We start from the raw sequence: 115,343 nt of genomic DNA on the forward strand, positions 1-115,343 counted from the left end.
TGAGCACGTCGCCGCCGCTCCCCCAGATCAGCGGCGTGAAGCCGAAGATGAGGCAGCCGCCGCACGCGCCGGGGATGGAGTAGCCGTAGGTGCGGTCGCCGAGCGCGGTGATGGCCTTCGCGGCCGCGCGGATCTCGGCGTGCGTCGTCGGCGGGCGCTCGGGATCCAGCCCGGCCTCGGCGAAGAGCGTCTTGTTGTAGAAGAGCACGGAGGCGTCGCCCGTGAAGGGGACCGCGTAGGTGCGGCCCTCGAAGGACGAGACGGACGCGTGCGCCGGGCTGAAGGCGTCGGCGTATCCGAGCGCGTCGACCCGGTCGGTGATGTCGACGAGGGCGCCGGCCTGCGCGAAGTACGGCGTGAACACCAGGTCGAGCGCGGCCACGTCGGGCGGGTCGCCGCCCGCGATGGAGGTCGCCAGCTTCTGCACGTAGCTCGGCGACGGCACGAGCGTGATCTCGACCTGCGTCTCGTGCGTGGCGTTGTAGGCCTCGGCGAGCGGCTCGACGAGCGTCTTCTCGTAGTCGCGGATCCAGAGCTGCACGGTGCCGTCGCCCGCGTCGCCGGATCCGGCGGAGCAGCCCGAGAGCGCGAGGCCCGTGATCATGAGGGTCGCCGCGGCGACCAGCCTCGTCGTGGTCCGCTTCATCGCGCTCCTCGTGTCCGTGATGCGTCGGCCCGTCGGGGCTCGGCCGCGAGGCCGCACGCACCGCCCTGGTGCCCTTCTACATCGTTGTACTAGATTATGTGCATCGATGTACAGCCCGTCAAGAGGACCCCGATGACCATCGCCCCCGCCGCCCCGCGCCCCGCCGCCGCCAGCCCGGGCGCCGCCCGGTCGTTCCCGCTCCAGGCCGTGCGGCTGGGCGACGGCCCGCTCCGGCACGCGCAGCTGACCGACGTCGAGCACGTCCTCCGCATGGACCCCGACCGGCTGCTCGCGCCCTACCTCCGCGAGGCCGGGCTCGACTCCCCCGTGCCGAGCTACGGCAGCTGGGAGGCGATCGGCCTCGACGGTCACATCGGCGGGCATTACGTCTCCGCGCTCGCGCAGCTGCACGCCGCCACCGGCGACCCGCGGCTCCTCCCCCGGCTCGAGCACATGCTCGACGTGCTCGAGCGCTGCCAGGAGGCGGCCGGCGACGGCTGGCTCGGCGGCGTGCCCGACGGCCGGGAGTTCGGCCGCACCATCGCCGAGGGCCGGATCGAGGCGGACACCTTCGACCTCGAGGGCCGGTGGGTGCCGCTCTACAACCTGCACAAGACCCTCCGCGGGCTGCTCCACGCGCACGAGCACGCCGGATCCGCCCGCGCGCTGCGCATGGCCGAGGGCCTCGCCGGCTGGTGGCTCGGCGTCTCCGCGCACCTCGACGACGACGCGTTCGAGGGCATGCTCGCGACCGAGCACGGCGGCATGTGCGACGCGTTCGCGACCCTCGCGGGCATCACCGGCCGCGCCGACCTGCTCGCGGAGGCGCGGCGGTTCGCGCAGCGCGCGCTGGTGGATCCGCTCGCGGCCGGCCGCGACGAGCTCGACGGGCTTCACGCCAACACGCAGATCCCCAAGGTGATCGGCGTCGAGCGGCTCGGGCGGATGACGGGCGACGCGCGCCTCCTCGCCGCCTCCGACGCGTTCTGGGACTCGGTGGCCCACCGGCGGAGCGTCGTCATCGGCGGCAACAGCGTGCGCGAGCACTTCCACCCGGCGCGCGACTTCGCGCCCACGGTGCTCGACGAGCAGGGGCCGGAGACCTGCAACAGCTACAACATGCTCGAGCTCGGGCGGCTGCGGTTCGAGCGCACGGGCGACCCGGCGATCCTCGACCAGGTCGAGCGCACGATGCTCGACCACGTGCTCTCCACGCAGCACCCCGAGCACGGCGGCCTCGTCTACTTCACGTCGCTCAGGCCCGCGCACCACCGCGTGTACTCGGTCGCCGGCGAGTCGATGTGGTGCTGCGTCGGCACGGGCATGGAGAACCACGCGCGCTACGGCGAGCAGGTGTTCGCGCGGACGGACGACGCGCTGCTCGTGGACCTCTACGTGCCGGCCGAGCTGGACTGGGCCGCGCGCGGGATCCGGGCGCGCATCGCGGGCGACGTGGCGCGCGCGGGCGAGGCGACCGTCACGATGTCGGCGGACGCGCCCGCCGACCTGGAGCTGCGGCTCCGGCGGCCGGGGTGGGCGACGTCGATGGAGGTGCGGGTGGGCGACGACCCGGTGTCCGTGGTGCCCGGTGCCGCCTGGGTGCCGATCCGCCGCACCTGGTCGAGCGAGGCCGTCGTGACCGTCCGCTTCGGCATGGAGGTGCGGGCCGAGGGCCTGCCCGACGGATCCGCGTGGACGTCGTTCCGCTACGGCCCGGTCGCGCTCGCCTCGCGTGACGGCCGGGACGGGATCGCGACGTCGCTCGCCGAGGACTCCCGCATGGGGCACGTGTCGCCCGCGCCCAAGGTGCCGCTCGAGCGGACGCCCGTGGTGACCGCGGTCGACCCGGCCGACGCCGTGACGCTGGTCGACCGCGGCGCGCTCGCGTTCCGTCTCGACGCGTGGCGGGGCGGCGAGCGGGTGGAGGTCGCGCTCGAGCCGTTCGCCGGGATCCACGACGAGCGGCACACGCTCGTCTGGCCCACCGGCGCCGACCCGGTCGCGCGCGCCGCCGAGCTCGCCGCGATGGACGCCGCCGGCACCGACGCGGCCGTGGTCGACGAGGTGGTCGCGGGCGAGCAGCAGCCCGAGGTCGACCACGCGTTCCGCGGCGAGGGCACGCGAGCGGGCGGCGCCGACGGCCGGCACTGGCGCAGCGCGACGGGCTGGTTCGGATACGAGCTGCGCGATCCCGCGGGCACGGCGACCGTGGTGCGCGTGCTGCTGCGACGGGAGGCGGTGGGCGGCGACGCCGCACCCGGCCCCGCGGCCGATGCCGCTCCCGTCGGCCAGGCCGTCCGCGTCGGCCAGGCCGTCCGCGTCGGCGGCGTCGAGGCGGAGCACGTCGACGAGGTGGATCTCGGCGGCGAGGTCGGCGACGACGCCCTCGATGTGCGGATCACCGACGCCATGCGCGCCGGATCCCCCGCGGGCGCGCTCGCGGTGTCGGTGCACGCGACGCCGGGCGGGCGCACGCGCGACGTGCTCGGGATCCAGCTGCGCCGTTGACCGCGGCGGCGGACCGTCGGCGCCGCGCCGACCCGCCGGAGCGCGCACGAGGGGCCCGGACGATCCGCCCGGGCCCCTCGCGTCGTGCGTCGCCGGCTACGCGGAGACGGCCTGCAGGTTCTTCTCGATGTGCGCGTGGAACGCCTGCAGCCAGGAGAGGAGGAACTCCTCCGTGCCGGCGTTCGAGATCGCGCCCTCGGGCGAGATGAGGCCCTCGGTGGTCTGGATGTACGCCTCGGGCTGCGACAGCTCCGGAGACGCGAGGAACGACAGGATGCTGCGGAGGTGCTGCTGCGCGACGGCCGTGCCGACCGCGCCGATGGACGTGCCGATGACCGCGCTGGGCTTGCCCTGGAACGCGTTCTCGCCGTAGGGGCGGCTCGCGAAGTCGAGCGCGTTCTTGAGCACGCCGGGCACCGAGCGGTTGTACTCGGGCGTGACGATGAGGACGGCGTCGGCGTCGGCGATCCGCGCCTTGAACGCGTTCGCGACCTCGGGGTAGTCCCCGTCCATGTCGGCGCTGTAGAAGGGCAGCGGCGCGATGGGGATCTCGGTGAGCTCGAGGCCGGCCTGGGCGCCGACGCGCTTGAGCGCGAGCGACAGGGCCCGGTTGATGGAGGTGGACGACAGGCTGCCGACGAGGTAGCCGACGCGGTAGGTGGTGCTCATGGGGTGCTCCTTCCCGCACGGATCATTTCCATGCGCGCGCATGGAGCCTAGCGGCGGCGCATGCGTGTCACCCGGGCGTCCGGGGCTCGCGCGGATCCCGGACAGCCCGGGCGAGCACCGCCTCCGATGGCAGGGCGGCGCGCTCGGCCTCGGGCAGGAGGTCGTAGCTGGACACGGCGACCGGTGCCCGCTGCCCGGCCAGCGAGTACCGCACCACCGCATCCGTCTTGCCCGCCACGAGCAGCAGGCCCACGGTGTCCGCGTGGTGTGCCCGGCGCAGCCGATCGTCGACCAGCGCGACGTAGAAGCCGAGCTGCCCGAGCTGCTCCGGACGGAAGCGGCCCGTCTTCAGCTCGATGACGACGTAGCGCAGCTGCTCGACGTGGAAGAACAGGAGGTCCACGAAGAAGTCGTCGCCGTCGACGTCGAAGTGGACCTGACGTCCGACGAACGAGAACCCCTCGCCGAGCTCGCGCAGGGTGTCGATGATCCGGTCGACGAGCGCCCGCTCGAGCTCGCGTTCCGCCGCGTCGCCGTCGACGGCCAGGAAGTCGAGCACGTACGGGTCCTTCGTGAGCTGACGGGCGAGGTCCGACTGCTCGGCGTCCAGGGCCCGGTCGAAGTTCGTCGGAGCGCTCGCCGACCTCTCGTGGAGGCGCGTGCGGATGTGGTGCTCGAGGACGTTGCGCGACCAGCCGTGGGAGACGCTGCGGGAGGCGTACCAGTCTCGATCCGCCTGCGCATCCACTCTGCTCAACAGCACCGTCACGTGTCCCCAGGGCAATTGCGCAACAGGCCGTTGCGCGATTGCCGGGTCGGGCCAGGCCCGCGCGAACGAGCGCATGTAGATCAGGTTCCGAGGCGAGAAGCCCTTCATCTCGGGGAACTCAGCTCGCAGGTCGGCTGCGAGACGTGAGATGACCCCGCTTCCCCACGCCTGCTCATCCGATTGCCGCGCGAGCGTGGCACCGATGCGCCAGTAGAGGATGACCAGCTCGGTGTTCACCCGCCGCTGCGCGGCGTGACGCGCGGCGTGCACGCGACCCTTCAGCTCGGCGAGCACGTCCTCGTAGGGAGGGGTGGGAGTGGGGGTCGAATGGAGGTCCATGCGCGCAGTGAAGCTCCCACCACCGACATCGGCCGCCGGCTACCCCAGCAGCACCTCCCACGTGCGCAACGACGGCCAGAGCGCGTGGCGCGGGAGCACGTCGGGGCCGCACGCGCGGGATCCGAGGCCGTGCTGCGCGTCGTCGAGGAACAGGTGCAGGCCGTCGGGGGCGGGGAGCTCGTGCGGGTGGCCGACGTCGGTCATCTGCTGCGGGGTCCAGCGGGAGAGCTGGAACCCGGCGCGGTGGCCGGAGGCGTCGGGCACGGTCGTCACGGTGAGGGGCGTCGCGCATCCGTCGCCGATCACGAGCGACCGCAGCTCCGGCCGGTGGCCCGTCTCCTGCGGGCGCGCGTAGGCCACCGCGAGGCCGTCGACGCTCGAGGCGAAGCGGCCGACGCGCACGGCCGTGCGGCTGTCGGCGTACGACTCCCCCGGCCCCGTGCCGTGCCACGCGACCGGGTGCTCGGCGAGCGCGGCCGGCAGGTCGATGCGCACGGCGACGCGCGGCCACGTGCAGTCCCACACGCCGAACGGCACGACCTCGGTCGCGAGCAGGAGGCCGCGGTCGGTCGCGGCCCAGCGGAAGGCGACGTCGACGCCCGCGCCGGAGTGCGCGGCCTGCACGCGCATCCGCGTCTCGAGGCCGTCCGCCGTGCGGGTGGATCCGAGCAGCCGGTGCGTGAGCCGGTGCAGGCCCCGCTCGCGCCAGCGGTCGGCCGACGGCGGGGTCTCCTCGGCGCCGCGTCCGCCGGTCAGCTCGGGCTCCGCCAGCTCGTACGATCCCTGGCCTGCGCCGCGGTCGTTCTCGGTGGGCGCGCGCCACAGCTCGAGGCGCGGGCCGCGCACGGGCACGCCGCTCCACGCGACGAGGTCGCCGCGCGCGTCGAATGCGCCGACGCCGAGCGCGTCGCCGTGCCAGCGCCCGACCGGCCGGGGTCGCGGCGCGGGCCGGTCGCGCACGAGCGCCTGGTGCTGCGCGACGACGTGGCCGGCCTCCGCCCAGGGCGCGTCGTAGCGGGTGACGACCTGCACGGTCACGTGCGCCTCCTCCGCGTGGCCGGCGACGCGCGCCTCCTCGGGGAGCGGGATCGTGACGGCGTCGCCGGCCGCGAGGGGTGCGTGCTCGAGGATCCCGCGGGCGACCCGGCGGCCGTCGTGGTCGAGGATCCAGACCAGGTCGACGTCAGCCGTGGAGGCGCTGTGCCGCCGGTTCTCGACCCGCACGGAGGATCCGTCGGCCGCCACCCGCACGCGCACCGGCGCGATGACCGCCGCGAGCTCGGCGAGGCCCGGGGTGGGCGTGCCGTCGGAGAGCAGCAGGCCGTCCATCACGAAGGGCCCGTCGTGCACGGGCTCGCCGAAGTCGCCGCCGTACGCGTGGAAGGGGCGCCCGTCGGCGGTCCGCGCGAGCAGGCCGTGGTCGCGCCACTCCCACACGAAGCCGCCGTGCAGGCGCGGCCAGCGGTCGATCGCGTCCTCGTAGTCGGCGAGCGATCCGGGCCCGTTGCCCATCGCGTGCCCGTACTCGCACAGGAGGAAGGGCTTCGCGCGCTGCTTCGCGCCGGTCGCGCCCGTGGTCTCGTGGATGCTCGCCGCGGGCGTGCCGCACACCGAGTCGATCTCCTCGAGCGTCGGATACATCCGCGAGTAGACGTCGGTGTGCTCGCCCGTGAGGTCGCCCTCGTAGTGCACGGGCCGGGTCGGATCCGCGCGCCGGACCCACGCCGACATGGCCGCGATGTTGCGCCCGGTGCCCGACTCGTTGCCGAGCGACCACATCACGATCGACGGGTGGTTGCGGTCGCGGCCCACCGTGCGGGCGATCCGGTCGAGGTACGCGCCCCGCCAGCGCGGGTCGTCGGACGGGTTGTCCCGCCACTCGACGTCCCAGAAGCCGTGCGTCTCGAGGTCGCACTCGAGCACGACCCAGAAGCCGAGCTCGTCGGCGATGTCGATCAGGCGCGGATGCGGCGGGTAGTGGGAGGTGCGGATCGCGTTGATCCCGCTCCTCTTCATCAGCTCGAGGTCGGCGCGCGCCTCCGCCTCGTCGAACACGCGGCCGCGCTCGGGGTGGGACTCGTGCCGGTTGACGCCGCGGAAGGTGAGGCGCCGGCCGTCCACGAGGAGCGCGTCGCCGTCGATGCGCACCGTGCGGAACCCGATCCGGAGGGTCGCCGTCTCGCCGGGCGACGACACGGTCGCGTCGTAGAGGCGCGGCAGCTCGGCGCTCCACGCGTCGACCGCGGGGATCGCGAGGGGCGCGACGTCGGCCGGGGTCTCCCACGTCGCGTGGATCCCGAGCGCGGGCACGCGCACCACCACGGGGAACGCGCCGTCCACCTCCACGGCGAGGAGACCGGATCCGTCGACGGGGTCGCGGTCGGCCCGCACCCGCACGTCATCGAGGGCGTCCGCCGGGCGGGCGAGCAGCTCGACCGAGCGGAAGATCCCGGGCAGCCACCACTGGTCCTGGTCCTCCAGGTAGGAGGCGGCCGACCACTGGTGCACGCGGATCCCGAGCACGTTGTCGCCCGGCACGAGCAGCGCGGTCACGTCGAGCTCGGTCGCGAGGCGGCTGCCGGTGGTCCAGCCCGCCTCGACGCCGTTGACCCAGAAGGTGGCGAGCCCCTCGATCCCGTCGGTGCGCAGCAGCACGCGCGCGGCGTCGGCGAAGGACGCGGGCAGCCGGAACGCGCGCCGGTGCTCGCCCGTGGGATTCGCGTCGGGCACGTGCGGCGGGTCGATGGGGAACGGGTACTGGAGGTTCGTGTACGCGGGCGATCCGTGGCCGTGCAGCACCCAGTGCGACGGGACGGGCAGCGTGGTCCAGCCGGCCGCGTCGAGCGCGGCGTCGTCGAGCGCGGGATCCGCGACCGCGGGCGTCGCGCCGGCCGCGTCCACCGGCGCCTCGGGCAGCAGACGGAACCACCAGTCGCCGTCGAGCGACAGGGCGGGCGCGTCGGTCGCGAACCGCGCGCGCGGGGCGAGGCGCGAGGTGGATCCGGGGGCGACGTCGTCGAGGTGGGACATGCGGATCCTCCGTGCGTGTGGGTGCGCGCGACGGCGCGGGGTGGGACGGTCAGCGGGGAGCGGAGCGACGAGTGACGAGCCGCGGGTCAGCCCCGCTCGTCGAGCCCCGCGAGCGCGGCCCGGTCGGCGACCACGGTCACGTGCGGATGCCGCTGCAGCACCGACGCGGGCACGCGCTCGGTCACCGGACCGGCGAGCGCCGCCGCGAGGGCCCGCGCCTTCCGCTCCCCCGAGGCCACGAGCAGGATCCGGCGGGCGGACATGATGGTCACGATGCCCTGCGTGATCGCGTGCGTCGGCACCGCGTCCACGTCGCCGCCGAAGTACCGCGCGTTGTCCCGCCGGGTCGCGCCGGCGAGGCGCACCACCCGGCTGACGCCGTCGAACGGGGAGCCCGGCTCGTTGAAGCCGAGGTGCCCGTTGGCGCCGATGCCCACGATCTGCAGGCCCGCTCCGCCGAGCCGTCGGATCCGCCGCTCGTGCTCGGCCGCGGCCTCGTCCGGATCCGCCGCCGCCCCGTCGGGCACCACCACGCGCGCGTCCGGTACGTCGAGCGGCCGGGCGATGCGCGCTCGCACGAACGCGAGGTACGACTGGGGGTGCCCGGGCGGCAGGCCCACGTACTCGTCGAGGGCGACGAGCGACACCCCGTCCGTGATGAGCGCCCGGTCGCGGTGGCGGCGGCCGAGCTCGGCGTAGAGCGGCTCGGGGCTGGATCCCGTCGCGACGCCGAGCACGCCCGCCGGGTCCTCGCCGAGGAACGCCTGCACGACGTCGGCCGCGGCCGAGCCGAGGCCCGCGGCGTCGTCCACCGCCGTGACCCGCGCCGTGCGCAGCGGGGCGGTCGTCACTTCAGCGCGCCCTTCGCGATGTCGCCGATGAACTGCTTCGCGCCGACGAGGAACACGATGATGAGCGGGATCACCGCGAGCAGCGCGCCCGCCATGACCATCCCGTAGTCCTTGCCGTGGGCGCTGTTGAGCTGGCTCATCGCGACCTGCAGCGTCAGCGTGCCGGGGTCGTTGAGCACGATGAGCGGCCAGAGGTAGTCGTTCCACGCGGCGATGAAGGTGAAGATCCCGAGGAACCCGAGGCCCGGCCGGATGAGCGGCAGGCACACCGTGAGGTACTGGCGGAAGAACCCGGCGCCGTCGATGCGGGCGGCGTCGATGAGCTCGTCCGGCACGCTCGAGATGATGAACTGCCGCAGCCAGAAGATGCCGAACGCGTTCGCCGCCGCCGGCACGATGAGCGCCTGCAGCTGGCCGACCCAGCCGAGGTTGATCATCGTCACGAACTGCGGGATCACCGACAGCTGCGCGGGCAGCATGAAGGTCACGAGCAGCAGCGCGAACAGCGCGCGCCGGCCCGGGAACTCGTACTTCGCGAACGTGAACGCCGCGATCGAGTCGAAGAACAGCACGAGCACCGTGACGGAGACGGCCACGATGACCGTGTTCACGAGCGATCCGCCGAAGTCGATCGTGCGGAACACGGCCTGGATGTTGTCCCACAGGTACGGTCCCGGCACGAGCACGGGCGGCGACTTGTAGATGTCGCTCGTGGTGTTGCTCGCCATCACGACGAGCCAGTACAGCGGGAACAGGCTGACGATGGATCCCGCGAACAGCACGCCGTGCAGGATCACCCGCCCGGGCGGCAGCTGCCGGCGCCCCGCGGGACGACCGGCGCGCTCGTCGCGCGGGCGCCCGGAGGCCTGGTCGGCGAGGCGGGCCGCGGCGGATCCCGCGGCGTGGACGGTCGCGCTCATGCGCGGTCTCCCTTCCTCGTGCCGGGCACGCGCACGGCCTTCTCCTTCTTCTCCGACCCGAGCCGGAAGCTGATGATGGAGAAGATCACCACGAGCAGGAACACGCCCCACGCGATGGCGGCGCCGTAGCCGAAGCGGTTGTAGTTGAAGGCCTGCTGGTAGAAGTACAGGACGGTCGTGAGGCCGGCCTGGCCCGCGCCGCCCGAGTTCGGGTTCGTCGTGCTGGAGGAGGCCGTGAGCACCTGCGCCTCGGTGAAGCTCTGCAACCCGGTGATGGTCGACACCACCAGCACGAACAGGATCGTGGGGCGCAGGAGCGGCAGCGTCACCGACCAGAAGGTGCGGATCGCGCCGGCGCCGTCGAGCTTCGCGGCCTCGTAGACCTCGGTGCCGATGGCCTGCATGCCCGCGAGGAAGATGATCGCGTTGTAGCCGGTCCACTGGTACGTGATGAGCACCGCGATGGTGACCTGGATCGCCCACGGCGTCGACAGCCACGGCACGCCGTCGAGCCCGATCGCGCGGAGCCCCGCGTTCACGAGGCCGAAGCTGTCGCCGAAGATCGAGCCGAAGAGCACGGCCATCGCCACCACGCTGGTGACGTTCGGCACGAAGTAGCTGATCTTGTAGAAGGTGCTGAGCCGCTTCGCCGAGTTGAGCATCGCCGCGACGACGACCGCGATGGCCATCATCGGGAACGTCGACAGGGCGAAGATGATCAGCGTGTTCCGGATGGAGAGCCAGAACGTGGCGTCGGCCGCGAGGGCCTGGAAGTTCGCGAGGCCCACCCACTTCGCCGTGCCGAGGCCGTTCCAGTCCTGGAACGAGAGCACGAGCGAGTAGAGCGCGGGGAACAGGCCGAAGACCAGGAACAGGACGAAGAACGGCGCGATCGCGACGTAGTACGGCCACGTGCGGCGGACGACGGTGGGGATCACTGCTTCGCGGTCTTCAGGGCGGCCTCGCCCGCGGCGACGGCGTCGGAGTAGGCCTGGTCGGGGTCCTTGCCGAGCGAGGTCACGTTCTGCAGCTCCGTGACGAACGCGGCCTGGACCTGGTTGTCGTACGGGCTCGTGTAGGCGGTGGGCATCTTCGCCGCGGCGTCGGCGAAGATCCCGACGGTCGACTGGCCGCCGAAGAAGTCGTCGCCCTTCTGCAGCTCCGGGGAGTCGTAGGCGGCGGTGGCCGACGGGAAGATGCCCTTGTCGGCGTACGCGGTGACCTGGTTGTCCTCGCTCAGCACGTCCTTGATCACGGCGAAGGCCGCCTGCGGGTCCTTGGTGCCGGCGGGGATGGAGAGGAAGGAGCCGCCGATGTTGGCCGGTCCGCCGGGCATGGGCGCCACGCGCCAGTCGCCCGAGGTGTCGGCCGTCGCGCTCTTGAGGTCGGCCTGGTACCAGGACGCGCCGAGGAGGGCCGGGAGGGATCCGTTGCTGATGGCCGACGCCCAGTCCGGGCTGCCGTCGGTCACGTTCGCGGTGAGGCCGTCCTGGTAGGCGAGCACCGCGCGGTCCCACGCGGCCTTCACTGTGGCGCTGTCGCCCGTGTAGTTCCCGTCCTCGTCGACGAACCGGGTGGTGCCCTGGCCGAGCGACTTGGTGAACACGTCGGAGGCGTCCACGAAGATCGCGCCGCCGGTGGCCGCCTTGAGCTTCTTGCCGAAGGCGAAGTAGTCGTCCCAGGTGGCGGTGGCCTTGGCCACGTCGGCGGGCTCGCTCGGCAGGCCGGCCTTCTTGAACACGTCCGCGCGGTAGTAGAGCGCGGTGGGGCCGATGTCGATGGGGAGGCCGAGGAGCTGGCCGTCCTTCGTGGTGGCCTCCTCGAGCTTCCACGCCGGGTACTGGCCGGCGACGTCCTTCGCGCCGAGCTGGTCGAGGTCCTCGAAGAGCCCGTCCTCGCTGCGGAAGTACGGCATGTCCTCGCCCTTGACGCCCGTGACGGACGGCAAGCCCGAGCGGCCGGTGAAGGTGGTGACGAGCTTCTGCTTGAAGTCGCCGCCGATGGTGGAGACGTTGAGCGTGGTGCCCGGCACCTCCGCCGGCACCTTGTCGAGCACCGTCTGGCTGAGGCCGTCCGGCCAGATCCAGAGGTCGAGCTGCCCGCCGGCCGAGGATCCCGACGACGAGCAGGAGGCGAGGACCGGCGCGAGGAGCGCGAGGGTCGCGACGCCGACGACGATGCGCCGGGCGCGAGCGCGGCGGGCGGAGGGGATGGGCATGGTGGTTCTCGATTCGGTGGGGGACGGGCGGGTCGGAGCGGGCGGTCGGGGTCGGGGTCGGGGTCGGGGGGGCGGGCGCGGCGGCCGGCTCAGGCGAGCAGGCGGTCGGCGTCGGGGCGGGAGAGGGCGTCGGCGAGGTAGTCGTAGCGGCCGGGCTCGGCGGCCTCGGGGTGCGCGCGCAGCCACGGCACGAGCTCGTCGAGCCGCGGGGCTCCGGCCGCGCCGCCGGGGCGGGTGACCGTGATCCCCGCCACGAGGCACGCGAAGTCCACGCGCTCGGTGAGCGACCACGGCGCGCGGGCCGAGGCGGCGAGCGATGCGCCGAACACGTCGCCCGCGCCGGTCGCGTCGACCGCGCGCACGGCGAGCGGCGGGCGGACGACCTCCTCGCCGCGGGCGGAGTCGACGGCGACGACGCCGCGGGATCCGGAGGTGACGACGCTGAGCGGCACGCGCGCGCCGAGCGCCCGGGCGGCCTCGACCGCCGAGTCGGTGTCCGTGTACGCGGCGGCCTCCAGCTCGTTGGGGAGGAAGGCGTGGCACTCGTCGAGCTGCTCGAGGATGGCCGGGTCCCACCGCTCGGACGGGTCCCAGCCGACGTCGGCGTACACGTCGGTGCCCGCGGCGGCGGCGCGGCCGACCCAGGAGCTGCGGTGCGGATCCAGGTGCACGAGCGCCGCGGCGACGGCCGGGACGGCGCCCGGCACGAGCTCGTCGGAGGTGAGCGGGCAGGCGACGCCGCCCGTGACCATGGCGCGGTCGTCGTCGTAGCCGAGCGACGCCGTGACGGGCAGCGACCAGCCGTCCAGCGTGACGAGGTGGTGGAGGTCGACCCCCTCCGCGGCGAGCGCGGCGCGCACGAGGAGGGAGAACGGATCCGCGCCCACGGCGGCCGCGATGACGGTGGGCACCCCGAGGCGCGCGCCGGCGACGGCGAAGTTGGCGATGCCGCCGGGGCCGTGGCCGAACGACGAGGTCCAGATCTCGTGGCCCGGCCGGGGGCCGCTCGGCAGGTCGCCGAAGACGACGTCCGCGAACAGCTGGCCGACGACCAGCAGGCCGGCGGGCCGCTCGGGGCGGGGGGCTGCGGACACGGTGACCTCGGCTTCTCGGGATCGCGCCGTGCGGACACGGCGGATGGGGTGGTCCGCCGACGGCGACTCTGCCGGTGGACGCGGTCGTCGGGTGAGCGGCGACCGGTAGTGACGTTTCTAGCCCATGTGAGCACATGGATGGAAGACCTTGTTCATTACGAGATTGTTTCTGACTGATCCTGCGCGCTAATGTTCACTTCATGAGAGACGCCCGGGAGTTCGTGATCCTCGACCGGCTGCGCGCCACGCGCAGCGCCACGGTCGCCGAGCTGGCCGAGGCCGCGGGCACGAGCGACGCCACCATCCGCCGCGACCTCGCCCGTCTCGACGAGCAGGGCGCGCTCCGGCGCACGCACGGCGGCGCCGTCCTCGTCGAGGTGGACGCGCCGTTCGCCGAGGTCGAGCAGGTCAACCGCGAGGCCAAGGAGCGCATCGCCCGGGCCGCGGCCGCGCAGATCCTCGACGGCCAGTCGGTCGTGCTCGACATCGGCACGACCACGCTGCACCTCGCGGAGCAGCTGCGCGGGCGCTCCCTCACGGTCATCACCGCCAGCATCGCCGCGTTCGACGTGCTGCGCGACGACCGGAGCGTGCGGCTCATCCTGCTGCCCGGCGACTGGGATCCGGTCTACCGCTCGGTGTCCGGCCCGCTCACCGCCGAGAGCCTGCGGATGCTGCACGCCGACCACGCCTTCGTGGGCGTGAGCGGCATCGCCGACAACGGCGACCTGCGCGACACGACGATGGCCCAGGTGCCCATCAAGCGCGCGATGGCGGAGGTGAGCGACCGGGTCACGGTGCTCGCCGACTCCTCCAAGTTCCCGGGCACCGGCGCCGGCCGCGTCGCCCCCACCGCGTCTCTGACGCAGCTCATCACCGAGGCCGCCCCGCACGAGCGGGTGTCGCAGGGCCTCGCGGACAAGGGAGTGTCGGTGACCGTCGCATGAGGCTCACGATCCTGGGCGGGGGCGGCTTCCGCGTCCCGCTCGTCTACTCGGCGCTCTTGCGCGACCACGAGGCCGGCCGCGTCTCGCACGTGGCCCTCTACGACACCGACGAGGTGCGCCTCACGGCCGTCGCGCGCGTGCTCGCGGAGCAGGCCGCGGCGTACCCGGACGCGCCCGTCATCTCGCTGCACACCGACCTCGACGAGGCGCTCGCGGGCGCCGCGTTCGTGTTCTCGGCGATCCGCGTGGGCGGCATGGCCGGGCGCTCGTGCGACGAGCGGCTCGGCATGGCGCACGGCGTCATCGGGCAGGAGACCGTCGGCTACGGCGGCATCTCCTACGCGCTGCGGACGCTGCCGGTCGTGATGGACCTGGCCGAGCGGATCCGGGCGCAGGCCCCCGACGCCTGGGTCATCAACTTCACGAACCCCGCGGGCGTCGTGACCGAGGCCATGTCGCGCGTGCTCGGCGACCGCGTCATCGGCATCTGCGACTCCCCCATCGGCCTCGCCCGCCGCGTGCTCGGCGCGCTCGGCGTCGCGGGCGACGACGTGGTCATCGACTACGCGGGGCTCAACCACCTCGGCTGGCTGCGCGGCCTCCGGGTCGACGGCCGCGACGTGCTGCCGGACCTCATGGCCCGGCCCGACCTCATCGGCACGTTCGAGGAGGGCCGGCTCTTCGGCGCCGAGTGGGTCACCGAGCTCGGCGCCGTGCCGAACGAGTACCTGCACTACTACTACTTCCAGCGCGAGGTGCGGCACGCCGACCAGCTCGCCGCGCAGACCCGCGGCGGCTTCCTCGTGGAGCAGCAGGGCCGGTTCTACGAGCAGCTCGAGCACCGGCACGACGTGTCCGCGCTGGCGCTCTGGGAGCGCACGCGGCTCGACCGCGAGACCACGTACATGGCCACGAACCGGCAGTCGGCCGGCATGGGCGACCGCGACGAGGGCGATCTCGTCTCGGGCGGCTACGAGGACGTCGCGATCGCGCTCATGCGCGGCATCGCGTACGACCAGAGCGCGCGGCTGATCCTCAACGTGCGGAACCGCGGCACGCTCGCCGCCCTCGACGCGGACGCCGTGGTCGAGGTGCCGTGCGTGGTCGACGCCTCGGGCGCGCATCCGGTAGCGGGCACCCAGCTCCCCGACTTCGGCGTGGGCCTCGTCACCAACGCGAAGTACGTGGAGCGGCAGACCATCGAGGCCGGCCTCGGCGGATCCCGCGCCGCGGCCGTCCGCGCCCTCGCGCACCACCCGCTCGTCGACTCCGTCACCGTCGCGCGCTCCCTGCTGGAGGACGCGATGCACGCGTTCCCGGCGCTGTCCTACCTGCGCTGACCGCCGGTCGCGCCCGGCTCCCGCCGCCCGCGCCTCCCTCCCGCACGCCCCTCCCGCCCGTCCCCACCCCCGAACCCGGAGGACTCCCCATGCACCAGAACCAGAAGCTCGTCCAGGAGCGGATCCTCCGCGCGCTCGACGAGCGGATCACCCCCGCGGTCTACTCGTCGAAGACGCCCGTGACCCTGCGCGCGTGGATGGCGCCCGACGAGCCCGTGCCCGTCGCCGAGGCGATGCGGCAGGAGTACGCGCCGTTCGAGCTCGGCCAGCCGTGGGGCCGCGCGTGGTCCACGTGGTGGTTCGAGGTGTCGGGCGAGGTGCCCGCCGAGTGGGCCGGCCGCACGGTCGAGCTGCTCATCGACCCGGGCTTCATCGGCGACTGGCCGGGCAACCAGGCCGAGTGCCTCGTGCACACGATGGACGGCGTGCCGGTCAAGGGGATCCACCCGCGCAACACCTACGTGCGCCTCGCCGACGAGGCCGCGGGCGGCGAGCAGGTGCGCTTCCTCGTGGAGGCGGCGGGCAACCCGGACATCCTGGTGAACGAGTTCGTGCCCACCCCCTACGGCGACAAGGCGACCGCGCCCGCCGAGCCCATCTACCGCTTCCGCCAGGCCGAGCTCGCCGTGTTCGAGCCCGAGGTGTGGGCGCTGCGCTTCGACGTCGAGGTGCTGTACCAGCTGCTGATGGAGCTGCCCGAGACCGAGCCGCGCCGCCACGAGGTGCTCCGCGCGATCGAGCGCGCGCTCGACGTGCTGGCGATGGACGACATCGTCGGCACGGCCGCGGCCGCCCGCGCCGAGCTCGCCGAGGTGCTCTCCCGCAAGGCCGTGCCGAGCGCCCACACGCTGAGCGGCGTCGGCCACGCCCACATCGACAGCGCCTGGCTCTGGCCCATCCGCGAGACCAAGCGCAAGACCGCGCGCACCTTCTCCAACGTGCTGCGGCTCGCCGAGCAGTACCCCGACTTCCGCTTCGCGTGCTCGCAGGCGCAGCAGTACGTCTGGGTGAAGGAGAACTACCCGACGGTGTTCGAGGGCATCAAGCAGGCTATCGCCGACGGCACGTGGTACCCGGTCGGATCCATGTGGATCGAGCCCGACGGCAACCTGCCGGGCGGCGAGGCGATGATCCGCCAGCTCACCCACGGCATGCGCTTCTTCCAGGAGGAGCTCGGCGTCGAGACCCACGGCGTGTGGCTGCCCGACTCGTTCGGCTACACGGCGTCGTTCCCGCAGATCGCGAAGCTCGCCGGGCTCGACTGGTTCCTCACGCAGAAGCTGTCCTGGAACCAGACGAACACGTTCCCGCACCACACCTTCTTCTGGGAGGGCATCGACGGGTCGCGGATCTTCACGCACTTCCCGCCCATCGACACCTACAACTCCACGCTCGAGGCGGAGGAGACGCACCACGCCGTGCGGCAGTTCCGCGAGAAGGGCCGCGCGACCATGTCGCTCGCGCCCTTCGGCTACGGCGACGGCGGAGGCGGGCCCACGCGCGACATGATGGAGCGCCAGCGCCGCACGGCCGACCTCGAGGGGTCGCCGAAGGTGGTCGTCGAGCACCCGGACGACTTCTTCCGCAAGGCCGAGGCCGAGTACCCGGACGCGCCCGTCTGGGTCGGCGAGCTGTACCTCGAGCTGCACCGCGGCACGTTCACCTCGCACGCCCGCGAGAAGCGCGGCAACCGCCAGGCCGAGCACCGCCTCCGCGAGGCCGAGCTGTGGTGGACGATCGCGGCCGTCCGCACGGGCGCCGACTACCCGTACGCGGCGCTCGACCGGCTCTGGAAGCAGACGCTGCTGCAGCAGTTCCACGACATCCTCCCCGGCTCCTCCATCACGTGGGTGCACCGGGAGAACGAGGAGGACTACGCCCGCAGCCTCGCCGAGCTCGACGCGCTCGTGGCGGACGCGATCGCGCGGGTCACGGCGCAGGCGGTCGCGGACGGCGAGGGCGACGGATCCGGCGCCTTCGCGGTGAACTCGACCGGCCACGCGCGCACCGCGCTCGTGGAGGCGCCCGACGGATCCGCGCTCGCGCTCGTCGCCGTGCCCGGCAGCGGGATCGCGCCGCTGGTCGCGGTGGAGCCCGCGTCGCCCGTCGTCACGACGCGCGCCGACGGCGGCACCGTGCTCGACAACGGGCTGCTCCGCGTCACGATCGACGCGCGCGGCCTCATCACCTCGATCGTCGACCTCCGGCACGCCGACCGCGAGCTCGTGCCCGCGGGCCGCGTCGCGAACCTGCTGCAGCTGCACGAGGACATCCCCACCGCGTGGGACGCCTGGGACGTCGACGCCCACTACCGCGCGAGCCGCACCGACCTCGTCGAGGCCGCGTCGGTAGAGCTCGTCGAGGAGTCGCCGCTCCGCGCGACCGTCGAGGTGGTCCGGCAGTTCGGGCGCTCGCGCGTCGTGCAGCGGGTGTCGCTGCACGCCGACGACGCCCGGATCCACGCGACGGCCGACCTCGACTGGCTCGAGGACGAGAAGCTCCTCAAGGTGTCGTTCCCGCTCACGATCCACGCGCAGCACCACAGCGCCGAGATCCAGTTCGGGCACGTCCGCCGCCCCACGCACACGAACACGTCGTGGGACGAGGCGCGCTTCGAGGTCATGGCGCACCGCTTCGTGCACGTGGAGGAGCCCGGCTACGGCGTGGCCCTCACCAACGCGGGCAGCTACGGCCACGACATCACGCGCTCGGTCGGCGCGACGGGCGAGGTGGAGACGGAGATGCGGATCAGCCTGGTCCGGGCGGCGCGCTCCCCCGACCCGACCCAGGACATCGGCCACCACCTGTTCGAGTACGCGCTCGTGCCGGGCGTCGGCATCGAGGGCGCGGTGGACGCGGGGCTGGAGCAGAACCTGCCGGTGCGCGTCGTGCGGCCCGGCGAGGAGACCGGGGCGGTGGCCGCCGTCGCGCCCGCGGCCGCGGTCGGATCCGCCGCCACGCCGGACGCGGCCGTCCCGTCGTCGCTGCCCACCGCCTCCGGGCTCGTCACAATGCACGGCGGCACCGTGCGGATCGAGGCGCTGAAGCTCGCCGACGACGGCTCGGGCGACGTGATCGTGCGGCTCTACGAGTCCACGGGCGCACGCACCGCCACCCGCCTCGAGGCGCACCTCGACGCCCAGCGCCTCACCGAGGTCGACGTGCTGGAGCGCCCCCTCGGCGACGGCTTCCCGCGGGCGATCGCCTTCCAGCCGGAGGACGACGGACGCGGGGCGCGGCTCGTGCTGCGGGCGTTCCAGGTGGTCACGGTGCGGATCCACCGGACCTGACGCGAGTCGGCGCCCGCCCTCCCGGCCGCGGCCGCGGCTAGCGGACGGGAGGGCGGATCGCGTCCCCCGCGATCCACACCGCCGACGGCTGCCAGGCGGCGTCCCACCACACGAGGTCGGCGGACGCCCCCGCGGCGACGTGGCCGATGTCGGTGCGCCCGAGGGATCGGGCGGCGTTCTCGGTGCACGCGGCGAGCACGCGGGCCGGATCCAGTCCCGCGCCGATCATGCGCCGCACCCCCTCGTCGAGCACCACGCCCGCCCCGGCGATGGTGCCGTCGCGCCGGCGCCCGAGGCCCGAGGCGTCGTTGGCTACGGGCTTCCCGCCGAACTCGTGCCACTCCCCGGGCTCCCGCCCGGCGGTCACGATGGCATCGGTCACCCCGACCATGCGCCTGCCGGCAGCGCCCATGACGAGCGACACGACCCGGGGGTCGAGGTGCTGGCCGTCGATGATCGTCCCGACGAAGAAGCGCTCGTCGGTGAGGACCGCGCCCGGCACGCCCGGTTCCCGGTGCTTCAGGGGGCGCTGGGCGTTGAACACGTGCGTGGTCATCGTCGCGCCGGCGTCGCCGGCCGCGCGCACCTGGTCCGCGGTGGCGTCGCTGTGGCCGACGGAGACGACGCAGCCCTCCGCGACCAGCCGCCGCGTCGCCTCCTCCGCGCCCGGCAGCTCCGGGGCGAGCGTGACCGTCCGCAGCGCGGCGCGGGCCGCCGGATCCGCGAGCAGCGCATCGAGGTGGGCGGGGGTCGGGAGGAGCATGCACTCCACGCGATGCGCGCCCTTGCGCGCGGGCGAGATGAACGGGCCCTCGAGGTGGGCCCCCAGGATCCGGGCCACCGGCTCGCCGGCGAACTCGCCCTGGGCGCGCCCGACGCGGGCGAGGGCGCTCGCGATCTCGGGCAGCGGCGCGGTGATCACGGTCGGCTCGACCCCCGTGACGCCGCGCGAGGCGAGCCCGGCCAGGAGGGTGCGCCAGCCCGCGGTGTCCGCCGACGCGACGTCGACGCCGAACGAGCCGTTGACCTGGAGGTCCAGCAGGCCCGCGCTGAGCGTCCCGTCGACGAGGTCGTGGTCGACGACCTCGGTCCCCGTCGCCGCGTGGACGGCCGTGATCCGCCCCGCGGCCACGTCGACGACGACCGGCCCCGTGAACGCGCCGTCGACCAGCGCGCGGGCGGCGCGCAGCCGCATCAGAGGCCCTGCCCGGCCGGCTTGCCCGCGAAGGTCTCGCGGTAGTGCTCGACGAACTCGAGCTCGGCGGCGGCCTCCTCGTCGACGACCACCGTGGCGTGCGGGTGAAGCTGCAGCACCGACGCGGGCCAGCGCGCCGACAGCGCCCCCTCGACGGCCGCGCGCACCGCCTGCGCCTTGGCCCGGCCGAAGCCGAGCATGATCGCGTGCCGGCTGTCGAGGATCGTCGCCAGCCCCTGCGTGAGGCAGTGCGTGGGCACCCGATCGACGTCGTCGCCGAAGAAGCGCGCGTTGTCCCGCCGGGTGCGGGCCGTGAGGGTCTTGAGGCGCGTGCGGCTGCCGAGGCTCGACATCGGCATGTTGAAGGCCAGGTGCCCGTCCGTGCCGATGCCGAGGACCTGCAGGTCGATGCCGCCGGCCTCCCGGATGGCCCGCTCGTAGGCGGGACCCTCCTCCAGCGGGTCGGATCCGGCGTCGCCCGGGCCGCGGATCGCGCCGGGGGCGAAGTCGACGTGCCGCTCGAGCTCCTCCGCGATGAACGCGCGGTACCGCTCGGGGTGCCCGGCGGGCAGCCCCACGTACTCGTCGAGGAGGAAGGCCCGGGCCCGCGCGAAGCTCAGCCCCTCCTCCCGGTGGCGCCGGATGAGCTCCCGGTACAGCGGCAGGGGCGTCGAGCCGGTCGCCAGGCCGAGCACCGCATCCGGCCGGCGCTCGAGCAGCGCGCTGCAGGCGTCGGCGACGAGCGGGGCGGCGTCCTCCGCGGTCGGGACGACCACGACCTCCATCAGAGGGCCTCGCGCATCGCGTCCTTCAGGGACTCCGCGCGGGGGCCGAAGACCGCCTGGACGTTGTCCCCCACCTCCATCACGCCGGCCGCGCCGAGCTCCTTGAGGCGCGCGTGGTCGACGAGCGCCCGGTCCGCGACCTCGACGCGCAGGCGCGTGATGCACGCGTCGACGAGGACGAGGTTGTCGCGCCCGCCGAAGGCCGCGATCAGCCGCTCGGCGGTGGGGGCCGACGCGGCGACGGCGGGGCCGGCGGGGCCGGCGCCCGGCGGCGCAGGGGCGGCGGCCCCGGCGTCCGCATCCGAAGGCGCATCCGCATCCGCATCCGCGTGAGCGACCCCGTCGACCGGCGCCACCACCTCCTCCCGGCCCGGCGTGCGCAGGTTCCACCTCGCGATGACGAGGCGGAAGAGCAGGTAGTAGACGGCGAAGTACGCCACGCCCATGACCACGATCAGCCAGACGTTCTTGGCCGCGGGGGCGGTGCCGTAGAGCAGCAGGTCGAAGAGGCCCGTCGAGAACGAGAAGCCGAGGTGGATGTCGAGCAGGTTCGCGATCGCGAGCGAGAGCCCGGTGAGCAGGGCGTGCACGACGTACAGCGGGAAGGCCGCGAACATGAACGCGAACTCGAGGGGCTCGGTGATGCCGGTGAGGAACGCCGTGAGACCCGTCGCGCCGAGGACGCCGATGGCCGCCTTGCGCTGCGCGGGGTTCGACAGGTGGATCATCGCCAGCGCCGCGGCGGGGAGCCCGAACATGAGCACCGGGTAGAAGCCCGACGTGAGCGTGCCCGCCGTCGGGTCACCGGCGGCGAAGCGGGTCACCTCGCCCGTGACGACGCTCCCGTCGGCCTTCGCGTAGGAGCCCTGGAGGAACCAGACGTAGGAGTTGAGGATGTGGTGCAGGCCCACCGGGAGGAGCATCCGGTTCGCGAAGCCGTACACGAAGGCGCCGAGCGCGCCCGTGCCGCCGATGAACGCGCCGAGACCGGAGAGGCCCAGGTCGAAGACCGGGTAGGCGTAGCTCAGCCCGAAGCCGATGACGAGGCTCACGAGGGAGACGATGATCGGCACGAACCGGCGACCGCCGAAGAAGCCCAGGGCGGCGGGCAGCTGGATGGTGTGGTACCGGTCGAACAGCCAGGCGGTCACGAGGCCCACGACGATCCCGCCGAAGACGCTGTAGTTGATCAGCACCTGCTCGCCGGCGACCGTCTTCTGGCCGGCGAGCACCACCGGCGACATGACCTTGAACACGTTCGAGAGCACGAGGTAGCCGACGACCGCCGAGAGCGCGGTCGAGCCGTCGGCCTTCTTGGCGAATCCGATGGCGACACCCACGGCGAACAGGAGCGCCAGGTTGTCGAACAGCGCGCCCCCGGCGGCGCTCATGGCCTGGAAGAACGTGCCGACGACGGGCAGGTCGATGCTGCCGAGCAGGTCGGGCTGCCCGATCCGGAGCAGGATCCCGGCCGCGGGCAGCACGGCGATCGGGAGCATCAGGCTCGTGCCGAGGCGCTGCATCTGGGCGAAGCCCGGGACGGCGCGTCGGCGACGCGGCGTGGCGGTGGCGGTCATGGGTTCTCCTTCGCGGTGGGCACCGGTGGTGGGTGGAGCGGCGGATCCTCGGGTCGGGCGGTCGGTCGAGCGGGCGGGCGGGCGGGCCCGAGGACTCCCCGGGCGGGTCAGACGGAGAGCAGCGGGGAGCCGGGGAGCAGGCCGGCCCCCTCGTCCACGAGCACGCGGACGTCCTCCGGCGAGCGTTCGAGCACGATGACGGGGACGACGCTGGACAGGCCGGCGGCGAGGATCGCGGGGACGTCGTAGGCGATGACGGGAGCGCCCGCGGCGACGCGGTCCCCCTTGGCGGCGAAGGCCGTGAAGCCCGCGCCCGCGAGGCCGACGGTGTCGATGCCGAGATGGACGAGCACCGCGAGGCCGTCGTCGGCCGCGACCACGAAGGCGTGCGGGAAGACCTGCAGCAGCGTCCCGGCGATGGGCGCGACCACGTCGACGATCTCGGCGGGCGGCGCGATCGCCACCCCGGGCCCCATCGCCCCCGCGGCGAACAGCGCATCGGGCACGGACGGCAGGGGCAGGGCGACCCCCACGAGCGGGGACAGCACACGGACCACGGGGACTCCTCGATGGGACGGACGACTGGTATGCACCAGTGCCGAGCATCTAGAGTCGATGGGACGAAGATCGCCCACACGACGGGGAAGCGCGGCTGCAACTGGTACGTACCGGTGAAGCTACGTGCCGCCACCCCGTCGTGTCAACGCCGAGAGACGCGCACATGCCCCGACCCCGCGATGCCGCCGCCGCCCGGACCGCCGTCGTCGCCCCCGGCCCGGTCCCCAAGCACGCCCAGCTGCGCGCGATCCTCCTCGCCGACATCGGCGGCGCGTGGCCCGCGCACGCCGCCATCCCGTCGGAGCGGGAGCTCGCGACCACCCACGACGTGAGCCGCGCGACCGTGCGGCAGGCGCTGCGGCAGCTCATCGAGGAGCAGCGGCTCTACACGGTGCAGGGGAAGGGGACGTTCGTGGCCGGGGAGCGGATCCAGTCGCAGCTGCACCTCGCCTCCTTCACGGAGGACATGCGGCGGCGCGGGATGGTGGCGACCACGCTCGTGCGACGCGTCGGGATCAGCGCCCCGCCGCTCGAGGCGCGCGCCGCCCTGGGCCTCGACGAGCACGAGCGCGCATGGGCCGTCGAGCGGCTGCGGCTGGCCGACGGCACCCCCATGGCCCTCGAGCTCGGCTGGTACTCCGCACGCGTGGCGGCGGACCTCGGCGACCACGACCTCAGCGCCTCGCTCTACGGCGTGCTCGCGGAGCGGTACGGGGTGCACATCGACAGCGCGGAGCAGACGGTGTGGGCCGAGGCCGCGGATGCCGACACCGCCGAGGCGCTGCAGGTGACCGCCGGATCCTCGACCCTGGTGTTCCGCCGGAGCTCCCGCGCCGGGGGGACCCCCGTCGAGCACGTGACGTCGTGGTACCGCGGCGATCGCTACCAGGTGCACATGGCGCTCGCCGCCGACTGACCCACGCCCGTCGGGGGCGACGCAGGCGCGGTGGCTGCCGCCGCTAGTTGAGCGCCTTGCCGCCGGTGGTGAGCGGCTCGACCGAGCTGGGGGTCAGCGCGAGGGCGAGGCCCGAGAGGCCGAGGCCGAAGAAGAGGAAGTCGTCGACGATCGTGAACCCGGTGGGCGTGAGGCCGCCGAGCTCGTCGTCCACGATGCTGAGGACGCCCATGAGCGTGAACAGGCCGCCGAACGCGGTGAGCGTGCCGCGGATCGCGCCGGGGCCGATCTGCCGGGTGCCGGCGAGCAGCAGCACGACGGCGCTCGCGAGGTAGAGGACGTCGACGAAGAAGTCGACGTTGAGGATCCCGAGCAGGTGCGAGCCCTCGATGAACAGACCCACGAACCCGTGGCCGCCGAGCACGGCCGCGACCATCACCATCCACGCCTTGCCCATGATCCGGTTCCCCTCGGTGACGGACCCGCCGCTCGACGGGCACGGTCTCCACCGAACCGGGCGCGGAGGGGAGCGCCAAGGTCGCGCGGCGGGACTCCCAGGATCCGTTGAGGTCTCCGCCGACGGCGCCGCCGCCCCCGGATGCTGGGCATCCTCCGCCCGGTGACACACTGCTCGATCCCCGGCGTAGCGTCCGACGCACAGCACATCGGCCGGCCAGGAGCCGACCTCGACACGACTCGGAGATGCACATGTCAGAACGCAACACCGTCATCCGCAGCATGCACGACCTCGGCCTCGCGGCCTGGTTCGGCGGGTCCCTCATGGGCGCGGTCGGGCTCAACGGGGCGGCCGCCGCCGCGAAGCAGCCCCAAGAGCGCCTGCGCCTCTCGTCCATCGGCTGGGCGAAGTGGGCGCCCGTGCAGCTCGCCGCCCTCGGCGCGCACGCCGTCGGCGGGCTCGGCCTGATCTACGCGAACAAGGGCCGCCTCGCCGGCCAGAGCGAGGCCCGCTCCAACACCAACGTGAAGGCCGTGCTGACCATCGCCGCCGCCGGCACGACGCTCTACTCCGCGCTCGTCGGCGCGAAGATGGCCAAGCACCAGGACGAGGGCGCCGCCGGCACCACCGAGCCCGGCGCGGGCTCCTCGAAGGAGCTCGCGGCCGCCCAGAAGAAGCAGAAGGCGCTCCAGTGGATCATCCCCGCGATGACCTCGGTGCTCGTCGTGCTCGCCGCCCAGCAGGGCGAGCAGCAGCGGCCGGTCGCCGGCTGGATCGACCGCATCAAGCACTAGGCGCGACGCGTCACGACGGCGGGGCGCCTCCGGGCGCCCCGCCGTCGTGCTGCCGCCGCGTCCGGCGGACGCGCCTCAGCAGGTGCTGCGGTACTCGCTGATCTGGAGGCTCACCGCGGGCGCCGGGCAGATGAAGCGCTCGTAGCGGGTGTCCGCGTCGACGTGGCGCTTCAGCCACGCGATGCTCGCGCTCGCGATGGTGGTGTTGGAGATGTTCGGCGCGAAGTGGCTCGCGCCGCGCAGCTCCAGGTAGGCCTTCTCCGACGCCTGCGTGAGCGACTCGTAGAACGGCTCCGCGTGCCGGGCGACCGGCGCCACGCTGTCGTCCTCCGCGCCGATGACGAGCGTCGGCGCGACGACCTCCGGCCACGTCTTGTCGAGGTTGTAGGGCGTCATCGGGATGACCGCGCGGATGGCCGGCTCGTCCTTGGCGGCCTGCAGGGATCCGCCGCCGCCCATGGAGTGGCCCATGACCGCGCGCCGGGACCCGTCGACGCGACCGCGCACGGAGCTCTCGTCCACGACGTAGTCCAGCGCCGCACGGAGCTGGTCGCCGCGCGAGCTCGGCTGGTCGGAGGTGGTGATGGTGTCGATGGTGAAGACGACGAAGCCCTGCGACGCGAGGCGCGGGCCGAGCCAGGCGATGCTGGACTCGCGCGCCGTGTAGCCCGGCGCGATGGCGACGACCCCGAAGGTGCCCGCGCTGGTGCTCGTCGGGTAGTGGATCGTGCCGCCGCCGAAGCCGCGGGCCGTGAAGCGCGACACCGACGTCTCCGCCACCGCGAAGGAGCCCCGCGTGGCCTCGATGCTCGCGGAGCTGGGCTCGGGTCCCCGCTCGTACGGGTTGACCGCCGCCGCCTGGGCGGGAGCGGCGAGGCCCAGGGCGGCCCCCGCCGCCATCAGCATCGCCGCCGCGGTCAGGAGCGGGCCGCGGCGGCCCCTCTCGGTCGTGATCGTGGTCATGGTGTCCCCCCGGACGGTCGTGCGCCCGCCCATCCCGGGACACGCCCCGGGCCCCGCGGGCGCGTTCTGGCATGGACGCTACATTTGCCTTACCAGTTGGTCAAGCAATCGACGGGACGGGGGCGCGGGCGCGCCAGGAGGGGGGCGGATCCGCATGGGCGACGACCCCGTGGACGGCCGCCGGCTGCGCTACGCCCACCGCCGCGGCGAGCTGCTCCGGGCCGCCACCGAGCACGTCCTCGAGCACGGCCTGGACGACCTCACCCTCCGGAGCCTCGCGGACGGCGTCGGCGTGAGCCACGCGACGCTCGTCCACCACTTCGCGACGCGCGACGGGCTCATCGCCGAGATCGTCGCGCGCGTGCTCGCGGAGACGTTCTCCTCGCCCGACCTCGTCGCGGGGGCAGACGACCCGCTGCGCGCGCTGTGGACGCGGGCCACGGACCCGGAGGGCCGGCGGCACGTGCGGCTCTTCGTCGCGATCACCGGCCGCAGCATGCACGGCGACCCGCCCTTCGCCGACGCCGTGGCGCGCTCCCTCCGCGACCGCACCGCCCTCATCGCGGGAGCGCTCGAGGCCGCCGGGCGTCCCGCGGCGGAGGCGTCGGCCGCGGCCACCGTCATCCTCGGCGTGATGCGCGGCCTCATGGTCGACCTGCTGCTCACGGGCGATCGCGAGCGGGTCGACGCGGCCTTCGCCGCCTTCGTCGCGGGCCAGGCGCGCGTCGCGGGCTGATCCGCACCGCCACCCCCCGATGCGGGGCCCGGGCTCGGATCCCGGTAGCGCGGCGCCGGAAAGCCAGTGCCCCCGCCCCCGGGAGGCGTTGTGCGCGACGCGCCGCGAGGGGATCGTGAGCCATGCGGATGCTCGTGGACGAGCCATGCCCACCGCCGAACCTCCGGGAGCGTCACATGTTCGATGAGAAGCCCATCACCCCGCCCATCGGCGAGCGCGCGCAGGCCGCCGCGGGCGCCGCCACGCCGGGGGGTGTCGCCGGCGGCATGCGCACCAGCGGCACGGACTAGCCCGCACCGGGGTCGAGGCGCCAGCGGGCACCCCGACCCCGGCCGCCTCCCGCGCACCGACCGGATCCCCGGCGGCGCGTGACGAACACCCCGCCCCACACGTCCACTCCATGACACGCGACCGCATCCCGGTCGCGCAGGACGGAGGAACCATGAGCACCGCATCCGCGCCCGACGCGCGATCCCGAGCGGCGTCCCCCCTGCACGCGCTGGCCCCGCTCGGCGCCCGCACCGACGACGCCCCGGCCCCGCGACCCCGCGGCAGGCACGGCGACGCCACCGTGGACTCCATCGCCCCCGAGGCCGCATCCACGCTCGCCCGCGCCGCCGATCCCGCGCGCTGGGCCGCCGAGACCGCCGCCCCCGCGCTCCGCCGCGGCAGCATGTCCGGAACCGACATCGACGAGGCCGTCGACCGGTACGCCGCCCTGTTCCCGGGCACCGAGTTCCACGCGGAGGAGGGCAGGGGCGACTTCGCGTACCGCTACTCCTTCGTGGGCGACGAGAACGTCACGCTGCGCTCGTCGAGCTTCCCCGCCCCGCACTGGGGCCGCGTGCCCGCCCTGCCCGACTACGTCGTCGCCTGGTGGCGCGAGGGATCCGGCGCGGTCGACGTGGGCTCGCACGAGGTGCGCTCGAGCGGATCCCGCCCCTTCCTCCTCCCCTCCGGCCGGTCGTTCGGCTTCCGCTGCGAGCCGAGCGTGCAGAACCTCGTGCACATCGACGGCGGCTTCCTGGAGGAGACCGCGGCCGAGGTGCACGACGGCCGCCCGCGTCCCCTCGTCTTCGACCACGCCCGGCCGCCGGGCATCGAGCAGGCGTCACTCTGGCGCCGCGCCGTCGGCGAGGCGAGCCCGGTGCTGCAGGACATCGCGTCGAGCCCGCTGCTGCGGATGCAGGCCGGCCTCCTCGTGGCGCGCGCCACGCTCCAGCTCTTCCCGTGGCACGACGTGCCGTTCAGCGCCGAGATGCGGGGCCCGCGGATGAGCTCCGTGCGCACCGCGATCGAGTACCTGCACCACCACGCCGACCGGCCCATCACGCCGGCGGACGCGGCGCGGGCCGCCGGGATCAGCACGCGCGTGCTCCAGCTCGCCGTGCGCCGGTACGAGGACACGACGCCGAGCGCGCTGCTCCGCGGGATCCGCCTGGACCGCGTGCGCGCCGAGCTCCGCGACGCGTCGCCCGCCACGACCACCGTCCGGGCCGTCGCCGAGCAGTGGGGCTTCGGCCACCTCGGCCGCTTCGCCGCGTCCTACGCGGACCGGTTCGGCGAGCTGCCGAGCGCCACGCTCCGCGCCTGACGCCACCCGGCGGACCGCGGCGGACCGGTGCCGGAGCTGTCCGCTCCGGCCCCGCGCCGTGTCCGGGAGGCGAAGCGGCACGCGCATTCCCTGGGAGTCACCTGAGCCGCGTGCCGAACCACCCCGCCGATGCGTCTGAATGACGAGGCGGGCCACGGAGGCGACTCCGGTCCGCACCACGCAGCAGCACCACCGCGCACGGTCCACCACCACGAGAGAGAGACACCATGTCGAGCATCACCCCCACGTCCGCGTCCACCGGCGTCACCGGCACCGGCAGCACCGGAGGCAAGAACACCATCGCCGACGGCGTCATCGAGAAGGTCGCCGGCATCGCCGCGCGCCAGGTCGCCGGAGTCCACGACCTCGGCAACGGCGCCGCACGCGCCGTCGGCGCGATCCGCAACGTCATCGGCCAGCAGGACCGCGGCCAGGGCATCTCCGTCGAGGTCGGCGAGACGCAGGTCGCCGTCGACGTCACGCTCATCGCCGAGTACCCGGTCGACCTGCAGCAGGTCGCGGACGACGTGCGCAACGCGATCAGCGACGCGATCGACCAGGTCGTCGGCATGGAGGTCACCGAGGTCAACGTCACGATCACCGACGTGAACCTCCCGTCCGACAAGCCGTCGAACGACGACGCGGCCGAGAAGCGCGTCCAGTGACCCCCACGACCACGGGCCTCCTCGTCGGGGCGGTCCTCGCGCTCTCCGGCCTCGCCTTCGGGTTCGGCGGCTTCCTCCTCGTCCTGATCTTCATGGCCGTCGGCTTCGGCGTCGGCCGCGTGCTCGAGGGCAAGCTGGACGTCCGCGGGCTCGCCGACGCCCTCCGCGGGCGCCGGTCGTCGTGACCTCCGCGCTGGCGGAGCCCGGGTCGCCCGGCACCGCCTCCCGGGCGACGCGGGGCCGCACCACCGTCACGCCGCGCGCCGTGCGCCGCGTGGTCTCCGCCGTCACCGCGGACGCCCTCGAGGTGCCCGCCGACGACGTCTCCGTCACCCTGACGGACGTCGGCGGCACGCTCACCGTGGAGGCGCGCACGCCCATCCGCGTCCCCGCGCTCTCCGACCGGCAGGTCGCCGAGGGGTCGCTGGTGGAGCGCCTGACCCGGGCGCAGATCCAGGTGCGCGAGCGGGTCCTCGGCCTCACGGGATCCACCGTGGGACGCGTCGACCTCCGCATCACGGGCGCCCGCATCCAGGCACGCAGGAGGGTCTCATGAGCGCCGACAGCACCTACCGCCGCCTCGTGCGGCGGGAGACGCACTCGTCCCGGGCCGGCATCGCCATCACGATCGCCGTCCTCCTGATCCTGGTGCTCGCCTGGCTCGGCACCGAGTCGGTCCTCGCGGCCGTCGGCGCCGCGCCGCTGCTCCTCGCGCCGGCCGACCTCGCGTCGTCCGCCCTCCAGGCGGCGTCGGCCCCGGCCGGCGCGCTGGTCGCGGTGGGCGTCGCGATCGCGATCCTGGGGCTCGTCCTCGTGATCGTGGGGCTGAAGCCCGGCAGCCGCGGCCGCCGCGGCGGGAGCATCGGCCGCACCGCGGCCGTCGTGGACGACCGCGTCATCGCGCGCTCGATCGCCCTCACGGCCAGCCACGCGGGCGACGTGTCGCCCGACCAGGTCGACGTCAGCGTCTCCAAGCGCCAGGCCCTCGTCCGGCTGACCCCCTCCACGGGATACACGCCGGACCGGGCCGCCATCGAGCAGGCGGTCCGCGCCGAGCTCGACGGGTACGACTACACGCCGGCGCTCACCGCCAAGGTGACGCTCGCGACGAACGGGAAGGTGGGCTCATGACCAGCACGAACCGGGCGCTGAACCGCCTCCTCGTCATCGTGGTCGGGCTCGTCCTCCTCGCCGTCGGCGTGGCCCTGGGCGCGGGCAGCCTGCTGCCCGACGTGCAGTCCACGGTCTCCGGCGCGGCGTCCGACGCCGAGCAGCCGGTCGCCGACGCGCTCTCCGGCGACCAGCCGTGGATCCTCTGGGTCGTCGCCCTGGCGGCCCTCGTGCTCATCGTGGTCCTCGCGTGGTTCGCGCTCCGCCAGGGGCACGGCCGCACCGGCACCCTCGTGCGCATCGAGGGCGGACGCGACGGGTCGACGCCCACGGGCGGCGCCCTCGTGATCGACGCGCGGTTCGCGCAGCAGCTGCTCGAGGACGCCCTGCACGACGACCCCGGGATCGTCTCCGTCGACGTGACCGCGTTCGAGGTGGCGGACGCCGCCGCGCTGCGCGTGACCGCGGTCGCCCGACGCGGCATCTCGCCCGTCGCGGTGCGCCGCACGGTCGACGAGGCCGTGACCCGGCTCGACGCGGTGCTCGGCACCGAGGTCCCCGTCGTCATCCAGATCACCGGCGGCCTCCGCTCGAGCATGTCGAGCGAGACGCGCCTGGCCTGACCACCCGTCCGCCCCGGCACGGACCCCATCGGTCCGCGCCGGGGCGGGCCTCTGCCCGCACCATCCGCTCCACGAGAGAAGAGACGCACCATGACCGACGACGACAGCTCCTCCCGCAGCGGCTGGTTCGGCGGGTCCTTCGCGCAGAAGGCCGTCGATCCCCTGCTCCGCGCGGTGCGCGCGGAGATCGACTCCGCCAAGCGCGAGATCGGCGAGCGCGCCCGCTCCGCCCGAGCCGGCGCGATCCTGCTCGGCATCGGCGTGGCGCTCGCGCTCGTGTCGCTCGGGCTCCTGGCCACGGTGGTCGTGGCGCTACTGCTGCTCGCGCTGCCCCTGTGGGCCTCCGCGCTCATCACGCTGGCGCTGTTCGCGATCGCGACGGCGGTCGTCGTGAAGGCGGGGCTCGCCCGGCTCTCGCGCGGGGTGCCGCCCCTGCCGTCGGACACGCTGCACCACGCGCGCGACCGGATCCGACCGGGCGACCGCGACGGGTCCGCGGACGCGGGCCCGACCGGATCCGCCGCCTCCGCCGGCTCCGCTGGCTGATGCCCGCACGGCCCGCACGATCCATCGCACGGCTCCCCTGTGGACGCCGGGCGTCGGCGTGGAGGCCGCTCCCCTATCTTGACGGTTCACGCCCGCTCGGCCCGGCGGCACCACGCGTCGCCATCAGGCCAACGGACAACCGCAGACCGCCGTCCCCGGACGACCGAGCCGCCCTGCGGACCGGTCCGCCCGGCGGACCGGCATGGGAGGCACACCGATGAACCTGTCCCGACGCTCCGTCCTGGGCGGCGCCCTCGCCGCCGTCCCCGTGGCCCTGATCGCCGCAGGCCCCGCGCACGCCGACGAGGCCACGCCCGCCGCACCCCCCACCACCGACGCCCCGCTCGCGTCCACCGGGCGCCCCGTCGTCCGCGACATCCAGCAGAAGCTGGCCACGCGCTACGGCACGCGCGCCGGCTTCCCCGCCGTCACCACCGACGGCGTGTGGACCGCCGACGCGCACAAGGCCCTCATCCACGCGCTGCAGCTCGAGATCGGCATCGCCGAGGAGACCGCGAACGGCGCCTTCGGCCCGCTCACGCGCGCCACGCTGCGGAAGCAGCCGACCCTCACCGTCGGATCCGTCGACACCACCGGGTACCTGGTCCACCTGCTCCAGGCGTCGCTCGTGGTCATGAGCACGTGGGACGGGCCCGTCGATGGCACCTTCTCCGCCCAGCAGGCCAAGCGGCTCTCCCAGTTCCAGCGCACCGTCGCCCTCCCCGAGACGGGCATCGGAGACTTCCGCACCTTCGCGGCGCTCCTCGCCAGCAACGGCGACAGCACGCGTCCGGGCCAGGCCGTCGACGGCATCACCGTCATCAATGCCGCCCGCGCGAAGACGCTCCGCGACGCCGGCTACACGGTCGTCGGGCGCTACCTCACGAACTCCGACCGTCCGGACGCGCTCGAGAAGAAGATCCAGGACGGCGAGCTGCAGGCCATCTTCGCCGGCGGCCTCAAGGTGTTCCCGATCTTCCAGGAGGGCGGCACCGACAACACGTACTTCTCGTACGACCTCGGCGTGCGCGCCGCCGGCCGCGCCGTCGAGGCCGCCGACCGCCTCGGGTTCCTGCCCGGCACGGTCATCTACTACGCCATCGACTTCGACGCCACGCCCGCCGAGGTCGAGACGTACCTCCAGCCGTACTTCCGCGGCATCCACGCCGAGCTGAAGCGCCGCGCCAGCGCGTACCGGGTGGGTGTGTACGCCGGCCGCCGCATCTGCGCGAACCTCGCGGCCGCGCACCTCACCGAGCTCAGCTACGTGGCCGACATGTCCACGGGCTGGGGCGCCAACCTCGGTGCGAAGATCCCGGAGAACTGGGCCTTCGACCAGATCCTCGAGCACAACGTGGGCGAGGGCGACCAGGCGTTCGACGTCGACACGAACGTGGTCTCGGGCCGCGACCCGGGCCAGAGCAAGGTGGCGCCCCGCCCCTGATCCACGGCGCGCCGCCGACTGCGCAACGGCGACCCTCGGGGCCGCCCGGACGATTCCCCTTCATTGGGGACGACCGGGCGGCCCCGTTCCTGTGGGATGGGGGCATGACCCCGTCACCGCTCCGTCCGTCCCGTCGATCGCGCCCGTCCCGTCCCGCCCGGACGGCGCTCGCGCTCGCGCTGGCCGCCGTCACCGCGCTCGCGACCGGCTGCTCCGTCGCCCCCGCGGATCCCGCCCCCGCCTCGCCCGCCGCCGCCGAGCCCGTGGTGCTCCCGGGATCGCCCGTCGGCCAGCAGGCGCAGTGGCTGCTCGACACGGTGAACGCCGAGGACCCCGTCCCCGTGCAGGAGACGGGCGAGCGCCTGGCGCAGGTGATGCTCGACGCGGCGACCGCGGAGGAGCTCGCCGCCGTGCTCGAGCAGGTGCGCACAGGCCGGCCCTGGACCCCGACCGCGCACGAGGAGCAGGGCGCGCAGTCCGTCACCACCATCGCGAGCGAGGCGGGCGGGACCTTCGACATGCAGGTCGTCGTCGACGACGCCGGCCTCATCACGGGCCTCTTCTTCGGCGAGCCCGAGGGCGACCGGACGCCCGCGACCAGCTGGGCCGAGCTCGAGGAGCAGGCCGCGGCGCTCGGCGGCGACGTGTCGCTCACCGTCACGCGCGTGGCGGACGGCGCCCTCGGCGAGCGGATCCTCGAGGTGCTGCCCGACGGCGTGGCCGCGACCGAGGCGCGGCCGATCGGATCCATCGTGAAGCTCTACGTGCTCGGCGCGCTCGTGCAGGCGGTCGAGGAGGGCCGCATCGGCTGGGACGACCCGCTCACCGTCACCGACGACGTGCGCAGCCTCCCCTCCGGCGAGCTGCAGGACGCGCCGACCGGCACGGTCCTCAGCGTGCGCGAGGCCGCCGGGAAGATGATCTCGATCAGCGACAACACCGCGACCGACATGGTCGTCGAGGCGGTGGGGCGGGAGCGCGTGGAGGCGGCGCTCGCGGACCTCGGCCACTCGGATCCGCCGCGCAACGTGCCGCTCATGACCACGCGCGACCTCTTCCGCATCGGCTGGCAGGACGGCGGCGCCCTCCGCGCGCGCTGGGCCGACGGCGACGCCGCCGAGCGGCGCGCGCTCCTCGACGGGCTGCCGGGCGGCGTGCTCGACGTGCCCGTGTCGGCGGTCACGGACGTGGTGTGGACCTCGGGCGCCGATTGGTTCGCGACGCCCGACGACATCGCCCGCGCGCACGTGCGCCTCGACGAGCTGTCCCGGACGCCGGCCGGGGAGCCCGTGCGCGGGATCCTCGCGGCGAACCCTGCCCTCCCCGAGCCGGAGCGGTTCGACCACGTGGCCTTCAAGGGCGGCAGCTCCGTGGGCACGCTCGCGCTCGCGTACCTCGTGGAGGACGGCGACCAGGCGTGGACCATCGTCGTGCAGGCCGCGGCGCGCGAGGCGTCGGGGCTGGAGCGGCAGTCCGCGTACGCGGGGCTCGCGGCCGACGCCGCGACCCTGCTGGCGGATCCCCCGCGTGGTTGACTCCTCGTGCGACGGGGGTCGCGCGAGGGGAGCACGATGACGACGTCGGATGCGCACGCGGAGGACGGGACGGTCGCCGCCGAGGTCCCGGAGGCGCGACTCGAGCCGGGGCCGGGACGGCCGATCCGGCGGGCGATCCGCGCGGCCGGAGCGACCCGTGCGTGAGCCCGCCGCCCGCGCCCGCCTCGCGCGCATCCGCCTCGCCCGCGCCCGCCTCGCGCGCATCCGCCTCGCCCTGGTCGCCGGGCTGCTGACCGCGCTCGCGATCCCCCTCGGGATCGCCGCCCCTGCGCACGCGGAGGCCGACGACTTCTCCTTTCGCTCATTCGACGCCGTCTACCGGCTGTCGACCGACGCCGACGGCCGCTCCGTGCTCCGCAGCACCGAGACGCTGGTCGCCGAGTTCCCCGACCGGGACCAGAACCGCGGGATCCGCCGCGCGCTCGCGCAGGAGCACGACGGCCACCCCACCGGGCTCCGTGTGCTCTCCGTGACGGACGCGTCCGGCGCCCCGCGCGCGTTCGAGACCGACTCGGACGATGGCGCGACCGTGCTCACCATCGCCGACGACGCCTTCGTGCGCGGCGAGCAGACATACGTCATCGACTACGAGCAGCACGACGTCACGCGCTCCTTCGCCGACACGGACGCCGACGAGTTCTACTGGGACACCAACGGACTCGACTGGGCGCAGCCGTTCGGGAGGGTGACGGCGACCGTCGAGATCGCGCCGGAGCTCCTCGACCGGCTCACCGGCGGCGCGGACGCGGCGGCCGGTCCCGAGGGCGCCGACGGACCCGCCGACATCGTCCGCACCGAGACGGGCTTCACGGCCACGGCGGAGGACCTCGGGCCGCGCGAGAACCTCAGCCTCTCCATCGGGTTCGAGCGCGGCACCTTCACGCCGCGCGACTCCTCCTTCCTCGCGGCGCCGTGGCCGGCGCTGTCGCTCGCGGGCGCGCTCGTCGCCGTCGCGGCCGCGGTCGGTGCGCTCGTCCTGCGCCGCCGCCGGCTCGCCGACGCGCCCGGGCGCGGGACGATCATCGCCCAGTACGACCCGCCGGAGGGCGTCGGGCTCCTCGTCTCCGCCGTGGTCTCGGGCTCGGCGGCGCGCGCGACCACCGCGCTCCTGCTCGACCTCGCGGTGCGCGGCGCCGTGCGGATCCTGGAGCGCGACGGCACGGGGAAGCCGTCGTTCGCGCTCGAGCTGGTGGATCCGGCGCGCGTCACGGACCCGGACGAGCGCGCCTTCGTCGCCGCGGTCTTCGGCGACGGCGCCGCAGCCGGCACGGTCAAGGACCTGAAGCGGACCGACACGAAGGCGGCCACGCGGATCCAGAAGGTGATGGCCGCGGTGCGGAAGCGTACGGTCGCCGATGGGCTGCGCAGGCCGCTGCCCGTGGGCGCGATCGCGCTGCTGATCGTCGCCGCGTCGATCGGCATGGCCGCCGCCATCGCGTTCGCCGTGCTGGCGCTCGTGGGAGCGTACGGCGGGCCGGTCGTGATCGCCTTCCTCGTGGCGGCCGTGCTCGCGCTCGGGATGACGATCGTCGCGCTCGTGACGCACCCGCTCACCGAGCGCGGGGTGGAGCTGCGTGACCACCTGCGGGGGCTGAAGGAGTTCATCCGCCTGGCCGAGGCCGACCGGATCCAGATGCTGCAGTCGCCCGAGGGCGCCCTGCGCGCCGACCTCCCGCATGACCACGTCGACGTGCTGCGCCTCACCGAGGAGCTGCTGCCGTACGCGGCCCTGTTCGGCCAGGAGAGGGAGTGGGGCGACGAGCTCGGGCGCCGCTACGAGCACGAGCGCCGCGAGCCCGGCTGGTACTCCGGGAGCACGCCGTTCGCGCCCGCCGTGTTCGCGTCGAGCCTCGGGTCGGTGTCGTCCAGCATGGGCAGCGCGTACTCGGGGTCGAGCACGAGCGGCGGATCCACGGGAGGGACCACCTCCGGCGGCGGCGGTGGAGGAGGCGGGGGCGGCGGGGTCTGACGCCGCGCCCCGTCACCGGGCGGCGGCGGCTCCGCGCGGCGCGCGCACGCCGACGGCGCGAGCGTCGGCCGGCTCCCGCGCGGCACCGGCCGCGTCGGCCGCGCCTGCCGCACCGTGCGCGCCTGCCGCACCGTGCGCGTCTGCCGCACCGTGCGCGCGCACGACGTGGTCGGCGATGCTCGCCAGCTTCTCCCGCGTCTCCTCGAGCTCGCGCGCCGGACGGGACGACCCCGTGACGCCCGCGCCGGCCTGCAGCCACGTCGCGTCGCCGCGGCGGAACAGCGTCCGCAGCACCAGCGACGCGTCGAGCGCGCCGTCCGCGTCGATGCGGAGGACGGCACCGGCGTAGAGCCCGCGGTCGCCTCCCTCCAGCCGGCGGATGAGGTCGAACGCGGCGCGCTTGGGGACGCCGGACGCGGTCACGGCCGGGAACAGCGCGGCCAGCGCGTCCCAGGGCGTGAGCCCGTCGACCAGCTCGCCCGCCACGCGGGAGGCCAGGTGCTGCACCGATCCACGCTCCTCCACCACCATGAACTCCTCGACGCGCACGCTGCCCGGGCGGCACACGGGCGCCATCTCCTCCACCGCGAGCTTCACCGAGATGGCGTGCTCGTGGATCTCCTTGACGTCCGCCAGGAGCTCCTCGCGCAGCCGCCGCGACTCGCCGGCGTCGGCCACGAGCGCCCGCGTGCCGGCGAGCGGCTGCGTGCGCACGGTGCCCCGGGCATCCACGGCCACGACGATCTCGGGGCTGAAGCCCACCGCCTCGACGCCGCCGAGACCGAGCAGGTAGGAGCGCGCGGGCGTGTTGGCCCGGCGTCCGCGCACGAAGGTGGCGGGCAGGTCCACCTCGCCCGTGACGGGCACCCGACGCGACAGGACGACCTTCTGCAGCTCCCCCGCGTGGATCGCCGCGATGCCCTCCGCGACGGCCGCCAGGTAGCGTGCGCGCCCGTCGTCGGGGTCGGCGAGGCCGGAGCGCTCCGGCTCCGGCTCCGGCTCCCGCTCCGCCGCGGGCGCGGGCACCGACTCCGCCACGGGCACGGGCACCGGCTCGGCCACGGGCATCGGCTCGGGCGCCTGGAGGATGCGGACCACCTCCGCCGCCTCGCGCGCGTCCCCCGAGCGCACGGTGGCGCTGCCCGCCGCGAAGAGCACCTCCGTGCGCGGCAGGATCACGTGCAGGAGCTCCCCCGCCTCCTCGGCGACCGGCATGCCCGCGTGCGCCCGCGCGAGCTCGAAGCACGCGGTGCCGTAGGCGCGACCGCGATCCGGGCCCAGGCCGTCGAGCAGCCGCTCCACCTCGCGGAGGGGCTGCTCCCGCCACGGCACGACCACGTCCTCCTCGCCGGCGACGCGCAGGCGGACGGTCCGTCGGTCCACCACGACCTCGGCCCACGCGCCGATCGCGCAGGAGAACCGCCCCGCCTCCTCGAGGATGACGTGCGGCTCGTGGCGGAAGGTGCGCGCGAGGTCGGCGGCGGCGCCGAGCGGGTCGCGGGTGATCGACAGCTCGGTCGCGCGGGTCACGGGGGCTGCGGGCATGGGGACTCCTTCAGGCGGGGCGGGGGACGGACGGGATGCCCGGGGCGGACTGACCGCCGGGGACGGGACGATCGCCGCGGACGGCGGACGGGATGCGGGGGACGGCGAGCCACGCGCACGTGAGGACGAGGCCGTCGATGACGAGCCAGCTGCCGCGGTAGGCGGGGAACGGGATGGGGCCGGGTGCGCTCCGACGCGCCGTGAACGCGCCGCCCGGGTGGAGCGTCACGTGGAGGTCGGGGAAGCCGAGCCATTCGCGGTAGCGGGCGTAGTGCGCCTTGCCCACGGACTCCTTGGCGCTGAAGAGCACGCAGTCGGCGTGCACGCCGGGCCCGAGCGGCGGATCCGGATGGCGCTCGGCCGCGGTGCCGACGATGTCCCGGGCGTCCCGGGGCAGGGGCGCGTGCGGCTCGGCGTCGATCCCGATGGTGCGGAACGCGTCCGTGCCCGCGACGACGGCGGCCCGGTACCCCGCGCAGTGCGTGAGGCTGCCGACCACCCCGCGCGGCCAGACCGGGTCCCCGCCCACGCCCTTCGGGATCGCGACCGACGCGTCGTCCCGGACCGCGGATGCGCCCGGGGATGCGCCCGGGGCTGCGGCAACGGATGCGCCCCCGGCGAGCGCCGCGAGCGCCGTGCGCGCGCAGGCCCGGGTCGCCGCGAACTCGCGCCGACGCGACGGGACGGCGCGGGCCACCGCGACGGCCTCGGCGGGGTGCAGGGCGTGCTGGCCCGCCGGTCCCCGCTCCTCCGCCAGCACCGCGCCGGCGGGGAGGATCGCCTCAAGCACCGCGGCCGTCGTCGCCCGCGGCCAGCAGCGCCGCCACCCGGGCCTTGTCGATTTTGCCGACGGCGGTGAGGGGCAGCTCGGGCAGCACGACCACCCGGTCCGGGTGCTTGTACGCCGCGACCCCGAGCTCGCGGAGGTGCGCGACGACGGCGCGGCGGTCGGGCGCGGGGCCGGTGCAGGCGATGACGGCGACGGCGCGCTCGCCCAGGTCGGGATCCGGCACCGACACCACGGCCGCCGCGCGCACGGCCGGCAGCGCCAGCAGGTAGCGCTCGATCTCCGCCGCCGCGTACTTCTCGCCGCCGCGGTTGACCTGGTCCTTGGCGCGGCCCGTCACCACGACGTGTCCCGACGGGAGGAGCCGCACGACGTCGCCCGTGCGGTAGAGGCCGTCGGGCGTGAAGGCCGTCGCGTCCGCCGCGGGGGCCGCGTGGTAGCGCGTGAGCGTGCACGGCCCGCGGGTCTCCAGCTCGCCCGGCTCGCCGTCGGCCGCGAGGGAGCCGTCGGCGGCGCGGATCCGGAGCACGTCGTCCGGCGAGGTCGGCCGGCCCTGCGTTCCCCAGCGCAGCTCGGGCGGATCGTCGAGGGCGGTCATGCAGATGAGCCCCTCGGCCATCCCGTAGACCTGCTGGAGCGTGGCGCCGAGCGCGGGCTCGAGGGCGCGCGCCGTGACGTCGTCGAGCCGGGCGCCGCCGACCTGGACGACGCGGAGGCTCGAGAGGTCGGCCGTCGTGTGCGCGGCCTCGTCGATCCACGCCCGCGCCAGCGTGGGGGTGAGCGGCACGTGGGTGACGCGCTCGCGGGCGATCAGCGCGAAGGCGGTCGCGGGATCCGGATCGGGCGCGACCACGACGGTGCCGCCCGCCCCCAGGACGCCGAGCACGCCGGGGCACGCGAGGGTGAAGTTGAAGGCCACGGGCAGCACGGCGAGTAGCACCGAGTCGGGGCCGATGCCGGACGCGCGCGCCGCCGCCCACGCGTTGTAGGAGTAGTCCGCGTGATGGCGCGGGATCAGCTTGGGCAGGCCCGTGGTGCCGCCCGAGTGGAGGAGGAGCGCGAGCCGGGGCTCGCCGTCGGGCGCGACGGGAGCGAGCGCGGGGGCGGTGCGTCCGTCTTCGCCACCGAGCTCGCGGATCCGCTCCCAGGTGAGCGCGCCCGCGACGCTCCGGGGGCCGTGGACGATCACGAGGTCGAGCCCGGGGCAGGCCGCGCGCACGCCCTCCGCGAGGTCCCGGCCGTCCTCGCGGCCCACGCGCTCCGCGACGACCATGCCGCGCGCGCCGCTGCCGGACGCGAGGTGGGCGAGCTCCATGTGCCGGTGGGCGGGCATCGCGTGCACGGGCACGGCGCCGGCCCGCACGAGCGCGTTCCACACGATGACGAAGGCCGCGCCGTCGGCGAGCTGCACGAGGATCCGGTCGCCGGGGCGGATGCCCGATGCCACGAGCCCGCGCGCGGCGAGGTCGACCTCGGCGTCGAGCTCGGCGTGGGTCCAGCGACCGCCGCCGCCGACGAGCGCCGTGCGGTCGGGCACGCGGGCGGCGCTCCGCCGCAGGATGCCGTCGAGCCGGACGTCCGGCTGCCGCCCGGCGGCGCGGGCGTCCGCGACCACGCCGGCGGCCCAGGCCGCGCATCCGCCCTCGGGCTCCCCGCCGGGACGCCCCTCGTGCTCGCGCTCGTGCTCGTGCATGCGTGGGGCCTCCCTCGTGCCGTGGACGGTCGCCGCACGGACGCGACGACCGGCCATATGATAACGATTCTCAACAGACCGAGCCCGAGGAGCGTGCACATGACCGAGCGGATCCCCTCCGGCCCTCCCGTCGAGCTGCTGCGCGACCAGGTCGCCCGCGCCCTGCGCCTCGACCCCGCCGAGGTCGGCCTCGACGACGACCTGGTGGACCTCGGGCTCGAGTCGACCGCGCTCATCCGCCTGGCCGGACGCTGGCGCCGGGAGGGCCGCGCGGCCGACTTCGCGCGGCTCGCGGCCGACCCCACGATCCGCGCGTGGGAGCGCCTGCTGGGCGCCGCGGCGGATGCGGCGGATGCGGCGGATGCGGACGCTCCCGCCGCGGCCCCCGCTCTCGACCCCGAGGCGCCCTCCCCCCTCACCCCGCTGCAGCACGCGTACTGGCTCGGTCGCCAGCCCGGCCAGCCCTCCGGATCCGTCGCCGCGCACTTCTACGTGGAGCTCGACGGGGCGGAGCTGGATCCCGATCGGCTGCGCGCGGCCCTCGCCGCCCTGGTCGCGCGGCACGCGTCACTGCGGATGCGCTTCCGGGACGACGGCACGCAGCAGCCGCTGCCCGCCGGCGAGGAGCCGCCCGCGGCGCGGCTGCGCGTCCACGACCTCCGCGGCCTCGCCTCCGACGCGGTGGCGGAGCGCCTGGCGCGGATGCGCGACGCGGGCACGCACCGCCGCATGGACGTCGAGCGCGGCGAGGTGCTCCGCGTCGACCTGACGCTCCTGCCCGGCAGCGACTGCCGCCTGCACGTCGACCTCGACATGCTCGCGGGGGACGCCATCAGCCTCCGGGTGCTCCTCGCCGACCTCCGCGCGCTGGTGGAGGAGCCCGGGCGGCCTCTCCCCGCGATCCGCCGCGACGTGCGCGCGGAGCTGGCCGCCCGGGCGGCGCGCGCCGAGGCGTCCCGCTCCTCCGCCGACGCGCGGTGGTGGCGCGAGCGCGTGCCCGAGCTCCCCGCGGGCCCCGCGCTGCCGGTCCGGGCCGACGCCGCGCCGGCCGCCGCGGAGCGCGCCGACGCGCCGGGATCCGCGGTCGCGCCGCGCTCCCGCCGGCTGCACCACCGCATCGGGCAGGACGAGCTGCGCCTGCTCGAGGCCGCGGCGCGCGCCCGCGGGCTGACGGTGGCCGCCGTGCTCGCGACCGCGTTCGCCGAGGTCGTCGCCGCCTGGTCGGCCGAGGCCCGCTTCCTCCTCAACCTCCCCGTGCTCGACCGCGGCGACGAGGAGGGGCTGGAGCTGCTCGTCGGCGAGTTCAGCACCTCGATCCTCCTCGACGTCGACCTCTCGGAGGAGCGGTCGTTCCGCGACGACGCGCGGCGGATCCAGCAGGGCGTCCGCGAGGCCGTCGCGCACGCGGGCTACGGCGGCGTCGACGTGCTCCGCGACCTCGCGCGCCGCGACGGCGGGAGCCCCGTGCTGGCCCCGGTCGTGTACACGAGCGCGATCGGGCTGGGCGAGCTGTACGACGCGCCCATCCGCCGCGCGCTCGGGGAGCCGGTCTGGATCATCTCCCAGGGCCCGCAGGTGTGGCTCGACGCGCAGGTCACCGAGCTCGAGGGCGGGCTGCTCGTCAACTGGGACGTGCGGGTCGACATCCTCGAGGAGCCGGCGATGGAGGCCGCGTTCCAGGCGTACCGCGGGCTCGTCGACGGCCTGGTGCACGAGCGGCCGGGTGCGTGGGACCTGCCGGCGCTCGCGGTCCCCGCCCCGGGCGACGTGCGGGCGCGGCTCGCGCGCGAGCGGCCGGCGCCGGCGCCCGATGCCGGCGGCGCCCTCCTGCACTCCGCGTTCCTCGCGCGGGCGGCGGAGGATCCGGCGCGGACGGCGCTCGTCGGATCCGACGGCCGCGCGGTCGCGTACGGCGAGCTGGCGGAGCACGCGCGCCGGGTCGCCGGGCTGCTGCGCGCGGAGGGCGTCGGCCCCGGCGCGACCGTGGCGATCACCGCGCCGGCCGGCCCCGATCGCGTCGCCGCCGTGCTCGGCGTGCTGCTCGCCGGCGCCTGCTACGCGCCCGTGGGACCGGACCAGCCGCCCGCGCGCCGCGCCGCGATCCTCGGGAGCGGCATCACCTGCGTCCTCGCCGACGACGAGCTGGTCGCCGTCTCCGCGGCGGCCGCCGGCCCGGGCGGCCCGCCCGTGCTCGCGCTCGGGGCCGCCCGCGATGCCGTGCCGCTGGCGGATCCCGTCGCCGTGGCCCCCGACTCCCCCGCCTACCTGCTCTTCACGTCGGGATCCACCGGTCGGCCGAAGGGCGTGGAGGTCCCGCACCGGGCCGTCGTCGCCACCCTCCGCTCCCTCGCGGTCGTCGCGCCCGTGGGCCCCGACGACCGCACCATCGCGCTCTCCGCGCTCGACTTCGACCTCTCCGTCTACGACCTGTTCGCGGCGCTCTCGGTGGGCGCCGCCGTCGTCGTCCCCGCCGAGCACGAGCGCCGCGACGCCGACCGCTGGCGCGAGCTGGTGCGGGCGCACGGCGTCACGGTCTGGAACACCGTGCCGGCGCTCCTCGACATGCTGCTCACCGCGACCGCCGAGGGGCCGCTGCCCCTCCGGCTCGTGCTGCTCGGCGGCGACGTCGTGGGGGCGGATCTGCCCGGCCGGCTGGCCGCGTGCGCGCCCGCCGCGCGCCTCGTCGCGCTCGGCGGGATGACCGAGGCGACCATCCACTCCACCGTGCACGAGGCCCGGCCGGATGACGCCGCGGATCCGGCGTCGTCCGCGCGCGGCCTCCCCTGGGGCGACCCGCTGCCCGGCGTGCGCCTGCGGGTCGTCGACGAGCGCGGCCGCGACCGCCCCGACGGCGTGCCCGGCGAGCTGCTCGTGGGCGGGCACGCGCTGGCCTCGGGCTACCGCGGCGATGCCGAGCTCACCGCCGCCCGCTTCCCGACGATCGACGGCGAGCGCTGGTACCGCTCGGGCGACCGGGCCGCGTACCGCCGCGACGCGTCGGGGCGGCCGGTGCTCGAGTTCCTCGGCCGCGCGGACCACCAGCTGAAGATCCGCGGGCACCGCGTGGAGCCCGGCGAGGTGGAGGCGGCGCTCGCCTCGGCCCCGGGCGTGCAGCGCGCCGTCGTCGTCGCGGTCCAGGGCGCGCTCGCCGCGATGGTGGTGCCCGAGCCCGGCGCGGTCGTCGTCCCCGACGAGGTCGCGGCCCACGCGGGCGCCCTGCTCCCGCCGTCCATGGCGTGCGCGCGCGTGATCGTGCGGGACGCGCTGCCGCTCACGGCCAACGGGAAGGTCGACCGGGCGCGCATCACCGCCGAGCTCGCCGAGCGGCCGGCCCCCGCGCCGCGCGTGGACGACGCCCCGCTGACGCCGGAGGAGCGGCTCGTCGCGCGCGTCTGGACCGGTCTGCTCGGGGCCCCGTGCGGACGCGCGGACTCCTTCTTCGCCGCGGGCGGCGACTCCCTCCAGGCGACCCGCAGCGTCGCCGCCCTCCGCGCCGCGGGCGCGACGGACGCGAGCGTGGCCGCGCTCTTCCGGCACCCGGTGCTGGCCGACTTCGCGGCGACGCTGCACCTCACGGAACCGGAGCCCGCGGACGCGCGCGCCCGCATCGTGCCGGACCCCGCGCACGCCCACGACCCGTTCCCGCTCACCGACGTGCAGCGCGCGTACGCCGTGGGCCGCGACCCCCGCATCCCGCTCGGCGGGGTGGGCACGTACCACCACACCGAGTTCGACGGCCGGGGCCAGGACCTCGAACGCCTCGCCGCCGCGTTCGACGAGCTCGTGCGCCGCCACCCCACGCTCCGCACGGTCATCCACCCCGACGGCACCCAGCGCGTGCTCGAGGAGGTGCCGCCCGTGCACGTCGACGTGCGCGAGGTGCCGGCCGACGCGGATCCGGATGCCGTGACCCGCGAGCTCGCCGCGTTCCGGGAGCGCACGTCGCACCGCCGCCACGACCTCGCCGTCTGGCCGCTCTTCGACCTCGACGCCGTGCGCTACCCGGATGGCCGGGGCGGCACCCGCACGCGCATCGGGATCGGCCTCGACTACGCGGTCGTCGACGCGCTGTCGATCATGATCCTGTACACCGAGCTCGACCTCCTCGTGCGCGGGCTGCCGCTCCCGCCCGCCCCCGCCGAGCTGACCTTCCGCGACTGCGTGCTCCAGACCCGCCCGGATCCGGAGCGGCTGCGCGCCGACGAGGAGCACTGGCGCGCACGGCTCGCCGACATGCCCGACGCCCCCAGGCTGCCGCTCGCCACCGCGGATCCGGCCCCGCGCTTCACGCGCCGCGCGCACCGCTTCGACGCCGGGTGGTGGACCGCGTTCCGCGACCGCTGCCGGGCGGCCGGGCTCACGCCCACGAGCATGCTCGCGACCGCGTACGGCCACGTGCTCTCCCGCTGGACCGGGCAGCGCGACCTCACCATGACGCTCACGCTCTTCGACCGGCGCGACGTGCATCCCGACATGCCGCGCCTCGTCGGCGACTTCACCGGGCTGACCCTGCTCGACCACCGCGCCGCGGACTCCGCGGCCGAGGCCGCGCGCGGGCTCCAGGAGCGCCTCGCCGGCGACCTCGACCACCGCGAGGCGCCCGCGTCGTGGATCCTCCGGGAGCGGGCGCGCCTCCAGGGCACGGCCGTGGCGCCGGTGCCCGTGGTGTTCACGAGCGCGATCGGGGTCGGCGACGGCGGCAGCGCCGGCATCGGCCACGGCGTCTCGGCGGACGTGTCGGGGTCGTTCGGCGAGCGGATCCACGGCGTGTCCCAGTCCCCGCAGGTGCTCCTCGACGTGCAGGTGCTGGAGGACCACGGCGGGCTGCGGATCGACGCGGACGCCCGCGACGACGCGTTCCCGCCCGGCCTCGTCGAGGCCCTCGTCGCCGCCTACGTGGCCACGCTCGAGCACCTCGCCACGGCCGACTGGGACGCGCCGCTCCCCGCGGATCCGCCCGCCGACCAGGCGCGCGCCCGCGCCGCGGCGCCCGCGGCCCCCCGACCGGGCCGGCTCCTGCACGACGGCGTGCACGAGGCCGCGCTCCGGGCGCCCGACGCGCCCGCGCTCATCACGGGCACGGGCGCGTCGGCACGCGTCGTGACGCACGGGCAGCTCGCCGACCGCGCCCTCCGGATCGCCGGCGCGCTCCAGCGGCGCGGCCTCGGGCCGGGCGACCTCGTCGGCATCACGCTGCCGCGCGGCGCGGACCAGGCGGCGGCCGTCCTCGGCGTCCTCAGCGCGGGTGCCGCGTACGCGCCCATCGGCGTCGGCCAGCCTCCCGCCCGGCGGCGGGCGATCCACCGCGCGGCGGGCATCCGGCTGGTCATCGCCGACGACCCGGCCGCGGCGGGCGGCGACGCCCCCGACGCTCCCGCCCTCCTCCGCCCGGCCGACGCGGCCGCGGAGGAGCCGCTCGCCGCGCCGGTGCGGCCCCCCGTGTCCGCGCTCGCGTACGTCATCCACACCTCCGGCTCCACGGGCGAGCCCAAGGGGGTGGAGATCGCGCACGACGCGGCGTGGTCCACGGTCGACGCGGTGGGCCGGATGCTCGACATGGGCCCGGCCGACCGGATCCTCGCCCTCTCCGCCCTCGACTTCGACCTCTCCGTCTTCGACGTGCTCGGCGTGCTCGGCGCGGGCGGCGCGCTCGTGATCCCCGAGGAGGGCGAGGAGCGCGACGCCCCGCGGTGGCTCGACCTGGTGCACGAGCACGGGGTCACGCTGTGGGACACGGTGCCGATGCTGCTCGACATGCTCCTCGTCGCGGCCGACGACCGGCCCGGCCTGCTCGGTACGCTCCGGGCGGCGCTCGTCTCCGGCGACCGCGTGGGCACCGACCTGCACGGGCGCCTGATCCGCGCGGCCGGGCCCGACACGCGCCTCGTCGCCCTGGGCGGCGCCACCGAGGCCGCCATCTGGTCGAACTCCTGGGAGGTGGACGGGCCGCTCGACGGCTGGGCGTCCGCGCCCTACGGCCGCCCGCTGCCCGACCAGGCGTTCCGCGTGCTCGACGCGTCCGGCCGGGACTGCCCCGACTGGGTGCCCGGCGAGCTCGTCATCGGCGGTCGCGGCCTCGCCCGCGGCTACCGCGGCGACCCCGCGCGCACATCCGCCGCGTTCGTCGAGATCGACGGCGGGCGCTGGTACCGCACGGGCGACACCGGCAGGTACCGGCCCGGCGGGATCCTCGAGTTCCTCGGCCGCGCGGACCGCCAGGTGAAGCTCGGCGGGCACCGGATGGAGCTCGGCGAGATCGAGGCCGCCCACGCGGCCGCGCCCGGGGTGCGGCGCGCGATCGCGCTCGTGGTCGACGGGACGGCCGGTCGGCGGCACCTGCACGTGGCGATCGAGCCGGACGACGGGCACGACGCGGCCGCCGTGCTCGCCGCGGCGACCGCGACGGCCGCCGACCGGCTCCCCGCGTACGCGATGCCGCGCCGCGTCCACCTCGTGGACGCGTGGCCGCTCACCGCCAACGGGAAGGTGGACGTCCGGGCGCTCGGGCGTGCGCTCGCGGATGCGGACGCCGAGGCCGATCCGGCGCGGCCCGACGCCGCGACCAGCACCGACGCCGACGCCGCCGCGCGCCCCGCCACGCCCGCCACCCCCACCGAGGCCGCCCTCGCCGAGCTCTGGTCCGGGATCCTCGGCACCCCGCCCGCCCCCGACGCCGGCTTCTTCGCCGCGGGCGGCGACAGCCTCGCCATGCTCCGGCTCGTGACCGCGGCCCAGCGCCGCTTCGGCGTCGACGCGGGCGTGCGCCGCTTCCTCGAGGAGCCGACCGTGCGGGCGTACGCCGCCTGCATCGACCGCCTGCGCGTCGCACCCGCGACCGCCGCCCCCGCGACCACCACCCCCGCATCCGCCCCCGCGGACGCACCCGCCCGCACGCCGGCCCCGGCCGGCACCGACCTCTTCGAAAGCGGAGACCTGTGAACGCTGAACAGCTCATCGACGACCTCAACGCCCGCGGCGTCCGGCTCTGGGCGGAGGACGGGCGGATCCGGTTCCGCGGCCCGCGCGGCGTGATCGACGACGACCGGCGCGAGCTCATCCGCCGGCACCGGGACGACGTGCTCGCGATCCTCGACCGGCGGGCCGCGACGGGCGCGGACGACGCGGGCCCCGGCGAGGCGGCCCCCCGCGCCGACCCGGCCGCCGCGCACGACCCGTTCCCGCTCACCCCCGTGCAGACCGCCTACCTCCTCGGCCGCACCGACGCGTATCCGTACGGCGGCGTCGCGTGCACCGCCGACCTCGACCTGTCGTGGCCGGCGTCGACGGATCCCGCGCGCATCGTCGACGCGTGGATCCGCCTGGTCGCGCACCACGGCATGCTCCGCGCCGAGATCCACCCCGACGGCTCGCAGCGCGTGCTCGCCGACCCCGGCCCCGTCGAGGTGCCGGTCGACGACCTGCGCGGCCTCGGCACCGCCTCCATCGGGCACCGCCTCGACGCCGTGCGCGCCGAGCTCGCGCAGGGCACGGGCGGCGACCCCGGCTGGCCGCGCGTGCGCGCCGTCGTGACCCGCGCCGACGACGCCGTGCGCCTGCACCTGGCCGTCGACCTGCTCGTGATCGACCACGCCAGCCTCCAGCTCGTGCTCGACCAGCTGCGCACGCTCGTCGAGGATCCGGCCGCCGAGCTGCCCGGATCGCCCGACGGCACCGGCTTCCGCGACTGCGTGCTGGCCCGCCGCGCGCTCACGGCGTCGGCCGCGTACGAGCGCGACCGCTCCTACTGGTGGCGCCGCCTCGACGACCTGCCGCCCGCGCCGGAGCTGCCGCTCGCGGACCACGACCCGATGGCCGCCCCCGCCCGGTTCCGCCGCCTGTCGGCCGTGCTCGACCCCGCCGCCGCCCGGCGCCTCGACCGTGCCGCCGCCGACGCCGGCGTGACCCCCACGGGCGTCCTGCTCGCGGCCTACGCCGAGACGATCGGCCGGTGGAGCCGCGGCGCGCGCTTCGTCCTCAACCTGCCCGTCTCCGAGCGCGGCGGTCTCGCGGCCGGCGCCGAGCACGTGGTGGGCGACTTCACGTCCGTCGAGCTGCTCGAGGTCGACCTCACGGAGGACCTCCCCGCCGTCGAGCGGATGCGGGCGCTCTCCGCCCGCCTGCTGGAGGACCTCGCCCACCCGCTCTGCGGCGGCACCGAACTGCTCGCCGAGCTCACCCGGCGACGCGGCGGCGACACGCGCGACGTGGCGCTCGCGCCCGTGGTCTTCACGAGCGCGCTGGCCGGCGACGCCGCGAACGCGCCCACGGGCGACGGCGGGCGGATCACCGCGGCCGTCACGCGCACGCCTCAGGTGTGGATCGACTGCCAGGCTCTCCGCGTGCCCGACGGCCTCCAGCTCAGCTGGGACGTGCGGGAGGGCGTGCTCGCCGGCGGCGTGGCCGACGCCGCGTTCGGCGCCTTCATCGCGGCCGTCCGCGCGCTCGCCGACGACCCGGGCGACTGGGACCGGCCGGTCGCGGTCGACCTGCCCGCCGACCAGCGCGAGCTGCGGATCCGCGTGGGCGACACCGGGGATCCGGTCGCGCCCGCGCTCGTGCACGAGCCGCTGCTCGCGGCGGCGGAGGCCCGGCCCGACGCGCCCGCGGTCATCGCGCCCGACCGCACGCTGACCCACGACGAGCTCGTGCGCCGCGCGGCCGCCGTCGCCGCGCGGCTCCGCTCCACCGGGCACCGCCGGGGCGACCGCGTGGCGATCGTGGCCGCGCGCGGCTGGGAGCAGGTCGTCGCCGTCGTCGGCGTGCTCCTCGCGGGCGGCGCCTACGTGCCCGTGGACGTGGCCCAGCCCCGGATCCGCCGCGACACCGTGCTCGCGGACGCCGGCATCCGGCAGGTGCTCACGCAGCAGGCGCTCGTCGGCGCGCCCGAGGACTGGCCCACAGGGATCGAGCGGATCGCGGTCGACGCGCTCGAGCCCGCCGCCACCCGGCCGGCCGCCGCCGCCGGGCGCGACGGCGTCGACCCGGGCGACCCCGCCTACGTCATCTACACGTCCGGATCCACGGGCACCCCCAAGGGCGCGATCCTCTCCCACCACGCTGCCCACAACACGCTCGTCGACATCCGCGAGCGCTTCGGCGTCGGCCCCGACGACCGCGTGCTCGCGCTCGCCGGGCTCGGCTTCGACCTGTCGGTCTTCGACGTGCTCGGCGTGCTCGGCGCCGGCGGCGCGCTGGTGCTGCCCGACCCGCGCCGGCGCGACGACCCGTCGCACTGGGCGGCGCTCATCGCCCGCCATCGCGTCACGCTCTGGAACTCCGTGCCCGCGCAGGCGCGCATGCTGCAGGACTACCGCGACGCGGTCGCGGCCACCGGCGGCGCGGCGGCGGGGGACGCCCCGAGCACGCTGCGGCTCGCGCTGCTCTCGGGCGACTGGATCCCCGTGACCCTGCCCGACGCCATGCGCGCCGGCCACCCGGAGCTCACGGTCGTGAGCCTCGGCGGCGCGACCGAGGCCGCCATCTGGTCGGTGCACCACGTGATCGACGAGGTCGACCGGCTGCTGCCGAGCATCCCGTACGGCACACCTCTTCGCGGCCAGCGCCTGGCCGTCGTCGACCACCACGGGCGTGACCGGCCCGAGGGCGTGCCCGGCGAGATCCTCATCCGCGGCGCGGGCGTGGCGCTCGGCTACCTCGGCGACGCGGAGCGCACGCGCGCGCGCTTCGGCGTGGATCCCGCCACGGGCGACCGCGAGTACCGCACGGGCGACATCGGCCGCTACCTGCCCGACGGGAGCATCGAGCTCCTCGGGCGGGAGGACGCGCAGGTGAAGATCCGCGGCTACCGCATCGAGCTGGCGGAGATCCAGGCGGCGGTGCTCGCCCAGCCGGGCGTCGCCGACTGCGCCGTGCAGGTGGCCGAGGGGGCCGCGGGCCGCCACCTCGTCGGGATCGTGCAGCCCGAGCGGATCGCGCCGACGGAGGCGCCCGACGACGACGCCCCCGCCGGCGCCGCGCGCGCCGCCCTCGCGGTCGCCGCGGCCGATGTGGACACCGACGCCCTCGGCGCCTTCCTCGCCGGCTTCGACGAGCACGCGCTCCTCGTGATCGAGCGCACGCTCGCGGCGGCCGGCGCGCTCGTGGACCCGGCGATCCCCCTCACGGACGACGAGGTCGCCGGCCTCCTCGGCGCGAGCGACGCCCACCGCGTCGTGGTGCGCCGCTGGCTGCGCGCGCTCGCGCGACGCGGGCGCATCGAGCGCGACGACGACGGGCGTCACCGCGGCGCGCTCTCCCCGGATCCGGAACGGGTCGCCCGCGCCTGGGCCCGGGTGGAGGAGGCCGAGCGGGAGATCGGCTGGAGCGCCGAGCTGCTCCGGCACGTGCAGGCGTCGAGCCTCGCGCTGGGGGACCTCGTGCGCGGCGACCTCGACATCGCGGAGCTGCTCTACCCGGGCGCCCCGAGCGACGCGATCGGCGCGGCCTACCGCGACAACCTCGGCGTGCGGCTGCTCACCGCGGCGCTGACAGCCGCGGTCGTCGCGCTCGCCGACCGGCACGACGCCCGCGGCCACGGGCCGGACGAGCCGCTTCGGATCCTCGAGGTGCGCGGCGGCGTGGGCGGCGCGGCCGACCAGCTGATCCCCGCCCTCGCGGGCCGCGCCGTCGAGTACGTCTTCACCGACCCCTCGATGTTCCACGTCGGCGAGGCGCGCGAGCGCCACCCCGACCGGCCCGGCGTGCGGTTCCAGGCCTTCGACCCGGCGGCCGACCCCCTGCCGCAGGGCCAGCGTCCGAACTCCTACGACGTCGTGATCTGCTCCAACGGCCTGCACGGCGTGCCCGACGTGCCCGCCGCGCTCCGGCGGCTGCAGGGGCTCCTCGCCCCGCACGGCCACCTCGCCGTGATCGAGAGCACGCGCGAGGACAACCCGCCGCTCATGATCGCCACCGACTTCATGGAGGTGCGAGCCGGCGGCCCGGCCGACGCCCGGCTCGCCGGCGACGCGCTGCTCTTCGAGGCCGCCGAGTGGCGGACGATGCTCGGCGACCTCGGCGCCCGCGGGATCCAGCAGGTGCCCGCCGACGAGGATCCGCTCTCCGGCCTCGGCCAGCACCTCCTGCTCGCGCAGGTGAAGGCCGACCGCGCGCCGCTCCGGGCCGCCTCGCTCCGCCGCCACGCCGCCGACCGGCTGCCGGAGTACATGGTGCCGCGCCGCTGGCAGGTGCTCGACGCGCTGCCGGTCACCGCGAACGGCAAGGTCGACCGGGCGGCCCTCGCCCGGCTCGCCGAGGACCAGGCGCCGGCCGCCGCGGTCGCCGCCGGATCCGACGCGCCCCGCGACGACGTCGAGCGCCGCCTCCAGGAGCTGTGGGCGGAGCTGCTCGGCCGCCCCGGCATCGGCCGCGACGACGACTTCTTCGCGCTCGGCGGCGACTCGCTCCTCGTGGCGCGCCTCGTCGGCCGGATGCGGGAGCAGCTCCCCGAGGTCGTCGACCTCGAGTGGGACGTGGTGCTCCGCCACATGCTCCGCCGGCCCACGATCGCCGGGCTCGCCGGCTACGTGCGCCAGGCCGGGCAGGGCGCCGCGGGCGAGCGGGACGCCCCCGCGACGCCGGCGGTGAGCCTGCTCTCCGGATCCGGCCAGGGGCCCGCCACCGTGCTCGTCCACGCGGGGATCGGCACGATCATGCCGTACCGCGCGCTCATGACCGAGATCCGCCGCCGGTCCCGCGGCACCGGCTCGCTGTACGGCGTGGAGGTCCCCGACCTCGACGCCTTCCTCGACGCCGACCCGCACGGGCTCATCGACCGGATCGCCGCGGAGTACGCCCGCGAGCTCCTCGCCACCGGGATCCGCACCTTCCACGTCGTCGGCTACTGCCTCGGCGGCCTGGTCGCCACCGAGGTGGCGCGCGCGCTCACGGAGGTCGGCGCCGACGTGGCGTCGTTCACCGCGATCAGCAGCCACAGCCCCGCGTTCCGGCTCGACGACGAGATGGTGTCCGAGTACTCCTTCGCGATGATGATCGGCATCGACCCCGTCGACCTCGGCTTCCCCGCCGACCCGTGGCGCATCGCGGCGGCGGGCGCGCGCATCCTCGAGAAGACCCCGGGCGTCATGCCCGTGGACGGCTACGCGTCGCTCGACGGGGAGTTCGCCGACATCGGCCGGGCCTTCCTGGAGCTGTCGCGCATCCCGCGCCGGGCCCGCATCGCGCGGATGTGCGAGGTCGTGCCGCCGGCGTCCGGCAGCTACACGCCGGAGCAGATGACGCGCTTCTTCCGCACCTTCCGGCAGAGCGTGTTCGCCATCACGCGCTACCGGCCGGATCCGTACGCGGGCGACATCACGTTCCTCCGGCACAGCGGCGCGTACCCGTTCCCGGGCAGCCGGGAGGCGGTGACCGACTACTGGGAGGAGCTCGCGCTCGGCGAGCTCGACATCGTCGACATCCCGGGCGACCACTACGACTGCCTGTCGGTGGAGCACGCGCCGCGCGTGCTCTCGATCCTCACGCGCGTCACGGGCGGGGCGGTGATCGCGTGATCGCGGTGCCGTCGGCCCTCCCGCGCCTCACGCGCCGGGCGGTGTTCGCGTGATCGCGGTGATCGGGGCATCCGGCGCCGTGGGGCGGCCCGCGGTGCTCGCCCTCCGCGCCCTGTCCGAGGAGCCGCTCCGGCTCGGCGGACGCCGCGCCGCGCCGCTGCGCGCGCTCGCCGAGGAGGCGGGCGGCGCGGTCGAGGCCGTGACCGTCGACCTGATGGACGACCACGCGCTCGCCCGCTTCTGCCGCGGGGCCGACGTGGTGGTGCACTGCGCCGCCCCGGCCTTCGCGTTCTGCGACCGGATCGCGGCCGCCGCGCTCGAGGCGGGCGCCGACTACGTGGACGTCTGCGGGGAGGAGCCCGTGCGCGCGGGCCTCGTCGCGCGCGGCCTCGCCGACGCCGCCGTCCGCGACGGCCGCCGGGCGGTCGTGTCGACGGGCGTGGTCCCGGGCCTCTCCGGCCTCCTGCCGCGGCTCGCCGCCGAAGGTCTGCGCGGTCCGCTGCGGCTGCGCGGCTGGGTGGGCGGCATCGAGGCGTGCTCGCCGGGGGTCGCGCTCGACGTGCCGCTGTCGCTCGCGGCCGGCGGGCCCGGATCCACCGCGTACGGCACGCCGCTCGCCGCCTGGTCCGGCGGCCGGCGGGTCGAGCGCGCGCTCCGCGCCGAGGAGGACGCGACGGCGCCCTTCTTCCCGGGCCGGGTCGCGCTGCAGCCGTACCTCTCCGCCGAGACCGAGCGGATCGCGCGCGGGCGCGGCTTCGCGGAGGCCGCGTGGTGGAACGTGCACCCGGGCCCCGCCGTGCGCGACGCCCTCAACCGCCTGCCCGCGCTGCTCGCGGGCGCGGACGGCGCGGCGGCTGCCGCCGACGCGCTCATCCGCGCGGGCGACCTCGACCTGCTCGGCACCCGGCCCTTCCATGTGCTCGCCGTCTCCGTCCGCGGCACGGACGCCGACGGCGCTCCCGTCGAGCGCGCGATCGTGCTGCACAGCGACGACAGCTACGTGCTCGCGGGCCACCTCGCGGCCATCACCGTGCGGGAGATCCGCGCGGGTGCCGTGCCGCCGGGCGTCGGGTTCGCGCACGACGTGCTGGATCCGCAGCGCGTCCTCGACCTCGTCGCCGCGTCGGGCGCGAGCACCGTCACCCGCATCGACGACGCCGGCGACGCGGGCGAGATGGTGGAGGAGGACCTGTGACGGGCGGCGCCGACGACCGCCCGCTGCGGATCGTCGTGTGCGGCACGGGCTTCGGCCGCATCCACCTCCGTGCCGTCGGGGCCGTGCCCGGGCTCCGGCTCGCCGGGATCCTCGCCCGCGGCGGCGAGGCGTCCCGCGCCCTCGCGGCGGCGCACGGCGTGCCGCTCTACACCGACGTCGCCGATCTGCCCGCCGACGTCGACGTGGCCTCGGTCGCCGTCGGATCCGCCGTGCAGGGCGGGCCCGGGACCGACCTGGTGCTCGCGCTCCTCGCCCGCGGGATCCACGTGCTGCAGGAGCACCCGGCGCACCCCGACGAGATCACCGCCGCCGCCCGCGCGGCCCGGAAGGCCGGCGTGCGCTACCGCCTCACGACCCACTACCGGCACGTGCGCGCGACGCGCGGCTTCCTCGCGTCGGCCGCCCGGCTGCGCGCGCGGAGCCCGATCGTGCACGTGGACGCCGCCGGCCCCGTGCACCTGCTGCAGCCGCTGGTCGACGTCCTCGGCCTGGCGGTCGGCGGGCTCCGGCCGTGGGCGTTCGCGGATCCGGTCGAGCGCCCGCGCGAGCTGACCGCGCTGGAGGCCCGGCCGTCGCCGCTCACCGCGATCGAGGGCGTGGTCGGCGGCGTGCCGCTCTCGCTGCGGATCCACGACGAGCTGCACCCCGCCGATCGCGACAACCACGCGCTGCTCTGGCCGCGGATCGCGCTCGCCTCGGAGGCCGGGGTGCTGACGCTGGCGGACGTGCACGGGCCCGTGACCTGGAGCCCGGCCCTGTTCACCCGGCGCGACGCGGCCGGCCGGCTCGACCTCGACGGGGATCCCGCCCGGCGCTCCCTGCCGCGGCTCGCCTCCTGGCCGGACGCGCCCGCCCCGACCACGGGCGACCTGTTCGACGACGTCTGGCCGGAGGCGGTCGCGCACGCGCTCGGGCTGCTCGTGGCGGAGATCCGCGCGGGCGACGGCGACGCCCTCCGCGCGGCGCAGGCGGACATCACCATGGCGCGCGCCTGGGTGGACCTCACGCGCCGCCTCGGCCCGCCGCGGAGCATCCGCCCGGGCGAGCCGCCGCGCGTGACGGCGGAGGCGATCCTGCCGGCGGCGGATCCGCGACCGGCGGGCGCGGTGGGCGGGCCCGACGCGTCCGGCGCCTCCGCCGATCCGGGCCAGGGCGATGCGGGCTCGGCCGATCCGGCACCCGCCGACCCCTACGGCCCCGCCGCCGAGCTCTTCGACCTCGCCGCCGCCGCGCACGCGGAGCTGACGGCCGCCGCCGTCTGCCGCCTGCTCGAGGGCCGCGACCTGTCGCGGGCGCCCGTGCTCGACATCGGCGCGGGGACGGGCGTCGTGATCCGGGCCGTCGCGCGCGCCCATCCCGAGGCGCGCGTGGTGGCCGCCGAGCCGTCCGAGCCGCTGCGGGCCGTGCTGACCGCGCGGATCCTCGACGCCCCCGGCCTGCAGGAGCGCGTGACCGTCACCGCCGGATCCGCCCCCGACCTCGACCTGCCCGACCGCCTCTCCGCGGTGCTGCTCTGCGGCGTGCTCGGCCACCTCGATCGCGGTCAGCGCGCACGGCTCTTCGAGCGCATCGCCGCGCGGCTCCTGCCGGACGGGATCGTCGTCGTCGAGACGATGGGCCTCGAGGCCGAGGCGCGCGTGCCCGAGTCGCGGCTGGCCCGCACGCGCGTGGGCGACGACGAGCTCGAGTGGTGGTTCCGGTCGGATCCCGCGCCCGACGGCCTGCTCGCCCTGCGCACGCGCTGGCGGAGCGTCGAGCCGGGCGGCCGCGCGCGCGAGGTGCACGACGCCTACTCGTGGGATCCGGTGGGCCTCGAGGAGCTCGCCCGCGAGGCCGGCATGGACCTCGTGCGCCTGCCCGCCGCGGCCGACGCCTCCCTGCCGCTGGCCGCGTTCGTCCCGCGGCGCGCGGATCCGCCCGCCGGGTGACGCGTCCCTCCCCATCCGATACCGCTCTTATCGCGGATCGTTCTCAACAAGGGCTACGCTCCTCCCGACCGCCGACCCGCGCGCACGAGCATCCGCACGACCGCCCACCCGCATCCGCACCCGCACCCGCACCCGAGCACGAGGAGCCCGCCGTGATCGACACCCCACGCATCGAGGACGCCTGGCTGCGGCGCATCCAGGCGGCGCCCGCGCCCCGCATCCGCCTCGTCTGCCTGCCGCACGCCGGCGGCGCGGCGTCCGCCTACCGCGGGTGGGCGCCGTTCGTGCCGCGGGGCGTCGAGCTCCTCGGGGTGCAGTACCCGGGCCGCGGCGATCGCTACGGCGATCCCGTCAGCCCCGACCTCGACGCGCTCGCCGCCGACGTCGCGACGGCCGTCGGCGCGCTGTCGGACCGCCTGCCGGTCGTGCTGTTCGGGCACAGCATGGGCGCCCTGGTCGCCTACGAGACCGCGCGCCTCCTCGCGGCCGCGGGCCGCCCCGCCGTCCGGCTCGTCGTGTCGGGACGCCGCGCGCCGACCGAGCGGTGGGGCGGCACCCTGCACCGGCAGGACGACGCCGTGCTGCTCGCCGACCTCGTGCGGCAGGGCGGCACCGCGCCGGAGATCCTGGCCGACGACGACATGCGCCGCACCGTGCTCGCCTGCCTGCGCGACGACTACCGGCTGGTCGAGACGCACCGCACCCGCCCCGGCCCGGGGCCCGGCTGCCCGGTGAGCGTGTTCAGCGGCGACGCGGATCCGGAGCTCCGGCCCGCGGAGGCCGAGGCGTGGCACCGGCTCGTCGGCGACGCGGATGCCGGATCCGACGGGGACGCGCGCCCCGACGGGGACGCGCGCCTCCGGGTGTTCCGCGGCGGTCACTTCTACCTGGCGGAGCGGCCCGCGGAGGTGGTGGAGGCGATCGTCTCCCTGCTGGATCCGGCGCTCGCCTTCCCCGCCGACGCGGAGGCGATGTTCCCGTGACGCTCGACCTCCAGGACTACTCCCCCGGCGCGGAGTTCTACGACCTCGTGGCCCGGCGCCACACGGGGGCGATGGCGGGCGTGCTCGCCGAGGCGCTGGCGGGCGCCTCGGCGAGCGGGGCCGACGCGGGCCGCGGCCCCGGCGCGGGCCGCGGCCCCGGCGCGGATCCCGACCCCGGCACGATCGTGGAGCTCGGCGCGGGCACCGGCCGGGTCACGCGCCTGCTGGCCGACCTCGTGCCCGGCGCGCCGATCCTCGCCGCCGAGCCCTCCCCCGTCATGCGCGCCGTGCTGCGGAGCCGCGTGCACGAGGATCCGGCCCTCCGCCACCGCGTGACCATCCGCCCCGAGACGGCGCAGGAGGTCGCGCTGCCCGACCGGATCCGGGCGGTCGTGCTCATCGGCGTCGCCGGGCACCTCGGGAGCGACGACCGCGCCGACCTCTGGCGGCGCTGCCTCGAGCGGCTGGTGCCGGGCGGCGTGGTCGTCGTCGACCTGATGGGGACGAGCGCGCGCTCCCTCCCGCCGACGCGCCTGCTGCGCGAGCGCATCGGCATCCAGACGTACGAGTGGTGGACCACGGCCGAGCCCGGCCGCGACGGCGCCACGCGATTCACCACGCGCTGGCTCGTGCTCGACGGCGAGCGGACGGTGCGCGAGGTCCGAGGAGGATACGAATGGCACAGCCTGGACCCCGCGACGCTCGAACGGGAGGCGGGGCGGTCGTGGACCGTGCTGCGCGGCGGGGCCGAGGACGCGGCGACCGAGCTCGCGGTGCTGGGCCGATGACGGGGACGGAGGGCGCCCCGGGCCCGGCCGAGCAGCCCGCCACCGTGGCGGTCGCCGTCCGCGCGGTCCGCGTCCGGCTGGCGGCCGCCGTGCTCCTGCAGGCCGCGGCCTCCGCGAGCGGGCTCGCCGCCGTCGTCGCGGTCGCCGAGATCGGCCGGGCCGCCGTCGCCGACCCCGGCGGTCCCCCGGCATGGGGCGGGGTGGTCCTCGCGGCCGTCGCCGGCCTCGCGAGCCTCCTGCTCGGCGCGACCGCCGACACCCTCACCCATCTCGCCGACGCCGACCTCCAGCTCGACCTCCGACGCCGGATCGTCGCCCGGCTCGGCCGCGTGCCCCTGGCCTGGTTCGACGCGCACGACGCAGGCCGGGTGCGCCAGGCCGTGCAGCAGGACGTGGCGGCGCTGCACGCGCTCGTCGCGCACACCCTGCTCGACGTCACGCGCCTGGTCGTGGTCACCGTCGCGTCGGTCGTCTACCTCCTCGCCCTCGACGTGCCGCTCGCGCTCGTCTGCCTGCTGCCGCTCGTCGCCGGCGTGTTCCTCTTCGCGCGGGCGATGGCGGGCGCCATGTCGTCGATGGCCGAGTACGGGCGCGCGTCGGCCGAGATCGCGGGCAGCGTGGTGGAGTTCGCCGACGGGATCCAGGTGGTCCGCTCCTTCGGCCGGCCCGGCCGCGCGCACGCCCGCTACCTCCAGGCGGTCGACGCCTTCGCCGCGTTCTTCGGCGCCTGGGTCGCGCGCACCACCGCGGTCACCACGGCGTCGTGGCTGACCGTCTCGCCGATCGGCGTGCTCGCCCTCGTCGTGCCCGTGGGCGGGGCGATGGTCGCGGCCGGCGCGCTGCCCGCCGCGGACCTCGCGCCGTTCCTCCTCCTCGCGCCCGCGATGGCGGCGCCCGTCGGCGTCATCGGCCCGCGCGCGCAGGCCATCCGGGGCGCGGTCGACGCCGCGAAGGCCGTCGACGAGGTGCTGCGCGCGCCCGTCGAGCCGGAGGTCGCCGACCCGCGCGAACCCGACGCCCGCCACCGCGCCGGCCTCGTGCTCCGCGGCGTCGGCTTCACCTACGACGGCGAGCGGGACGCGCTCCGGGACGTCGACCTCGACCTGGAGCCGGGATCCGTGACCGCGGTCGTCGGCCCGTCCGGATCCGGCAAGTCCACCCTCGCGGCCCTCGTCGCCCGCCTGCGCCTGCCCACCCGCGGCACCCTCGAGCTCGGCGGCGTCGACGTGCGCGACGCGACCCCCGCGGCCTGGCACGCCCGGGTCGGCTGCGTGCTCCAGGACACCGTGCTGCTGCGCGACACGGCGCTCGAGAACCTCCGGCTGGGACGCCCGGACGCCTCGCTCGACGAGGTGCGCGCCGCCGCCCGGACGGCCCAGGTCGACGACGTCGTCGACGCCCTGCCGGACGGGTACTCGACCGTGCTGGATCCCCGCGGCGTCCTCTCCGGCGGCGAGGCCCAGCGCATCGCCCTCGCCCGCGCGCTCGTCGCCGACTGCCCGGTGCTCGTGCTCGACGAGCCGATGGCGCACGCCGATCCGAGCACGGCCGCCAGGATGCAGCGCGCCCTCACCGAGGCGACCCGCGGCCGGACCGTGCTGGTCGTCGCGCACCGGCTGGAGACGGTGGAGGACGCGGACCGCATCGTCGTGATGGACGCCGGCCGCATCGTGGAGCAGGGCACGCACGCGGAGCTCCTGGCGCTCGACGGCCTGTACGCGCGGCTCCGGCGCACGGGCGCGCTGGAACCGGCCCCGACCGCCACGACCCGCACGACCCGCACGACCGACACCGACCGGGAGGAGCGCTGATGGGCGCGATAGACGACATCCGCCGCACCCTCGGTCCCGCGGGCGAGCGGGAGCTGCGCCCGGTGGTGGCGCGCATGGCGGCGGCGTCCGTGCTGCACGGCGCGGCGGTGGTCGCCCTCGTGCCGGTGCTGGAGCGCCTGTTCGGGCCGGATCCGGCGTCCGCGTGGCCGTGGATCGCCCTCTTCCTGCTCCTCGCCGCCGCCCACCTCGCCGTGCAGGCGCGGGCGCAGTCGGCCGCGTTCGGCGCGGGCGTGCGGGCGGCGAACGCGCTGCACCACCGCATCGGCGACCACGTGGTGCGCCTCCCGCTCGCCTGGTTCGACGCCGCGCACCGCGCCGAGCTCACGGGTGCGGCGGGCGGCAGCGTGCTCGCGTCGATGGGCGTGCCGGCGTACCTGCTGCGGCCGCTCATCACCGCGACCGTCGTGCCCGCCGTGATCGCGGTCGCGCTCCTGGTGCTGGATCCCCCGCTCGGCGTCGCCCTGCTCGTGCTCGCCCCGGTGCTCGTGCTGGCCCTCCGCCTCGGCGGCCGGATCGTGGCGCGCGCCGACGCCGCGCGCGCCGCGGCCGACACGGAGATCGCCGAGCGCGTCGTGGAGTTCGCGCAGGCGCAGCACGTGCTGCGCGCGCACGGGCGCACGGGTCGTGACGCGGGACTCGTCGACGGGATCCTGGTGCGGCACCGCGCCGCGTCCCGGGCGCTCATCGGCCGCATCGTCGCGGGGCTGGTCGCGTTCGGCACGGTCATGCGCGCCGCGCTCGTCGTGGCGCTCGTGCTCGCGGTCGACCGCGTCGGCGGCGGCCCGGTCGACGCCGGCCGCACGGTCGCGACGCTCGTGCTCGTCTTCCACGCCGCCGACCTCGTCGGCCAGGCGGCGGAGCTGGCCGTCGGGGTGCGCGCCGCGCGCCGCGATCTCGGCGCCGTCCGCCGGATCCTCGACGCCGCCCCCATCCCGGAGCGCCCGCTGGGCACGACGCTCCGGCCCGTCGGCGCCGACGTGGAGCTCGACGGCGTCTCCTTCTCCTACCCGGGATCCGCGACCCCGGCCGTCGCGGGCGTCGACGCCGCCCTGCCCGCCGGCCGCATGATCGCGCTCGTCGGCCCGTCCGGATCCGGCAAGACGACGATCGCCCGGCTCCTCGCCCGCGCCGCCGACGTGACCGACGGCGCCGTGCGGATCGGCGGGGTCGACGTGCGCGACATGGCGCTCGCCGACGTGGCCGCGTCCGTGTCCACCGTCTTCCAGGACGTGCACCTGCTCGCCGGCACGCTCGGCGACAACGTGCGCCTCGCGGATCCGGACGCGGACGACGCCGCCGTCACCGACGCGCTCCGCCGCGCCGGCCTGCCGCTCGGCGCCGGGCTCGACCTCGACACGCCCGTGGGCGAGGGCGGCCGGCAGCTGTCGGGCGGCCAGCGCCAGCGCGTGTCCATCGCCCGGGTGCTCATCGCGGACACGCCCGTGGTCGTGCTCGACGAGGCCACGGCGGCGCTCGACGCGGAGAGCGCCGCGGCCGTGGGCGAGGCGATCCGGCTCCTGCGCGGGCGCCGGACCCTGCTCGTGATCGCGCACCGGCTCGACACGATCCGCAGCGCCGACGAGATCCTCGTGCTCGACGGCGGCCGCCTCGTGCAGCGCGGCACGCACGACGCGCTCGCCGCCGAGCCGGGCGTCTACGCGCGGTTCCTCGCCGATCTCGAGGCGGCCGACGGCTGGCGGGTGCGGGCCCAGTACTCGTAGCGCGACGCGGGCTGGAAGCCGAGCCCGTCGTAGAGGGCGAGCGCGCCGTCGTTCTCGGCCACGACCTGCAGCCAGAGGTCGGTGATCCCCCGCTCGACGCCCGCGCCGACCACAGCTCCCATGGCCGCCCGCGACAGGCCGCGCCGCCGGGCCTCGGGGCGCGTCGCGACGGCGAACAGCCCGCCCCAGCGGCCGACGAGCGCGAGGCGCGCGGTGGCGAGCACGCGGTCGCCGTCGCGCACGGCGGCGTACACGGCCGGGCCGCGCGCGAGGATCCCGCGGGCGACGGCGAGCTCGGCGGTTCCGCCGCGCCCGTCGACGCTCCACCACGCGTCGAGCCAGGCGTCGTCGGGCGCGTCCGCGACCGTGAGCGCGAGCGCGAGCGCGAGCGCCGGATCCGCACCTCCCGCCTCCGCCAGCCGCGCCACCACCGCGCCGGCGTCGGCGACCTGCACGAGCGTCCGCGCCTCGGCGACGTAGCCGCGGGCGGTGAGCCGGGCGGCGAGGTCGGCGGGCTCCGACGCGGGCGACACCTGCACGCACGGGTCGATCCCGTGGCGGTCCGCGAACGCCTCGACCGCGTCGAGGGCAGCGTCCGTGTCGTCGACCGGGCCGGCCGGGAGCACGGAGTTCGCGCGCTTCGTCACGCCGCCCGCGGCGCGCAGGATCCAGCCGCCGTGCCGCTCGCGGTGCTCCGCTGGCCAGCCGCGGTCGGCGAGGTCGTCGAGGAGGGCGGCCGCGGCGCGCGCGTCCATGGCGCGCAGGGCCGCGGCGGATGCGGCGCCGAGGGCGTCGCCGCCCCGGGCGCCGCCCTCCGCGCTCACGCCAGGTCCCCCGCGTCCGCCGGCGCGCGCGACACCTCGTCGTCCGCATCCGCCGCCCGCAGCACGCGCAGCGCGTTGCCGCCCGCGAGCGCCCGCAGGTCTCCGTCCGACCAGCCCCGCTCGGCGAGCGCCGCGATCAGCGCCGGGTAGCACGACACGTCCTCGAGCCCGTCGGGAGTGCGGTCGATGCCGTCGTAGTCGCCGCCGAGGCCCACGTGCCGGGGTCCGGCGACCTCGCGGATCCGCTCCACGTGCCGCACGACGTCGGCGAGCGTCGCGCGCGGCCGCTCCCCCGGGCGGCGCGCGGCGACGGCCTGCACGCCCTCGTGGTCGCGCGGATCCACGCCCTCGGCCACGGCGAGCGCCAGCGTCTCGTCGTGCCACGCCGCCACCCGCGGCGACACGAACTGCGGGACGAAGGTCGCCATGCAGACACCGTCGTTCGCGGGGAGCGCGGCGAGCACATCGTCCGGCACGTTCCGCGGCACGTCGCACTCGGCGCGCGCCCCGGAGTGCGTGAACAGCACGGGACGGCGAGCGATCCGCAGCGCGTGCCGCATCACGTCGGCCGACACGTGCGAGAGGTCGACGATCATGCCGATCCGCTCCATCTCGGCGACCACGCGCTCGCCGGCCGGGCTCAGCCCGTGCAGCACGGGCGCGTCGGTCGCGGAGTCGGCCCAGGGCACGTTCGCGTTGTGGGTGAGCGTCATGTAGCGGACGCCGAGCGCCCGCATCGCCCGCAGCACGCCGAGGGATCCGCCGATCGAGTGGCCGCCCTCCATGCCGAGGAGCGATGCGATCCGGCCGGACGCGACGACGCGCTCCACGTCGTCGGCTGTCACGGCGAGCGCGAGCCGGTCCGGGTGCGCGGCGACGAGCCGGCGCGCCACATCGATCTGCTCCAGCGTGGAGCGCACCGGATCCACGTCCGGCAGGTCCGGCACCCACACCGACCAGAACTGCGCCGCCATGCGGCCGCGGTCGAGGCGCGGCAGGTCGGTGTGCAGGCCGGGCACGGCGTCCTCCACCGCGAGCCGGGCGAGCACGTCGTCGCCGACGGACGCGCCCCGGCCGCCCTCCCGCACCGCGCGCTCGCGGAGCGCCCAGGCGAGGTCGTCGTGGCCGTCGACGATGCCCTGCGCGTCGAGGATCCGGCTCACCCGGTCGGCGAGGGCGGCGCGGTCGGCCGGAGCGGCGCCCTCGGCGAGGCCGGCGGGGGCGGGTGCGTCCGTCATCCGCGGATCAGCGCCCGGTGCCGTCGACCGCGAGCGGCTCGATGGCCGCCAGCTCGTCGTCGGTGAGCGCCGGGGCGCCGGCCGCGGCCACGTTCTGCTCCAGCTGCTCCACGCTCGACGCGCCGATGAGCGCGCTCGTGATCCCGGGGTGCCGCAGCACCCACGTGAGCGCGAGCTGCGCGAGCGTCTGCCCGCGCCCCTCCGCCACGGCCTGCAGGCCGCGCGCCCGCTCCAGGTAGACGGACGAGACGGCGGACTCGTCGAGGAACCCGCTGGTCGCGGCGCGCGAGTCGGAGGGGATGGATCCGGACAGGTACCGGTCCGTGAGCAGCCCCTGCGCGAGCGGCGAGAACACGATGCAGCCGGATCCGGCCTCCTCCAGCACGGGCAGCAGCCCGCCCTCGACGTGCCGGTTGAACATCGAGTAGCTCGGCTGGTGGATGGTCAGCGGTACCTTGTGCTCGGCGAGCGCCGCCACGGCGCGCTCGGTCTGCTCGGGCGAGTAGTTGCTGATGCCGGCGTAGAGCGCCTTGCCCTGGTGCACCGCGGTCGCGAGCGCGCCCATGGTCTCCTCGATGGGCGTCTCGGGATCCGGGCGGTGCGAGTAGAACACGTCGACGTAGTCGAGGCCCAGGCGCCCGAGGCTCTGGTCGAGCGACGCGAGCATCGACTTGCGGGAGCCCCACTCGCCGTAGGGGCCGTCCCACATGAGGTAGCCGGCCTTGGAGGAGATGACGATCTCGTCGCGGTACGGGCGGAGGTCCTCCGCGAGGATCCGGCCGAACGCGGTCTCGGCGCTGCCGGGGGGCGGGCCGTAGTTGTTGGCGAGGTCGAAGTGCGTGATGCCGAGGTCGAACGCGCGGCGCACGATGGCCCGCTGGGTGTCGATCGGGCGGGCGGTGCCGAAGTTGTGCCAGAGGCCGAGGGAGAGCTCGGGGAGCTTCAGGCCCGAGCGGCCGGAGCGGCGGTACGGCATGGACGAGTAGCGATCGGGATGAGCGACGTAGGTCATCCGCCGAGCGTACCGAGGGAGGCCGCCGCACCCGCCCGCCGCGACCGCCCCGACCGCCCCGCGCGGCCCGGGCGGCCCGGGCGGCCGTCGCGCGGGGCGGACCCTCCACCCCCTGTCCGCTGGCGACAAGCCCCTAGGCGACCGGCGGGCGATGGCCTTCACTGAGACGGTGCACACCATCCACTACGCCGACGGCCGCTACCTGACGGGCGACGACATCGCCAGCGCCGTGGTGGAGTGCGCGCAGGCGCTCGCTCGGGAGGGCACCGCCGCCGCGACCGTCGAGGTGCCCGTGCGGCTGCCCGAGGGCGGGGTGGGCACGATCGAGATCCTCATCGGGCCGGCCAGCCAGATCGTGGTGGAGCCCGCGGGCTCGTCCGACGACGAGCTGCGCGACACCGACGCCGTGGAGCGGATCCGCGCCCGCACCGTCCGCGCCCGCCAGTCGCAGTCGGGCACGAGCGTCAGCGCCGACCGGCAGGACGGCACGGCCGTCCCGGGGCTCGAGGACCTGGACTAGGCGCACGCGTCGGCAGCCGCGGCGGCACCGGCGCCGGCAGCCGCACGAGCGCGGGAGGATGGATCCGTCCCCACCCGCACCGACGCGAGGAGCCCCATGTCCGACACCGCCGTCCCCTCCGCCCTCCTGCACCTCCGGGCGTCCGGCGTCTCGCTGGTCCTCGACCTCGTCGACGGCCGCCTCCCCGCCGTCGTGCACTGGGGCGCGGACCTCGGCGAGACGACCGCGGCCGACCTCGAGACCCTGGTGCTCGCGTCCGTCGAGCCGATCGTGGGCAGCATCGCGGACACGCCCGTGCGGCTGTCGATCCTGCCCGAGGCGCACACGTCGTGGATGGGCAAGCCCGGCCTCGAGGGGCACCGCGACGGCGCCGACTGGTCGCCGATGTTCCGCGTCACGGCCGCGACGGTCGTCGGCTCGCCGCTGCCGTCGGGCGTCGACGGCCGGCCCGGATCCGCGTCCGCCGGCCCCGCGCTCGTGCACGTCGACGCGGTCGACGACGCCGCGGGACTCGCGCTCGCGATCGACGTCGAGCTGCTGCCCTCCGGCCTCGTGCGGATGCGCGCCGAGGTCCGCAACCTGCGCGACGGCCTCTACTCCGTCGGCGCCCTCCAGCTCGCGCTGCCGCTCCCGGCCGAGGCCCGCGAGATCCTCGACTTCGCCGGACGCTGGGGCCTCGAGCGCACGCCGCAGCGCCGGGAGCTGGTGGTGGGGATCCACGAGCGCGAGGGCCGCAAGGGCCGCACCGGCCCCGACGCCGCGACCCTCCTCTCCGTCGGCACGCCCGGCTTCGGCTTCCGCCACGGCGACGTGCGCGGCGTCCACGTCGCGTTCAGCGGCAACCACCGCCACTACGCCGAGCGCCTCTCCACCGGCCGCCAGGTGATCGGCGGCGGCGAGCTGCTCCTGCCCGGCGAGGTGCGCCTCGCCCGCGACGAGTCCTACGCGAGCCCGTGGGTCTACGCCGCGTACGGGCACGGCCTCGACGATCAGGCCGCCCGCTTCCACCGCTTCCTTCGCGCCCGGGACTCCCACCCGCGCCGCGACCGGCCCATGACGATCAACGTGTGGGAGGCCGTCTACTTCGACCACGACCTCGCGCGCCTGCAGGACCTCGCGGATCGCGCCGCCGCGCTCGGCGTCGAGCGCTACGTGCTCGACGACGGCTGGTTCCGCCACCGCCGCGACGACCACGCCGGGCTCGGTGACTGGTACGTCGACGAGGCCGTGTGGCCCGACGGGCTCGACCCGATCATCGACCACGTCACGGGCCTCGGCATGGAGTTCGGCCTCTGGTTCGAGCCCGAGATGGTGAACGAGGACTCCGACCTGGCCAGGGCGCACCCCGAGTGGATCATGGCCACCGGCGGCCGCCTCCCCCGCCGGGCCCGCGACCAGCAGGTGCTCGACCTCGTGATCCCCGAGGCGTACGCGTACGTGCTCGAGCGGATGACGGCGATCCTCACCGCCCACGACATCGCCTACGTCAAGTGGGACCACAACCGCGACCTCGTCGACGCCGGGGTCCACCCGCGCGGCGAGGCGGGCGTGCACCGGCAGACGCTCGCGGCGTACCGCCTCATGGACGAGCTGCGGGCGCGCTTCCCCGGCCTCGAGATCGAGGCGTGCGCGTCCGGCGGGGCCCGCGTCGACCTCGGCGTGCTCGAGCGCACCGACCGCGTGTGGGTCTCCGACTGCATCGACCCGCTCGACCGCCAGCAGATGATGCGCTGGACCATGCAGCTCCTCCCGCCGGAGCTCCTGGGCTCGCACATCGCCTCGGGCGTGAGCCACACCACCGGCCGTGCGCACCGCCTCGCGTTCCGCGCGGGCTCGGCGCTGCACGGCCACCTCGGCATCGAGTGGGACCTCGCGCAGGCCACCGACGAGGAGAACGCCGACCTCGCGGCGTGGATCGCCCTCTACAAGGAGGAGCGCGCGCTGATGCACACGGGCACGGTCGTCCGCGCGGACGAGAGCGACCCGACGCTGCTGGTCCACGGCGCCGTGGCGCTGGACGCCGCTTCCGCGCTGTTCTTCCTCGCGTCGATCGGCCGCTCCGAGGTCTCCCCGCGCGGCCGCTTCCTGCTGCCGGGCCTCGATCCCGACCGCCGCTACCGCGTGGAGCCCGTGCGCGTCGGCACCCCCGAGCCCGGCTTCACGGCCCCGGCCTGGTGGGACGGCGTCGAGCTGACCGGCCGCGCGCTGGCCGCATCGGGCCTGCACGCGCCGGCGATGCTGCCCGAGTCGATCGCGATCCTGCGGGTGACGGCGGTCTGAGCCGCGAGGACGTCAGGCGCTCGGCGCCTGCTCCCCCGGCTCGTCGCTCCACGCGCGGCCGACCGTGAGGCCCTCGCCGTCGGGCGCGAGGTCGACCCGCACGGCGTCGCCGTCGCGGATGTCGCCCGCGAGCAGCTCGCGCGCGAGGCGGTCGTCGATCTCGCGCTGCATCAGCCGGCGGAGCGGGCGCGCGCCGTACAGCGGGTCGTGGCCGCGCTCGGCGAGCCAGCGGCGGGCATCCGGGGTGACGCCGAGCGTGAGCCGGCGCTCCGACAGCCGCACGCCGAGGCGGTCGATGTAGAGCTCCACGATCTGGCCGAGGTCCTCCAGCGACAGCGTCTGGAACACCACGATGTCGTCGAGCCGGTTCACGAACTCCGGCTTGAACGTCTGGCGCACGAGCTGCTGCACGGCCTGCTCGCGCTGGTCGAGCGGCAGCGACGTGTCGCTGATGAACTGCGAGCCGAGGTTGCTGGTGAGCACGAGGATCACGTTGCGGAAGTCGACCGTGCGCCCCTGGCCGTCGGTGAGCCGGCCGTCGTCGAGCACCTGCAGCAGCACGTCGAACACCTCGGGGTGCGCCTTCTCGACCTCGTCGAGCAGCACCACGGAGTACGGGCGGCGGCGCACGGCCTCGGTGAGCTGGCCGCCCTGCTCGTAGCCGACGTACCCGGGGGGCGCGCCCACCAGCCGCGAGACGGCGAACTTCTCGCCGTACTCGCTCATGTCGATGCGGACCATGGCCTTCTCGTCGTCGAACAGGAACTCGGCGAGCGCCTTCGCCAGCTCCGTCTTGCCGACGCCCGTGGGCCCGAGGAACAGGAAGGACCCGGTGGGCCGGCCCGGGTCGGAGATGCCGGCGCGCGTGCGGCGCACCGCATCCGCGACCGCCCGCACGGCCGGCTTCTGGCCGATGAGCCGCTTGCCGAGCTCCTGCTCGAGGTGCAGCAGCTTCTCGGTCTCGCCCTGGAGCAGCCGGCCGACGGGGATCCCCGTCCAGGCCGCCACGACCGCCGCGATGTCCTCGGCGGTCACCTGCTCGTTCACGAGCCGGTCCTCCGCCGACGGCACCGACTCGGCGGCCTCCGCCTGCGCGACCTCGCGCTCGATCACCGGGATCTCGCCGTAGAGCAGGCGCGACGCCTTCTCCAGGTTCCCCTCGCGCTGGGCCCGCTCGGCGCGGATCCGCAGCTCGTTCAGCTCGTCCTTCAGCTTGCCGACGCGGTTGACGCTCGCGCGCTCCGCCTCCCACCGCCGCTGCAGGTCGCCGAGGGACGCCTCGCGCACGGCGATGTCCTCGCGGAGCTTCTCCAGCCGCGCCTTCGACGCCTCGTCCTTCTCGCGCTTCAGCGCCAGCTCCTCGAGCTTCATGCGGTCGACCGCGCGCCGCAGCTCGTCGATCTCGACGGGCGACGAGTCGATCTCCATCCGGAGCCTGGACGCGGACTCGTCGATGAGGTCGATGGCCTTGTCGGGCAGCTGGCGGGCCGGGATGTAGCGGTTCGAGAGCGACGCCGCCGCGACGAGGGCCGCATCCGTGATGGGCACCTGGTGGTGCGCCTCGTACCGGCCCTTGAGCCCGCGGAGGATCGCGACGGTGTCCTCGACGCTCGGCTCGCCGACGTACACCTGCTGGAACCGGCGCTCGAGGGCCGCGTCCTTCTCGATGTACTGGCGGTACTCGTCGAGCGTGGTGGCGCCGATGAGGCGGAGCTCGCCGCGCGCGAGCATGGGCTTCAGCATGTTGGACGCGGCGACGGATCCCTCGCCGCCGCCCGCGCCCATGAGCGTGTGCAGCTCGTCGACGAACGTGATGACCTCGCCGTCGGCGTCGTCGATCTCCTTGAGCACGGCCTTCAGCCGCTCCTCGAACTCGCCGCGGTACTTGGCGCCCGCGACGAGCGCCGCGAGATCCAGCGAGACGAGCTGCTTGCCCTTGAGCGAGTCGGCCACGTCGCCCGCGACGATGCGCTGCGCGAGGCCCTCCACCACGGCGGTCTTGCCGACGCCGGGCTCGCCGATGAGCACCGGGTTGTTCTTGGTGCGCCGCGTGAGCACCTGGCTGATGCGCCGGATCTCCGCGTCGCGTCCGATGACCGGGTCGAGCTTGCCGCTCTTCGCGATCTCGGTCAGGTTCACCCCGTACTGCTCGAGCGCGGTCTTCGCGTTCTCGTCGGTGACGGGTGCGCCCTGCATGTTGGCCACTGCGTTCCCTTCGGTCGTACTTGAGTCGTGCTGACTCAAGTTTACTTCGGGAGCGGACCCAGCGCCAGCGGACGGCGGTCACTCCCCCAGGCGCAGGGACCCCACGACCTCGGCGACGCGCGCCCGGGCGTCGGGCCCGAGGCCGCGGACGGGTCGCGGGAGCGGGTCGTCGCCGACGAGGCCGAGCTGCGCGGCGATCGCGGAGATCACGCGGTAGCTGCCGTGCGCGGCGAAGAGGTCCCACACCGGGCGCAGCCGATCCGACTCCGCGCGCGCCGCCGCGTGATCGCCCGCCCGCACGGCGCGCGTGATCGCCGACACCGGGCCGGGAAGCGTGCCGCCGACGGCGGAGTACCAGGCGTCGCAGCCCGCGATCAGGCCGGCCGCGCCGAGCGCGTCGCCGGACACGCCCACGGTGACCGAGCCGGGGATCCGATCCCGGATGGCTCGCACATGCGCGGCCGCCGCCGCGGGGTCGGCCGGGACGCCGGGGATCTTGATCGAGGCGACGTGCGGGAGCCGGGCGATGGCCGCGTAGAGATCGAGCGTGAACCGCACGTGCGTGGTGCCCGGGTTGTCGTAGACGACGAGCGGCACGGACAGGTCCGCGGTGACGTCCTCGTAGAGGCCGAGCACCTCGTCGTCCGTGAGCGCCTGGTACGTCACGGGCGCCAGCAGCACCGCGGCGGCACCCGCCTGCTGCGCATCCTCGGCGAGGGCCAGGACGTCGGACGTGCGCAGCGCCCCGATGCCGACGATCACGGGCACCTGATCCGCGTGCAGGACGGCGGCGGCCGCGACCCGCCGGCGCTCGTCGCGGTCGAGGTACATGTAGGACCCCGTCGACCCGAGCGCGGCGATGGAGTCGACGCCGGCGGCGACCAGCCGCTCCACCAGGCCCGCGAAGGCGGCCTCGTCGACGGCGCCGTCGCGCAGCGGGGTGAGGGGGAAGGCGCTGTGACCCGTGAGCATGGCGTGTCCGATCGGTCGACGACGGGGGATCCCGCCACGGTAGCGCCGCGTGCGGGACGGCCGAGCCCGGGGTCGCGCTCAGGCCGCGGCGGTGCGGGTGATGCTGGCGCCGGGCGCGGCAGCATGCGCGACGGCGACCGCGGCGGCGACGTCCTCCGTCACCATGTCGGCGTTCGCCATCGCGCCCGCCATGGTGCCCGCGGCCATGGCGACGGGCACGTTCGCGGATCCGCTCGACGCGTTGCCGGCGATGAGCAGGCCGGGCACGCTCGTGCGGCCCATCGGATCCGCCGCCACGAACGGACCCCAGGGCGTCTCCTCGGTCGCGGCGCCGAGCGCGCGGGCGAACCCGTCGCGGGGCGCGACGCCGGGCATCGCGAAGAGCGAGTCGAGCGGGAGGACCCGGCCGTCGGCGAGCTCGACGCCCTCGAGCGCGCCGCGCTCGCCGAGCACGCGCGTGACGACCGCCTCCTCGATGCGGATCCCGCGGGCGTCGAGCCCGGCGCGCGTCGCGGCGTCGATCTCGAGCGGCCGGCCGTCCGCCGTCCCGCCCGCGACGAGGAAGGTGATGTCGGCCGACCACTGGCGCAGCATCTGCACGTGGTGGAGGCTGCCGGGCCCGGTCGCGAGCACGCCGATGCGTCGGTCGCGCACCTCCCAGCCGTCGCAGTAGGGGCACACGACGACGCCCGCGCCCCAGTGCGCGGCGAGGCCGGGCACCTCGGGCAGGACGTCGGCGAGGCCGGTCGCGAGGATCACGCGGCGGGCGCGCACCTCGGCGCCGCTGTCGAGGCTCACGCGGAAGCGCGGGCCGGCGGGATCCTCGATCGCCGCGATCCCCTCGACCCGCCCGTCGAGCACGACGCCGCCGTAGCCCTCGATCTCGCGGCGCCCCTCCGCGAGGAGCTGCCGCGGCGGCTTCCCGTCGTGGCCGAGCACGCCGTGCATGTGCGCGGCGACCGCGTTGCGCGGCTGGCCCGCGTCCACGACGAGCACGCTCCGGCGGGCCCGCGCGAGCATGAGCGCCGCGCTCGATCCCGCGGCGCCGCCGCCGACGACCACCGCGTCCCACTCGTGCCGGCCGTCGATCCCTCGTGTGATGTCCATGGATCGAGCCTCGCGGACCCGGGCGCTCGGCGCACGGCTCCTTGCGGGATCAGCAAGGCGGAGCCGCCTGTCGCGGCCGCCGACCTCAGCGCAGGAGCGCCTCGATGCGCCGCAGCACGTCGTCGGGCGACGGCAGCGCGCGCATCTCCGCGGCGACGGCCGCGGCGGCCGCGCGCGGGGTCGGATCCGCGAGCATCGCCCGGATCCGCGCCGCGATCTCGTCCGGCGTCGCGCGCGCGTCGAGCATCGCGCCCGCCCCGAGCTCCCGCACCCGCTCGCCGTTGGGGAGCTGGTCGGCGCCCAGCGGCAGCACGAGCAGGGGCACGCCGTGCGCGAGCGACTGCGTCATGGTGCCGGATCCGCCGTGCGACACGACGAGGTCGGCCATGTCGAGCACGCCGTCATGCGGCACGTACCGCTCGAGCCGCACGTTCTCGCCCGACACCGCGAACCCGGCCGGGTCGATGTCGGGCCCGGTCGTGACCAGCGCGCGCACGGGCAGCGACTCGAGGGCCTGGATGATCCGCGGCAGCAGGTCGCCCGACGCCCTGTTGAAGATCGTGCCGAGGGTCGCGTAGACGCGGTGCTCCTCCTCGCCCGCCGCGAACCAGGCCACGGCGGGATGGTCGCGGTCCGGCCGCGGGGCCTCCGGGCCCATCCGGGTGACGGGCGAGCGGCGCTCGCGGACGCGGCGGAACGACGCGGGGAACGGGATCACGGCGAGCTGCCCGTCGATCACGCGCAGCTCGGGGTCGGGCGCCAGTCCGACCTCCGCACGGAAGCCCTGCATGGGCTCGCGGAGCTGCTCGATCCACCCCTCGGGCGCGGTCGCGAACACCTCGACCACGACGCACGGGATGCCGACGCGCTCGGCCGCGACCATGGCGCCGAAGTCCTGCCCGTCGCAGACGACGACGTCGGCCGGCCAGGCGGACGCGATCCCCGAGACGGCGTCCCGCGCCTCCCGGCCGGTGGGCCCGAGGAAGTACGGCGCCACGTTCCGCAGCACCCCGGACGCGGCGACGGGCGTCAGGACGCCGGTGCCGTCCTCCCGCCAGCTCGGCTGCGCGGTCGACGGCATGGTCGACACCTCGCGCGGGTGGAGGTGGTCGAAGCCGGTCTCGTCGAGCACGACGGACCGCGCTCCGCAGAGGGCCGTCTCGTGGCCCGCCGCCGCGGCCGCGTGCGCGAGGGGCATCAGCGGCCCGAGGTGGCCCCGGCCGCGCGCGAACGAGAAGAGGATGCGCGCGGGGCGGCGGGATCGGGTCGCGGTCGTCGTCATGCGGTCGGGCTCCTCCGGGTCGGCCGATGCCGGTTCGGACCCGACGGGGATCGGGAGTCGGGGCGGGCCGCGGGGATCCGGCGCGGACCGCATGGCGTGCCGGCAGCGGGAACGAGGATCGTGGCACGCCGTCGCCCGCCCGCGGCGACCGTGCCCACAGACGGGTCCGCGTCGCGTGCGCATCCGCCTGCGCACCCGCGGACCTGCGCACCCGCGCACCCGCGGACGCCGGACGCGCGAGGGGCGCGGAGCATCCGCCCCGCGCCCCGCGACGCCCCTGCGGATCAGCCCGCGGCGACCGCCATCTCGTTCGGCGTGACGTCGAGGGTCGTGCTCGAGCGCACCTCGCCCGTCGTGAGGTCCACCGCGTGCACCTCCTGCGCGGCCGGCTCCGTGACGTACCCGATGCCGTCGGCGACGACGATCGCGGGGTGCGGGTCCTGCCACTCGACCGGGCTCTCCCATGCGTCCATGACGGGGAAGGAGCCGGTCAGCTCGCCGGTCGCGGGGTCGAGCACGTGGATCGCGCCGTCCGAGCCCATGATGTAGGCCATGTCGTCCGGGCCGCGCGCGACGTCGCGGAACGTGTAGCCGACGCCCTCCGGCAGGTCGACGAGGCGGAGGGTCCCCGCCTCGGTGTCGATCAGGGTCACGGCCTCGAGCAGGTAGCCCTCGGCGTCGCGGTCGGACTTGTAGTCGCCGACGATGATCGGGCTGGTCTCGCTCACGTAGGCGTTGCCCATGCGGCCGTACGGCTGGTCGGGCGCGGTGAGCTTGGTGATCTCGCCGTCGTCGTAGACGAGCGCGCCGTCCTCGCAGCCGAACACCACGACCTCGCCGGCCGCGGTGCCCTCGCCGTGGACGCCGGGGCACTGGTCGCTCTGCGCGACGACCGCGCCGGACGCGTCGCGGACCTCGATGCCGTTCCGGCCGTCCGCGTTCCCGACGGTGGTGAGGAACGTGCCGTCCTCGAGCACGATCGAGACGCCGTGGTGCGCCTCGACGCCCGCGATCGTCTCGGTCTCGGGCATGCCGTCCGTGGTGGCGAGGGCCGCGGTGTCGAAGACCGTCGTGTCGCTCGTGCCGTCGGCGTAGAGGATCGTCTTGCCCGCGTGCCGGACGACGTGGCCGGGGGTGTCGGCCGCGAAGACCGTGTCCGTCAGCTCGGGCTCGTCGCCGGTGCCGGCCGCGGTGTCGAGCACCTGGAAGCCCTCGCTCATGGTGACCATGACGTGCCGGTCGTCGCCCGCGGGATTGAGGCGGGTGAACTCCTCGGAGGCGAGGTCGGCGACGGTCTCGAGCGTCTCGCCGTCGAGGACGAGGATGCCGCCCTCGTACGCGACGGCGAGGCGGGGGCCGGCTGCCTGACCGGATCCGGCCGCGGCGCCGGAGGACGGGGAGCCCTCCGGGGCGGGGGTGGAGCAGGCCGCGAGCGTCGCGGCGAGACCCAGGGTGACGGCGGCGATGCCGGTCCGTCGGAGTCGGGGGGTGCGCATGGTGGTTCCTTCTGTGTGGGAGGGATCGCGGGCGCTCAGGGGGAGAGCCCGGTGGCGATGCGCTGCGTGTTCACGCGCATCATGGCGAGGTAGTCGGGGGCGCCGCCCTCGGGTCCCGTGAGGGACTCCGTGAACAGCTCGACCACCTCCACGCGGATGTCGGCCTCGCTCGCGAGCGCCTGCACGAGGCGGTCGGGTTGCGAGGACTCCGCGAAGATCGTGGGGACGCCGGTCTGCTCGACCGCGTCGACCAGGTCGGCGAGGTCGCTGGCGGAGGGCGCGGCGAGGGTGGTGCCGCCGGGGATCACGGCGCCGACGACCTCGAAGCCGAAGCGGTCGGCGAGGTACCCGAAGACGTGGTGGTTGGTGACGAGGGCGCGGCGCTCGGCCGGGATCGCGCCGAACGCGGCCGTCATCTCGGCATCGAGCGCCTCCAGCTCGCCGCGGTAGGCGGCGGCCTGGCCGGCGACCACGTCCGGATCCACGCCCTCGATCCCGGCGACCACGGGCTCCAGCGCGTCGACGACGTCGACCATGCGGGCGGGATCCGTCCAGAAGTGCGAGTCGGGCATGCCCTCCGCGTCGCCCTCGGCGTAGTCGAGCACCTCGATGGCATCGCCCGCGACGAAGCTCGGCACGTCGGCGTCGGACGCCGCGTCGAGGTGCTGCTGCAGCCCCTCCTCGAGGCCGAGGCCGTTGGAGACGACGAGGTCGGCCGAGCGGAGGCGGGCGGCCTCCTGCGCGGAGATCTCGAAGGAGTGCGGATCCGCGTCCGGCTTCATCAGCGTCACGACCCCGGCCTCGTCGCCCACGAGCTCCTCGACGACGTCGCCGAGGATGTTGGTGGAGACGTAGACGGTCGGGCGATCGTCGCCCGCGGTCGCGCAGCCGGTGAGGGCGAGGGCGGTCGCGGCGGAGGCGGCTGCCGCCGCGAGGGCGGCGGGCAGGCGCCGGGCACGCGCGCTCATCGGCCCGTCTCCGCGGTGAAGGCGGGCTCCGCCTGCGTGTCGAATGTGCGCGAGACACGGGCGCCGTCCGCGAAGTCGATCTCGTGCAGCCGCCGCTCGACCGGGCCCGCGAGGTAGGCGCGCTGCTGGTCGGCGACGAGGGTCGGGATCCGCCCGGCCGCCAGCGAGTCGGCGACGAGCGGGCCGGTGTCGGCGATCACGGCGCCGTCGGCCCCGGACAGCACGAGCACGCGGCCGTCGCGGGTGAGGGCGAGCAGGTGCTCGTCGGTGTCGTCGACCGCGGTCACGTGCACGAGCGGAGACGGCGCCGGGAGCAGCCGCCAGGAGCGCTCGCGGGTGTCGAGCAGCCAGATCCCCTGGTCCCCGGCGAGGGCGGCGACCGTCGGCCGGCCCTCGCGGTTGTCGAACGACGTGGCGGCGGGGGCCGTCGTGCCGTCGGGGTACGGGATCCGCTCGACGGTCAGCTCCTCGCCGTCCACGCTCGCGAGCAGGGCGCCGTCGGAGCAGCCGATCACGGCGCCGACGCGCGTCGTGATGGTGCCGGCCGCGTCCGGGCACGCCTCGACGAGGCCCGTGCGCGCGCCGTCGGCCGTGTATCCGGCCACCGTCGCGTCGGCGCCCCGGCCCTCGGTGACGAGCGCGAGGGACCCGACGGGCACGACCATGCCGGGGCCGGGCTCGCCGTCGAGGCGGAACCGCTCCTCCACCTCGCCCTTCGCGAGCGCCTCGGTGTCGAGCAGCACGGCCTCGCCCGATTCGGGGAAGAAGAGGCCCGTGCCGCCCGTGGTGGAGAGGTTGGTGGTCGCGACCGTCGCGGTGCCGGCACCCTCGACCGTGCCCAGGAGGCGCGGATCCGCCCGGTAGTAGTGGAAGTGGTCCACGTGGTCCCAGGTCCAGACGCCGCTGTCGACGATCTCGACGCCCGCGTCGGTCTGCGCGAAGAGGTACCGGCCGTCGGTGTCCATCGCGGCGGGGGCGCCGACGCTGCCGAGCTCGGCGACCGATCCGTCGAGGAGGTCGAGGTGCGTGACGGCGCCGGCCGGGTCGATGGACGTGAGGCCGAGGCGGGGCTCCGACAGCTCGGCGGCACCGGAGACGGCGCCGTGCCCCTCCCCCTGGTCGTCGGCGGTCGGATCCGCGGTCGGCGCCGCGGCGGGCGCGGTCGAGCAGGCGGTGAGGGCGAGCGCGAGGCCGGCCAGGAGTGCGGGAGCGGTGGTGCGGGGGCGCACGGGGTCCTCTCGGTGGGGTGGATGGCAGGGTCGCGGCGGTCGTCCGCCGCGGAGGTCAGGGGGCGGGGGCGGTGGATCCGGCGGACGGGCCCGCGAGGACCGGGTCGAGGGCGGCGGCGCGGGCGGCGTCATCGTGGTCCCCCGCACCGGGCGCGCCCCTGCTCCCCCGGCCCCGCGCGCGCAGCGCCGTGACGGCCGCCCGCGCCACGCCGGAGAGCGCGGCCACGGCGATGGCGGTGGCCGCCACCGACGCCCCGGCCGCGGTCGCCGCGTGCCACGACACGAGCAGCCCGACGAACACGGAGGCGATGCCGAGCACGGCGGCGAGGGCCATCCGGGTCGGGATCCGCGCGGTCCAGTGCCCCGCGGCGACGGCCGGCGCGAGCAACAGGCCGACGACGAGCAGGGATCCGACCGCCTGGTACGACGCGACGACCGCGAGCGTCACGAGCCCCACGAGCGCGGCCTGCGCCGAGCGCGGGCCGAGGCGGAGCACGGCGGCGATGCGCGGATCCAGCGCGAGCGCCACGAGCGGTCGGTGGAACGCCCACGCGACGCCGAGCCCCACGACCGCGGCGCCGGCCAGCAGGGCGATGTCGACGGGCGCGATGGCGAGGATGTCGCCGAAGAGGATCGAGGTCGCGTCGGTGGCGAAGCTGCCCGAGTGCGAGACCACGACGACGCCGAGGGCGAGCATCGCGACGAAGAGCAGGCCGATGCTCGTGTCGTAGGAGAGCCGGCCGCGGCGCTGGAGGGCGGCGATCCCCAGGCTCATCGCGACCGCGCTCAGCGCGCCGCCGACGAGCACCGGCAGGCCCAGCACCGTGGCGAGCGCGACGCCGGGCAGCATCCCGTGCGCGAGCGCCTCGCCGAGGAACGCCATGCCGCGGATGACGACCCACGTGCCCACGACGCCGCAGAGGATCGCGACGAGGGCGCCGCCGAGGAGGGCGCGCTGGAGGAAGTCGAGCGCGAACGGCTCGAGTATTCCGCGGGTGAGGAAGGGCACGATCCCCGACCGTAGTCGAGAATGAGAACGCTTATCAAATGCGTAGGATCGGAGCGTGCCCCCTCCTCCACCCGCCGTCGTCCTCCGCGGGATCCGCGTCGACTTCGGCGACCGGCGCGCGCTCGATGACGTCGACCTCGACCTCCCGGCCGGGGCCGTGACGGTGATCGCCGGCCCCAACGGCGCCGGCAAGTCGACCCTCCTCGAGGTCGTGGTCGGGACCCGCGCGCCCGCCGCCGGGACCCGGTCCGCCGCGGATCGCGTGGCCTTCGTGCCGCAGCGCGCCGCCGTCTCGGACCGGTTGCCCGTCACCGTCCGCGACGTCGTGACGGTCGGCGCGTGGGGTCGATCCGGGAGGTGGCGACGCCTCGACGCGGACGCCCGCCGGGCGGTCGACGACGCGCTCGACCGCCTCGGCCTGATCCCCCTCGCCTCGCAGGGATTCGCCGCGCTGTCGGGCGGGCAGCGCCAGCGGGCGCTGCTCGCGCAGGGGCTGGCGCGCGGCGCCGACCTGCTGCTCCTCGACGAGCCGACCACCGGCCTCGACGCCGCGAGCGCCGCGCGGATCCGCGCGATCATGCGCGCGGAGGCCGACCGCGGGATCGCGGTGGTCGCCGTCTCGCACGACCCGGCGGTGCTGGCCGAGGCGGACCGGGTGGTGCGGCTCGAGGACGGTCGCGTGGTCGGGGACGAGGCGCGCTGAGCGGCGCGCCTCGCCTGCTCCCGGCTCCCGGCGGCGCCCGCCTCAGTGCCGGTGCTCGGTGTCCCAGGCGGGGAACGGATCCGCGTACGCGCGCCACGCGTCCGGCCCCGCGACCAGCTCGGCGGGCTCCAGGAGGCAGGCCCCGAGGATCCGGTCGAGCGCCTCGCCGTCGAGCCCCTCCCCCACGAAGGCGATCTCCTGGCCCGCGGGCGACTCCGGATCCCAGCTCGGCATGCCGGTCGGGTCGAGGCTCAGCACGTCGCCTGCCGTCGACCACTGGCCGACCGTCTCCGGCCGGCTCGCGAGGCGCACGAGCCCGCGCGACCGCACGATGCGCCCCGCCGGTCCCGGCACGAGCTCGCACGCGACGGCCCGGCGCAGGCGGCCGGGGTGGAACGGGCGCGGATCCCGGAAGACGTGCACGCCCATCGGCGCCGCCTGATCCGACGGCCCGTCGGGCGCGGCCAGCACCGCGAGCCGCGCCGGCAGCCGCCCCGCCAGCGCCACCTGCCAGCCCATGCCCGCCGCGAGGCGCCGCACGCGCTGCCGGGCGATCCGCACGGGCACCGGCACGAGGGCGTCGCGGTCGCCGTGCGTGACGATCCGGGCGTCGGGCGCGAGCAGGCCGACCAGCGCGACGACGCGTCGGGCGTCGGCGGTCGGCCGCTCCGGATCCAGGTCCGCGAGCACCACGACGCTCGCGCACTCCAGCCGCCCGGCGAGGCGCTCGCCCGCGTCGAACGGGGCCGCGTCGTCGTCGCGCGGGTCGAGCAGCACGTCGCGGATCTCGGCGACCGAGGAGACGGCCACGACGTCGAGCACGCCGATGGGCGTGGATCCGGGATGCCGCGCCTCCACCACGTGCTCCAGGACCAGGGCGACCTCGAGCGGATCCGCGGCGGGCTCGAGCGCGACGACCGCGAGGCCGCGGCGGCCGTCGTCGACGTCCGCGATCAGCCCCTCGGCGAGCTCGGCGCCGAGCCGGCCGCTGTCGCCGTCGGGCGCCTCGACGACCTGCGGATCCGCGGCCTCGGGCGATCCGGTGACGGCGGCGGCCACTCGCGAGGCGGCGCGCAGGGTGCTCGCCGAGACGAGGGTCACGGCCAGGCCGCCGCGCGTGACGGGAGGGATGGCGTTCGGGTGGGCGTCCATCCGCCCAGCTTAGAAGAGAACGGTTCTCATCAAGCACCGGGAGGGCATCCGGGGCGGCGACCGGCGGGGCGGCCGGTGTCCCCGGCGCGACCTAGGCTGCGGGAGGGGGACGACGACAGGGAGACGCATGGCCGACGACAGGGATCCGCAGCGCGCCGACGAGGGCTCCGCGCCCGGCACCGAGCCGCTCGAGGCCGTGCGCTTCGGGCTCGACGGGTGGGTGCTCGAGGTCGACCTCGACGAGGCCGACGCCCGCGCGCTCCGGTCGACGCTCGCGCCCTACGCCACGGCCGGGCGGCGCACCACCGTGACGGTGACGCCCGTGGCGGATCCCCCGCCCGTGTCCTCCGGCGCGAGCCCGGCCGCGACGGGCGAGCGCGCCGCCGCCCGCGCCTGGCTCGAGGCGAACGGCCACCGCATCGGCACCCGCGGCCGCATCTCCGCCACCCTCATGACCCTGTACCGCGCGCGCGACGGGCGCTGACCGGCGCGACCCACGTGGCGGGCGCGACCCGTCCGGGCACGATGGAGGCGTGAGCGCCGCCGACCCCCGCCTGTTCCCCGTACTCCCGCGCCTCGAGGGCGAGCGCGCGGTCCTCCGCCCCTTCACCCCCGCCGACGTCGAGGCGATGGGGCCGATCCTCGCCGACCCCGACGTGATACGCCTCACCGGATCCGCGCACACGAGCGCCGAGGTCGCCGAGATGGCCGGGCGCCCTGAGCTCGACGACCGCACGCGCACCTGGTACGCGACGCGCGCCGACCAGCCCGACCGCCTCGACCTCGCGCTCGTCGACCGCGCGACCGACGCGTGCGTGGGCGAGGCCGTGCTCAACGAGTGGAGCCCCGAGGACCGCAGCGCGAACCTCCGCATCCTCATCGGCCCCGCCGGCCGCGACCGCGGGCTGGGTTCGGAGGCCGTGCGCCTCCTGGTCGACCACGCGTTCGCCGCGACCGACCTCGCGCGCATCTCCCTCGAGGTCCTGGACGTCAACCCCCGCGCCAGCCGCGTCTACGCGCGCGCGGGCTTCGTCGAGGAGGGCCGGCTCCGCGCGGCCTTCCGGTTCGACGGCGAGCCGGTCGACGTGATCGTGATGGCGGTGCTGCGGTCGGATCGGCGGGGCTGATCCGGCCTCGTCCCGGTCCCAAGGGGAGCGCGACGGGCGCGACCGGGCCGGGACGACGACAGCCGCCCGGGAGCCGCCCGCGCGCTGAATCCCGGAGATGCACCGCGCTGACGCGCCGACGGCCGGCGTCCCCGCGAGGGAGACGCCGGCCGTCGGTACGTGCGGATGGTCCGGTCAGCGACGCCAGGTCGGCGCGTGGCGCGTGAAGAGGGTCCAGCTGTGGTGCACGGTGTCGATCTGACCGAATCCGTCGACGAACTGGCCTTCGCAATTGGGGCTGGGGAAGCTGACGACGCTGGTGCCGTACTCCGACGGGATGAAGACATTCACGTGACTGTCGGTGTCGAGGTTGTTCCGGTAGTTCGGGAAGGTCTCGCAGTAATGGAAGCTCGGACGGTCGGCCCCGTTGACCCACTTGTTGCTGGGGCCCGCGACCATGAACGACTCGACGTTCTGCCCGCCGCGGGAGACCGGGGTCCAGTGCGTCGTGAACGTGTACATCTGGGTGGCGACCTTGGATTCCGTGGGGTCCCCGGCCGGGCTGGTGCTCACGGAGGACTCGGCGGCGTGGGTGGTCGACGGGGCCGCGGACGCCGGCGCGATGCCGAGGCCGACGGTGGCGGAGAGCGCGACGGCCGCCGCGGCGGCGACGGTCCCCGCTCGGCGGCGGAGGCGCGAGGGTCGGGTGGAGTGCGTGGTGGATGGCATGACGATGATGCTCCGTTCGTGGGTAGGAGATCAGAGGCTAAGCAGCCCGCCGATCCCGCGGACGGGCGCATCCACACCGAGCGGGTGATGGGGACTCTCGGCACCCACGCACCGCGGATGTGCATGCGCGCACGACCCGCGACGCCGCGCACGCGCCCCGCCGCGCGAGGCCGAGCTGGTGGAGGGACCGACCGCACCTCGTCGGCGGGTCGCGCTGACGGACGACGGCCGACGTCTCCGCGGGGGAGACGTCGGCCGTCGGTGCGTGCGGATCGTCCGGTCAGCGAGGAGCCGGCGCGTGGTGCGTGAAGAGCGTCCAGTGGATATCCCCCCTGTCGATCGGACCGCTTCCGCCGACCTTCGAGTAGTCGTAGCCGGTGCACGAGGGGCCGGAGTAGCTGGTGACGGTGGTGTTGAGGATCTGCGGCAGGACGATGCCCACGTTGCGGTAGTCAGTGATCTTGGGGTCATATCCGGGGTACGTGACGCATTCGTTGATGTCGTTGACGGCCAGCCCACCCGGCCTGACCGAGTAGCCCCGGATGCGGAAGGACCGGATGTTCTGCCCCCCGTCGGCGACCTTGACCCAGTGCGTCTGGAACACGAACCGGTACTGCGCGCCGGGCCACTTGGGCGCCGGTCCGGGCTTGGCTCCGGGGATGGTGATCTGGGAGGCGTCGGTGGGGGTGGACGCCGGGGCCGCGGCGGCCGTGGCTGCGGATGCCGGCGCGATGCCGAGGCCGAAGGTGGCGGAGAGCGCGATGGCCGCGGCGGCGGCGACGGTCCCCGCCCGGCGGAGGCGACGCGAGGATCGGGTCGAGGGCGCGATGGATGGCATGGCGATGGTGCTCCGTTCGTGTGTGGGTAGAGCGAGAGGTTAGGGAACCATCCCGATCCCGCGGGCGCGCCCATCCACAGCGAGCAGGCGCTGGGGACACCGCCGTACCCTTCCGTCTCGGATGTGCATGCGCGTTCGCGTACGCCGCGCACCGCGCCGGACGCATGCGCACCGCGAACGATCCGCGCCCGCCCCATCACGCACGACGCCCGCCGGCCGCGGATGCGGCGCGACGGGCGCGTGGTCGAGCGGGTGCGGCTAGCCGAGCGACACGGCCGTCCACGACACGGGCGGCAGCGTGATCGTGAGGGTGCCGTCCGTCAGCGACGCCGAGGCGTTCGGCGTGAGGCCCACGCGCTCGCGGTCCTCGAACGTGTTCTTCGCGTAGACGTCGTCGTCGTGGATCCCCACGGCCTCGAGCACCTCGGACACGGCGAGGCCGGCGACGTCGACCTCGATGGAGAGGGCCTCGGTCAGGCTGCGGTTCACGAGGAAGACCGCGGCGCGGCCGGTGGCCTCGTCGAAGGTCGCGACGGAGTCGACGAGCGGCGCGGTGCCGTGCACCTCGGTCTCGTACGTGCCCACGTCGATGCGCGGGCGCAGCACCTCGCCCTGCGCGAGCCGGCTCGTGACCGAGAACGGGAAGAACGTGGTCTGGCGCCAGGCGCCGCCGCCGGTCTCCGTCATGATCGGCGCGATCACGTTCACGAGCTGCGCGAGGCTGGCCGACGTGACGCGGTCGCTGTGCTTGAGCAGCGTGATCATGAGGTTGCCGAGCACGACCGCGTCGGCGACCGAGTAGACGTCCTCGAGCAGGTGCGGCGCGTAGGGCCAGCCCTCGGTGATGACGCCGGACTCCTGGTGCTCGTCGAGGTACCAGACGTTCCACTCGTCGAAGGAGATGTTGATGGTCTTGTCGCTCTTGCGGCGGTACTTGACCTGGTCGGCGGAGGCGACGACCGTGCGGATGAAGTACTCCATGTCGAGCGAGGAGGCGAGGAAGCTGCCGAGGTCGCCCTTGCGCTCCTGGTAGTAGGCGTGGGCGGAGATGAAGTCGACGTTGTCGTACGCGTGCTCGAGCACGGTGCGCTCCCACTCGCCGAAGGTCGGCATGCCGGATCCGCTGCTGCCGCACGCGACGAGCTCGAGCGTGGGATCCACCATCTTCATGGCGCCGGCGGTGCGGTTCGCGAGCTTGCCGTAGTCGTCGGCGGTCATGTGGCCGACCTGCCACGGGCCGTCCATCTCGTTGCCGAGGCACCACATCCTCACGCCGTGCGGCTCGGGGGAACCGTTCGCGATGCGCTGGTCGGAGAGGGCGGTGCCGCCCGGGTGGTTCGCGTACTCGAGGATGTCGAGGGCCTCGAGCACGCCGCGCGTGCCGAGGTTGACGGCCATCATCAGCTCGCTGCCGGTGAGCTCGCACCAGCGCGCGAACTCGTCGAGGCCGACCTCGTTCGTCTCGAGCGAGTGCCAGGCGAGGTCGAGGCGCTTCGGGCGCTCGGCGCGCGGGCCGACGCCGTCCTCCCAGCGGTAGCCGGAGACGAAGTTGCCGCCGGGGTAGCGGATGGTGCTCGAGCCGAGCTCCTTGACGAGGTCGACGACGTCGAGGCGGAAGCCGTCGGCGTTCGCGGTGGGGTGGCCGGGCTCGTAGATGCCGTCGTAGACGCAGCGGCCGAGGTGCTCGACGAACGAGCCGAAGGTGCGGCGGTTGACGGGGGCGACGACCGCGGTGCGGTCGATGGCGATCCGGGCGTCGGGGGCGGGACGGGCGTCGGTCATGGAGTGGTCCTTCACTTCATCGGGAGCGGGGCCGATCGACGCCGGGGGTGCCGGGTGGATCCGAGCCGTTACAACGTTGTAAGAGCAACGCGGGTCCATTCTCGCGGGGGCGTCGGGTCGGTGGCGCGGATCAGCGCCGGGTGACGGTGATCGAGTCGAGCTCGGCGAAGCCGCTGCCGCCCGCGAAGTTCGGCGACCCCTTCGCCAGCCGGATGACGTTCGACCCGGCCTGGAGGGTGACGGACGTGGACACGGTCGCGAAGCGCCCCCAGCCCCCGGTGGTCGGGTACGACAGCGACGTGAACGCGCCGCCGTTCGACGCGAGCCCCTGCGTGGACGTCGCCGTCCCGCCGTTGGCGTAGCGCACGCCGAGCGCGTAGGAGCCGGCCGTCGGCACGTCGACCGTGAAGTCGACGAAGCTGTCGCTCCGCATGTCGGCCGAGCCGTCGATCCCGCCCACGTACGAGCCGTTCGAGGCCGCCGAGGATCCGAGGATCTGCGCGTTGACGACCGTGGCGTTCTCCGCCTCGTACGTCTGCTGCGTGCCCTGCAGCATGCTCGTGGTGGGCCCGGACGCGGGCGTCACGACGACCTGGTACGCCTGCGTCGCATCCATCCCCGCCACCGGGATGGAGACCGCGCCACCGACGACGGGCAGCGTCTGCGTGGAGAGGGTCGTCGGGGCGGCCACGTTCGTCTTCCGGCCCGTGCCCGGCGTCGAGGACAGCGTCACGCGCACGCTGCTGCCGAAGGACCCGATCCCGGTGACGCGCACGGTGTTCGTGCCGGAGTCGCCACCGAACACCCCGTTCACCACCTTCCGGGAGCCGTCGAGCGACGCGATCCCGTCGAGGTCGCCCGCCGCCGTCACGGGCAGCATGTTCCCGCTCATGTCGCCGTACCACTTGTACATCCAGTAGGAGGCGGTGGGCTTGCCCTGGTAGAGCAGGCCGTTCATCGTCCCCGACTCGTACCAGTACGCGCGCTCGGCGTCGTGGACGCCCGCCCGCTCGAACTGGGCGATGTAGTGCAGCGCCGAGCTCGGCACGTCGACCTCGCCGGTCCCCGCGTACTCGTTGATGGAGATCCGCCGCGGCGAGATGCCCAGCGACCTCTCCAGCGCCCGGTAGTCGGCGACGTGCTCGTCGACCCCCTTCCAGCCCTGGGACAGCTCGTGCCAGACGATCACGTCGGGGAGCGTGCCAGTCGCCTTCGCGTTCTGGAGGAACGAGCGCATGAAGGTCGGGTTGTAGACCGTCGTGCCGGGACCGATGATCGGCGTCACCGTGTCCTTGGCGCGGATCTGCCGGTAGGTGCGCGTCCAGCCGTCGTTGTAGGGCCCCGCCTTGGCGGTGTCCCAGGTCCCGTCGGGCTCGTTCCAGATCTCCCAGCCGTCGATCCCCGTGTTGCCGGTCGCGGCCAGGCGCGCGTCGACCATCGTGTCAACCTTGCTCAGCCAGTCCTGCCAGCTCACCCACTTGTACGGGAAGTTCGGGTAGATGTCCGGCATGCGGACGTACTGCTGCCCGCCGGTCGCGGTGACGCTCGGCGCGACCTTCAGCGCGTCGCCCGTGGGGACGGTCGCGCCGTTGCCGAGCTGCTGCACCCCGGGCGGCGGCTGCGTGTGCTGCCGCAGGCGGAGCGGCTGCAGGATCGACGGATCCGGCATCGTGCTCGTCGCGAACCCGTAGAGGCCGCCCGCGGCGACGTGCGTGACCGGCCGGAGCGAGCTGCCCGCGTCGATGGTCAGCGTCCCTCCCGCCGCGGCAGCCGGGCCGGCGGAGGCGACGAGGCCCGTCGTCGCCAACCCGATGCTCATGATCCCCGCCAGCAGTGCTCTTCTTCTCATCCCATGCTCCTTCGCGTGGTGGTCGCGGTGCCGCCCCGGTGGGCGGCGATCCCGATGACCGGTGCCGTGCAGATGTGCTGGTCGTCCCGTCGGGCCCGTGGGCCGGCGGGGACGCTGAGGCGGGTCACCGATCGCCGGTCGCCGGGGCGACGGGGATCCAGACCCGCATGGTCGAGGGACCGCGGTTGGCCCAGGAGGCATACGGCACGAGGTCGACGAGGCCGAGGTCGTCGACGCGGGCGCCGCGCTCGTCGCGGGCGCCGCGGTCGTCGGGCGCGCCGGCCGGGCCGTACGGCCAGTCGGCGGGATCCGCGACCCGGCGGGAGAGCCGCACCCGCGCGCCGCGCCGGGTGGGCTCGGGCGCCGTCGCCGTGTCGACGGACACGTCGCCCACCTCGCCCGAGGGCAGGTCGGTGGACTCCAGCGCGAGCACGAGCGGCCCGCGCTCCACCGCGACCTGGCCTCGCACGGCGTCGATGCGCGGATCCGGGGCGACGAACCGGGCGGTCACGGGCAGGTCGACGGTCACCGTCTCACCCGCGCGGAACCGGCGGCGCATGACGACCCGCCGCCCGCGGGCCTCGACCGGGGAGCCGCCCGGCTCGGTGACGGTCGCGGTGCGGGCCCACGCGGGGATCCGCACGGCCAGCTCCACCTCGCGCTCCGTGTCCTCGCGGAACGTGATCGCCACGTCCCCGGCGTACGGGTAGCCGCTGCGCACCGACAGCGCGACGCGCGTGCCGTCGTCGAGCGCGGTGTCCACGTCGTAGGAGCCGAGCTGGTGGATCTGCACCCCCTCCGGCGAGCGCGTCGCGAAGGTCAGCTCCATGCTCGCGAGCGTGCGGGCGACGTTCGTGGGGCAGCACGACACCTCGAACCACGGCGCGCGGAGGCTCGCGAGGGCGCGCGCGTTCACCACGTCCTCGTCGGGCGCGACCCCGGGGGTCCGCTGGTGCAGCGTGTTCGTGTAGAAGAAGGCGCGGCCGTCCTCCCGGGGGGAGGCGAGCACGGTGTTGAGGAGCGTGCGCTCGATGAGGTCGGCGTAGCGCGGGTCGTCCTCCTGCAGGAGCAGCCGCCACGACAGCATGTTCGAGGCGATGCCCGCGCAGGTCTCGGCGTACGCGCGGTCCGGCGGCAGCTCGAAGTCGGCGCCGAACGCCTCGTCCTGGTGGTGGGATCCCATGCCGCCCGTCACGTACGTGCGGGTGCGGACGGTCTCCTCCCACTGGCGGCGCACCGCGTCGGCGAGCTCGGCGTCGCCCGTCTCGACGGCCACGTCGAGGGCGCCGGCCGCGAGGTAGAGCGCGCGCACCGCGTGGCCGCGGAGCACGTCGGCGTCCCGCACCGGCACGTCGTCCTGGAAGTACTCGGCTCCGTACTCGATCTGGCCGAGCAGCCCGTGGCCGCGCCGCTCGACGAACAGGCGCGCCAGCTCGACGTAGCGCGGCTCGTCCAGCGCGCGGCCGAGCTCCACGAGCGCGACCTCCACCTCCGGGTGGCCGCACACGGCGACCCGGCCGTCGGGCCCGAACGCCTCCCACAGGTGGTCGGCGACGCGCGCGACCACGCCCACGAGCTCGGGTGACGCGCCCGTGCGGTGCGCCGCGACGCCCGCCTGGATCAGGTGCCCCATCGAGTACAGCTCGTGGCCCCACTCGAGGTCGGAGTAGCGCGGCCGCTGCCACGCGCGGCCGAACGACGTGTGGAGGTAGCCGTCGGGATCCTGCGCCGCGGCCACCCGGGAGACGAGCCGCGCGAAGCGGCCGGCGAGGTCGGCGCGCGCGGCGACGGCGGCCTCGTCGCGGGCGTCGACGGACCGGCCGAGCTCCCACGCCATGCCCTCGAGCAGCTTGTGGATCTCCGAGTCGACGAACTCGATGCCGGCGTGCCCCCACCCCTCCTCCCCCGATGCCGCGCGGTCGAAGTTCGAGGTCCAGCCGATCCGCTCCATCCACTCCTCGCAATGGCGGAGGATCACGTCGGCGTTCAGCCGCTGCCGCTCGCCCCAGAAGCCGTCGACGAGGCGGATCTCGGACGCGTCGAGCGGGGTCAACCGCGACGCGCTCGGCGCGACGGGGCCGCCCGGGCGGGCAGGGCGCGAGCCCGGGCGGGCAGGTCCCGGGCCCGGGGCGGCGGGAGGGGCGACGGTCGGGTCGACGGCGGCGGTGCGGGTCACGGGGTGTCTCCTCGTAAGGGAAGGGGGATGCGGATCGGGGACCACAGCGCGCGGATCACGCGTCAGTCCTTCACGGCGCCGGCGGTGACGCCCGCGGCCACGTAGCGCTGCGCGACGATCAGGAGGACGGTCGCCGGGATGGACGCGACCACGGCGGTGGCCATGATCGAGTTCCACTCCTGGTTGTTGTTGCCGATGTAGCGGTAGATGCCGAGCGTGATGGTCTGCGCGGTGCCGCCGCTGTTCAAGGTGGACGAGAACACGAAGTCCGACCACGCCCACAGGAAGGCGAAGAGGCCCACGGTCACGACCGAGTTGCGGCTCACGGGCAGCACGATCGAGACGAAGGTGCGCCAGGTGCCCGCGCCGTCGAGCTCGGCGGCGGACAGCAGCTCGTCGGGGATCCCGCGCATGAACGCCGTGAAGATGAGCACCCCGAACGGCACGGCGAGCGTGCTGTCGGCGATGATCAGCCCCCACCACCGGTTGAGGATCCCGGCGTTGAGGTAGATCGCGTAGAAGCCCATCGCCATGATCACCTGCGGGATCATCTGGGCCACGATCATCACGAAGCCGAGCACGCCGCCGCCCACGGGCCTCAGCTTCGCGAGCGAGTAGGCGGCCGGCGCCGAGAGCGCGATGGTGACGATCACGGTGCCGAGGCCGACCACGAGGCTCGTGCCGAGGTACGGCAGCTGGTCGCGCATCACGGCCGCGTAGCCGTCGAGGGTGGGCGTCAGGGGGAACAGCTGCGGCGGGCTCTGCCGCATCTGGACGGTGGGCGTCAGCGAGACGTTCACCATCCAGTAGACGGGGAAGAGCATCACGGCGGTGAGCAGCACGCCGATCACGGTCGTCGCGGCGCTGCGGCGGCCCCTCCGGCGGATCTGCGCGGCGCGCTCGGGCGAGCGGGCCGACGCGGACGCGGGACGGCGGCCGACGGGGGCGGGGCCGGCGGTTCCGGTGGGGCCGACGGATCCGGCGGATCCGGCGGGTCGGGCGGGAGCGGCGGTGGACATCAGCTCTCCTGCTTCCTCTGCACGCGCAGGTAGACGAGGCCGCAGACGAGGGCCATGACGATGAGGAGGTTGCCGACCGCGGCGGCCGGCCCGAAGGTGGGCAGCGTCGACCCGAAGCCGAGCTGGTAGGACCAGATGGCGAAGGTCGTCGAGGTGTCCCCGGGGCCGCCGCGGGTCATGATCCAGATGATGTCGAACACCTTGAGCGTGTAGACGAGGCCCAGCAGGATCGTGATCGCCGACACCGGCGCGAGCAGCGGGAACGTGATGCGCCGGAAGCGCTGCCACGACGTCGCGCCGTCGAGCGACGCCGCCTCGTACAGGTCGCTCGGGATGTTCTGCAGGCCGCTGTAGAGGATCACGAGGTTGAACGGGATCCCGATCCAGATGTTCGCGATGATCACCGACGTGAGCGCCCACTGCGGCGAGGTGAGCCAGTTGACCTGGCCGCCGCCGAGCGCGCGGATGGCGGCGTTCACGATCCCGCTCTCGCTGTTGAGCATCCACGACCAGGTCGACGCGCTCACGATGAGCGGCAGCAGCCACGGCACGAGGAACAGCGCGCGGAGGGTGGCCGAGAGCCGGAACCGCTGGAAGAAGAACACGGCCAGCGCCATGCCGATCGTGAACTGGAAGGCGATGGAGACGAGCGTGAAGGTGAGCGTGTTCGCGAGGGCCGGGCCGAAGGTGGGGCTCCGGACGATCTTGGCGAAGTTGTCGAGTCCGATGAACGGCGCCGACCCGTCGATGAACGAGCGGATCGTGTAGTCGCGCACGGACAGGTCGACGTTCCGGATGAGCGGGTACGCGTAGAAGACGGCGAGGTAGACGACGACGGGGACGAGGAACGCCCACGCCGTGAGCTGACGAGGTCCGACGCGGCGGGGCCGCCGGGCGTCGACCCGGGGCGCCTCGCGGCGGGTGATGGCGGGGGCGCTCATCCGGGTCAGCCGTTCGCCGACTCGGCGGCCTTCTGGGCCTCGTCGAGCGCGTCCTGGGGGCTGGCCGCTCCGCTGAGGCTGTTCTGCACGGCCTTCCAGAGCTGCTCGGAGATGCGCGGGTACTTCGTGCCGAGGTCGTCGCTCGTGCGGCCCTTGGCCTCGCCGACCGCGGTCACCCAGGGTGCGAGGTCGGGATCCGCCGCCACCTGCGCCTTCTGCGCGTCGGCCGTCGGCGCGACGTAGGAGAGCGTGGTGTCGGTGGCGACGAGGTTGTCCGTGCTGGTGAGGCAGGCCTGGATCCGCTTCGACACGTCGTACCTGGCCTGGTCCCGCTGCACGGGGACGGTGAGGAACTCGCCGCCGGTGGGCGCGGGGGCCGAACCGCCGTCGCTCGCGGGGATGGAGAGGATCCCGTAGTCCATCCCGGAGTCCTTCACGCCCTTCAGCTGCCACGTGCCGTTCTCGCCGAACGCGTACTCCCCGGTGAGGAACTCCTGCCACGAGGTGGTCTGCGTGTTGCCGATGACGCTGTTGGGCGCGAGGCCGCGCTTCACCCAGTCGGTCCAGAGGGTGAGCGCCTGCACGGCCCGGTCGGAGGAGAGGTCGGTGAGCTCGGCGCCGGATCCCCAGAAGAACGGCAGGAACTGGAAGCTGCCCTCCTCCGTGCCGATGCCGGAGAACGTGATGCCCTTGCCGCCGGACGCCGTGACCTTCTCGAGCGCCGCCGTGAGGGAGGCCCAGTCGGTGATGGTGGCCGGATCCACGCCCGCCTTCGCGAGCACCGTCTTGTTGTAGTAGAGCGCGAGGGTGTTGGCGCCGATGGGGACGCCGTAGGTGTCCTTCCCGATCTGGCCGGCCGCGAGGACGTTCTCCTCGAAGCCGGAGACGTCCGCGCCGGTCTCGTCCGTCGTGGCGAGGAGGCCGCCCTCGGCGAGCGTGGAGACGACCGGGTTGTCGACGAGCAGCAGGTCGGGTGAGTTGCCCTGCTGGCCGGCGAGGAGCGCCTTGCTCGTGAGGTCGGAGGTGTCGTAGGCGGTGCGCTGGACGGTGACGCCCGCCTCGGTGCCGCACGTGTCGACGAGCTTCGCCCAGGCGGAGGAGGCGTCGAACTGGGGGTACGGGTCCCAGAACGTGTACGTGCCACTGGCGGCGGATCCACCGGAGGCGGCGCTGCCTCCGGTGGAGCAGCCGGCCAGGGCCAGTCCGGCGACGAGCGCGCCGGCCGCGACGGCCGCGCGCGTGGAGCGGGGGAAGGAGTTCACGGGTTGTCCTCTCGGGATGCTGCAGGGCAGGCCCCCGAGGAGTCCGCGCGCGTCGCGCGGCCGCCTCCCCGATGAGGACTGCAAACCGAAACCGGTTTCGGTATGGAAGGTACGACCGCCTCGTTTGCTTGTCAACCTCTGGATGAACTATTTTCGAACTCGTGACCATCGACGGGCCGAGGCCGGGATCCGGCCCGGTGACCCTCGCGGACGTCGCGCGAGCCGCGGGCGTCAGCGTCGCGACCGCCTCCAAGGCGCTCAACGGACGGGCGCAGGTGCGCGAGTCCACCCGACGACGCGTCGAGGAGGCCGCGACCGCGCTCTCCTTCACGCCGAACTTCTTCGCGCAGGCGCTCAACTCCTCGCGCACCGGCACCATCGGCATGGTCACGAGCGACCTCGACGCCCGCTTCGTGCTGCCGATCCTGCTCGGCGCCGAGGACGCGTTCGGCAAGGGGTCGCTCTCGGTGCTGCTCGCGGACGCCCGCGACGACGCGCTCCGCGAGCAGATGCACCTGCAGTCGCTGCTCACGCGCCGGGTCGACGGCCTCCTCATCGTGGGGCGCACCACCAACCCGCGGCCGCCCGCGCCCGTGATGGCCGGCGTGCCCGTCGTCTACGTCTACGCGCCGTCGACGGGAGAGGGCGACGTGTCGTTCACACCCGACAACGTGATGGCGGGGCGCCTCGCGGCCGAGCACCTCATCGCGCGGGGGCGCACGCGCATCGCGCTCGTCAACGGCGAGTCGTCCTACGCGGCGGCGCACGACCGGGCCGAGGGCGTGATGGCGGCGCTCGCCGACCACGGGCTCGAGCTGGTCGGCGGATCCTCGCTCTACGGCCAGTGGGGCGAGGCGTGGGGCCGGGACTGCGCGCGCCTGCTCGTGCGCGGCGGGGACCCGGTCGACGGGATCATCGGTGGCAGCGACCACATCGCGCGCGGCGTGCTCGACACCCTGCGCGACGAGGGCCGCGACGTGCCGGGCGACGTGGCGGTCATCGGCTTCGACGACTGGGACCTGCTCGTGAGCGAGGCACGGCCGCCGCTGTCGAGCGTGGCCATGGAGCTCGAGCACCTCGGCCGGATCGCGGCGCAGCGGCTGGTCGACATGATCGACGGCGAGCGCACCGCCGGCGTGCACCGGGAGCCCGTGCGCGTCGTGGCGCGGGCGTCGACCGGCGCGTGATGACGGCACCCACGCAGGCGCTCTTCCTCGGCGGGCGCTCGGGCGTCGGCAAGTCGACGGTGGCGCTGGAGGTGTCGCGGATCCTCGCGGCGGCCGACGTCGCCCATGCGCTCATCGAGGGCGACGCGCTCGACCAGGCGCACCCGGAGCCGTGGCGGCACGGGATCCCGCTGGCCGAACGGAACCTCGCATGCATGTGGCGGAACTACCGCGACGCGGGCTGGACGCGCGTGATCTACGCGAACACCGTCAGCGTGTTCGAGCTCCCGGGGCTCACGGCGGCGCTCGGCGGCGAGGTCGAGGCGGTGGGCGTGCTGCTCACCGCGAATGACGCGACGGCCGCCGCGCGGCTGGCGGGGCGCGAGATCGGGTCGGGGCTGGCGGAGGCGGTGGAGCGCAGCGCGGCGGCCGCGCCGCGGCTCGAGGCGGCGGCGGATGCGGTGCACCGCGTGGCGACCGACGGGCGGACCGTCGCGGAGATCGCGGCGGAGGTGGTGGCGCTCAGCGGGTGGACATCGGGCTGACGCTTCAGACGATCCGCGGCCACGTGCTGGTCAGATGCGCCTCGATCGCCCGGTGCCGGAAGCCGTAGGACGTGCCCCGGTCGATGATGCCGCGCACGGTGTCCAGGCGTTGCGCGGTGGTCCCGACCTCCGCGGCCCTCGACCGGCCCATCTCCTTCGCTATGCGGGTGAGCGTGCGCTCCTCGGCGGGCAGCGCGGCCATGGCCTCCACGAAGGCGCGCTCCCTCGGGGGCAGCCGCTCGAGGATCCGCTCCACATGCGCGGCCGCCTCGCGCTCCGCGCCCCGCCAGCCCGCGTGGACCTCGTCGCGGGTGATCGTCGTCCCCGATCCGGCGTACCAGGCGCGCTCCCCCGCCAGTTGGAAGAGGAACGGCTCCCCTCGGCACAGGTCGACGACCGCGGCGACGGCGTCCTGGTCCATGCGGATCCGACGGGTGCGACCGGAGCCCTCCGCGACCTCCCAGCCGGGCACGACGAAGTCCTGCAGCGCGGCGCGGATGTCCTCGTCGTCGATCGCCGTCAGGACGGTCGTGCGGAAGCGGCGCGCGAACGTCGCCCCCTTGTGCGCGCCCGCCCGGTCCTCGAAGTCCGGCAGGCCCGTGAGGTACACCGCGATCGGCAAGGACCTGCGCACGTGAGCGCCGCCCGGGACCACGACGTCCTGCTCGTGCGTGATCGCGTCGCCGAGGGCGATGAGGAGCTGGGAGAGCGTCCGCTCGTCCGTGATGTTCTGCACCTCGTCGATGTGCACCAGGACGACCCGCTCCTGCCGCATCGCCGCTCGCCCGACCTCGACGAGCAGCGCGGTCAGCGCCGTGTGCGGCTCGGGGCCGGCCTGCTCGGATCCCGCGCGCACCGTCAGCGACAGCCCGGCGGCGGCGACCGCCTCCACCCTCGCGATGGACTCCTTGATCCGCTTCTCACGCACCGAGGGCAGCCCCGCGGCGCGAGCGAGCTCCAGCACCGCGGCCGCGACGGGCTTCAGCGGGTCGACGCCGAGGGGGATGCGGAGCTGCGGCGTGACCCAGTCCCCGTCGCGAGCAGCGGCCTGCGCGATGCGCCGCACGAGCGAGGACTTGCCGAGGCCGGGCTCCCCGAGCACCGTGCGCCCGCGCTCGGGGAGCCCGCGGAGGAGCCGGGGGCGGACCACGTCGCGCCAGTCGCTGAGCTGCTCGGTGCGGCCCGCCCAGATCTCCGGGACCGTGTCGGAGCCGGGGCTGAAGGGGTTGTCGGTCGCGTCACGCATGTTGGTAATGTTACCAAGGTCGCCTGGTCTTGGTAACATTACCGATGACAGTGCTTGGTGGTTCAGGCCCTCCCAGCCGCGTCCGCGACCGCGGTCACCGCGAGCTCCGCGAGCCGGTGGTCGCGCTCCTCCTCGTGGGCCGTGATGGTGACGACCGCGTCGCGGGATCCGTCGACCAGCACGTACTGGCCGTAGCGGCCGTCGAGGCGCCAGGCGTCGCCCGGGCCGTCCCAGGTCGCGAGGCCGTAGCGGGCGAAGGGGGCCGCGGGATCGTCGTGGCCCGTGTCGACCCAGGTGCCGTGCATCCGGTCGACCCACTCCCCGCTCACGAGCTGCCGGCCCTCCCACGCGCCGCGGTCGCGCAGCAGCCGGCCGATGCGCGCGAGCTCGCCGGTGCGGAGCTCCAGGCCGCTGCCGCCCACGATGAAGCCGAGGGGACAGCGGTGCCACTGCGGGTTCTCGATGCCGAGCGGATCGAACAGGCGCGGGAGGAGCCAGTCGCGGACGTCGCCGACCGCGGCGGCGAGCATCCGCAGGGCGACGTAGGGGCTGGCGTCGCTGTAGCGGAAGACGCGGCCGCGGCTCGGGAGGCCGAGCATCGCCTGCGCGAGGTCGGGGCCGGGCACGGGCTCGTCGCCGAACCAGGCGAAGTCGATGCCGCTCGTCATGGTGAGGAGGTGCTCGACGGTGACACCGTCGACGCCCGGGCCGAGGTCGAGATCCGGCAGCAGCTCGGGCACGCGGGTGTCGAGCCGGAGGATCCCCTCGTCCACGGCGATGCCGACGGCGACCGCGCACACGCCCTTGGACACCGAGTACAGGTTCTCGCGGTCGTCGCTGCGCCAGCGGTGCGCGACCTCGTCGTCGCCGATCCGCACGACCGCGCCGTATGCGCCGAGCCGCTCGCGGTCGATGCCCTCGACGAGGCGGGCGAGGGCGTCGGCGGCGATGCTCATGGATCCAGTGTGGCGCGCGGCGGCATGGTCGGCCGGCGGGGGCGCGGGTCTTCCCCGGGCGGGGGAACCGTGCGAGGGTGGCGGCTCGGCATCGGCGCGACGGACGCGAGCGGCCGATCGGGACGGCAGGGGACGGCATGCGGCTCGCGACGCGGATCACCATCGGAGTGCTGGCGGGGGAGCTCGTCGCGCTGGCGGTGCTGCTGCTCCTCGCCGATCGGTGGGAGGACATGGGCTGGCCCGTTATCGGGATGGAGCACCCGCTGATCGCGGTCGGGTTCGCGCTGCCGCCGCTCGTGGTGCTGACCGCTGTCGTGCTCGTGCTGCTGGCGGGGACGCGGATCGTCGTGGCTGAAGCCGGCGCGTGGCGCGCGCGTCGGGAATGGGACCGGGAGCAGGCGGATGCCGCGGCCGCCGGTGCCGCAGCCTCGGCCGGGCTCAGAGCATCGTCGCGTCCCGCTGCCCGTCGGTGAGGGCGCGGTCGGCGTAGACGAGGCGCATCACGGCCGGGTTGGGATTGCCCGGATCCGGCCCGCGGTGCACGAGCACCAACCCGGCCCGCTCGGCCACGGCCGCCGAGGCCCGGTTGTGGGCGACGAGGTAGGCGACCACCGGCAGCTCGGGGCGGAGGATGCGCGCCCGCTCGATCGCCCGCCCGGCCATCTCGGTCGCGTAGCCGCGGCCGTGCACGGCCGGCGTGAAGCGGTAGCCGAGGTTCCAGAAGGCGTCGTGCGCGATGCCGCAGCCGCCGAACCCGACGACCGCGTCGGCGTCCCGTTCCCGCACGATCCAGGTGCCCAGGCCGTCGCGCTCCCAGTCCTCGACGCGCGTGCGGAGGAAGCGGTCGGTCTGCGCGGGATCCGTCACGCGGAGCGACGGGTAGTGGGTCCAGACGGCGGGGTCGGAGAGGATCGCGTGCACCTCGGCGGCGTCATCGGCCGACGGGAGGTGGAGGTCGAGCCGGAGGGTGCGGTCGTCGGGGTCGGCGAGGCGGGCGGCGGGCATGCGTCGACGGTAGCGGCGACCCGGCCCGGAGTCAGCCGCGCGCGACCAGCGCCGCGAGCCGGTCGAGGTCCGCCGCGACGAGCGCCGCGTCCTCCGCGAACGTGACGTCGGTCATGCCCGGCCGCCGGAAGAGCGTGAACACGACCTCGCTGCGGTCGTCGTTCGGGAGGACGCGCAGCGGGTTGCGGACCACCGTGCCGTCGGGGAGCGTCACGTCGTGGTCGAGGATCCCGAGCTCTCGCGGGCCCGTGAACGCGATCTCGATCGCGCCTATCGGCGAGTCCGACAGCCAGCGCCCGCCCTCGAGCCGGATCCCCGCGCTGACGCCCGTCGCCCACTCCGGCAGCCGGGCCGGATCCCCCGCGACGGCCACCACGGAGGCCACGTCGGCGTCGACGGATCGGGTGATGTGCAGCGCGGGCCAGGTCACGCTCCGACGCTACCCGGGAGCGGCACGAGCGCGGGAGCCGCCCCGAGAGGCCAGCACGCTCGCGAGCACGACGGGGAACGCGCCGGCGAGGGCGACGAGCGCGTAGCCGTCGCCGAGCACGAGGGCAGACGCCGCGGCGATCATTTGCAGGGCGAAGCCGACGACCAGCGCCGCTACGCCGACCAGCGTGACGTTCCGCAAGAAGCGTCGTGAGGACGCAGGGCTGTCAATGCCAGAAGAAACGTCGGCCGGGATCACAGTCGCGGTGGACAGCACCACCAGCGCCGTCCCGCCAGCACGATTCAAGGAAAGGGGTGCGTCATGTGCAGCGCTGTTCTCCAGCACGCTTTCCGCGAATCCGGATGTCGCGACGCGTGTGTGCCACGGCGCAAGCTCTATATCCGGCAGATGACACGTCGGGCCCCGAGATGGCGGGGATGCATAGCACGGGGAAGCCTTGGTTGACAGTCACATGCCCGTCTCATGCCGTGTCCGCATATATGAGGACTTGCATTCACGCCCGCTGCCCCATACGACGATTGCGCATGAGTCTGCTGATTCCCACGCCTCGCCCCCAGACCGGGGGTCAATGCACTCGTTCGTGCCGAGTGGGTTGGTGCACCACGTAGCTTCGAAAAGGCACAGATGCCTGTGCAAAGAAGCTGAGGGGAAAGACATGCGCGTCACAAAACGCGGTGAGGAGACGAGCTTCGCTCGTCAAATGAGGTGCACGCTCGCGATCTTCGCGACCAGTGCCGTGATGATCACCGGGCTCGGCGCGATGCCGGCCTCCGCCGAGACGGCCGCGGCCGGCCCGGTGCAGATCGAGGACCAGACGCAGGACCCTGCGCAGGTCGACAAGAAGATGCAGGACGAAGCCCAGAAGGCCGCGAAGGACGCCGTGTGGACGCCGGGCACGATCCCGGCCGAGCCCGCCGACGCCGACAAGCCCGCGGCCGAGCCGACCGAGTGGAAGATCCCGAACGCGGACCGCAAGCTCAGCCAGCCCGTGACGACCCAGCGCGTCCCTGCGGGCACGCCGGTCGGCGCACCGGGCCTCGGCGCGCTCCCCTACATGTCCTTCGAGGACATCACGCTCTCCGACGACACCGTCGCCCGCGTGAACCTCGCGAACGGCAACCTGCTGCTCACCGCCAACGACGGCACGAGCTCCGCGGCGGGCATCGGCGTCCGCGCCGACCGCTACTACAACGGCCTCTCCAGCTCCGCCGGCGCCCTCGGCGGCGGCTGGTCCTCCACCATGAGCTACGTCGACTTCGGCCTCACCGTGAACAGCGGCGAGACCGAGGCCACGTTCGTCGGCCCCTCCGGCTTCTCCGCGAAGTTCACCAAGAGCGGCACCACCTGGGTCGCCCCGTCCGGCTTCAACGCCACCCTGAGCAAGGGCGACACCTGGAAGCTCACGTACAAGGAGACGGGTGAGTTCTTCACCTTCGATCTCAACCTCAAGCGCCTGGTCAACCACGTCGACCGCAACGGCATCGGCCTCAGCAACGACTGGACCACGTCGGCCACGACCTACACGGTCAAGGACACCTCCGGCCGCTTCACGCGCGTGAACCACACCACCGGCTCCGACCCGAAGATCACCTCGATCGTCGACTCCACGAACCGGACCACGACGTACACGCGCAACGGCGCCGGACAGCTGACCAAGATCGAGAAGCCCGGCGGCGCCGTCACCACCATGACGTACGACTCCACCGGCCGTCTCGCGACGATGACCGTCCCGTCCGCGCCCGGCACGACGACGATCACGTTCGGCTACAACACCGCGCACAAGATCACCAAGATCACGCAGAAGTCCACGTCCCCGACCCACGGCGCCAAGGCCGACGTCGTGACGAACTTCGCCTACAACAGCGGCAACACGGTCGCCACCAACCCGAACGGGAAGGCCTCGACCTACGCCTACGACACCCAGGGCCGCGTGACCTCGACCAAGGACCCGCTGAACCGCACGAAGTCGCAGACCTGGACCGCGAACAGCGACGTGCAGACCTCGACCGACGCCCTCGGATCCGGCAGCACGCCCGGCAACGAGACCAAGTTCCAGTACGACGGCCTCAACAACGCCACGAAGACCGAGCTGCCCACCGGCGCCGCGGCCTCCGCGGTCTACACCGCCGGCGCCGGCTGCGCCTCCACCGGTGGCGACGCCTTCCAGGTGAAGTGCTCCACCGACGCCAGCGGCAACACCTCGAGCTTCGACTACGACGCGGCCGGCAACCCCACGAAGAAGAAGGACACCACCGCCGGCGGCACCGGCGCGGTCGAGTTCGAACGCACCTACGACAACTGGGACCGCACCATCTGCGGCGGCTGGGCCGGACAGCTCTGCTCCGCGAAGGACGGCAACGGCAACGTCACCACCTACAGCTACGACAAGGTCGGGAACCTGACCAAGGTCACCCCGCCCGCACCCCAGGGTGCGACGACGTACACGTACGACGCCCTCTCCCGCGTCACCAGCGTCACCGACGGCAAGGGCGACATCACCAAGTACGCCTACGACGTCCGCGACCGCCAGACCCTCGTCACCTTCGACAACGGCGGCACCCTCGCGAAGACGTACTACCCGAACGGGCTCGTCCAGTTCGACTCCGACAGCTTCGCCGGGACCAAGCAGTTCGAGTACGACACCCTCGGCCGCACCACCCAGCAGATCGGCTCGCTCGCCGGCCTGAACCAGAAGTACACGCACGACGCGGCCGGGAACATCCTCACGTTCGAGGACACCAGCGGCATCACGACGAACACCTACGACGCCGCCAACCAGCTCACCAGCCAGCGCGAGCCCGGTGGCGTCTGCCCGACCAGCGGAACGCCCGCAGCCAACAGCGGCTGCACCCTGTTCGAGTACGACGGGAACGGAGCCGAGACCAAGCGGATCTTCCCCGCTGGTGCACAGGTCGTGACCACGCTGGACAAGTCCAGCCGCCCCACCCAGGTGCAGGCCAAGAACGCGGCCGGCAACGTCACCGCCGAGGTCGCGTACTCCTTCGCCAAGAACGGCACCGACACCACCAACATCCAGACCCGCACGAGCACGAAGGAAGAAGGCATCCCCGCGGGGGCCGTCACGGCCTACCAGTACGACTCCATGGACCGCATCACGAAGGCGGAGGAGAAGGCCGGATCGACGGTGAACGCCTCATGGGCGTACGCCTACGATGCTGCGGGCAACCGCACGAGCCAGACTCGCGCCGGGAACACCGGTGCCGATGCCGGCACGATCGGCTATACGTACAACGGAGCGAACCAGCTCACGAAGACCACCGAGGACACCACCGCGTGGGTCTATGACGCTGTCGGCAACCAGGTCAAGAACGGCATCACCGGTGTCGTCGCGACCTACGGCGACCGTGCACAGGTGCAGTCCATCGGAGACACCAGCTTCGCCGCCTTCGGCGAGGGGAACACGGACACGCAGAGCGCGACCGGCGGACGATCGTTCTCCAACTCGCTCCTCGGCCTGTCCCGCCAGACGAACTCCTCCACGAACGTCGTCCAGAACTACGGACGCACGGGATCCGGAGAGGCAGTGGGCTTCCGCATCAACTCGAGCCACTACTACGTCTCCGATCTCCTCGGTTCCGTCATCGGGATGTTCTCCGGCGCCGGCATCTGGGAGGGCGGGTACTCGTACAGCCCCTACGGTGAGACCCGCGGCGTCACCGACGCCTCGCCCATCACGCTGAACTCGCTGCGCTACATCGGCGGGTACATGGAGTCTGAGAACCTGTACAAGCTCGGAGCGCGTTACTACGACGCGACCACGGGTCGATTCACGCAGTACGACCCGTCCGGCCAGGAGAACAACCCGTACACGTACGCAGCAGGAAATCCCGTTAACTCCCTCGACCCCTCCGGGCTCGGCGAAGTCGACTGGGAGGAAGCCGGCAAGGTCGGTCTGACCGCAGGCGTCGGAGGCGCAGTGGGCGGATGTGTTTCTACGCTTGCCGCCTGCCCCGCTGGTGCGGCCACGGGCTTCGTCGGTGGCGCCATCGCCGGATACATCGGCAGCGTCGGCTATCAGCTCCTCTCATAACCCGCCCCACATCAGAGAGCAGAAGGGCAAACAGATGGATATCACGTTCTACGTGGGAATATTCGTACTGGCAGCAGTGACGGTAGGAATAGTCACGTACATTCGCAATAGGCGCAAGAAGACCACTCTCAAGTGATCTGACTGCGGAAGCGCGACCAGCCCGGGCACTGACGTGCTCGGGCTGGTTCCGTCAAGGCGTCGTCGGTGGTCGACCGTATGCTCACTCGCGAGCGTGGCCGGGCGCTCCTACATCGACTCGATCGACGAAGGAGACCACCCGGTGGACAGGGCGAAGGGCGACACGCGCCTGGTGCGCGGCGTCGAGACCCACCCGTGGGCGCACCAGGAGGCCGGCTACTGGCATGTCCAGGCCGAGGGCCCGTCCGTCCTCGGGTACGTGATTCGGGTCCGGGCGTAGCTCGAGGACCCGTTCACGTAGGAGGTCCACGCGGATGCGGCGACGAGCGTGGACGACGGATCCGGGTCCATCGGGAAGCGTCCGTGGACGCGGCCGTGGCGGTCGATCCGCTCGTCCGGGCGGGCTGTGCGCGCCGGCGGCCGCGGAGGTCTCCAGGCGTGCCCGGCTGCGTGTCGGTCATCGGATCATCTCGTCAGCGATGGCGCTGCATGCATCGAGCACGGGGGCCATTCCCGGAGCTCTCCCCACCGCTCCCCCGTGAGGCCCGCCCCTGGGACGATCGCCCGCTGGGGCACGGGAGGGCGAAGGAGCATGCCGATCTCGCGAGGCCCCGTCGGACGCTGCCGACGCCGCGAACGCTGCCGACGCTCACATCGCGACGCCCAGCGGCATCACGCCGGGCGCCGGATCCGTCGCCAACCGCGCGTGCGTCTCGACGTCGAACCGCTCGTCGCCGTACCGGAGCTTCGCGCGCTCGATCCCCTCGGCGCCGAAGCCGGCGCGCGTCGCGACCCGGCACGACGCCGGGTTGTTCACCCGGTGCCCGAGCTCGAGGCGGAAGAGGCCGTCGGCGAACGCCCACGCGGCCGCGCCCGCGAGCGCCCGGGTCGCGAGGCCGCAGCCCCGACCGGATCCCGCCAGCCAGTAGTGCAGCCACGCGGTGTCGTGCCGGCGGTCGATCGCGGAGACGCCGACGCTGCCGACCGCGACTCCCCCGTCGACGATCGCCCAGGCGCGGTGCGCGTCGTCGGAGGCGAGCGGACCCGTGATGTGCGCCTCGGCGCTCGCGATGGTCGACAGGTCCGCGCCGCCGAGCTGGGTCACGAGATCCGGCGTGGTGACGAACGCGTCGCGGAGCGCGTCGGCGTCGGACGCGATCCAGGGGCGGAGGTGGTGGCCGGGCATGCCCCCACCCTGCCAGCGCGCGCCCGGCCTCAGTACTCGATCCGCCCGTGCCGGCTGTGGAACTCCCCCGTCGGCCCGTCGGGTCCCACGAGCGCCATCGCGACGGTCGCGTCCGTTCCCTCGGTCACCGTCTGGTGGCCGGTGTTGCCGTTGAAGTCGGTCGCCGTGTAGCCGGGGTCGGTCGCGTTGATCCGGAACCCCGGCAGGTTCTTGGCGTACTGCACGGTCGCGGTGATGAGGGCCGCCTTCGAGGTCGCGTACGGGATCGTCATCACGTGGCTCTCGTCGGTCCCGTCTCCCGCGAGGGCGCGCGGCCAGCCAACGCCCGAGGCGACGTTGACGATCACGGGGGCCGCGGATGCGCGCAGCAGCGGCAGCGCCGCCTGCGTCACGCGCACCACGGCGACCACGTTCGTCTGCAGCACCGCCAGCATCGCCTCGGGGGTCAGGTCGTCGACGCCCTGGGTCGTGCCGAGGATCCCGGCGTTGTTGACGAGCACGTCGAGCGTCGGCAGCGACGCGATGGCGCGCTCGACGCTCGCCTGGTCGTCGACGTCGAGCTGCACGGGGTGGGCGCCGACGGCGCGGGCGGCATCGCCGTCGGCGGTGTCGCGCATGCCGGCGTGCACGGTGTGGCCGGCCTCGACGAGGCGGCGGGCGGTCTCGAGGCCGAGGCCCCGGTTGGATCCGGTGATCAGTGTCGTGGTCATGTCCCGAGCCTGCGCCTCCGCGTCCGCGCCGCCCAGGCACCGGTCGACGGGAGGACCGGCGGTACCAGGCTGATCCGCCCGCCAGCGCGGAGGATGGCAGCATGACCGAATTCGCGAGCGTCCTCCGCTCCTGGCGCGAGCGCGTGCAGCCCGCGGACGTGGGCCTGCCCGCGGGATCCCACCGCCGCACCGCGGGCCTCCGCCGCGAGGAGCTCGCCGCGCTCGCGGGCGTCAGCGTCGACTACGTCGTGCGGCTCGAGCAGGGCCGGTCGGTGAACCCGTCGCCGCAGATGCTGGGCGCGCTCGCCCGCGCCCTCCGGCTCACCGAGGACGAGCGCGACCACCTCCACCGGGTCGCGGGCGTCGCCCCGCCCGGCCGCGACGAGGTCCCGCGGCACATCACGCCGGGCGTGCACCGCATCGTCGACCGGCTCGGCGACGTGCCCCTCGCGGTGTTCACGGCGACGCACGACCTGCTGCTCTGGAACCCGCTGTGGGCGGCGCTCAACGGCGACCCGTCGACGCGCACCGGCTGGGACCGCAACCTCGTCTGGACCTACTTCACCCAGGGCCACGGGGGCACCGACTTCGACGCCGTGCACGAGGAGGAATTCGCGCGCGACCTCGCGGCCGACCTGCGCACGGCCGTCGGACGCTACCCCGCGGATCGCGCGCTCGCCCGGCTCGTCGCCCGCCTGCGCGCCGAGGTCCCGGAGTTCGCACGCCGCTGGAGCGAGGCGCGCGTCGCCGAGCACCGGTCGAGCCGCAAGACCGTGACGAGCACTCCGGTCGGCCCCATCACGATCGACTGCGACACCCTCTCGGTGCCGGGCAGCGACCTCCGCATCGTCGTCTACACGGCGGAGCCCGGCAGCACGGACGAGGCGCGGCTGGACCTGCTGCGCGTCACGGGCCTGCAGGCGCTGACGACGGCGCCGGTGGAGGTGGCGGGGGCCTGATCCGCCGCCGGCTTCGGGCCGCAGGCCGCCGGCCGCCGGCTCGACGCCGCCGCACGACGGAGCCCCGGCCGCCGCGCGTCGAGGGCGCGGCGGCCGGGGCTCCGGCGCGGACGGGATCGGGATCAGCTCGGCTCGAGCACCCGCTCCGGCACTGCCGACGAGCCGGCGGACGCGCCGACCGGCGCCACCGACGTGCCCACGTACCGCTCGTCCGCGATGGTGACGTGATACGTGGATCCGGTGATCTGGATCTCGCCTTCCGTCTCCTTCACCGCGCTCGACGGCCCGACCCACAACTCGACCGCGCCCGGCTCGACCACGCGGCGGTACCTGAGGTCGGTGAGCGCGAGGCGGGTGGTGGGCACCCGGAACGTGACCTCCGCGGACTCGCCGGCCGCGAGATCCAGCCGCAGGTAGCCGAGCAGCTGCGCGACGGGCCGCGTGACGCTGCCCTGCACGTCGCGCGCGTAGAGCTGCACCACGTCGGTGCCGTCGCGGTCGCCCGTGTTGCGCACCACGACGGTCGCGGTGAACGCCTCCCCCGCGGCGACCTCGGCCGACGCCACGAACAGGTCGCTCCGCGCGAACGTCGTGTACGACAGGCCGTGCCCGAACGGGAGGACGGGCGTGGGATCCGCGCTCGTCACCTCGCTCGGGCCCCCGAGGATCGGGTGCAGGTACGAGAACGGCTGCGCGCCCGCGGACCGCGGGAGCGACACGGGCAGGCGGCCCGACGGCGACACCCGGCCGGAGAGGACGCCCGCGATCGCGGATCCGCCCTCCTCGCCCGGGAAGAACGCCTGGAGCACGGCAGCCGGAGCCGACTCGCCCTCGAGCGCCCACGCCACCGCGTACGGCCGGCCGGTGAGCAGCACCACGACCACGGGGGTCCCGGTGGCGCGCACGGCCTCGACCAGCTCGCGCTGCACGCCGGGCAGCTCGAGGCTCTCGACGTCGTTGCCCTCGCCGACCGTGCCGCGGCCGAAGAGGCCCGCCCGGTCGCCGACGACCACGACCGCGAGGTCGGATCCGCGCGCGGCCTCGACCGCGGCGTCGAAGCCGGAGCGGTCGTCGCCCTCGACGTCGGCGCCGTGCGCGAGCACGACCTCGCTGTCCGGCAGCTCCGCGCGGAGCGCCTCGGCCACGGTCGGGATGGCGAACCCGAGCGGCGTGCCCGGGTGGTGCGCGAGCACGTGGTTCGCGAACGAGTAGCAGCCCATGAGCGCCTCGGCGCTGTCGGCGTTGGGGCCGATGAGCGCGATCCGTCCGGGCGCCGTGCGGTCGCCCGACGCGAGCGGCAGCGTGCCGTCGTTCGCGAGCAGCACCACGGACTCCTCCGCGAGCCGACGCGCGACGTCCCGGTGGGCCGGGGTGTCGAGGTCGATCTCGGTGGGCGGATCCTCGAACGTCGCGTCGAGCAGCCCCAGCTCCTCCTTCTCGTCGAGCACGCGGAGCACCGCGCGGTCGACCAGCGACTCGTCGGCGAGCCCGGCGCGGATCCGCTCCGCCAGCGGCGCGAGGTACGCGTCGCCGGTCGGCAGCTCCACGTCGATGCCGGCCTCGAGGGCCAGCGCCGCCGCCTCGCCGCGGTCGCCCGCGACGGCGTGCATCACCTGGAGGAACGCGACCGAGAAGTAGTCCGAGACCACGACGCCGTCGAAGCCCCAGCGGCCGCGGAGCACGTCGGTGAGGTACTCCGTCGTGGCGCCGACGGGCGCGCCGTCGATCTCCGCGTACGAGTTCATCACCGAGCGCACGCCGCCGTCGAGCACCGCCATCTCGAAGGGCGGCAGCAGCACGTCCTCCACGAAGCGCGGGCCGACGTGGGCGGGCGCGTGGTTGCGACCGGACTGCGAGACCGAGTAGCCGACGAAGTGCTTGAGCGTGGCGTGGATCCCGGCCGACTGCAGGCCCTTCACGTACGCCGTGCCGATGGTGCCGACCACGTACGGGTCCTCGGCGATGCACTCGTCGACGCGGCCCCAGCGGGCGTCGCGGATCACGTCGAGCACGGGCGCGAGGCCCTGGTGCACGCCGAGCTCCTTCATCGACCCGCCGATGAGCGCGGCCATCTCCTCCACGAGGCCCGGGTCGAAGGACGCACCCCACGCGAGCGGCGTGGGGAAGGTCGCGGCCTGCCACGCAGCGAGCCCGGTGAGGCACTCCTCGTGCACGAGCGCCGGGATCCCGAGCCGCGTCTCCGTCTGCAGCCGCCTCTGCTCGGCCCACAGCCACGACGCGCGCTCGACGGGATCCACCGGACGCGTGCCGTACACGCGGGTGAGGTGCCCGAGGCCGTGCTCGGTCGCCTCCTCGTAGCGGCCGGTCGTGGCCATCTCGCCCTGCATGGGCGCGACCACCTCGCCGCCCTGGTCGACCCAGTAGCCGACGATCTGCGCGAGCTTCTCCTCGAGGGTCATGCGCGCGTGCAGCTCACGCACCCGCTCCGAGACCTCGGGCAGCGCGACGGCGCCGGGTGCCGGAGCCTCCGCCCCGGTCACCCCTTCACCGCGCCCGTGAGGCCGCCGACGATGCGGCGCTCGAAGATCGAGAAGAAGATGAGCGCCGGGATCATCGACAGCGACGTGAACGCGAGCACCTTGGCCGTGTCGACCGAGTACTGCGACGAGAACGACTGCACGCCGAGCGGCAGCGTGTACGCCGACGCGTCGCTGAGGATGAACAGCGGCAGCAGGTAGCTGTTCCAGCTGCCGATGAACGCGAGGATGCCCACCGTGATCACGCCCGGCATCGACAGCCGCACGACCATCCGGAAGAAGAACCCGAGGCGGCTGCACCCGTCGATGAACGCGGCCTCCTGGATCTCGTCCGGGATGGCCCGCAGGAACGGCACCAGGATGATGATCGTCGTCGGGAGCGCGAACGCGATCTGCGGGAGGATGATCCCCGGCAGCGAGTTCGTGAGCCCGAGCGAGCGGATCACGATGTACAGCGGCGTGATGGCCACCGTGATGGGGAACATGAGCCCCGACGCGAAGATCGCGTAGAGCGCTCCCCGCCCGAAGAACGTGTACCGGGCGAGCACGTAGCTCGCCATGAGGCCCAGCACGACCGCGCCGAGCGTGGTGCCGACGGCCGCGATGAGCGAGTTGCCCACCTGGCGCCAGAACAGCGAGCCCGAGAGCACGTCGAGGTAGTTCTGGATCTGCCACGGCGACGGGAAGCCCGCCGGGTCGGTCGTGATCTGCGCGTTCGTGCGGAACCCGCCGAGGATGATGTACGCCACCGGCGTCAGCATCAGGGCGATGAGCACGACCGCGACGAGGTAGGGGATGGGGTTCTTCCCCTCGCCCGGCGTGCGGGCCCGCTTGGGCTTCGGCGTCTTGGCCGAGTAGGTGGGATCCAGGTCCGCGTTGCGCGGAGCGGCGGTGGCGACGGTCACTTCTTCGCCTTCCTTCCTGCACCCGTGAGGGCGCCGGCGGTGTCGCGGTTGAGCACGAACCGCTGGTAGACGAGCGCGACGACCAGGGAGATGAGGAACAGCACCACGGCGACGGCGTTGCCGTACCCGTAGTTGCCGGATCCGCGTCCGTTCGCCACGAGGTACGTGGCCATGGTCGAGGTGCCCGCGGTGGCCGAGATGTACTGGCCCCAGATGATGTAGACGAGGTCGAACAGCTGCAGCGAGCCGATGATCGACAGGAACGCCCAGATGCGCAGCGTCGGCGCGAGCAGCGGCAGCGTGATGCGCCGCTGGATCTGCCAGTACGAGGCGCCGTCGATGGCGGCCGCCTCGCTCAGCTCCTCCGGGATTCCCTGGAGGCCGGCGAGGAAGAGGATCACCGCGAAGCCGATGTACTTCCACGTGATGATCGTCATGAGCGACCAGATCGCGATGTCCGGGTTCGCCAGCCAGTCCTGCTGGAGGTCCGCCAGGCCGATGTTCGCGAGGAAGCCGTTGAGCGCGCCGGAGCCCTGGAGCATGAGGCTCCAGCCGGTGCCGACGACGACCTCGGAGATCACGTACGGCACGAAGATCAGCACGCGGATGATCGACTGGCCGCGCAGCTTCCGGTTGAGCAGGAGCGCCACGAGGATCGCGACGGGGCCCTGCAGCACGAGCGACAGGATCACGATGACCGCGTTGTGCATCAGGGCCTCGTGGAACGTGGGGTCCTGGAGGATCGTGATGTAGTTCCGGAAGCCCACGAAGATCGTGGGCGGGCCGAAGCCCTGCCAGCTGAAGAAGCCGTAGTAGGCCGCCATCACCACGGGGTAGATGACGAAGCCCACGAAGAAGAGGAGGGCCGGGCCCACGAGGATCAGGACCTCGAGGCGCCCGGACCAGCCCAGGCCGCGGCGTCGACCGCGCACCGCCGAGGGCGGCGTCGTCACGACGCCGCCCTCGGGGTGTGCAGGATCAGCCGCGGGACGCTGCTCGTCGAGCGAGCTCTCGCGGATGGCCATGTCGGTGCGCCTAGGCCTTCTTGGCCGCGTCGCCGACGGTCTGGATGAGCTTCTCCGGGCTGCCGTCGCCCGCCATGAGGTCGACCACGCCGACGTTCATCGCGTTGCCGACGTTCAGGCCGTAGACGGTGTCGAGCCACTGGGAGACGTAGGGCGCGTCGTTGTACGCCTTCAGGATCTCCTGCAGGTACGGCTCGGTGACGGCGGCCTGCGCCTTGGTGTTCACCGGCGGGGCGTTGAACGCGACGTAGTACTCCTGCTGCACCTCGGGGGTCGCGATGTAGTTCAGGAAGTCGGCGCACTGCTTCGGCGCCTGCGCGGAGCAGGAGTAGCCGTCGATGCCGCCCATGATGGATCCGGCCTCGCCCTCACCGCCCGAGATCTCGGGGAAGGGGAACCAGGACAGGTCGGCCAGCGGCTTCTGGTCGGGGGTCAGGCCCGCGATGACTCCCGGGTCCCAGGCGCCCATGAGCTCCATGCCGGCCTGGTGGTTGGCGATGAGGCCGGCCGAGCTGCCGGCGCCCTGCTGCGCCGCGGTGGTGAGGAAGCCCTCGTTGAAGGGATCCGTGCCCGTGAGGTCCTTGAGGTCCTCGCCGGCCTTGATCCAGCAGCCGTCGCTGAAGTCCTTGTCCTTCGCCGCCTTCTCGAGCGTGTCGGAGCTGCACTCGCGGAGCGCGAAGTTGAAGTACCAGTGCGCGGCGGGCCAGGCGTCCTTGCCGCCGAGGGCGATGGGCGCGACGCCCGAGGCCTTCAGCTTGTCGACGGCGGCGTCGAGCTCGTCCATCGTCTTCGGCGTCTCGGTGATGCCGGCCGCGTTGAAGAGGTCCTGGCTGTAGAAGATGCCGCTGGGGAGCACGGCGACGGGCATCGCGTAGGTCTTGCCGTCGATCGTGTTCGCGTCGAAGGAGCCCTTCGAGATGTCGGCCTTCGCCTCCGAGGAGATGGTGTCGGTGATGTCCATGATCTGACCCGCGGCGACCATGGCGGAGAGCTTGCCGCCACCGCGCTGGAGGAACAGGTCGGGGGCGTCGCCCGAGTTGAGCGCCGTCTGGAGCTTGCCGTCGAGGTCCTCGTTCTGGATCGACGTGGACGTGACCGTGACGCCGGGGTTCGCGGCGTTGAAGTCGGCCGTGACCTTCTCCCAGAACGCCTTGCCGGGTCCGGTGGTGGAGTTCTGCCAGAGCGTCATCTCGACGGGACCGCCGTCGTCGCCGCTGGAGCCGCTGCCGCTGCAGCCCGTGAGGGCGAGGGCCCCCACGAGCAGGGCCGCGGATCCCGTGAGGATCTTCCGTGCCTTCATGTCGTTCTACCTGTCTCTTCATTGAGCGCACCCTGGCGGGTGTCGGGGGTGACGTGCACGAGCCGCGCGCCTGGTGCTGTGGTGGTGCGGCTCTGCCGGGCCCGCTGTCGCGTCATCGCGTCGTCGCTCCGTCGTGACGGGGGCCGGTGCGGCAAGTCTCGGTCGTCCTCGGATCTTCGTCAAACGTTTTCGAAATCCTTTTCTCCGGGCGTATGGTCCACTCCATGACCCGCCGCGCCACCATCCACGACGTCGCCGCTGCCGCTGGCGTCTCGGTGTCCACCGTCTCCAAGGCCGTGAACGGGCGGTACGGCATCTCGGCCGAGACCTCCCGCCGCGTGATGGAGGTCGTCGAGCGCCTCGGCTACGAGTCGAGCCTCGTCGCCAGCAGCATGCGCTCCCACCGCACCGGCGTGGTCGGCGTGCTCGTGGCCGGCTTCGAGCCGTTCAGCGCCGAGATCCTCAAGGGCGTGGGCGCGGCCCTCCGGGAGTCGCGCTACGACCTCTTGGCCTACAGCGGCTCCCGCCAGGTGGACAACACGGGCTGGGAGCGCCGGTCGCTGAGCCGGCTGAGCGGCACCCTCATCGACGGCGCGATCATGGTGACGCCCACGGTGGTGACGGCGTCGACCGAGATCCCCGTCGTCTCCATCGACCCGCACACCGGGCCCGCCGACCTCCCGACCGTCGAGTCCGACAGCCTCGGCGGCGCGCTCCAGGCGACGCGGCACCTGCTCGAGCTCGGGCACCGGCGGATCGGGTTCCTCGCGGGCCGCCCCGACCTCCGCTCGGCGAGCCTCCGCGAGGCCGGCTATCGGCGGGCGCTGCAGGACGCGGGCATCGCGTTCGACCCGGCGCTCGTGCGCGCGGGCCTCTTCCTCACGGCGGCCGCGCGGGAGCCGGCGCGCGCCCTGCTCTCCATGCCCGACCGGCCCACCGCGATCTTCGCCGCCAACGACCTGTCCGGCATCGCGATCCTCCAGGTGGCGGCCGAGCTCGGGATCCGCGTGCCCGAGGACCTCTCCGTCATCGGCTTCGACGACATCCCCGAGGCGTCGCAGATGACGCCGCCGCTCACGACGATCCGCCAGCCGATGCAGCGCCTCGGCACGACCGCGGTGGACCTGCTCATGTCGCTCATGGCCGGGCAGGAGCCGGAGGCCATGCGGATCCAGCTGCCCACCCGCCTCGTGCGCCGCGCCACCACGGCGCCCCCGCCGCCGCGGCGGCGGTGACCGGCGGTCGCCCTGCCAGGCTGGGGGCATGGATCACCACGACGACTGGGACGCCCGGGTCGCCGCCTTCTGGGCGACGGCCGACGACGAGCGCGCGGACGAGACCGTCGCCGGGATGCGGGCCCTGGTCGCGGAGCGGCCGGCCGACGATCCGCGCGCGCTCTACGAGCTGGCCAGCGCACACGACCTCGTGGGCCGCGAGGCGGAGGCCGTGCCGCTGTACCGTGCGGCGATCGCCGGCGGGCTGGATGCGGCGCACCTGCCGTTCGCCGTGATCCAGTTGGCGAGCTCCCTGCGCAACGTGGGCGAGCCCGCCGAGGCGATCGCGCTGCTCGAGGCCCTGCCCGACGACGACCACGCGCCGGGCCGCGACGCGTTCCTCGCGCTCGCGCTGCACGACGCGGGCCGTCCGACGGAGGCGCTGGCCGTGGCACTGCGGCGGCTCGCGCCGACGCTGCCCGAGTACGGGCGCGCGGTGGCGGCGTACGCGGACGAGCTCGGGGAGCGGTCGACGGGCGCCGGGGAACGCTAGGCGTCGGGATCGGCGGATCCGCGCCCGTCGCGGAGCCCGAACGCCGCCATCGCCTCGGCATGGCTTGAGGCGGATCGCGGCTTCATCGCTGGAGACCGCTCACGGTCGTCTCTGCCACCAGCGCCTTCTACCAGCAGCCTTCTCATACGGCGGCAGCGGGGTCGCGTGCCCATCGAAGGCATCCGGTCGATCACCCCTGCTGTCATCGGAAGCCCGGCCACTCTCGGCTCGCTGACGCCGCGCCTGCGCTTCCGCTAGGGCGGCCGAGAGCCGTCCATTGAATCCCATCAACTCATCGCTCCTGACTCCTCTGCCTAATTCCGCACGTGTAGATACAACGCACGCGACACCCCGTCATTTCCTACCACGAGGATATTGTCTGCACATCGCGGGCCTCCATCTTGCCCCTGAGTCCCAGCGGAGATGTGGTCACGGCGACGTGTTTCGATTTGTTACTGGGACACGCTTCGGATATGTGATGTTTTCGGCGAGTTGAACCTCGAAGCTCACAGCCAGAAGAGCCACCGACGAAAGGGACCATCTGATGAACAGAAATCGAATCGCTATAGCATCATTTATATCTGCTGCCGCATTGGCGATGACCGTCGCGACGCCAGCGCAAGCAGCGACCGCAACTTTCTTCGACGGAAGCGCGGCTCCTGACACAACATACACAGAAGGGACGGTTTATCAGAGCCGCACCGGGATCACGGCCGGATTCACCGAGCAGACGATAACCGGGTTGGCCAACATACAGGTCTGGCTCGGTACAGCCACTACGAACGCTTGGAGCTATGAGGCCACGATCTACGACACCCGGAACTACCGAAAGGGTGCTTTCAGGTGGAAGTCGCCAGGCGAAACTGCCAGCCTCAACGCAAGGGCCACGGCCTTGGATGTCGGTCGGATCCGCAGTGATGCGGATACCGATTCCACAGCCATCGAGGACCATGTAGAAGGCCCTGCCGTCCCGACTTCTGCCTTAGCCCATGTTGCCTCCACGTACGGATTCTCGAAGGATGACCTGGTCCCCATCGGTCAGCATGAGGGTGTGCAGCTCTGGAAGGCGTCGAACGCGACCGACACCTTCCTGTTCACCTCCGGCCAATCCGAGGACGACTACGTCACATCCGCCCGGGCGTCGAACAGCAGCTTCTCTCAGCGCGCGATCTCCGTCCGAAACAGCATCCCGAAAGCAGATGGCGCCGTTGAGACTCATCAATTCGTTCTCACGGATGACGCCCACGAGGCAGAAGTCGCGTCCGTCGATGGCCTGCGCAACGTAGGCCACGACCTGTTCGTAGACGCCAGAGCCGACGACCGCGGAGAAGATCAAATCACCACCTTCGGCGCAGAAGGCACCGTTCTGACGAGCGACGCCGGTGACGCACGTGAGCCCGTCAGCTATGCGCTTGCGCTCTCCGGTACGCAGTGATCGCATACGGGCGGATGCCTGACTGACCTCGACACGATCTGGGGGTGGTCTCGACTCTCCCCACTCGATGGCCAGGGGGCGCAGCTATTGTCGCGATGGCTGCGCCCCTCATCGGCCTCGGCCCGTGGATGCGGCTCGCCTCTCGCAGAACGACATCCATGGCGCGACGCGGCACCGCGGCCCGCCTAGCTGCGAGTCAACGCTGGGGAATTGCTAGGCAGCCGGGGTCGTACGGGGAGGCTCCACCGTAGTGGTCGAGGCTTCGTGAGCCGAGGCGTCCCCCGCGTCCGCCTCCGCCTTCTTCGCGCGGGCCAGGCGGATCGCCGCGCGGCCCGACGGCAGGGAGATGGCCACCGAGATCACCACGACCGTGATGATCCCCGCGGCGACGAGGAGCTCCTGCACGCTGAAGACGTCGGCGAGCGGGCCGAACGCGACCGCGCCGATCGGGGTCGCGAGCGCCATGACGATGCCGACGTAGCTGAAGACGCGGCCGTGCATCTCGGGCGCCACGGTCTCCTGCACGAGCGTCATGAACGGCGCCGAGAACAGCGGCACGAAGAGGCCGATCGCGAACATGAAGCCGTAGAACACCCAGAGGTTCGGGCTGAGGCCGAGGCCCGCGGTGAAGATCGCGAAGCCGAAGCAGCTCACCAGGATCAGGGTCATGCGGTCGGACTTCGCGAACACCGTCGACACGAGCGCGCCGCCGCCGAGCATGCCGACGCTGAACGCGACCTCGAGCACGGTCACCATCCACACCTCGGTGCCGTAGGTGCGGGCCACGAGCAGCGGCGTGATGAACGACGGCGCCACGGTGAGCAGGAAGATGATCGCGAAGACCACGAGCAGCCAGCGGACGACCGGGTTGCCGCCGATGTAGCGGATCCCCTCGACGAGGTCCTCGCGGTAGCTCGACGTCTTGTCCGCGATGGAGGCGAGCGTCGGCACGGCCACGGACAGCAGGAAGGCGATGCCGATGGCGGCCGTGATCGCGTCGACGAAGAAGAGCGGCACGAGCCCGTAGGCGGCGAAGATCGCGCCCGCGGCGGCCGGTGCCAGCAGCGCCATGGCCGACTGGATGGTGCCGAAGATGCCGTTGACCCGCAGGAGCTGCTCGGGCGGCACGATCTGCGGGATCATCGCCTGCACCGCGGGCGTCTGGAACCCGGCGCCGACGGAGCGCACGGCCACCGCGAGCAGGATGATCCAGAGGTCGGTGACGCCGTTCATCATGAGCAGCGCGAGCGCGAGCGTGACCACGGCGATGCTGCTGTCGGAGACGATCACGAGCACGCGCCGGTTCATCCGGTCGGCGAGCGTGCCGCCGAAGATCGAGACGATGCCCTGCGGCAGGAACGCGCAGACCGCGTAGAGCGCGACCGCGAGGCCCGAGCGGGTCTCGAAGGTGACGTACCACATGACCGCGTATTGGACGAGCATCGAGCCGAACAGCGAGACGGTCTGGCCGCTGAGGAAGAGGGTCGCGTTGCGCCGCCAGCGCGCGGCGACGACGGCCTGGTCGGCCGCGCTCAGGGCGGGCGCGTCGGGCAGGTCGGCGTGCGGTGCCGGGTCGCTCATCGGGTCCTCGTGCGCTCGATTTTCCTCGGGTGTGGGACGCCAGGGTACGGCCCCGCGACGGCGGCGCGCCAGGGGTGGGCGCCGTGGATCAGAGGTCGCGGCTCGCCAGCACCACGTCGGAGTCGGAGGGGGTGATCTGCACGGAGCGGATCCGGTCCATCGGGAGGCTGGAGGTGGCCGCGAGCAGCCGCGACTCCGTCTGGCCCGCGCCCCAGGTGGCGACGACCGTGCGGGAGCCGGCGTCGTCGATGGCGACGAGGTCGTAGGAGCCCTGACCGACGCCGCCGCCCGCGTAGGCGCAGCTCCAGTCGAAGCGCGTGCCGTAGGGCTTGGCGGTGACGGCGAGCTGCGCGGTGACCCCGACGTCAAGGTCGGAGCGCATGCTCACGGCGTCTTGGGGCAGGCCCGCGGAGAGGTCGCCGGAGGGCGAGGAGGCGACCGGGGTCGGATCCGCGAGGGGCGCGCTCACGCCGGCACGGAGCGCGGAGCCGAGGCCCGCGCCGCCCACGAGGAGCACGACGGCGGCCGCGGCGAGAAGCCAGCCTCCCGTGCGGCGGGTGAGCCGGGCGGGGCGGGACAGGGATCCGGGGAGCCGCCGTCCACTGCTCGGGCGCCGACCGCGGGGCACGTGGTGCGACGCGGACGCCGCGGTGGACGGCAGGGGCACCACGGGCGCGGGGCCCGCCGCCGTGGAGCCGGCGGCAGCGGCGGACGGCGCGGCGTCACGGGCGGCGTCGGCGGCGTCGGCCACCGGATCCGGCTCGTCGAGCAGCGCGAGCGCGTCCTCGACGGGCAGCATGCGCAGCACGCCGGGCAGCCCGGCCAGGTCGGCGAGGGAGCGGGTGCACGCGTCGCAGCGCGTGAGGTGGGCCTCGAACTGCGCGCGGTCGGTGGCGCTGAGGCTGCCGAGCACGTACGCGGCATCCCACTCGTGGATGTCGTCGGCGCGGTCGTTCATCGGGTGACTCCTCGTTCTTGCAGGGCGAGACGGAGCGCCTTGAGCGCGTAGTGGAGGCGGGACTTGATCGTGCCGGGCGGCACGCCCTCGCGTTCCGCCGTCTCCGCCACGGTCCGTCCGAGGTGGTAGCAGCTGACGACCGCACGGCGGTGCTCCGCGGAGAGCGACGCGAGCGCCTCCGCGACGAGCAGGCGGTCGATGATGGCGTCCGAGGCGTCCGCGACGGGATCCTCCGGCAGCACGTCGGTCGGCGTCTCGCGTCCGCGCCAGGCGCTGCGGCGGTCGTCGATCACGAGGTTCCGCACGACGGTGAAGAGCCAGCGGCGGGCCGACTCGTCCTCCTCGGCGAGGATCGCGGGCGAGCGCCAGGCGCGCAGCAGGGCCTCCTGCACCACGTCCTCGGCGAGCGCCGCGTCCCCCGTGAGCCGCAGCGCGTAGCGCTGGAGCGCGGGGGCGTGCGCGTCGTGCAGCGCCCTCATGCGTGCCGTGCTCTCCGTGGCCATCCGTACCTCCTCCTCCCACGACGAGACGGACGGCCGGAAGGTTCACCGCGGTGCGGGAATCATCTCAGGCGGATCGTGGATCGACCCGCGCGTGCCCCCGTCGACCCCTGGCGGGCCGCGTCACATCCGCACGATCACGTTCCCGCGGGAGTCCCCGCGGAGGAGG

The 115,343-nt window shown here is 74.4% G+C and carries 91 protein-coding genes (1 of these 91 running past the window's edge); 39 read left to right on the forward strand and 52 right to left on the reverse strand.

From position 1 onward, the window contains the following. Positions 1 to 646: the 5' portion of an ABC transporter substrate-binding protein gene (locus PED38_RS07685; protein WP_270980670.1), read on the reverse strand. It extends 641 nt beyond the left edge of the window; only the first 646 of its 1,287 coding nucleotides appear in the window; it begins with the start codon at positions 644 to 646; its stop codon lies off the left edge, out of view. Positions 647 to 778: 132 nt separating this feature from the next. On the opposite strand from PED38_RS07685, the gene PED38_RS07690 reads away from it, so the two are divergent. Continuing rightward, a complete protein-coding gene (locus tag PED38_RS07690; protein ID WP_270980671.1) occupies positions 779 to 3,154 on the forward strand; it encodes a beta-L-arabinofuranosidase domain-containing protein in 2,376 nt (791 codons plus the stop codon). A 96-nt stretch (positions 3,155 to 3,250) separates the two neighbouring features. Here PED38_RS07690 and PED38_RS07695 read toward each other — a convergent pair whose 3' ends face one another. The 8 genes from PED38_RS07695 to PED38_RS07730 form a co-directional block, all read right to left on the reverse strand. Further along, on the reverse strand, positions 3,251 to 3,823 hold the full coding sequence (locus tag PED38_RS07695) for an NADPH-dependent FMN reductase (protein WP_270980673.1): 573 nt from the start codon (positions 3,821 to 3,823) through the stop codon (positions 3,251 to 3,253). A 67-nt stretch (positions 3,824 to 3,890) separates the two neighbouring features. Next, positions 3,891 to 4,931 carry a PDDEXK nuclease domain-containing protein gene (locus PED38_RS07700; protein WP_063070449.1) on the reverse strand — a complete coding sequence of 347 codons (1,041 nt, stop codon included), beginning with the start codon at positions 4,929 to 4,931 and terminating at the stop codon, positions 3,891 to 3,893. A gap of 39 nt (positions 4,932 to 4,970) precedes the next feature. Further along, positions 4,971 to 7,961: a glycoside hydrolase family 2 TIM barrel-domain containing protein gene (locus PED38_RS07705; protein WP_270980675.1), complete on the reverse strand. Its 2,991-nt coding sequence runs from the start codon at positions 7,959 to 7,961 to the stop codon at positions 4,971 to 4,973. An 86-nt stretch (positions 7,962 to 8,047) separates the two neighbouring features. Then, positions 8,048 to 8,812 (reverse strand): glucosamine-6-phosphate deaminase, encoded by a 765-nt coding sequence (locus PED38_RS07710; protein ID WP_270980676.1) that lies wholly within the window; start codon positions 8,810 to 8,812, stop codon positions 8,048 to 8,050. Further along, on the reverse strand, positions 8,809 to 9,732 hold the full coding sequence (locus PED38_RS07715; RefSeq protein ID WP_270980678.1) for a carbohydrate ABC transporter permease: 924 nt from the start codon (positions 9,730 to 9,732) through the stop codon (positions 8,809 to 8,811). The genes PED38_RS07710 and PED38_RS07715 overlap by 4 nt, the downstream gene beginning before the upstream one ends. Then, positions 9,729 to 10,670: a carbohydrate ABC transporter permease gene (locus PED38_RS07720; protein WP_063070451.1), complete on the reverse strand. Its 942-nt coding sequence runs from the start codon at positions 10,668 to 10,670 to the stop codon at positions 9,729 to 9,731. Before PED38_RS07720 ends, PED38_RS07715 begins: the two co-directional genes overlap by 4 nt. Further along, the gene (locus PED38_RS07725; RefSeq protein ID WP_063070452.1) at positions 10,667 to 11,950 is read right to left on the reverse strand and encodes an ABC transporter substrate-binding protein; all 1,284 of its coding nucleotides are present in this window, start codon (positions 11,948 to 11,950) and stop codon (positions 10,667 to 10,669) included. Before PED38_RS07725 ends, PED38_RS07720 begins: the two co-directional genes overlap by 4 nt. An 89-nt stretch (positions 11,951 to 12,039) precedes the next feature. Beyond that, complete coding sequence (locus PED38_RS07730) at positions 12,040 to 13,044, reverse strand: carbohydrate kinase family protein (protein ID WP_270980680.1); 1,005 nt, start codon at positions 13,042 to 13,044, stop codon at positions 12,040 to 12,042. A 200-nt stretch (positions 13,045 to 13,244) separates the two neighbouring features. Between PED38_RS07730 and PED38_RS07735 the strand changes: the two genes are divergently transcribed. From PED38_RS07735 to PED38_RS07745, 3 genes are all read left to right on the forward strand, one after another. Then, positions 13,245 to 13,991, forward strand: a complete 747-nt coding sequence (locus PED38_RS07735; protein ID WP_270980681.1) for a DeoR/GlpR family DNA-binding transcription regulator — start codon at positions 13,245 to 13,247, stop codon at positions 13,989 to 13,991. Beyond that, positions 13,988 to 15,331, forward strand: a complete 1,344-nt coding sequence (locus PED38_RS07740) for a 6-phospho-beta-glucosidase (RefSeq protein WP_063070468.1) — start codon at positions 13,988 to 13,990, stop codon at positions 15,329 to 15,331. Before PED38_RS07735 ends, PED38_RS07740 begins: the two co-directional genes overlap by 4 nt. An 89-nt stretch (positions 15,332 to 15,420) precedes the next feature. Further along, positions 15,421 to 18,621: an alpha-mannosidase gene (locus tag PED38_RS07745; RefSeq protein WP_270980682.1), complete on the forward strand. Its 3,201-nt coding sequence runs from the start codon at positions 15,421 to 15,423 to the stop codon at positions 18,619 to 18,621. 37 nt (positions 18,622 to 18,658) lie between these two features. Here the strand turns inward: PED38_RS07745 and PED38_RS07750 are convergent, their stop codons facing one another. From PED38_RS07750 to PED38_RS07765, 4 genes are all read right to left on the reverse strand, one after another. Next, positions 18,659 to 19,816: an N-acetylglucosamine-6-phosphate deacetylase gene (locus PED38_RS07750; protein WP_270980684.1), complete on the reverse strand. Its 1,158-nt coding sequence runs from the start codon at positions 19,814 to 19,816 to the stop codon at positions 18,659 to 18,661. Next, positions 19,816 to 20,601: a glucosamine-6-phosphate deaminase gene (gene nagB, locus PED38_RS07755; RefSeq protein WP_063070471.1), complete on the reverse strand. Its 786-nt coding sequence runs from the start codon at positions 20,599 to 20,601 to the stop codon at positions 19,816 to 19,818. The genes PED38_RS07750 and nagB overlap by 1 nt, the downstream gene beginning before the upstream one ends. Then, on the reverse strand, positions 20,601 to 22,178 hold the full coding sequence (locus tag PED38_RS07760; protein WP_270980686.1) for a PTS transporter subunit EIIC: 1,578 nt from the start codon (positions 22,176 to 22,178) through the stop codon (positions 20,601 to 20,603). The genes nagB and PED38_RS07760 overlap by 1 nt, the downstream gene beginning before the upstream one ends. A gap of 107 nt (positions 22,179 to 22,285) precedes the next feature. Continuing rightward, on the reverse strand, positions 22,286 to 22,735 hold the full coding sequence (locus PED38_RS07765; RefSeq protein WP_270980687.1) for a PTS sugar transporter subunit IIA: 450 nt from the start codon (positions 22,733 to 22,735) through the stop codon (positions 22,286 to 22,288). 164 nt (positions 22,736 to 22,899) lie between these two features. Between PED38_RS07765 and PED38_RS07770 the strand changes: the two genes are divergently transcribed. Beyond that, positions 22,900 to 23,652 (forward strand): GntR family transcriptional regulator, encoded by a 753-nt coding sequence (locus PED38_RS07770; RefSeq protein ID WP_063070474.1) that lies wholly within the window; start codon positions 22,900 to 22,902, stop codon positions 23,650 to 23,652. A gap of 43 nt (positions 23,653 to 23,695) precedes the next feature. Here the strand turns inward: PED38_RS07770 and PED38_RS07775 are convergent, their stop codons facing one another. After that, positions 23,696 to 24,088, reverse strand: coding sequence for a hypothetical protein (locus PED38_RS07775; RefSeq protein WP_063070475.1), 393 nt, complete (start codon positions 24,086 to 24,088; stop codon positions 23,696 to 23,698). Positions 24,089 to 24,339: 251 nt separating this feature from the next. Between PED38_RS07775 and PED38_RS07780 the strand changes: the two genes are divergently transcribed. After that, positions 24,340 to 24,882, forward strand: coding sequence for a hypothetical protein (locus PED38_RS07780; protein ID WP_270980689.1), 543 nt, complete (start codon positions 24,340 to 24,342; stop codon positions 24,880 to 24,882). Between the two features lie 75 nt (positions 24,883 to 24,957). On the opposite strand, the gene PED38_RS07785 is transcribed toward PED38_RS07780, so the two are convergent. Beyond that, positions 24,958 to 25,845, reverse strand: coding sequence for a poly(ethylene terephthalate) hydrolase family protein (locus PED38_RS07785; RefSeq protein WP_063070476.1), 888 nt, complete (start codon positions 25,843 to 25,845; stop codon positions 24,958 to 24,960). A gap of 154 nt (positions 25,846 to 25,999) precedes the next feature. Here PED38_RS07785 and PED38_RS07790 point away from each other — a divergent pair, with 154 nt between their 5' ends. From PED38_RS07790 to PED38_RS07840, 11 genes are all read left to right on the forward strand, one after another. Next, positions 26,000 to 26,581 carry a TetR/AcrR family transcriptional regulator gene (locus PED38_RS07790; RefSeq protein WP_270980691.1) on the forward strand — a complete coding sequence of 194 codons (582 nt, stop codon included), beginning with the start codon at positions 26,000 to 26,002 and terminating at the stop codon, positions 26,579 to 26,581. Positions 26,582 to 27,023: 442 nt separating this feature from the next. Continuing rightward, complete coding sequence (locus PED38_RS07795) at positions 27,024 to 28,175, forward strand: AraC family transcriptional regulator (RefSeq protein ID WP_270980692.1); 1,152 nt, start codon at positions 27,024 to 27,026, stop codon at positions 28,173 to 28,175. A 227-nt stretch (positions 28,176 to 28,402) separates the two neighbouring features. Continuing rightward, positions 28,403 to 28,840: an Asp23/Gls24 family envelope stress response protein gene (locus PED38_RS07800; RefSeq protein WP_063070478.1), complete on the forward strand. Its 438-nt coding sequence runs from the start codon at positions 28,403 to 28,405 to the stop codon at positions 28,838 to 28,840. Continuing rightward, positions 28,837 to 29,025: a DUF2273 domain-containing protein gene (locus PED38_RS07805; protein ID WP_063070479.1), complete on the forward strand. Its 189-nt coding sequence runs from the start codon at positions 28,837 to 28,839 to the stop codon at positions 29,023 to 29,025. The genes PED38_RS07800 and PED38_RS07805 overlap by 4 nt, the downstream gene beginning before the upstream one ends. Then, positions 29,022 to 29,396: a hypothetical protein gene (locus PED38_RS07810; protein ID WP_063070480.1), complete on the forward strand. Its 375-nt coding sequence runs from the start codon at positions 29,022 to 29,024 to the stop codon at positions 29,394 to 29,396. Before PED38_RS07805 ends, PED38_RS07810 begins: the two co-directional genes overlap by 4 nt. Then, complete coding sequence (locus tag PED38_RS07815) at positions 29,393 to 29,971, forward strand: hypothetical protein (RefSeq protein WP_063070481.1); 579 nt, start codon at positions 29,393 to 29,395, stop codon at positions 29,969 to 29,971. The genes PED38_RS07810 and PED38_RS07815 overlap by 4 nt, the downstream gene beginning before the upstream one ends. Continuing rightward, positions 29,968 to 30,573 carry a hypothetical protein gene (locus PED38_RS07820; RefSeq protein ID WP_063070482.1) on the forward strand — a complete coding sequence of 202 codons (606 nt, stop codon included), beginning with the start codon at positions 29,968 to 29,970 and terminating at the stop codon, positions 30,571 to 30,573. The genes PED38_RS07815 and PED38_RS07820 overlap by 4 nt, the downstream gene beginning before the upstream one ends. 90 nt (positions 30,574 to 30,663) lie before the next feature. Next, positions 30,664 to 31,119, forward strand: a complete 456-nt coding sequence (locus PED38_RS07825; protein WP_270980697.1) for a phage holin family protein — start codon at positions 30,664 to 30,666, stop codon at positions 31,117 to 31,119. A gap of 217 nt (positions 31,120 to 31,336) precedes the next feature. Beyond that, positions 31,337 to 32,563 (forward strand): glycoside hydrolase domain-containing protein, encoded by a 1,227-nt coding sequence (locus tag PED38_RS07830; RefSeq protein WP_270980699.1) that lies wholly within the window; start codon positions 31,337 to 31,339, stop codon positions 32,561 to 32,563. Between the two features lie 104 nt (positions 32,564 to 32,667). Then, complete coding sequence (locus PED38_RS07835) at positions 32,668 to 34,098, forward strand: serine hydrolase (RefSeq protein WP_270980701.1); 1,431 nt, start codon at positions 32,668 to 32,670, stop codon at positions 34,096 to 34,098. 157 nt (positions 34,099 to 34,255) lie between these two features. After that, positions 34,256 to 36,088 (forward strand): DUF2207 domain-containing protein, encoded by a 1,833-nt coding sequence (locus PED38_RS07840; protein ID WP_270980702.1) that lies wholly within the window; start codon positions 34,256 to 34,258, stop codon positions 36,086 to 36,088. A gap of 12 nt (positions 36,089 to 36,100) precedes the next feature. Here PED38_RS07840 and PED38_RS07845 read toward each other — a convergent pair whose 3' ends face one another. The 3 genes from PED38_RS07845 to PED38_RS07855 are packed head-to-tail and all read right to left on the reverse strand — an operon-like array spanning position 36,101 to position 40,113. Then, positions 36,101 to 37,633, reverse strand: a complete 1,533-nt coding sequence (locus PED38_RS07845) for a salicylate synthase (protein ID WP_270980703.1) — start codon at positions 37,631 to 37,633, stop codon at positions 36,101 to 36,103. A gap of 10 nt (positions 37,634 to 37,643) precedes the next feature. Beyond that, positions 37,644 to 38,423: a 4'-phosphopantetheinyl transferase family protein gene (locus PED38_RS07850; protein ID WP_270980704.1), complete on the reverse strand. Its 780-nt coding sequence runs from the start codon at positions 38,421 to 38,423 to the stop codon at positions 37,644 to 37,646. After that, complete coding sequence (locus PED38_RS07855; RefSeq protein WP_270980706.1) at positions 38,416 to 40,113, reverse strand: (2,3-dihydroxybenzoyl)adenylate synthase; 1,698 nt, start codon at positions 40,111 to 40,113, stop codon at positions 38,416 to 38,418. Before PED38_RS07855 ends, PED38_RS07850 begins: the two co-directional genes overlap by 8 nt. Before the next feature lie 99 nt (positions 40,114 to 40,212). Here PED38_RS07855 and PED38_RS07860 point away from each other — a divergent pair, with 99 nt between their 5' ends. The 8 genes from PED38_RS07860 (at position 40,213) to PED38_RS07895 (ending at position 61,093) form a co-directional block, all read left to right on the forward strand. Continuing rightward, positions 40,213 to 47,052, forward strand: coding sequence for a non-ribosomal peptide synthetase (locus PED38_RS07860; RefSeq protein WP_270980708.1), 6,840 nt, complete (start codon positions 40,213 to 40,215; stop codon positions 47,050 to 47,052). Continuing rightward, complete coding sequence (locus PED38_RS07865) at positions 47,049 to 52,625, forward strand: non-ribosomal peptide synthetase (protein WP_270980710.1); 5,577 nt, start codon at positions 47,049 to 47,051, stop codon at positions 52,623 to 52,625. The genes PED38_RS07860 and PED38_RS07865 overlap by 4 nt, the downstream gene beginning before the upstream one ends. 58 nt (positions 52,626 to 52,683) lie before the next feature. Beyond that, positions 52,684 to 53,820, forward strand: a complete 1,137-nt coding sequence (locus tag PED38_RS07870; protein WP_270980712.1) for a saccharopine dehydrogenase NADP-binding domain-containing protein — start codon at positions 52,684 to 52,686, stop codon at positions 53,818 to 53,820. Then, the gene (locus PED38_RS07875) at positions 53,817 to 55,769 is read left to right on the forward strand and encodes a Gfo/Idh/MocA family oxidoreductase (protein WP_270980713.1); all 1,953 of its coding nucleotides are present in this window, start codon (positions 53,817 to 53,819) and stop codon (positions 55,767 to 55,769) included. The genes PED38_RS07870 and PED38_RS07875 overlap by 4 nt, the downstream gene beginning before the upstream one ends. Positions 55,770 to 55,921: 152 nt before the next feature. Then, entirely contained in the window at positions 55,922 to 56,752 is an 831-nt protein-coding gene (locus PED38_RS07880; protein WP_270980714.1) for a thioesterase II family protein, read from the forward strand. After that, the gene (locus PED38_RS07885) at positions 56,749 to 57,540 is read left to right on the forward strand and encodes a class I SAM-dependent methyltransferase (RefSeq protein WP_270980716.1); all 792 of its coding nucleotides are present in this window, start codon (positions 56,749 to 56,751) and stop codon (positions 57,538 to 57,540) included. Before PED38_RS07880 ends, PED38_RS07885 begins: the two co-directional genes overlap by 4 nt. Continuing rightward, complete coding sequence (locus tag PED38_RS07890) at positions 57,537 to 59,351, forward strand: ABC transporter ATP-binding protein (RefSeq protein ID WP_270980717.1); 1,815 nt, start codon at positions 57,537 to 57,539, stop codon at positions 59,349 to 59,351. The genes PED38_RS07885 and PED38_RS07890 overlap by 4 nt, the downstream gene beginning before the upstream one ends. After that, the gene (locus PED38_RS07895; protein WP_270980719.1) at positions 59,351 to 61,093 is read left to right on the forward strand and encodes an ABC transporter ATP-binding protein; all 1,743 of its coding nucleotides are present in this window, start codon (positions 59,351 to 59,353) and stop codon (positions 61,091 to 61,093) included. The genes PED38_RS07890 and PED38_RS07895 overlap by 1 nt, the downstream gene beginning before the upstream one ends. On the opposite strand, the gene PED38_RS07900 is transcribed toward PED38_RS07895, so the two are convergent. Genes PED38_RS07900 through PED38_RS07910 form a run of 3 tightly spaced genes read right to left on the reverse strand, consistent with a single transcriptional unit; the run spans position 61,027 to position 64,167 of the window. Continuing rightward, entirely contained in the window at positions 61,027 to 61,917 is an 891-nt protein-coding gene (locus PED38_RS07900; RefSeq protein WP_270980721.1) for a GNAT family N-acetyltransferase, read from the reverse strand. The two genes, PED38_RS07895 and PED38_RS07900, sit on opposite strands and share 67 nt — an antisense overlap. Continuing rightward, positions 61,914 to 63,155: a dipeptidase gene (locus PED38_RS07905; RefSeq protein WP_270980722.1), complete on the reverse strand. Its 1,242-nt coding sequence runs from the start codon at positions 63,153 to 63,155 to the stop codon at positions 61,914 to 61,916. Before PED38_RS07905 ends, PED38_RS07900 begins: the two co-directional genes overlap by 4 nt. Before the next feature lie 7 nt (positions 63,156 to 63,162). Beyond that, the gene (locus PED38_RS07910; RefSeq protein WP_270980723.1) at positions 63,163 to 64,167 is read right to left on the reverse strand and encodes an aldo/keto reductase; all 1,005 of its coding nucleotides are present in this window, start codon (positions 64,165 to 64,167) and stop codon (positions 63,163 to 63,165) included. 151 nt (positions 64,168 to 64,318) lie between these two features. On the opposite strand from PED38_RS07910, the gene PED38_RS07915 reads away from it, so the two are divergent. Both PED38_RS07915 and PED38_RS07920 read left to right on the forward strand, forming a co-directional pair. Continuing rightward, the gene (locus tag PED38_RS07915) at positions 64,319 to 64,687 is read left to right on the forward strand and encodes a hypothetical protein (protein WP_270980724.1); all 369 of its coding nucleotides are present in this window, start codon (positions 64,319 to 64,321) and stop codon (positions 64,685 to 64,687) included. 96 nt (positions 64,688 to 64,783) lie between these two features. Beyond that, positions 64,784 to 66,967 (forward strand): alpha-galactosidase, encoded by a 2,184-nt coding sequence (locus tag PED38_RS07920; protein ID WP_270980725.1) that lies wholly within the window; start codon positions 64,784 to 64,786, stop codon positions 66,965 to 66,967. 12 nt (positions 66,968 to 66,979) lie between these two features. On the opposite strand, the gene PED38_RS07925 is transcribed toward PED38_RS07920, so the two are convergent. From PED38_RS07925 to aztB, 8 genes are all read right to left on the reverse strand, one after another. Further along, entirely contained in the window at positions 66,980 to 69,172 is a 2,193-nt protein-coding gene (locus PED38_RS07925) for an ATP-dependent Clp protease ATP-binding subunit (RefSeq protein WP_270980727.1), read from the reverse strand. Between the two features lie 78 nt (positions 69,173 to 69,250). Then, positions 69,251 to 70,144, reverse strand: coding sequence for a dihydrodipicolinate synthase family protein (locus PED38_RS07930; protein WP_270980728.1), 894 nt, complete (start codon positions 70,142 to 70,144; stop codon positions 69,251 to 69,253). A gap of 78 nt (positions 70,145 to 70,222) precedes the next feature. Then, positions 70,223 to 71,251 carry an NAD(P)/FAD-dependent oxidoreductase gene (locus PED38_RS07935; RefSeq protein ID WP_270980730.1) on the reverse strand — a complete coding sequence of 343 codons (1,029 nt, stop codon included), beginning with the start codon at positions 71,249 to 71,251 and terminating at the stop codon, positions 70,223 to 70,225. Between the two features lie 85 nt (positions 71,252 to 71,336). After that, entirely contained in the window at positions 71,337 to 72,533 is a 1,197-nt protein-coding gene (locus tag PED38_RS07940; protein ID WP_270980731.1) for a glycosyltransferase, read from the reverse strand. Between the two features lie 284 nt (positions 72,534 to 72,817). Next, positions 72,818 to 74,029 (reverse strand): zinc metallochaperone AztD, encoded by a 1,212-nt coding sequence (gene aztD / locus PED38_RS07945; RefSeq protein ID WP_270980732.1) that lies wholly within the window; start codon positions 74,027 to 74,029, stop codon positions 72,818 to 72,820. Positions 74,030 to 74,064: 35 nt separating this feature from the next. After that, positions 74,065 to 74,997 carry a zinc ABC transporter substrate-binding protein AztC gene (gene aztC / locus PED38_RS07950; protein ID WP_270980734.1) on the reverse strand — a complete coding sequence of 311 codons (933 nt, stop codon included), beginning with the start codon at positions 74,995 to 74,997 and terminating at the stop codon, positions 74,065 to 74,067. Then, complete coding sequence (locus tag PED38_RS07955; RefSeq protein ID WP_270980736.1) at positions 74,994 to 76,226, reverse strand: ABC transporter; 1,233 nt, start codon at positions 76,224 to 76,226, stop codon at positions 74,994 to 74,996. The genes aztC and PED38_RS07955 overlap by 4 nt, the downstream gene beginning before the upstream one ends. A 55-nt stretch (positions 76,227 to 76,281) precedes the next feature. Further along, complete coding sequence (gene aztB / locus PED38_RS07960; RefSeq protein WP_270980737.1) at positions 76,282 to 77,235, reverse strand: zinc ABC transporter permease AztB; 954 nt, start codon at positions 77,233 to 77,235, stop codon at positions 76,282 to 76,284. Between the two features lie 55 nt (positions 77,236 to 77,290). On the opposite strand from aztB, the gene aztA reads away from it, so the two are divergent. Continuing rightward, a complete protein-coding gene (aztA, locus tag PED38_RS07965) occupies positions 77,291 to 77,938 on the forward strand; it encodes a zinc ABC transporter ATP-binding protein AztA (RefSeq protein WP_270980738.1) in 648 nt (215 codons plus the stop codon). Positions 77,939 to 77,980: 42 nt separating this feature from the next. Here the strand turns inward: aztA and PED38_RS07970 are convergent, their stop codons facing one another. Beyond that, the gene (locus tag PED38_RS07970) at positions 77,981 to 79,090 is read right to left on the reverse strand and encodes a GTP-binding protein (RefSeq protein WP_270980739.1); all 1,110 of its coding nucleotides are present in this window, start codon (positions 79,088 to 79,090) and stop codon (positions 77,981 to 77,983) included. A 127-nt stretch (positions 79,091 to 79,217) separates the two neighbouring features. On the opposite strand from PED38_RS07970, the gene PED38_RS07975 reads away from it, so the two are divergent. Together PED38_RS07975 and PED38_RS07980 are read left to right on the forward strand one after the other, a co-directional pair. After that, on the forward strand, positions 79,218 to 79,574 hold the full coding sequence (locus PED38_RS07975) for an Lsr2 dimerization domain-containing protein (RefSeq protein ID WP_063072248.1): 357 nt from the start codon (positions 79,218 to 79,220) through the stop codon (positions 79,572 to 79,574). Between the two features lie 49 nt (positions 79,575 to 79,623). Continuing rightward, positions 79,624 to 80,217, forward strand: coding sequence for a GNAT family N-acetyltransferase (locus tag PED38_RS07980; RefSeq protein ID WP_081235082.1), 594 nt, complete (start codon positions 79,624 to 79,626; stop codon positions 80,215 to 80,217). 174 nt (positions 80,218 to 80,391) lie between these two features. Here PED38_RS07980 and PED38_RS07985 read toward each other — a convergent pair whose 3' ends face one another. The 8 genes from PED38_RS07985 to PED38_RS08020 form a co-directional block, all read right to left on the reverse strand. Next, on the reverse strand, positions 80,392 to 80,925 hold the full coding sequence (locus PED38_RS07985) for a hypothetical protein (protein WP_214583674.1): 534 nt from the start codon (positions 80,923 to 80,925) through the stop codon (positions 80,392 to 80,394). A 280-nt stretch (positions 80,926 to 81,205) separates the two neighbouring features. Continuing rightward, positions 81,206 to 81,763, reverse strand: a complete 558-nt coding sequence (locus tag PED38_RS07990) for a hypothetical protein (RefSeq protein ID WP_063072250.1) — start codon at positions 81,761 to 81,763, stop codon at positions 81,206 to 81,208. Between the two features lie 258 nt (positions 81,764 to 82,021). Beyond that, positions 82,022 to 83,545, reverse strand: coding sequence for an arabinosylfuranosidase ArfA (gene arfA, locus PED38_RS07995; RefSeq protein ID WP_270980744.1), 1,524 nt, complete (start codon positions 83,543 to 83,545; stop codon positions 82,022 to 82,024). Positions 83,546 to 83,675: 130 nt separating this feature from the next. After that, a complete protein-coding gene (locus PED38_RS08000) occupies positions 83,676 to 85,394 on the reverse strand; it encodes a carbohydrate-binding protein (protein WP_063072252.1) in 1,719 nt (572 codons plus the stop codon). A gap of 124 nt (positions 85,395 to 85,518) precedes the next feature. Further along, entirely contained in the window at positions 85,519 to 87,570 is a 2,052-nt protein-coding gene (locus tag PED38_RS08005; RefSeq protein WP_270980745.1) for a glycoside hydrolase family 127 protein, read from the reverse strand. A 62-nt stretch (positions 87,571 to 87,632) separates the two neighbouring features. Further along, positions 87,633 to 88,394 carry a carbohydrate ABC transporter permease gene (locus tag PED38_RS08010; protein ID WP_270980799.1) on the reverse strand — a complete coding sequence of 254 codons (762 nt, stop codon included), beginning with the start codon at positions 88,392 to 88,394 and terminating at the stop codon, positions 87,633 to 87,635. A 194-nt stretch (positions 88,395 to 88,588) separates the two neighbouring features. Further along, positions 88,589 to 89,530 carry a carbohydrate ABC transporter permease gene (locus PED38_RS08015; protein WP_270980746.1) on the reverse strand — a complete coding sequence of 314 codons (942 nt, stop codon included), beginning with the start codon at positions 89,528 to 89,530 and terminating at the stop codon, positions 88,589 to 88,591. A 5-nt stretch (positions 89,531 to 89,535) separates the two neighbouring features. After that, on the reverse strand, positions 89,536 to 90,792 hold the full coding sequence (locus tag PED38_RS08020) for a sugar ABC transporter substrate-binding protein (protein WP_063072254.1): 1,257 nt from the start codon (positions 90,790 to 90,792) through the stop codon (positions 89,536 to 89,538). Positions 90,793 to 90,953: 161 nt separating this feature from the next. Between PED38_RS08020 and PED38_RS08025 the strand changes: the two genes are divergently transcribed. Both PED38_RS08025 and PED38_RS08030 read left to right on the forward strand, forming a co-directional pair. After that, positions 90,954 to 91,979 (forward strand): LacI family DNA-binding transcriptional regulator, encoded by a 1,026-nt coding sequence (locus PED38_RS08025; protein WP_081235091.1) that lies wholly within the window; start codon positions 90,954 to 90,956, stop codon positions 91,977 to 91,979. Continuing rightward, the gene (locus PED38_RS08030; RefSeq protein ID WP_270980748.1) at positions 91,979 to 92,503 is read left to right on the forward strand and encodes an adenylyl-sulfate kinase; all 525 of its coding nucleotides are present in this window, start codon (positions 91,979 to 91,981) and stop codon (positions 92,501 to 92,503) included. Before PED38_RS08025 ends, PED38_RS08030 begins: the two co-directional genes overlap by 1 nt. 4 nt (positions 92,504 to 92,507) lie before the next feature. Here the strand turns inward: PED38_RS08030 and PED38_RS08035 are convergent, their stop codons facing one another. After that, on the reverse strand, positions 92,508 to 93,749 hold the full coding sequence (locus PED38_RS08035; protein WP_270980749.1) for an ATP-binding protein: 1,242 nt from the start codon (positions 93,747 to 93,749) through the stop codon (positions 92,508 to 92,510). A gap of 62 nt (positions 93,750 to 93,811) precedes the next feature. Next, the gene (locus tag PED38_RS08040; protein WP_270980750.1) at positions 93,812 to 94,705 is read right to left on the reverse strand and encodes a serine hydrolase domain-containing protein; all 894 of its coding nucleotides are present in this window, start codon (positions 94,703 to 94,705) and stop codon (positions 93,812 to 93,814) included. Between the two features lie 137 nt (positions 94,706 to 94,842). On the opposite strand from PED38_RS08040, the gene PED38_RS08045 reads away from it, so the two are divergent. Next, positions 94,843 to 95,178 (forward strand): hypothetical protein, encoded by a 336-nt coding sequence (locus PED38_RS08045; RefSeq protein ID WP_270980751.1) that lies wholly within the window; start codon positions 94,843 to 94,845, stop codon positions 95,176 to 95,178. Here PED38_RS08045 and PED38_RS08050 read toward each other — a convergent pair. From PED38_RS08050 to PED38_RS08060, 3 genes are read right to left on the reverse strand one after another with little or no spacing between them, the layout of a single operon-like run. Next, complete coding sequence (locus tag PED38_RS08050; RefSeq protein WP_270980753.1) at positions 95,144 to 95,710, reverse strand: GNAT family N-acetyltransferase; 567 nt, start codon at positions 95,708 to 95,710, stop codon at positions 95,144 to 95,146. The two genes, PED38_RS08045 and PED38_RS08050, sit on opposite strands and share 35 nt — an antisense overlap. A 31-nt stretch (positions 95,711 to 95,741) precedes the next feature. Then, a complete protein-coding gene (locus PED38_RS08055) occupies positions 95,742 to 96,140 on the reverse strand; it encodes an SRPBCC family protein (protein ID WP_270980754.1) in 399 nt (132 codons plus the stop codon). Positions 96,141 to 96,149: 9 nt separating this feature from the next. Next, complete coding sequence (locus PED38_RS08060; RefSeq protein WP_270980755.1) at positions 96,150 to 96,485, reverse strand: hypothetical protein; 336 nt, start codon at positions 96,483 to 96,485, stop codon at positions 96,150 to 96,152. 376 nt (positions 96,486 to 96,861) lie between these two features. Here PED38_RS08060 and PED38_RS08065 point away from each other — a divergent pair, with 376 nt between their 5' ends. Together PED38_RS08065 and PED38_RS08070 are read left to right on the forward strand one after the other, a co-directional pair. Continuing rightward, positions 96,862 to 100,212, forward strand: coding sequence for an RHS repeat-associated core domain-containing protein (locus tag PED38_RS08065; RefSeq protein ID WP_270980757.1), 3,351 nt, complete (start codon positions 96,862 to 96,864; stop codon positions 100,210 to 100,212). A 280-nt stretch (positions 100,213 to 100,492) separates the two neighbouring features. Next, the gene (locus PED38_RS08070; protein ID WP_270980758.1) at positions 100,493 to 100,630 is read left to right on the forward strand and encodes a hypothetical protein; all 138 of its coding nucleotides are present in this window, start codon (positions 100,493 to 100,495) and stop codon (positions 100,628 to 100,630) included. Positions 100,631 to 100,999: 369 nt separating this feature from the next. Here the strand turns inward: PED38_RS08070 and PED38_RS08075 are convergent, their stop codons facing one another. Both PED38_RS08075 and PED38_RS08080 read right to left on the reverse strand, forming a co-directional pair. Continuing rightward, positions 101,000 to 101,536, reverse strand: coding sequence for a GNAT family N-acetyltransferase (locus PED38_RS08075; RefSeq protein ID WP_270980760.1), 537 nt, complete (start codon positions 101,534 to 101,536; stop codon positions 101,000 to 101,002). Positions 101,537 to 101,565: 29 nt separating this feature from the next. Then, entirely contained in the window at positions 101,566 to 102,246 is a 681-nt protein-coding gene (locus PED38_RS08080; protein WP_270980761.1) for an SDR family NAD(P)-dependent oxidoreductase, read from the reverse strand. Between the two features lie 101 nt (positions 102,247 to 102,347). Between PED38_RS08080 and PED38_RS08085 the strand changes: the two genes are divergently transcribed. Further along, positions 102,348 to 103,205 (forward strand): helix-turn-helix transcriptional regulator, encoded by an 858-nt coding sequence (locus tag PED38_RS08085; protein WP_270980763.1) that lies wholly within the window; start codon positions 102,348 to 102,350, stop codon positions 103,203 to 103,205. 122 nt (positions 103,206 to 103,327) lie between these two features. On the opposite strand, the gene PED38_RS08090 is transcribed toward PED38_RS08085, so the two are convergent. From PED38_RS08090 to PED38_RS08105, 4 genes are read right to left on the reverse strand one after another with little or no spacing between them, the layout of a single operon-like run. Continuing rightward, positions 103,328 to 105,706 carry a glycoside hydrolase family 3 N-terminal domain-containing protein gene (locus PED38_RS08090; protein ID WP_270980764.1) on the reverse strand — a complete coding sequence of 793 codons (2,379 nt, stop codon included), beginning with the start codon at positions 105,704 to 105,706 and terminating at the stop codon, positions 103,328 to 103,330. After that, positions 105,703 to 106,608, reverse strand: coding sequence for a carbohydrate ABC transporter permease (locus PED38_RS08095; RefSeq protein ID WP_270980766.1), 906 nt, complete (start codon positions 106,606 to 106,608; stop codon positions 105,703 to 105,705). Before PED38_RS08095 ends, PED38_RS08090 begins: the two co-directional genes overlap by 4 nt. Further along, entirely contained in the window at positions 106,605 to 107,633 is a 1,029-nt protein-coding gene (locus tag PED38_RS08100; protein ID WP_270980767.1) for a carbohydrate ABC transporter permease, read from the reverse strand. The genes PED38_RS08095 and PED38_RS08100 overlap by 4 nt, the downstream gene beginning before the upstream one ends. Positions 107,634 to 107,643: 10 nt before the next feature. Continuing rightward, positions 107,644 to 108,933 carry an extracellular solute-binding protein gene (locus PED38_RS08105; RefSeq protein ID WP_270980769.1) on the reverse strand — a complete coding sequence of 430 codons (1,290 nt, stop codon included), beginning with the start codon at positions 108,931 to 108,933 and terminating at the stop codon, positions 107,644 to 107,646. Between the two features lie 224 nt (positions 108,934 to 109,157). Between PED38_RS08105 and PED38_RS08110 the strand changes: the two genes are divergently transcribed. The 3 genes from PED38_RS08110 to PED38_RS08120 all read left to right on the forward strand — a co-directional run bounded on the left by PED38_RS08110 (position 109,158) and on the right by PED38_RS08120 (position 112,135). Then, complete coding sequence (locus tag PED38_RS08110; RefSeq protein WP_270980770.1) at positions 109,158 to 110,168, forward strand: LacI family DNA-binding transcriptional regulator; 1,011 nt, start codon at positions 109,158 to 109,160, stop codon at positions 110,166 to 110,168. Between the two features lie 28 nt (positions 110,169 to 110,196). Beyond that, a complete protein-coding gene (locus PED38_RS08115; protein ID WP_270980771.1) occupies positions 110,197 to 110,700 on the forward strand; it encodes a tetratricopeptide repeat protein in 504 nt (167 codons plus the stop codon). 598 nt (positions 110,701 to 111,298) lie between these two features. Beyond that, the gene (locus PED38_RS08120; protein WP_270980773.1) at positions 111,299 to 112,135 is read left to right on the forward strand and encodes a hypothetical protein; all 837 of its coding nucleotides are present in this window, start codon (positions 111,299 to 111,301) and stop codon (positions 112,133 to 112,135) included. A gap of 213 nt (positions 112,136 to 112,348) precedes the next feature. Here the strand turns inward: PED38_RS08120 and PED38_RS08125 are convergent, their stop codons facing one another. The 3 genes from PED38_RS08125 to PED38_RS08135 all read right to left on the reverse strand — a co-directional run bounded on the left by PED38_RS08125 (position 112,349) and on the right by PED38_RS08135 (position 115,177). Further along, positions 112,349 to 113,716, reverse strand: a complete 1,368-nt coding sequence (locus PED38_RS08125; RefSeq protein ID WP_063072271.1) for an MFS transporter — start codon at positions 113,714 to 113,716, stop codon at positions 112,349 to 112,351. 88 nt (positions 113,717 to 113,804) lie between these two features. Then, complete coding sequence (locus tag PED38_RS08130) at positions 113,805 to 114,674, reverse strand: anti-sigma factor family protein (protein ID WP_063072272.1); 870 nt, start codon at positions 114,672 to 114,674, stop codon at positions 113,805 to 113,807. Beyond that, a complete protein-coding gene (locus PED38_RS08135; RefSeq protein ID WP_270980776.1) occupies positions 114,671 to 115,177 on the reverse strand; it encodes a sigma-70 family RNA polymerase sigma factor in 507 nt (168 codons plus the stop codon). Before PED38_RS08135 ends, PED38_RS08130 begins: the two co-directional genes overlap by 4 nt. Positions 115,178 to 115,343 lie beyond the last annotated feature (166 nt).

The sequence above is a fragment of the Clavibacter sp. CT19 genome, from assembly GCF_027858075.1.
Taxonomy (GTDB): Bacteria; Actinomycetota; Actinomycetes; order Actinomycetales; family Microbacteriaceae; genus Clavibacter; species Clavibacter tessellarius_A.

Bases quoted from the DNA above. Each gene is read 5' to 3' on its own strand.
- PED38_RS07690 (WP_270980671.1), top strand. From the start codon at position 779: ATGACCATCGCCCCCGCCGCCCCGCGCCCCGCCGCCGCCAGCCCGGGC.
- PED38_RS07695 (WP_270980673.1), bottom strand. From the start codon at position 3,823: ATGAGCACCACCTACCGCGTCGGCTACCTCGTCGGCAGCCTGTCGTCC.
- PED38_RS07700 (WP_063070449.1), bottom strand. From the start codon at position 4,931: ATGGACCTCCATTCGACCCCCACTCCCACCCCTCCCTACGAGGACGTG.
- PED38_RS07705 (WP_270980675.1), bottom strand. From the start codon at position 7,961: ATGTCCCACCTCGACGACGTCGCCCCCGGATCCACCTCGCGCCTCGCC.
- PED38_RS07715 (WP_270980678.1), bottom strand. From the start codon at position 9,732: ATGAGCGCGACCGTCCACGCCGCGGGATCCGCCGCGGCCCGCCTCGCC.
- PED38_RS07725 (WP_063070452.1), bottom strand. From the start codon at position 11,950: ATGCCCATCCCCTCCGCCCGCCGCGCTCGCGCCCGGCGCATCGTCGTC.
- PED38_RS07735 (WP_270980681.1), top strand. From the start codon at position 13,245: ATGAGAGACGCCCGGGAGTTCGTGATCCTCGACCGGCTGCGCGCCACG.
- PED38_RS07740 (WP_063070468.1), top strand. From the start codon at position 13,988: ATGAGGCTCACGATCCTGGGCGGGGGCGGCTTCCGCGTCCCGCTCGTC.
- PED38_RS07745 (WP_270980682.1), top strand. From the start codon at position 15,421: ATGCACCAGAACCAGAAGCTCGTCCAGGAGCGGATCCTCCGCGCGCTC.
- PED38_RS07750 (WP_270980684.1), bottom strand. From the start codon at position 19,816: ATGCGGCTGCGCGCCGCCCGCGCGCTGGTCGACGGCGCGTTCACGGGG.
- nagB (WP_063070471.1), bottom strand. From the start codon at position 20,601: ATGGAGGTCGTGGTCGTCCCGACCGCGGAGGACGCCGCCCCGCTCGTC.
- PED38_RS07760 (WP_270980686.1), bottom strand. From the start codon at position 22,178: ATGACCGCCACCGCCACGCCGCGTCGCCGACGCGCCGTCCCGGGCTTC.
- PED38_RS07770 (WP_063070474.1), top strand. From the start codon at position 22,900: ATGCCCCGACCCCGCGATGCCGCCGCCGCCCGGACCGCCGTCGTCGCC.
- PED38_RS07775 (WP_063070475.1), bottom strand. From the start codon at position 24,088: ATGGGCAAGGCGTGGATGGTGATGGTCGCGGCCGTGCTCGGCGGCCAC.
- PED38_RS07780 (WP_270980689.1), top strand. From the start codon at position 24,340: ATGTCAGAACGCAACACCGTCATCCGCAGCATGCACGACCTCGGCCTC.
- PED38_RS07785 (WP_063070476.1), bottom strand. From the start codon at position 25,845: ATGACCACGATCACGACCGAGAGGGGCCGCCGCGGCCCGCTCCTGACC.
- PED38_RS07790 (WP_270980691.1), top strand. From the start codon at position 26,000: ATGGGCGACGACCCCGTGGACGGCCGCCGGCTGCGCTACGCCCACCGC.
- PED38_RS07795 (WP_270980692.1), top strand. From the start codon at position 27,024: ATGAGCACCGCATCCGCGCCCGACGCGCGATCCCGAGCGGCGTCCCCC.
- PED38_RS07800 (WP_063070478.1), top strand. From the start codon at position 28,403: ATGTCGAGCATCACCCCCACGTCCGCGTCCACCGGCGTCACCGGCACC.
- PED38_RS07815 (WP_063070481.1), top strand. From the start codon at position 29,393: ATGAGCGCCGACAGCACCTACCGCCGCCTCGTGCGGCGGGAGACGCAC.
- PED38_RS07820 (WP_063070482.1), top strand. From the start codon at position 29,968: ATGACCAGCACGAACCGGGCGCTGAACCGCCTCCTCGTCATCGTGGTC.
- PED38_RS07825 (WP_270980697.1), top strand. From the start codon at position 30,664: ATGACCGACGACGACAGCTCCTCCCGCAGCGGCTGGTTCGGCGGGTCC.
- PED38_RS07830 (WP_270980699.1), top strand. From the start codon at position 31,337: ATGAACCTGTCCCGACGCTCCGTCCTGGGCGGCGCCCTCGCCGCCGTC.
- PED38_RS07835 (WP_270980701.1), top strand. From the start codon at position 32,668: ATGACCCCGTCACCGCTCCGTCCGTCCCGTCGATCGCGCCCGTCCCGT.
- PED38_RS07845 (WP_270980703.1), bottom strand. From the start codon at position 37,633: ATGCCCGCAGCCCCCGTGACCCGCGCGACCGAGCTGTCGATCACCCGC.
- PED38_RS07855 (WP_270980706.1), bottom strand. From the start codon at position 40,113: ATGCACGAGCACGAGCGCGAGCACGAGGGGCGTCCCGGCGGGGAGCCC.
- PED38_RS07860 (WP_270980708.1), top strand. From the start codon at position 40,213: ATGACCGAGCGGATCCCCTCCGGCCCTCCCGTCGAGCTGCTGCGCGAC.
- PED38_RS07890 (WP_270980717.1), top strand. From the start codon at position 57,537: ATGACGGGGACGGAGGGCGCCCCGGGCCCGGCCGAGCAGCCCGCCACC.
- PED38_RS07895 (WP_270980719.1), top strand. From the start codon at position 59,351: ATGGGCGCGATAGACGACATCCGCCGCACCCTCGGTCCCGCGGGCGAG.
- PED38_RS07905 (WP_270980722.1), bottom strand. From the start codon at position 63,155: ATGACGGACGCACCCGCCCCCGCCGGCCTCGCCGAGGGCGCCGCTCCG.
- PED38_RS07910 (WP_270980723.1), bottom strand. From the start codon at position 64,167: ATGACCTACGTCGCTCATCCCGATCGCTACTCGTCCATGCCGTACCGC.
- PED38_RS07915 (WP_270980724.1), top strand. From the start codon at position 64,319: ATGGCCTTCACTGAGACGGTGCACACCATCCACTACGCCGACGGCCGC.
- PED38_RS07920 (WP_270980725.1), top strand. From the start codon at position 64,784: ATGTCCGACACCGCCGTCCCCTCCGCCCTCCTGCACCTCCGGGCGTCC.
- PED38_RS07930 (WP_270980728.1), bottom strand. From the start codon at position 70,144: ATGCTCACGGGTCACAGCGCCTTCCCCCTCACCCCGCTGCGCGACGGC.
- PED38_RS07935 (WP_270980730.1), bottom strand. From the start codon at position 71,251: ATGGACATCACACGAGGGATCGACGGCCGGCACGAGTGGGACGCGGTG.
- PED38_RS07940 (WP_270980731.1), bottom strand. From the start codon at position 72,533: ATGACGACGACCGCGACCCGATCCCGCCGCCCCGCGCGCATCCTCTTC.
- aztD (WP_270980732.1), bottom strand. From the start codon at position 74,029: ATGCGCACCCCCCGACTCCGACGGACCGGCATCGCCGCCGTCACCCTG.
- aztC (WP_270980734.1), bottom strand. From the start codon at position 74,997: ATGAGCGCGCGTGCCCGGCGCCTGCCCGCCGCCCTCGCGGCGGCAGCC.
- PED38_RS07970 (WP_270980739.1), bottom strand. From the start codon at position 79,090: ATGGACGCCCACCCGAACGCCATCCCTCCCGTCACGCGCGGCGGCCTG.
- PED38_RS07975 (WP_063072248.1), top strand. From the start codon at position 79,218: ATGGCCGACGACAGGGATCCGCAGCGCGCCGACGAGGGCTCCGCGCCC.
- PED38_RS07985 (WP_214583674.1), bottom strand. From the start codon at position 80,925: ATGCCATCCACCACGCACTCCACCCGACCCTCGCGCCTCCGCCGCCGA.
- PED38_RS07990 (WP_063072250.1), bottom strand. From the start codon at position 81,763: ATGCCATCCATCGCGCCCTCGACCCGATCCTCGCGTCGCCTCCGCCGG.
- arfA (WP_270980744.1), bottom strand. From the start codon at position 83,545: ATGACCGACGCCCGTCCCGCCCCCGACGCCCGGATCGCCATCGACCGC.
- PED38_RS08000 (WP_063072252.1), bottom strand. From the start codon at position 85,394: ATGAGAAGAAGAGCACTGCTGGCGGGGATCATGAGCATCGGGTTGGCG.
- PED38_RS08010 (WP_270980799.1), bottom strand. From the start codon at position 88,394: ATGCTCTTCCCCGTCTACTGGATGGTGAACGTCTCGCTGACGCCCACC.
- PED38_RS08015 (WP_270980746.1), bottom strand. From the start codon at position 89,530: ATGAGCGCCCCCGCCATCACCCGCCGCGAGGCGCCCCGGGTCGACGCC.
- PED38_RS08030 (WP_270980748.1), top strand. From the start codon at position 91,979: ATGACGGCACCCACGCAGGCGCTCTTCCTCGGCGGGCGCTCGGGCGTC.
- PED38_RS08035 (WP_270980749.1), bottom strand. From the start codon at position 93,749: ATGCGTGACGCGACCGACAACCCCTTCAGCCCCGGCTCCGACACGGTC.
- PED38_RS08040 (WP_270980750.1), bottom strand. From the start codon at position 94,705: ATGAGCATCGCCGCCGACGCCCTCGCCCGCCTCGTCGAGGGCATCGAC.
- PED38_RS08045 (WP_270980751.1), top strand. From the start codon at position 94,843: ATGCGGCTCGCGACGCGGATCACCATCGGAGTGCTGGCGGGGGAGCTC.
- PED38_RS08050 (WP_270980753.1), bottom strand. From the start codon at position 95,710: ATGCCCGCCGCCCGCCTCGCCGACCCCGACGACCGCACCCTCCGGCTC.
- PED38_RS08065 (WP_270980757.1), top strand. From the start codon at position 96,862: ATGAGGTGCACGCTCGCGATCTTCGCGACCAGTGCCGTGATGATCACC.
- PED38_RS08075 (WP_270980760.1), bottom strand. From the start codon at position 101,536: ATGCCCGGCCACCACCTCCGCCCCTGGATCGCGTCCGACGCCGACGCG.
- PED38_RS08080 (WP_270980761.1), bottom strand. From the start codon at position 102,246: ATGACCACGACACTGATCACCGGATCCAACCGGGGCCTCGGCCTCGAG.
- PED38_RS08085 (WP_270980763.1), top strand. From the start codon at position 102,348: ATGACCGAATTCGCGAGCGTCCTCCGCTCCTGGCGCGAGCGCGTGCAG.
- PED38_RS08100 (WP_270980767.1), bottom strand. From the start codon at position 107,633: ATGGCCATCCGCGAGAGCTCGCTCGACGAGCAGCGTCCCGCGGCTGAT.
- PED38_RS08105 (WP_270980769.1), bottom strand. From the start codon at position 108,933: ATGAAGGCACGGAAGATCCTCACGGGATCCGCGGCCCTGCTCGTGGGG.
- PED38_RS08110 (WP_270980770.1), top strand. From the start codon at position 109,158: ATGACCCGCCGCGCCACCATCCACGACGTCGCCGCTGCCGCTGGCGTC.
- PED38_RS08115 (WP_270980771.1), top strand. From the start codon at position 110,197: ATGGATCACCACGACGACTGGGACGCCCGGGTCGCCGCCTTCTGGGCG.
- PED38_RS08120 (WP_270980773.1), top strand. From the start codon at position 111,299: ATGACCGTCGCGACGCCAGCGCAAGCAGCGACCGCAACTTTCTTCGAC.
- PED38_RS08125 (WP_063072271.1), bottom strand. From the start codon at position 113,716: ATGAGCGACCCGGCACCGCACGCCGACCTGCCCGACGCGCCCGCCCTG.
- PED38_RS08130 (WP_063072272.1), bottom strand. From the start codon at position 114,674: ATGAACGACCGCGCCGACGACATCCACGAGTGGGATGCCGCGTACGTG.
- PED38_RS08135 (WP_270980776.1), bottom strand. From the start codon at position 115,177: ATGGCCACGGAGAGCACGGCACGCATGAGGGCGCTGCACGACGCGCAC.